This is a genomic window from Bacteroides sp. 519 (assembly GCF_010500955.1).
Classification (GTDB): Bacteria; Bacteroidota; Bacteroidia; order Bacteroidales; family Bacteroidaceae; genus Bacteroides.
In genome coordinates this window covers 1-115,343 of sequence record NZ_QVMJ01000011.1, presented here as the reverse complement: position 1 = coordinate 115,343, position 115,343 = coordinate 1, and the positions used below count along the sequence as shown (strand labels likewise).

Genomic DNA, 115,343 nt, shown 5'->3' with positions numbered 1-115,343 from the left:
TAATTCCTCGGCCAATCTGAAATATTTTACTGCTACCGAATCAAGAACATCTAATTGTTTGCTTGATTCGAGAGGACCGTTTTCTCCTCCACCATATAGCTCTCCTTTACCATAATGAGTGATTGCCCAAAGTTTTCCATAATACGAAGCATTGGCCAAAACTGTTGCATATTGATAAGCCAGAGAGGCTTTTATTGCCGGATTTTGGCAGGTACTTATTAAATGTTTGAACTGAATTGTCTGGCGACAAAACCTAAGTTTATAATCGTATGTTTCAATAGATTGCTTTCGGTCGAACTCGTACCTCTCATTGAAGCTTGTATAACTATAGAGCCAAATATCGGTTGATGAATCTTTTTTAACCAGGTAATTGATTATGTTCTGACGAGATAAGAACTCATTACTTAATTTTTCAAGATAAGGAACTGCCTTTTCAAATTCCGCCATTCGTATATATTTAGTTGCAATTAGGTCATTATAAATAGCCGGGTCTTTGTAACATTGTTTGGCTATAAATTGATCAAGGGCAGTTTTGGGCTTTTCAAATATGTACTTCTGATAGTCAATTACCTGTTGAAGAGGAATTGTATCCAGATGACAGAATATACTGCTGGAATAATCGTTGTTCCAGTACCATTTGCTTGTATCAGCTTTTTCTTCACGATGCTCAAAATGCTTGCTGCGAATTTCAGTCTTTAAGCCAATTAACCCACATACCCGGTTTGTATTCCCTTTTTTCTGGTAACCAGGAACCCAATGATAATCTATTAAACGTTCCAGTACATCGGTGTACCGGTTACGATAGTTATAAATCCGATTTTCTAAGAAAGGAGTTTTTTCTGCCATTTGATACAACCATTGCAGTTGAGGCAAAAGATTCTTATCGAACTGGCGGTTGTATTTACCCAACACAGCATCATATAATATCCGTAATACCCGAATATTGTTTTGAGTAGGGATTTCGCCTTTTAACCGCTCCGCTTTCATTAACATATCATTCGCTTTGTGATAGTCTCCATCCAGAAAAGTAAGATAAGAAGCTACCGATTGCCAATAAGCCAAATCCGGGTTTCTTTTCTCTCTAACCACTCTCAAAGCAAACCGGGTTAATTGCTGATAGTTTTTTCGTTGAATTTCGTAATCATTCTTTTCATACCAGGACCAATATTCTTCGGTGGTCCATCTATTTACAGTTGTTTTTTCGGCTCTGTTAATTAAAGGAGCAACCATTTCGGCAAAACCGGTATAATGAGGCATATATTTGTACACAAGCTCAATAGTTTCCAGCGGTGTAGTTGGGTTCTCTAAGTTTGAGATACACCATTTTAAACTTTGAATATCATCGGACATTGAGTAGATGATAGCCGCTTTTTCGTACTCTTTTTCCTGAAAATAAATGCTCCCCACATAAGCAGTACTCATCATGGTGATGGCATCCTGAGGCAGATATCTGATTTCGTTTTCCCACAAAGAAATACAATCTTCGTATGCAAACATGGAGTAGGCCGCCCGCATAGCTTGCAATAAATAGCGCGACCTGAGCTTTGATTCTTTGTGAAGCAATGCCTCTTTATAGATTTCTTTCAGGTCTGTAAATTCCAAATCTTCCTTACTGGGATAATACCATGCATCTAAACGTCTGAACCGGGCTTCCTCACATTGTTTAGCCAGAAGTAAATATCGAATCACTTCTTTGTCATTGGTTTGTATCAGGTAACTGAAGAATTGATTACCAATCTCGTCTGGTTCCTTGCGTAAATCTTCAAATTGCTCATATAAATGCTGAATCTCTTCCGAAGAAGTTTTGTACACAGCTTGCGATATTTCGGAGGCATCAACCTTTTTCTGCACATAGCTATACCATAGTAAAATGTTATCATCCGCATTTTGGGTACTAGAATCGAATTTCTCTTCCGGAATAATCTTAAATAAATTGTATTCGGAAGGTCTGGGATAATACTCAGGACCACAAGCACTGCTTTTATTGGAAAAGATAAACAGTAACAGACTAAGGACGATATAATGTTTGTATCTCATGATCGGAATATTTTGAAAGATTAATGGAATCTAAGTGATAAATAATAATTTCTTTCTGTTTTAAAGAAGAAAGTTGATTGTCTATGGCAGTTTTAACCTTACTCAACATTGAATACGATGACTCTTCTACCCGAAGAATATCCCTGTAGTATAACCATTTATGTTCTAAGTAATGCCCCTGCTTAACAAGATATATATTGTTATCTCGTTTTTCATAATGTTCGGTATCATCCAAATTTATTTGGCGGAATAATGCGAGAAATTTATCATCTCTAAAACCCACTGTCCATGAGAAGGTAGGATAGGCAATACTAAGTGGTAGTTTATAACTACCGAGCCTTCGTATATAAGGCTCTATATCAGAGATATTCAGAATAGAATTTTCGGTATCTTTCTTTTTAATGTTTCCGGTATTATAGCACATAAGTACGCCCCGCTCTACTGGCGGAACAGGTAAAGTTAGCTGATGTAAACGGATAGTAGCAGATAATTGGATAGGCCTATCCTTTAGCAGGTCTTTTACCTTTTGCAAGAAATCGAAGTATTTTTGCTGAGTACTTTGCGTCCAGTCGCAATCAAACTGAATTTCTTTTATGTTACTAATGTTATTGGTATCCACCATTCTAAATACTCTCCAAACAATATTGTAGGCCAGTTGGTGGATATCAACCTTTTTCATAGCATCATTGGTGATAAAAATTGTTGGTATTACTTCAATACCCGAAGGTATTGTGTCTTTAAACTGAAGAGTACCTACAGGTACAATGTTATAGTTTCCCCAATCCGATTCGTAATCTACATCAAAGAAACGAAGATAGATTTTTTGAATATTATGTATTTTCAGGAACTCTTTTTCATAGTTGTTGAGCGAGAAAACAGTTTTCCAGTAATAAACAGCAGGAACAATCTCCGTGTCGGGAGTAGCAATGTCTGCTTTAACTCTTTGATGACATGCTGTTAATGAACAGCAAATCAGAAGAAGAAAAAATATATGAAGTTTCATTTCTTTTTTCTGTAAAGTTAACCAATCAAGTGTTTTTTTAAGAAGAAATAAATGGCTATTGTATGAAATACCCTTTTGACTGTATGAAATCTCCAATCTTTTGTGTAAATTTGTTGTCGGAACCAACAATTGAAGTTATGGGAAGCGAAGGACTTATCGAAAAATATATTAACCCCTATACCGACTTTGGATTTAAAAAGCTATTTGGCACCGAACTCAATAAGGATTTGCTAATCAGTTTTCTGAACTCACTACTACCCGATGGTCAGGTAATAAAAGACGTAACTTACCTCAACGCCGAACAGCTTGGTACGCTGGAAGTAGATCGACGTGCTGTATTCGACGTTTATTGTGAAAATGAACAAGGCGAAAAATTTCTTGTTGAGATGCAAAAAGGCGAGCAGCAGTTTTTCAAAGACCGCAGCTTGTTTTACACTACATTTCCTATTCGTGAGCAAGCTATTAAGGGTAAGAGTTGGAATTACGAACTGAAAGCCGTTTATACAGTTGGCATTCTCAACTTTGCATTCGATAATGGTAGCGATGACTACTTCCACCACGAAGTAAAGCTTGTAGACATGGGGACTCAGGAAGTGTTTTATGATAAATTGACACTCATTTATCTGGAAATGCCCAAGTTCAACAAGACTGAATATGAACTGGAAAATATGTTCGACAAATGGATGTTTGTACTCCGCAATCTTTCCAGACTGATGGAACGTCCGGCTGCCCTGCAAGAACGTATATTTACTCGTTTGTTTGAAGCTGCCGAAATAGCCCGTTTCAATCGTAAAGAATTGATAGAGTATGAAGACAGTTTGAAGAATTTTCGCGATTGGTATAGCGTGATGGAAACATCGTTGAATAAAGGCCGAGCGGAAGGATTGGCAGAAGGAATTGAAAAGGGACGTGCAGAAGGAATTGAAAAGGGACGTGCGGAAGGGATTGAAAAAGGACGTGTGGAAGGGATTCTTGAGATAGCCCACAACATGAAATCCAGATCTGTCTCTTTACAAGTAATCCAAGAAATAACTGGCCTTTCTTTGGAAGAAATTGAAAAATTGTAGTTTATTATACTGAGCGGTTTTCCCGAAATAAAGTATTACTTCGCAAAAATAGTAGAAAAAGATAGGGTAGAAAAAGAAAAATTCTATCTTTGTGATTGTTAGTTACAAGTTGTTATGCAGAAATGTAACTTGTAACTCGTAACTTGTAACTAAAAACAATGAGATATTATATACTTTCACTTTTTTGTTTGTTTGCTGTTGTTGCATCAGCCCAATCATTAGATGAAGCCCGTAAAATGTTTCTTAAGGGCGAGTACGCTCAGGCTAAACCTGTATTTAAACGTTATGTAAAATCACAACCCGCCAATGCCAATTACAACTACTGGTATGGGGTATGTGCTCTTGAAACCGGAGAACTCGATGAGGCTGTTCCGTTTCTTGAAATGGCACATAAAAGAAAAATTCAGAATGCACCTCTTCATTTAGGAAAGGCATACAATAAAATCTATCGTTTTGATGAAGCCATAAAAATGTATGAAGAATATATTGATGGACTTCAAAAGCGCAAACAGCCTACCGATGAGGTTGTATCCTTGTTAGAAAAAACAAAACAGCATGCCCGTATGATTAAAGGAGTAGAAGAAGTGGTGGTGGTTGATAGTTTTGTGGTTGATAAGAAAGACTTCTTACAAGCATATAAAATCAGTGAAGAGTCGGGCAGCCTGCATACATACAATGAGTTTTTCAAAACACCAGGCGATAATCAGGGTACTGTTTACCAAACCGAACTGCGGAACAAACTATATTATGGCGAAACAGAGGAAGACGGAACTTTAAGCATCTATTCGAAAAACAAAATGCTTGATGAATGGGGTAAAGGCCATCCGCTACCAAGTAGCATTAATGCAAACGCCAATACCAATTACCCTTTTGTTCTTACCGATGGAATTACCATCTATTATGCTTCCGATTGCGAAAACTCCATAGGTGGGTATGATATATTTGTTACCCGTTACAATACCGGAACAGAAACTTACCTCAATCCCGAGAATGTAGGTATGCCTTTTAACTCACCATTCAATGATTATATGTATGTAATTGACGAATACAATAATCTGGGATGGTTTGCCAGCGACCGTTATCAGCCGGAAGATAAAGTTTGCATCTACGTATTTATACCCAATGACTCAAAACGTATATACAATTACGAAGGAATGGAATCCGGCAAGATGCGCAGTCTGGCTCAGCTTCGCTCCATCGAAGATACCTGGAAGAACGATGATATTGTAGAAGAAGCAAAGAAACGGCTTCAGGCAGCCATCAATCAAAAACCACAGGAAGAAAGAAACTATGACTTTGAATTTATTATCAATGACGAAGTAACCTATCATACATTTAGTGATTTCAAAGTAACGCTTTCCAAACATTTGTTTGGCGCTTACCAACAAATGCTCAAAGACTATAAACAGCAGGTAGATAAACTCGACTCGCAACGGAAATGGTATGCCGAAGCATCCAAAGCCGATCAGGAAAATGCAACCCCGGCCATTCTCGACCTTGAGAAACGGGTGCTTGAAATGGCAGTCGAAGTAGAACTACTGGAGATGAAAATACGTAATGAAGAAATACAAACCCTAAAGAAATAGAACATGGAAATACTAATTATCACAATTCTCATTGTAGCAGCAATTATACTATTCCTGGTAGAATTGTTCTTTATTCCAGGCATAAGCATTGCCGGTATATTAGCTTTGGCCAGTTTGGGCTATGCAACTTATTATGCCTTTGATACATTAGGCCCACTTGAAGGCTTTATTACGCTGATTATTTCAATAATTGCCTGTGGTATATCTATGTATCTGTTTATGCGATCTAAAACATTGGATAAAGTTGCATTGAAAAAGAACATCACATCCAAAGTTGACCGGGATGCCGAACAAAGCATCAAAGTGGGAGATACAGGTATTGCTACTACCCGTTTGGCTTTGATTGGGCAAGCCGAAATAAACGATAAGATTGTAGAAGTAAGATCAATCGATGGTTTCCTTGACGAAAAAACACCAATTATAGTTGAACGTGTTTCGGACGGAACTGTGTTGGTAAGAAAATGGTAAGAAAAAACTCATAACTCAAAACTTATAATTCAAAACTCAAATTATGGATCCAATTTATTTAACCATCCTATTGATAGCAGGTGGTATTATCCTTATCGCTATCTTCTTTCATTATGTGCCTTTCTTCCTGTGGCTATCGGCCAAGGTTTCGGGTGTGCGTATTTCGCTGGTGCAACTGTTCTTGATGCGCATTCGTAATGTACCTCCTTATATTATAGTACCTGCAATGATCGAAGCACACAAAGCCGGATTGAGCAATATTACCCGCGACGAGCTGGAAGCTCACTTCCTTGCTGGCGGTCATGTAGAAAAAGTAGTGCATGCTTTGGTATCTGCTTCAAAAGCAAATATAGAACTATCATTCCAAATGGCTACTGCCATCGACCTTGCTGGTCGTGATGTGTTCGAAGCTGTACAAATGTCGGTAAACCCTAAAGTAATTGATACACCTCCGGTTGCAGCTATGGCAAAAGATGGTATTCAGCTTATTGCAAAAGCCCGTGTAACAGTTCGTGCTAACATCCGCCAGTTGGTTGGGGGTGCTGGTGAAGATACAATCCTGGCCCGTATTGGCGAAGGTATCGTTTCTTCTATTGGTTCTGCCGAAAGCCACAAGGCTGTTCTTGAGAATCCCGATTCAATATCCAAACTGGTTCTTCGCAAAGGACTTGATGCCGGCACTGCTTTCGAAATCCTTTCTATTGATATTGCCGATATCGACGTAGGTAAAAACATTGGTGCAGTATTACAAATGGATCAGGCCAATGCCGATAAAAACATTGCTCAGGCTAAAGCCGAAGAACGCCGCGCTATGGCTGTTGCTTCCGAACAGGAAATGAAAGCCAAGGCTCAGGAAGCCCGTGCAAAAGTAATTGAAGCCGAAGCCGAAGTTCCTAAAGCAATGGCCGAAGCATTCCGCAACGGTAATCTGGGAATTATGGACTATTATCGCATGAAGAATATTGAAGCAGATACTTCTATGCGTGAGAATATTGCAAAACCCAATCCGGGTGCTTCTAAACCACTGGGATAAATGAAAAAGTATTTTCCACCCTCCGAACTAATCATCAATGATGATGGTTCGGTATTCCACCTCCATATCAAGCCCGAGCAACTAGCCGATAAAGTTATTCTTGTTGGCGATCCGGGTCGTGTTCCATTGGTAGCTGCTCATTTCGAGAACAAAGAGTTCGATATTGAAAGCCGCGAATTCAGGAGTAGCACCGGTACATACAAAGGAAAACGTATTACCGTACTGTCTACAGGAATAGGATGCGATAATATTGACATTGTAATGAACGAACTGGATGCTCTAGCCAATATTGACTTTACTACTCGTACCGAGAAAGAAAACTTCCGCCAGTTGCAGTTAGTTAGAATCGGAACCTGTGGAGGCTTGCAGCCCAATACTCCGGTTGGAACATTTATCTGTTCGCGTAAATCAGTTGGGTTCGATGGTTTGTTGAACTTCTATGCCGGACGCAACGAGGTATGCGACTTGGAATTCGAAAAAGCATTCCTTGCTCACCTGCAATGGACAGGCAATACTGGCTCTCCCGGTTTGTATGTAATTGATGCCGACGAAGAACTGTGCAACCGCATTGCCAGTGAAGATATGGTGTCGGGTGTAACCATCTCAGCCAACGGGTTCTTCGCTCCCCAAGGCCGAGAGTTGCGTATACCGCTAGCCGATCCGAAACAAAACGATAAGATCGAGTCTTTCGAATATCAGGGTCATAGAATAACCAACTTCGAAATGGAAAGCTCGGCAATAGCCGGATTAAGCAAAATGATGGGGCATAAAGCCACAACCGTTTGCATGGTAATTGCTAATCGGCTGATTAAAGAAGCTAATACCGGTTATCGCAATACTATTGATAACCTTATTCAGTTGGTGCTTGAAAGAATTTAAATAGAATTTAGAAGTAAGGAGTAAGAAGTAAGAATCTATGCAGCATTGTTATTCTTACTCCTTACTCCTTAATTCTTACTCCTTACTAATTAATGCATTCATTCGTAGCCATAGATTTTGAAACTGCAACAGGCGAGATGCACAGTGCTTGTGCCGTTGGTATTGTTACAGTAACCAACGGCGAAATAACTGACGAGTACTATAGCCTTATTCAACCGCACGATAACCTGTACTCATGGCAGAACATTTCCGTACATGGCATTACCCCGGATATGACCGAGTCACTTCCTGGGTTTTATGCAATCTACCCTGAAGTAAAGAAACGACTGGAAGGCAAAATAGTTGTAGCTCATAACGAGGCATTCGATAGGGCTGTGTTGAAAGAGACCATGCGTATGTACCGTTTGGACTATGATGAATTAATGCTTTCTAATCCCTGGGAATGTACTTTACGCATTTACCGCTCGCTGGGATACAGACCCGCATCATTGGATGCCTGTTGCGCACGCGAAGACATTGCACTTGTACACCACGAGGCTTTATCGGATGCCCGTGGGTGTGCGTTGCTGTATTTGAAATACCTAAAAAAAACGTTGTACCCACTTTTCGACTTTTAGGTTTACGTTGCCGAATGGACTTAAAACTCATTACTCAAAACTCAAATAAATGGACGCATTATCTCTTTATGAATTAAATATCCTTGTCCGGAAAACATTAACACAGGCTTTCCCGGATGAATATTGGGTACAGGCAGAGTTAAGCGATGTTCGCATAACCGCAAACGGGCATTGTTATCTGGAGTTTATTCAGAAAGACGCTCAAAAAAATACATTTATAGCCAAAGCGCGGGGTGTTATCTGGGCAAATGTTTTCAGATTGATTAAACCTTATTTTGAAAGCACAACCGGTCAGTCCTTTGTTTCTGGTATAAAAGTATTGGTAAAAGTGCGGGTAGAGTTTCACGAACTGTATGGCTACAGCCTTACTGTGTCCGATATTGATCCTACGTACACCATAGGCGATATGGCACGTCGACGTATAGAAATACTCCGCCAACTGGAAAAAGAAGGTATATTAAATTTGAATAAAGAGCTCGAAACACCCGAGTTGCCCCAACGTATCGCTGTAATCTCATCGGCCACAGCTGCTGGCTACCACGACTTTAAGCATCAGTTGGAAACCAACAGCAAAGGTTATTATTTCTATACGGAATTGTTTCCGGCCATCATGCAGGGCGATCAGGTAGAGGCTTCTATCTGTGAAGCCCTTCAAAAAATAATATCCCGCATCAATGAGTTTGATGTGGTAGTGATTATCCGCGGTGGAGGGTCGACTTCCGATTTATCCGGATTCGATAGATACACCCTTGCTGCAGCTTGTGCTCAGTTTCCACTTCCCATTATCACCGGTATTGGCCACGAACGCGACGATACGGTTTTAGACTCAGTGGCACATATACGGGTAAAAACGCCTACTGCTGCTGCCGGCTTTCTTATTAATAAAATAGATCAGGCTGCTACCCGCTTGAACAATTTAGTCTCCCGGTTAGCAATAGCCGTAAATAACCGGTTGTCGCAAGAAAACTTTAAGTTATTAAATAAAAGAACCAGCTTGTTCAGGGGAGTAGATAACATTCTGTTGCATAACCATCATAAGCTGAAGTTATTGAGTCAACTAGTGAAGGATGCGTCGCCTCAAAAAATATTAAGCAAAGGATATAGCTTAACATTGAAGAATGGAAAGATGGTAACAGATGCATCGCAAGTTAACAAAGGAGATGAAATAGTTACCCGTTTAGCAAACAGTAGTATCACCAGTATAATAACCCAATAGATATGGATATCGAAAATTTAACTTACAAGCAGGCAATGACACTATTGGATGAAATAATTTTCAATGTGGAGAATAACAAATACGAGATTGATGAAATAGATAAAAAGCTCAAAGAGGCTCAACAACTAATTGATCATTGCAACGAGATATTAGAAGCTATTGGGAAATTTAGAAAAGGAATGGAAGAGTAAGATTGAAAATTCTTTCCAACAAGCGCCTTGTTGTTTAGTTATTTTGCACCTGCCAAAGACTTCAAATATCGCAATTTTGCTCACCTTACCACCCGCTGTAAGCGCTACAGGGCCGATTTTATAGCTCATTTTCAAAATGCTGCATTTCGAAAGTGTGAAATGCTGCATTTTGAAATGACGATTTGCAGCATAAGGAAATGGTAAATATTTGTGGATGGATAAAAGTAGACATAAATAAAACCAGGAAAAGGCAGTAATGCTCCTCCTGGTTTTAAGCAATTCTTTATGTTCTGGGAGCTGCAACAGTTCTGGGTGCTGCAATAGTTCTAGGAGCATCAATAGGCTCAACAGTTCTTCCGAAGTTGAAGCATACAAGAGCCCCAATTAACAAGACTTTTAGTGTTGTTTTCATCTTTTCTGTGTTTTAAAAGTTAATAATAGAAATATTTAAAAGCGCGTGCATCAAAACACACTGTTTTTTCGCCATTTTTTTCAGTAATTATTTCCTGTAAGATATAATTGCCATAATCGTCGTATTGAATTTTTCCAGTTGTTTCACTTATCTTTTTTCCATCAATATAATATGTAAAATCATACTCCATCGAATTCATTATTGCATCATAATAATAATTGTAAGAGTACGTTTTTGTTTTATTTTCTTTTAATAATTTGTTTGTTTTCTTTCCATAACGATTTGATTCATCGTATTCTTCATAAACGGTGTATTCCAACAGATTAAATCGCTTATCATATTTACTTTCTTTAATTATATTGTTGTTGCTATCATATTCTACTATTGCCACATTAAAAAATAATTCGTCTCTTTGCAACTTTCTATAACCCTTAACTCGTCTAAACAACAAAGAAGAAACATAATTTTAAAAACTATGAAACGAATTTTATTTTTGCTCTTTGCAGCCTTAGCTCTAAACCTAACAATGGTAGCCCAGGAATCAACGAAGATTACCGAGTGGGAAGATACAGCTGAATCTACAACAGACGAAAGCTCCGATAACCAGCATTCTTCCGACTGGTTCGATTTTGACGGAGGTAGCTTTATGGGACCAACCGTAGCTATTGTAGCAATTACATTTGCTTTTCCGATAGTCATTGTTTTTATTGCCTTCTATTTTCAATATCGAAACAGAAAAGCACGGTACAGACTGATAGAACAGGCTATTGCAGCCGGCCAGCCGATACCGGAGGAATTTCTTAAAGCCAAAAATGAAAACAATACGTTATCCAAAGGTATTCAGAATATCTTTGTAGGTCTTGGACTGTTTATCTTTCTTTGGGCCATAACAACCAGCTTTGCCATTGGCACTATAGGGTTGCTCATTATGTTCTCGGGGTTTGCGCAGGTTATAATCTATTACGCTAACAAAGATAGATGAGCCAACTCAGTGACATATCACTCGTAGCCCAGATTGTAGTATTTAACAACACCAGGGCTTTTGATCAGTTGGTGAAAAAATATCAATCTTCTATCCGGCGTTTCTTTCTGAATCAAACATGCGGAGACAGCGAATTAAGCGATGATCTGGCACAAGATACCTTCATAAAAGCCTATACCAACATTGCTTCATTTAAAAACCTCTCTAGCTTCTCAACATGGTTATACAGAATTGCGTATAATATTTTTTATGACTATATTCGCAGCCGAAAAGAAACAACCGACTTAGATAGCCGAGAGATTGATAATGTGCATTATACCGAACAGGATAATTTTAGTCAGCAAACGGATATCTACCAGTCTATGAAGATGCTAAAAGACATTGAACGTACCTGCATAACGCTTTTTTATATGGAAGATCAAAGCATTGATAAAATTGCAGGAATAACAGGATGCCCCGTTGGCACAGTGAAGTCGCACTTGTCGCGAGGAAAAGAAAAATTAGCAAAATACTTAAAACAAAATGGTTATGACAGAGATAGACGATAAATTACTAACACAATTTTTCGATGAGCAGAAGCAGAACATAGCCGATAATGGTTTCTCTACTCGTGTAATGCGTGGGTTACCCAATCGTTCAAGTAAACTTTACTCAATCATCGTTTCTTTTGTTGCAGTTTTATCTGTAATACTTTTCTTTGTGTTCGATGGCATTCATGCTATTCTATCAACACTTCGCGAAGTTTTTGTTACAGTAGTACAAAACAGTGCTGCCAACATAGACCTAAGAACGTTAGCTATTGCCGGTGCGGTACTTCTTTTCTATGGAGTACGCAAAATTTATACAATGGAGTGAAACATTTAAGAAAAAACCTATTTTTATTTTCATTATTATTGGCTCTGGCCGGAGTTTCTTCGACCGCCCAAAATGTTGCAAGTGATTCAACAGTACTTCGGTATCTCACTGAAGCCAATATCCCTATTACCTATAATAACAGAGTAAAGCTTCTTCCAAGCGGAACAATGAAGTTTAACGATATGTTTGCCCAGCTTAAAAAAGCAAAGCATCATATACACATGGAATACTTTAACTTCCGTAACGACTCTATAGCAAACCTTTTGTTTACCATTCTGGCCGAGAAAGCCAGAGAAGGGGTAGAAATACGACTTATATTCGATGCCTTTGGAAACTCTTCGAACAACCAACCGCTAAAGAACCATCATTTAAAAAAGATTCGTAGTACAGGCATCGAAATAGAAAAGTTCGACCCCATACGGTTTCCTTATTTAAACCACATATTTCATCGCGACCACCGCAAAATAGTAGTTATCGACGGTAAAACAGCCTACACCGGCGGTATGAATGTTGCCGATTATTACATTAACGGTTTACCCGAAATTGGTGCATGGAGAGATATGCACATGCACATAACCGGCAACTCGGTTTACGATTTGCAGGATATCTTTCTTCTTACATGGAACAAAACCACCAAAGAGAACATCAAGGGCAATCAATATTATCCCGAACCCGATAGCCTTGGCAATAAAGCGGTTGCCATAGTAGACCGTGCCCCCAAAGTATCGCCTAAGCAGTTGCGCCGTACTTTTGTGAAATCCATAAATGCAGCAGCCGAAAGAGTACAGATTGTTAATCCCTATTTTGTACCTACACGCTCTGTTAAAAAGGCCATAAAGAATGCCCTCAAACGGGGGATAGATGTAGAGATAATGATCTCTGCCAAATCCGATATTGGTTTTACACCGGATGCTTCTCATTATGTATCGCATCAGCTAATGAAAAAGGGAGCCGATATATATATGTACAACACAGGCTTCCACCATTCTAAAATAATGATGATCGACAGTTTGTTCTGTACAGTTGGTTCGGCCAATCTCGACAGTCGCAGCCTGCGGTACGATTACGAAACCAATGCTTTTATCTTTGATAAAGAAATAACCCACGAACTGATGGATATATTCGAAGCCGATAAAGCGGATAGCACCATCATGACCGAAGAAAACTGGAAAGAGCGTTCGCGGTGGAAAAGATTTGTTGGGTGGTTTGCACATCTGTTTACTCCGTTCTTATAGTTTATATTTAAAACGCAGATTAACACGGATTCCCGCAGATTATTTTATTTATTTAATCTGCGGGAATCTGCGTTAATATGCGTTTCAAAAATAAATCGTAAATTTGTATTTTCAATTAAGAACATCAATCAATGAAACAATATTTAAACCTGTTAGATAGAGTCCTCAAAGAAGGTTCGGCAAAGGAAGACCGTACCGGAACCGGAACTATCAGTGTTTTTGGCCATCAGATGAGATTTAACCTGGAAGAGGGATTTCCTTGTCTTACCACTAAGAAGCTACATCTCAAATCTATAATCCACGAACTGCTGTGGTTTTTGAAAGGAGACACCAATACAAAGTATTTGCAGGATAACGGAGTACGTATCTGGAACGAGTGGGCCGACGAGAATGGTGATCTGGGACATATTTATGGTTACCAATGGCGTTCGTGGCCCGATTATCAGGGAGGGCACATTGATCAGATTACCGAAGTGGTAAATACAATCAAAAACAATCCCGACTCTCGCCGGATGCTTGTTAGTGCCTGGAATGTAGCCGATATAAATAACATGAACCTCCCACCCTGCCACATACTGTTTCAGTTCTATGTTGCCGATGGCAAACTGAGTTTGCAACTTTATCAGCGCAGTGCAGATATCTTTCTGGGAGTGCCTTTCAATATTGCATCGTATGCCCTGTTATTGCAAATGATGGCACAGGTTACAGGTCTTAAAGCCGGCGATTTTGTTCATACACTGGGCGATGCACATGTTTACAACAATCATCTGGAACAGGTTAAGCTGCAATTAAGCCGCAAACCCAAGAAACTACCTCAAATGATTATTAACCCGGATATTAAAAACATTTTTGATTTTAAATTTGAGGATTTTGAACTCGTTAACTACGAACCACACCCCCATATAGCAGGAAAAGTATCTGTGTAAACAGATACTTTCCTTCAATCAGAGGGAATTTCCTCTCCCTATTTATTAACCTCATCTTCCGTATCTATATTAATCGGCATCTGCCTCTTAATAGCTTCATTAAAGGAAATTAAGGTCTCGGTACGCGACAATCCCAAAGGCTGAAGTTTATCATGTATGATACTCAGCAAATGATTATTATTCTTCGCATATATCTTAATAAACATATCATATTTACCTGTGGTAAAATGACATTCTACTACTTCGGGTATATTTTTAAGTGCTGTCAATACGTTATCAAAAGCCTCAGGGTCTTTCAGATAGATACCAATATAAGCACAAGTTTCATAACCAACTTTCTCAGGATCAATAATATATTCGGATCCTTTTAATATACCAAGGTTAGTTAGTTTTTGTATACGTTGATGTATGGCTGCTCCTGAAACATTGCACGCCCTCGCTACTTCCAAAAAAGGAATACGGGCATTTTCAGCAACCATTTTCAAAATTTGTTCGTCTAAAGCATCAAGTTGATGATATCCCATCTTATCTGTAAGTGTTAGTATTCTGCTACAAAGTTAAAGAAAAGAACCGAAAAATAATAATATTTATAAGTTATATATACAGAAACAAAACAGATAAATCGTTTTTAGTTCCTACCTTTGTCAATGCAAAACGATAAAATAATGTACCATGAAGCATCAAATCTTATCTCTTCTTCTCCTGGTAATTACTAACCTGAGCGTTCAGGCACAGAATTTCAATGATTCTTTTACCAGCAAAACATTGCGTGTTGATTACATTTTTTCTGGAAACGCAACCTCACAAAACATATTCCTTGAAGGATTAGCCGAGTTACCAACATGGGCCGGCCGACGTCATCATCTGAATGAGCTTCCATTGAAAGGAAACGGAGAAATTGTTATGCGCAACTTAGCAAACAAAGAATGTATTTATCGCACATCATTCTCGTCCTTGTTCCAGGAATGGATATTAACGGAAGAGGCTCAAAGTGTTTCCAAAGCTTTCGAAAACACCTTCCTCCTACCCTACCCCTTGCATCCTGTTGAGGTTGAAATTACCCTTTACGATAATTTGCAGCAACCAACGGCTACTACAACACATATTGTTCGGCCAGATGATATTCTGATTCATAAAAAGGGCTACTCCAACATCACACCACACAACTATCTGGTAAAGAGCGGTACCGAAGAAAACTGCATAGATGTAGTTATCCTTGCCGAAGGTTATACTACAGAGGAAATGGATATCTTCCGGAACGATGCTTTGATTGCCACAGAAAGCCTTTTCGGCCACGAGCCATTCAGGGCTATGCGGAATCGCTTCAATATCATTGCTGTTGAGTCTCCTTCGTGCGATAGCGGTGTAAGCATTCCCGGACAAAATGTATGGAAACAAACTGCTTTCGGATCGCACTTCGACACATTCTATTCAGAGAGATACCTAACTACCGCTCGCGTTAAGGATATCCATGATGCATTGGCAGGGATTCCTTATGAGCATATTATTATACTGGCAAATACAGAGCAATATGGTGGTGGCGGTATATATAACTCATATACGCTTACAACCACTCATAATCCGATGTTCAGGCCTGTGATTGTTCACGAATTCGGGCATAGCTTCGGCGGCTTGGCAGATGAGTACTTCTATGAAGATCAAGACCCTACTGCCATGGCTTACCCGTACGAAGTTGAGCCATGGGAACAAAACATAACCACATTTGTTGATTTTAAAAGTAAGTGGGAGGATATGTTACAACCGGGCACTCCTATTCCAACTCCCGAAGCGAAAAAGGATAAATACGCTGTTGGTGTGTACGAAGGTGGCGGGTATGCTACAAAAGGAGTATTTCGTCCGGCAGACGATTGCAGGATGCGAACCAACTCGTACCCTGCATTCTGCCCTGTATGCCAACGTGCATTAGAGCAAATCATTAATTTTTATACAGTAAAATAAAGATGGAGATTCAACGTATTAAAACCGATACTGAGTTGTACGATTACATGGAGAATTTATTAATCAATTCATTCCCAGAAGAGGAATATCGTGAACTCAGTGATTTAAAAGAATATACCGATCATAAACCTATATTTTTCAATAACATTATATTGAATGAGGGAAAACCTGTAGGCTTTATCACTTATTGGGACCTGGATTCGTTTTACTACATAGAGCACTTTGCTATTGATCCTAATCAACGTAATGGAGGTTACGGACAAAAACTGCTGAACTATTTATCCGGAATCCTCGACCGCCCAATGGTACTCGAGGTTGAGCTTCCTACAACCGAAATGGCTCAACGCCGCATTAATTTCTATAAAAGGCAAGGCTTTGAACTTTGGTCTAACGAGTACTTTCAGCCGCCTTACAAAATTGGTTTTACCAATTTACCAATGCTTATAATGGTAAAGAACGGCTTGAATAGCGATAAAGACTTTGAGGCCGTAAAAAGTAAAATCCACAAGGTTATCTACAATTACGAATGAGTACAACAGACAATACAAACAAAGGGCATCCCATTACGGAATGCCCTTTATTTATATTAGATTCACTTTTACTGACGAAGATTCGCAGAATAGTTTATCTTTAATGCATACGATTGACGAAGTGCTTGTTTGATATCGGTTACGATACCCATCTTCGTATCTTGGTCAACTTTCAATGACACTGTCATTTGTTGTGCATCTTCTTCGGTCATGCTTGCTCTTTCCTGAAAGATGTAATCTTGAATCTCAGAAACTTCAGCAAAAGCATCATTCAGCTGGATACGGCTTTCTGTTCCCATTGCTTTACGGAACTCAGTCATTGGTTTTCCAACATAAATGAATGTTACTAAAGACTTCTTTTCAAGCTTTTCAAGTTCTGAAGCAACCGGAATCCTAAACTCTACCTTAAGTGTTACTTCGCGCATTGTTGTTACAATCATAAAGAAGAACAGCAAGGTAAAAATAAGGTCAGGTAAAGAAGACGTATTCAATTGGGGCATTTCACGTTTGCCCGTTTTACTAAATTTTGCCATTATTTTTTCTTCTCCCCGTAGTTTTTAGGTTCAGCTTCAGAAATTCTCTGTGGATAGATATCACGAATTGCTTTTTGTTGTTCTTCATTTAAAGCAACGTAATCCTGTCCCCATTTTTTCTGAGCTACTTCGTTACGTAATTCATTATATGCGGCAACCAATTCATTTTGCACACTGATATATGCCTGATATGAAGTTCCACGGTCGTTCATTAACGAAATAACGTGCTGATCGGTTACCTCCATAGAACCAAAGTATGGAATATCCTTTGCTTTCTTTTCGGGTAATTTATCATCGTTATAAGGGTTTGAAACAAACTCTTTCACACGCTTTCTCAAATCAGATACCTGAATATAATCGTCACCTACCATTAACTGGTCGTCTTTGTTTAAAAACACAACCAACAAATTTCGTTTCTTTATATCCATTACAGGTTTATTATCGTCCTGTTGTGGTGGTTCGGGCAAACGTCTTGCCAAACCACGGTCGGTATCCATCGATGTGGTTACCAGGAAGAATATCAGAATGATAAAAGCGATATCTGCCGTAGAACTTGAGTTTATTTCAGGTACTTTTCTATTTCCCATCTTAATTCAATTTTAATTAAATTGAGTATTACTCAATGTTTTACGATAAGATTTTCTTTATACTACTAAATATCATTGCAACAATGGCTGCTCCAATAAGGAAATACATAGAGTATAAGAACATATCACTTAATTTCAACCAGAAAGGTACATTTTCAGAACCTGTATATCCGGTAATAGTTAATGTTTCATCACTACCCATTGCCCATGCAATAATCAGCACTAGTGCAAACAGGAGTACGCCTCCTAAAGATTTCAAAGCAGCAACCGGATTGTCTTTCAAAGCAGCACCAAACTGGAACACTGCTGCAATAATAGCAGCTAGAACTGTTATTCCAAACAAGCCATATATCAGATACAACAATGAATCTGTATATGCAGGGTTAGACATGCCTGGTACTATAGCTGTGGCCATTTCGCCACCAAAATAGAATAAGCAAAGTACTACTACAATTACAGCAAAAATAGCATATAATACGTAATACGATACTTTATATGTTAACTTACTCATTGTTTATCTTATTTTTTAAATTTCAGATCGTATTTAATCACCATGTCAAGCAAAGTAACAGAAGAGTCTTCCATTTCGCTAGTCAAAGATTCGATTTTAGAAAGGATGTAGTTGTAGAACAACTGAAGGATAAGTGCAGCGATCAAACCGAAGATAGTTGTGATCAAAGCCACTTTCATACCACCAGCTACAACTGTTGGAGAGATATCACCTACTGCTTGAATGTTATCGAACGCCATAACCATACCGATTACAGTTCCCAAGAATCCTAATGAAGGAGCCATTGCGATAAACAGTGTAATCCATGAACATCCTTTTTCAAGGTATCCGGCTTGTACACCACCGTAAGAAACAACTGATTTTTCAACAACATCAACACCTTGGTCTAATCTCAATAAACCTTGGTAGTAGATTGATGCTACTGGGCCTCGTGTGTTACGAGCCAACTCTTTTGCTGCTTCAACGTCACCTTTTTCAAGACAAGCTTCAATGTTAGTAATGAATTTCTTCACATTGATTTCAGCCAAACTCAAATAGATAATTCTCTCGATACAGAATGCAAGTCCAATAACCAAAGCGATAGCTACCAAACTCATGAAAGAAGCAGTACCTTCGATGAATTTTACTTTAAGCTCTTTGTGAATACCACCTTCGCCGGCAGCTTGTTCTGTTTGAGCTGCAGCAGCTTCTTGAGCTTGAGCTAATTCAGCCGAGCCAAAAATAAGGACTCCCATTAAAGCAACAATTGCAAATAACTTTTTCATTGTGTGTCTAATTTTTTAAGATTAATTAATTAATTGATTATACTTATTATTTTAGTTATCTTTTTCGCGGAGAGAGCGGGATTCGAACCCGCGATACACTTTTGGCGTATACACGCTTTCCAGGCGTGCCTCTTCAACCACTCGAGCATCTCTCCAATAGATGTTTTGCTTTAAATCGGGCGCAAATTACAAAAAAAATGCGAACCGCAAGCGATTTCGGGTACAAATGTATCCTTTTTTTTCTTGTTCCGTAGCATTATCTCTTTTTTATAATCAATAAATGGGCAAAATTAATAAACTTTAAAACCTAATTGCTATTTATCGCAAGCCTCTCAAACACCTTTAGTGTGTTCTTTGAAGTAATGTTTGCTATTTCATCGGGTGTTTTAAGATAAACACCGGCCAATTTTAACAGGGTGTATTTAAGATAAGCGCTTTCATTTCTTTTACCTCTGTAGGGCACCGGGGTTAAGTATGGCGCATCGGTTTCGAGTATAATTCTATCCAAAGGTACTGTTTGTAATACGGTTGAAAGTGTTGAATTCTTGAATGTTACAACCCCATTTATTCCTAACATAAAGTTGGTAAATTCCATTAGTTTTAAGGCTTCGTGGCTGGTACCTGTAAAGCTGTGAAAAACTCCTTTTAGTGAGGTTTCTTTATAGGGAAGCATGGTAGTATATAACAAATCGAAAGCCTCCCGGCTATGGATTACCAACGGTAGGTTATAGTTTAATGCCAACCGGATTTGATAGTCGAATGCTTCTACTTGTTCCTTTATGTAGGTTTTGTCCCAATACAAATCGAGCCCTACTTCGCCTACTGCTATAAATTGGTTCGATTCTTTTAAATGCTGCTCTACTATTGCAAGTTCTTGTTTATAGGTATTGTTTACAGAGGTGGGGTGTAGTCCCATCATCGGATAGCAATATTCTTTATATGCATCTGTAACCTTTAGCATATCGGCAATGGTTGTACTGTCAATATTAGGCATCAGGATATGTGAAATGCCCGCTTGTTGGGCATTTCTGATTACTATTGGCAAGTCTTCCGTAAATTCTTCTAAATAAAGGTGTGAATGGGAGTCAATATAATCCATTTGATAAATTCATTTTTCGCTTTTCGTTTGCCCGATAATAATAAATCACTCCATATTCCCGGCATTTGTCTAATCTTACTTCGTTAGGCTCTATATCTTCAAATTTCTTTTCAATCTGATTCCATAAACCCAGTATTAACTCATCGGCAACCGGGCGCATTTCGGCCAGGCGTTCAAGACTTCTGCTTGTTATGGATTGAAGATTTTTTTGTCGATGATAGCCTTCCATAAATATATCATAGTGAACTTTTACTTTGGCAATGGCTGGGTTATAAATGGGTGTACCGCCATGCGAAATTCGTTTTTGTTCGCCTGCAATTATCTTTTCTCCCCATTCGGCAATGGCCGATTCGGTCATTAAATCGGGCACATTATAATTATCCAGAGGTAGTCCATACCATTCTTTATACGATACTTTGATTTCCGATCGTTGCACAGCCATGTTTAACACTTGAATAAAATGAGACACATAAAGCCGTGCCATTTTAACGTTAGGCTGATGCTGTTTGCTTGATTGAGCTTGATTATCAAAACATTGTTTATAATAACTTTGGGCCAGTACAAATTTGCGTAAGAAGTTTCTGGCATCTGAAAGGCTTGCTAAAGATATTACTAAATTATGGATATCATAATCTGCACCTTTTTCAACAGCCTGTGTCAAAGCCCTGATTCGCGCTTGATCGGTGTTAGGTAATCGTCTGTATGGCATTCTATTTCTCTCTGTACATTAAATCGTTTATCAAGTTTTTCATTTCTTGTTTTCTGTCATCATCCACAGATACTCTCTCAAATATATCCATGGCAACATTATAATAACCCAGAATACTGTTTTCGCAAACAGTTTTTACATCGAGTTGATTATAAATACTAATAACAGCCGAAATTTTTGCTTCCGGGTTTGTGGTTGGTTGATATATCCATTGATTTAGTTCCTGTTTTTGCTTTTCGTTTGCAAGCTGGAATGCTTTAATCAGCAAATAAGTTTTTTTATTTGCCAGGATATCACCTCCTATATTTTTTCCAAAGATAGCAGGATCTCCGTAAATATCCAAATAATCATCTTTTAATTGAAATGCCAGGCCTATATTTATGCCAAAATCGTACAGTAGTTCTGCATCTTTTTCGGAGGCGTCGGCTTGTATTGCACCCATCTTCATGCTTGCTGCCAGCAGTACTGCTGTTTTAAGCCGAATCATTTCCAGGTATTCTTCTTCGGCTACATCGTTGCGTTTTTCAAAATTGATATCAAACTGCTGTCCTTCGCAAATCTCTAATGCGGTAGAGTTGAATATATCCCACATTTTGCTTTGGTGTTTAACCGATTTTGCCATGTATTGATATGCTAAAACAAACATTGCGTCGCCTGATAAGATAGCGGTATTATCGTCCCAGAGTTTGTGCACTGTTTTTTTTCCTCTTCGCATATCGGCCTTATCCATCAAATCATCGTGCAACAATGTATAGTTGTGAAATATTTCGATACCGGCAGCTGGTGCTAAAACTGTTTGCACATCATCTTTATACAGATTATAGGCCATCAGCATCAACAATGGCCGAATTCTTTTTCCTCCAAGAGACAGTATGTACTCTATCGGTTTGTAAAGTTCTTCGGGGTGTCGTAAAACTGGTAATTCGGCAACATACTTGTTAATCTCATTTTGCATTTGATTGGCAGTAAACATTTTCTTAATGGATTAAAGAAAAAAAAGGCTGCCTTTTGGCAACCTTTCTTTTCGTTGTTATAACTTAAATTATTGTAATCTAAATTGTACTGGCACTGTATATTTTACACGTACCGATTTTCCTCTTTGTTGTCCGGGGTTCCATTTTGGCATGGCAGATATTACGCGAAGCGCTTCTTTATCCAAATATGGGTCTACACTACGTACAACTACCGGGTCAACTACCGAACCGTCTCTATTCACAACAAACTGAATAATAACACGTCCTTGTGTTCCGTTTTCCTGAGCAATAGTAGGGTATTTGATGTTTTTATTAAGATATTGCATCAAAGCAGCCTGTCCACCTGGGAATTCGGGCATTTTTTCTACAATCTCAAAGATAGTTTCTTCTACTACTTCTTCTTCTTGTTCAACAACAACAGGTACGTATTTAATTTCTACTTTCTGTCCTGTGTCTTCCGAAGAAGCAATTTCTGTATCGGCTACTTCAACATCATCTTCTACCACTTCTAGAAGTTCGGGTGCTGCCGGAACTTCGGGTGGGGGGGGCGGTTTTACCTCTTCTATTTGGGTAATTGGGATAATCTCTTCTTCAAACGTAACGTCGACTAATGCCTGGCTTGTATCAATTACTTTATCACGTTCAGTCCACTCGAACGCCACAAACATAATTGAAAGCACGATAACATAGCCTAGCAGCATCCATGTAGACTTTTTGCCTTCCAGATCTGCTTTAGGTGATTTTTTTACTTCCATAATGTAATTTAATTAATAAATTTAAGTGTTTCTCACTCGAGGGCAAATATAATACTTTTTGCAATATCTTGCATTATTTCCTGTTTTTTTTTGAAGAAATAGAATCGTATTTTGCTTTTTTAAACATTTACGCGCATTCGGAGGCTATATAGCTCAAGGGGGCAATGCTATATAGATCAAGGGGTCCGTGCTATATAGATCGAAGGGTCAATGCTATATAGCTTCGCTCCTTCAGGCTATATAGTAGTTAGTAGTTAGTAGTAAGTAGTAAGTAGTAAGTAGCTAGTAGTAAGTAGCTAGTAGTAAGTAGTAAGAATCCATGCGGCATCGTACTAGCTACTAACTACTAGCTACTAACTACTGATAATGGTTCCCTTGTATCAACAATTAACAACCAATTAACAATCAGGATACCCACAAGGGGTATCCCTACAGGGTTCATCCGGTTCATCCCTTCGCGCTTTCACGCCTTCGCGCTTTTGCCCTTTCATCCCTTCGCGCTTTCGTGCCTTCACACTTTCGCGCCTTTACATCATCATCAACAGCAGCAGTTTCTTTTTCTTCTTTTTCTTCTTTTTCTTCTGATGTTTTCTTTTCTCTTCTTTTCTCTTCTTTTCTTTTGTTATAGGGTTGCTATAACAAGCGTTGCAACAGGATTTCTCTTTTCTCTCGATGAATTGGCACTTTTTTGCATTGCACAGATTAAAGTTCAAGAAGTATTTATTCACTTTTATGCAGCAACTCTGCAACGAAAACACTTTTTTTAATTCATAAATCACTATTTTTATTTAAGTTTGTCTCTCAATTACATGTAAAAACAATCCGGAAATGAAAAAAATAACGATTGCAATAGATGGATTTTCGTCTAGTGGTAAAAGCACAATGGCAAAAGACCTTGCAAAAGAAATCGGTTATATCTATATTGATAGTGGTGCAATGTATCGTGCTGTAACATTGTATTGTTTGCAAAACAAACTTATTGAAGGGAATAAGATCAATGAGGAAGAACTGAAAAAAAGAATTGCCGACATTCAGATTAACTTCAAGTTAGATCCATCAACAATGCGGCCTGTTACTTATTTAAATGGAGAGAATGTTGAAAATGAAATCCGCAGAATGGAGGTTTCTTCTAAAGTAAGTTTTGTTAGTGCCATTCCTTTTGTGCGCCAGGCAATGGTGGCTCAGCAGCAGGCAATGGGAAAAGAAAAAGGCATTGTAATGGATGGGCGCGATATTGGTACTGTTGTTTTTCCGGATGCGGAATTAAAGATTTTTGTTACTGCATCGCCCGAAACCCGCGCACAAAGAAGATACGAAGAGCTCAAAGCTAAAGGCGAAGAGGTTGATTATGAAGAGATTCTTAAAAATGTGAAGGAACGGGATTATATAGATCAGAACCGGGATGTAGCCCCGCTTCGGCAAGCCGATGATGCCATTTTGTTAGATAATGGTACAATGAGTCTTGAAGAACAAAAACAATGGTTGCTTGAAAAAGTAATGAGTTTTGAGTTATGAGTTTTGAGTAACCATGCGGCATCGTAACTCAAAACTCACTACTCACTACTCACTACTCATAACTCACTCAAATGATCGAAATTGACGAAGGATCCGGATTCTGCTTTGGGGTAGTAAATGCTATTAAAAAAGCAGAGGAAGAATTGGCAAAAGGCAATAAGCTATATTGTCTGGGCGATATTGTGCACAACAGCAAGGAGGTTGAAAGGCTCAAAGCAATGGGGCTTATCACGATTAACCATGACGAATTCAAAAATTTGCATCATGCAAAAGTTTTGCTTCGGGCGCATGGCGAACCACCAGAAACGTATGCCATTGCTCAACAAAACAATATTGAAATAATTGATGCTACCTGCCCTGTTGTTTTGCAATTACAAAAGAAGATTAAACAGGAATATGACAAGCAAGAGTCTACCGAAAAACAGATTGTTATTTATGGTAAGAAAGGCCATGCCGAAGTACTTGGACTGGTAGGACAAACGGAATCTAAAGCTATCATTATTGAAAGTATTGAAGACGTTGACAAGCTCGACTTCAACAAAAGCATCCGTTTATATTCGCAAACAACCAAATCGCTCGATGAGTTTAAGGAGATTGTGCTGTGTAGCATGGAAAGAATATCTCCCAATGCTACTTTTGAGTATTACGATACCATCTGCCGGCAGGTTGCCAACCGTATACCAAACTTGCACAAGTTTGCATCATCGCACGATTTAATTTTCTTTGTTAGCGGTAAAAAGAGCTCGAACGGGAAAATGCTTTTTAAAGAATGTCTTAAGGTAAACCCCAACTCACACCTTATAGATAATAAAAACGAAATAAATGATTCTTTATTGGCTAATGCCCATTCTATTGGGATTTGTGGAGCAACATCTACCCCTAAATGGCTAATGGAAGAGGTTTATAATTATCTTTTAGAATTAAGAAGTAAGGAGTAAGAATGCTTTTTAGCCTGCATTATTCATACTCGTCTGGTTCGATTAGTATTTCACCACAGAGTTCACAGAGTTACACAGAGTTTTAAACCTCCATGCGGCATCGTATTTAAAACTCTGTGTAACTCTGTGAACTCTGTGGTGAAATCGTACAATTCTTACTACTGTCTACTCAATTCTCAATTCTTAATTTTATCTTTGCACCGTTTAATCAATAAAAGATTGTTTTATGGGACAAGTTAAGTGTATTGGTATCTTAACGTCGGGGGGTGATGCTCCCGGAATGAACGCGGCTATACGTGCGGTAACACGCTCGGCTATTTATAACGGACTTCAGGTTAAAGGTATATACAGAGGATATAAAGGGCTTATCACCGATGAGATTGTTGAGTTCAAATCGCAGAATGTTAGTAACATCATTCAGTTGGGTGGTACTATTCTGAAAACTGCCCGCTCGAAAGAGTTTTTGACTCCCGAAGGACGACAAACGGCATACGAAACCATGAAAAGGCATGGTATTGATGCCTTGGTTGTTATTGGTGGCGATGGTTCGTTAACCGGTGCACGGGTTTTTGCACAAGAGTTTAATATTCCTTGTGTAGGGCTACCGGGAACTATTGATAATGATTTATATGGTACCGATACTACTATTGGGTATGATACAGCATTAAACACTATTCTGGATGCTGTAGATAAAATAAGAGATACTGCAACTTCGCACGAACGTTTGTTCTTTATTGAGGTTATGGGACGCGATGCCGGTTTCCTTGCTTTGAATGGCGCCATTGCGTCGGGAGCCGAAGCTGCCATTATTCCGGAATTCAGTACAGAAGTAGACCAACTGGAAGAGTTTATTAAAAGCGGTTTCCGTAAATCAAAAAACAGTAGTATTGTTATTGTTGCCGAAAGCGAATTAACCGGAGGTGCCATGCATTATGCCGAACGCGTAAAGAACGAATATCCCGAATATGATGTTCGCGTTTCTATCCTTGGACACTTACAGCGTGGCGGAAGCCCTACTGCTCACGATAGAATTCTGGCAAGCCGTCTGGGTGCAGCCGCTATTGATGCCATTATGGAAGATCAACGAAATGTTATGATTGGCATTGAAAACGATCAGATTGTATATGTTCCCTTCTCTAAAGCAATAAAGAACGATAAACCAATTAACAAAGAATTGGTGAATGTGTTAAGGCAACTTTCTATTTAGAAGAATTAAGAATTAAGGAGTAAGGAGTAAGAATCCATGCGGCATCGCATTCTTACTTCATTTAATTGGAATAGAATTAAGGAGTTAAGGAGTAAGAATCCATGCGGCATCGCATTCTTACTTCATTTAATTGGAATAGAATTAAGGAGTTAAGGAGTAAGAATCCATGCGGCATCGCATTCTTACTTCTTAACTCCTTAATTCTTAATTCTATTCTTTATTTTTTATAATACTTCAGCGCCTCCGGCATTAGCTCCTGCAATTTCTTGATGCGTGTGGCATCCGAAGGGTGAGTACTTAAAAATTCGGGTGTTTTGCTTCCGGCTGCTTGCATGCGTTGCCAAAAAGGGATGGCTGCTTGCGGATCGTATCCTGCCATTGCAGTAAATACAAGTCCCATGTGATCGGCCTCGTTCTCGTTTAAGCGAGAATAGGGTAAAACTACTCCTACCTGAGAGCCCAAACCATACACTTGTTGTGCCAATGTTTGAGTCAGCTCCGATTTATTTTGCAACAATACTCCCAAAGCAGTTCCACCGTAACTAAGCAACATTTGCTGACTGATCCGTTCGGATGAATGTTTGGCTACAGCATGAGCTACTTCATGCCCCAATACTACGGCCAACCCGCTTTCGTCTTTGGTGTAAGGTAATATACCTTCGTTTACCACAATCTTTCCACCTGGCATACAAAAAGCATTGGGGGTGGCATCTTGCACTAAATGAAATTCCCAAGCAAACTGATCGACAGCACTGGCCCGACCGTTTTCTTTCAGATATGTTTCAACTGCACTGGCTATATTCCGCCCCACGCGCACAACCATTGCTGTGTTAGCTGCATTGGTCGAAGCTTTAGCGGTTTTCATATAGTCGGTAAAACTTTGATTACTCAAGCTCATCACTTCTTCGTCCGATACCAAGCTTAGTTGGCGACGTCCTGTAACGGCTACAGTACTACAGCTGCTTATTGCAACAACAAAAAGAATTAATCCTGATAAATGTTTAAGTGTTTTCATACTTACAAAAAATATTTCTATTATAAACGTGTAAAATAAGGGGGTTGTTCAACCGCCTGTCTCTCTGCTCTGCCTGCAAAATTAATAAAAGATCTAAATAAGTAGATATTATTCATACTCTTTGTTTTAACCTCAATTATTCATATTTATCTTTGCCGGATAGATAAGTTATAAGAAACGTGAATCAAAAAAACAACAAATATACCACCTCCGAGAATGAAATTGTACAGCAGCAACTTCTTCTTCGTATGGAGTACGAGCACGAGAAAGAAGAGTTTAAGCGTCAAACCGAAACAATGGGCATCGGCCGGAAGGTTAAACGCGGGCTTTGCTGGTTTCCGGTTAAACCGGAACGAAACTATTATAACTCGCTCAATCAATTGATTTTTGAGGTTGAGCGTCAGGAAGATAAAGATATTGAGCACTCATTTGAATACGGAAAACCAGTTTGTTTCTTTACACAAGACTTTTCGGGTAAGCTAAAATACTTCAATTTTACTGCGCATGTTAGTTTTGTTGATGACGACCGGATGGCTATTACACTTCCTTCTCCGGCTGCTCTTACCGAGCTTCACGGAGCCGAACCTTTAGGAGTGCAAATCTATTTTGATGAGACTAGCTACCAAACCATGTTCGAGGCACTTGCTGATGTGTTAAGAGCAAAAACTACCAGATTGGCCCAACTAAGAGAAATATTGATAGGAAACGCTTTGCCCCGAACCCGCGATATATTTCCGGTTCGGTTTCCGTGGTTAAACACTACACAAGAGGCTGCTGTTAACAAAGTTCTTAGAGCCAAAGATGTAGCAGTTGTGCATGGCCCTCCCGGAACCGGGAAAACAACAACACTTGTAGAAGCCATTTACGAAACATTGCACAGGGAACACCAGGTATTGGTATGTGCCCAAAGTAATGCGGCGGTAGACTGGATTTCGGAAAAGCTGGTAGATCGTGGTGTTCCTGTACTGAGAATCGGCAACCCCAGCAGAGTGAACGATAAAATGCTATCGTTTACTTACGAACGGCAATTCGAGAATCATCCTTCGTATAGCGAATTATGGAGCATCCGCAAATCCATTCGTGAGTTAAGTGGCCGATTGCGTAAGGGTAATTATTCCGAAAGAGAAGGAATGCGCAGCCGGATGAGTAGACTAAAAGACCGGGCAACAGAACTCGAAATACTAATTAACGAAACATTGTTTGCACAGGCACGTGTTGTAGCTTCTACATTGGTAGGATCAAATCATCGGTTATTAATGGGTCAACAGTTTCCTACCTTATTTATAGACGAAGCTGCCCAAGCCCTCGAAGCTGCCAGCTGGATTGCCATCCGCAAGGCCGACCGGGTTATTCTGGCTGGCGATCATCAACAATTACCTCCAACAATCAAGTGCTACGAAGCTGCCAAAGCCGGACTTGGAAAAACGCTCTTGGAGAAAATTGCTACCCGAAAACCAGGAGCGGTTTCACTGTTACAGGTACAGTATCGTATGCACGAAACAATTATGCGTTTCCCTTCCGAGTGGTTTTACGATGGTATGTTGCAGGCTGCTCCGGAAGTCCGCAACCGGGGGATTCTGGATTTCGACACTCCCATTGTTTGGGTTGATACATCCGAATACAACTTTCAGGAAGAATTTGTTGGCGATACGTATGGACGCATCAACAAACAAGAAGCCGATTTGCTGCTTCAACAGTTGAAAGATTATATCACTCGCATAGGTGGAGGACGCATTATCGATGAACGGATCGACTTTGGTATTATCTCTCCTTACAAAGCTCAGGTACAGTATTTAAGAAGGAAAGTAAAGACAGGTAGTTTCTTTCGCCCATACCGCGAATTAATCACTGTTCACACCGTAGATGGTTTTCAGGGGCAGGAACGGGATGTTGTTTTTATCAGTTTGGTAAGAGCCAATGAGGAAGGACAAATTGGTTTTCTAAATGATTTACGACGAATGAATGTTGCCATTACACGGGCACGCATGAAGCTTGTTATTCTGGGAGATGCAGTAACATTGGGTAAACATGCTTTTTATAAGAGATTACAGGGGTATATTGGTTTGCAGGAATAATGTTTTATCTTTGTTCCATCTAACCAATAAATTATTTATGAGAAAACATTTATTAACCTCACTGTTGGCATTGCTATTACCATTAACAGGCATTGCACAAACTTTCACTCACGGTCGTTCATCTTCTTATACATGGCCAAAAGATGAATTAATAGTAAAGAAACTGGATAAGTGGCAAGATTTAAAATTCGGTATGCTTATTCACTACGGGCTTTACTCCGAACTGGGTATTGTTGAATCCTGGTCTATTTGTGCCGAAGAAGCCGACTGGATTCCCCGCGACTCTACCATAGCCTATGATGAATATAAACGTAATTACTGGAAAACCATCGACCGCTTTAAACCGGAAAAGCTCAATCCCGAAGCCTGGGCTCAATATGGCAAGAAAGCCGGTATGAAGTACGTTGTATTCACAACAAAACATCACGATGGCTTTAATATGTTCGATACCAAATACTCTGACTTCTCAATTACAAAAGGAGCATTCAAAAATCATCCACGCAGAAATGTAGCGAAAGAAGTTTTTAATGCTTTCAGAAACGAAGGTTACATGATTGGGGCTTATTTCTCTAAACCCGACTGGCATTCACAATATTACTGGTGGGACAGATATGCTACTCCTAACCGTAACGTAAATTATAAAATTGATAAGAATCCCTGGCGATGGGAACAATTCAAAAAATTCACCTATAACCAAATAGAAGAATTAATGAATGGCGATTATGGTGCAATGGATATTCTCTGGCTAGATGGTGGCTGGGTAGCTCCTCCCCGACAAGATATTGATATGCGCAAAATTGCTGCAATGGCCCGAAGCTATCAGCCTGGGTTACTGGTTGTTGACCGCACTGTAGCAGGAGAATTTGAAAACTACCAAACCCCTGAACAAGGTATTCCACACGAGCAAGTGAATAACCCTTGGGAAAGCTGTATTACACTTGGCATTGATTGGGGATGGACACCGCATCAAAAGTATAAATCATCTGCCAACATTATTCACAAACTTACCGAGATTGTTGCCAAAGGAGGCAGCCTTCTTCTTGGAATAGATCCTAAACCCGATGGTACATTGGCCGACGTGGTTATGGAGCGTCTCACCGAGATAGGCGAATGGACATCGAAAAACGGAAAAGCAATTTACGAAACCCGCACCACCCCAGTATACAATGATGGCAACACCTGGTTTACACAGAGTAAAGATGGTAAAATAAGATATGCCATCACATGTTTGGAAGAAGGAAAACCGTTACCCGAAAAAATTATTTGGAAAGGAAATGAACCTAAAAAGGGAAGTAGTATTAAATATATCCCTACTGGTAAAAGTGTAAAATGGCAAAAAACGGCTAACGGTATTGAAATAACACTTCCTAAAAACCTCCCGGCAAATCAACCGGCAGTAGCTTTTGAATTTAAGCCATAAGTTCTGTGATTTTTTATAAATGATACAGACTAATGAAATAACAGAACTATAAATCTTTAAATTAAAGGCAATGGAAATAAGCAAAAAATTAATTTCAACTATCGTAGTAATAGGGATTCTGGTAATATTTGGATTCAGTGCTTTTTATACAGTAAACACAGGCGAGAGAGGTGTTGTACTTCGGCTTGGTAGGCTCACTGATGTTGTGGGCGAAGGTTTCCATCTTAAGATGCCATTCACTGATGATATTCAGTTTTTATCTATCCGGGATAATAACCTTACTTTAAAAACAGAGGTATCGTCTAGCGATATTCAAACAATCACAGTTGAGGTAAGCTTGGTATACTCTCTTGATCCTGAGAAAGTGGGTACAATATACCAAACCTATGCAAAGAACATTGAAAACACGCTTGTTCGCCCTACCCTTTCGGAAAAAATAAATGCAGTAATAGCCGAGTATCCTATTGAAGCTTTTGTAGAAAAGAGAGCAGAGATATCCAACAGAATCCGTACTACTTTTGCCGATCAGGTAGAAGGAAACGGAATACTTGTAAAAACCCTCCTGATAACAAATCATGATTTCAGCGATGAGTTTAATAAAGCTATCGAAGACAAAAAAGTAGCGGAGCAAGGTGCTTTGACTGCCAAATTCACATTGGAAAGAATGAAACTGGAAGCCGAAGCACAAATGATTAAACAGGCTTCTCTCTCGCCAATGGTATTGCAAGAAATGGCTATCAATAAATGGGATGGCAAAATGCCACAGTACTTTAGTGGTGGTCAGTTGCCTTTTATTACGATAAAATAAAACATCTTCACCACAGAGAATGCAGAGGACACAGAGTTCTTTTCCTCTGTGACCTCTGTGGTGAATTTACCTTTTACTCAAGCAATAATTAAATACTTTTAAATTGCTGATGGTACTATTAAACTCTCCGGCTTTTTTGAGCGGGAAAACCAATGTACGTACATAATTGATACTAGTTTTTCCGGTTTCATCAAAATATCGTTTCTGAATATTCATCTCATCCACAATTTTGCCATTAACCTTTAATATAGTAGTGCGACTGTCGCCTTCAATCTGTACATGCGCCTTTTCGCCTTCGCAAATAGCAAACCTGAATGTGTTTAAATATCCGTCGCGCGCAAAAGCAAACATACCACTAACCGGATCGCAAAGATAGAATACAGCATCGCGAGAGCGGAATAATTCTGTACCGGATACTTCCTTTCGTCCCTCAATATCAAAACAAATCGTATAGTCGTACCCAATTTCAGGATAAGGCAAGGTACTTCCCGGTTTTACCGTTTGGGCCTGATACACCAAATTGGGCTTCAAGCCAATTCGTCCCATCTGATTTACTCCGGGAGCTTCGCTCAGTAAAACACGCTGATCATTGTATTGCTCGTACGACAATGATGTTTGTGCAGTCCATGTTTTCAAAGCCAGTGTTTGCAAAGCCGGGAAAATGCGATGATGAATATCTTTTGTAGAAATTCCATTGCCCACATGATCGTTCCATACAGCAAACATACCTCCCATTATGGCAGGATCTTTTTCCTCGAATACTGTTTTTCCTACATGTGCCGGTGTCCACGATTTATACAAAAATGCTTCATTCAGATAATCGTGATAATAGCCGGCAGCCGGAACAATATACACTAATCCGTCGGGAATGCTAATCAGCCGGTATCCTTCTTCTACCATTGTTTTGGGGTCGGCATATCCATTATACCAGGCACTCATCACTACGTTTTGCGATTTAACAGGTGTTTGACCTTTGGCATGTGTCAATGCTCCCCAAATGCAAGCCTGCTTGCCATACGATTCGACCAAACGGATGTAATGATCGGTAAATGCACGAAACTTTTCAACCACTGCCTGATCTTTATTCGAATATTCATCTGTGCCAATGTGTACACGTTTTCCCCTGAATACAGGTTCTTCACCTTCCAAATATTCTTTGAAAAGCCCATCCATAAAGGTGTATGTTTCCGGGTTAAAGAGGTCTAAATGATCCATTCCATATTCCTTACTTCCTATTTCGGGCTTGTAGTGAGCAAAAGCCAGGGTATGTGCGGGTGCATCTATTTCAGGGATAATCTCTATAAACTGACCTTCGGCCTGTTTTTGTAGTTCTATGAATTCTTTTTTGGTATACGACCCATCGCGGGCTGTTAACCCAGGATATGTACTACACTCCAACCTGAAGGCCGAATATGTTTTATCCCAATCGTTTTCAAAGAACTGTTTGAAGCCATTATCATTTAAATGTATCTGCAAAGTATTCATTTTATAATAGGCCATCATCTTTATCAAATCCTGCAAATAATGAAGCGGAATAAATTTTCGTCCGCAGTCTATCATAAATCCACGTACCTCATAATCAGGATAGTCGCGTACTACTCCCAGAGGCAGTTGGCGTGTTTCGTTTTGTTCGGCCATTTGCAACAAGGTGCGGGTGCTCCAATAAAGTCCTGTTGTTTGGGGTGCGGTAATGGTTATTCCTGTTTCGGTTATTTTTATTTCATAACCTTCGCTTCCCAGTTTTTTATCCTTCTTCAAAGCAAAAGTCACATCGCCTTTAGTTGCTTTTCCTTCTACTATAGTAAGCTTCGGTCCAAACATTTGCTGGTAATCATCGACAAACATACGGGCAATACGAGCCACTTCGGGCTGATTAGCAGGAATCACAATACGGTTCTTTTCACTCAGTGCAATGTGTCCTTCGCCTTTGCTTGTCCATTCTTTGAGTTCAGGAACAACAAAAGGCTTAGTAGATACCGTAGCCCAAACGGTTGTAAAGGATAACAAAAAGATATTCAATATGAATATCTTGTTTAAAATACTCGTTCTTTTCATGATTTCATGATTAATTAGGTTATAAATAAAGATATACTGTGCAAAGATAAGGTTAAGATAGTTAAGATATAATTGACATGAAGATTATTTGAAAATCTCCTGTTTTTCATGTAAGTTTGTTGTTGCAACCAACAATTAAAGTTATGGGAAGCGAAGGACTTATAGAAAAATACATTAACCCCTATACCGATTTCGGGTTTAAAAAGCTGTTTGGCACCGAACTAAACAAGGATCTGCTAATCAGTTTTCTGAATTCATTGTTGCCCGATGGTCAGGTTATTAAGGATGTTACCTACCTCAATGCAGAGCAACTTGGCACCTTGGAAGCCGACCGACGCGCCGTATTCGATGTATATTGTGAAAACGAACAAGGTGAAAAGTTTTTGGTAGAGATGCAAAAAGGCGAACAGCAGTTCTTCAAAGATCGCAGTTTGTTTTACACCACATTCCCTATTCGCGAGCAAGCCGTTAAAGGTAGAAGTTGGAACTACGAGTTGAAAGCTGTGTATACAGTTGGTATACTCAACTTTGCATTCGACAATAACAGCAACGATTATTTTCACCACGAAGTAAAGTTGGTAGACATGGGAACTCAAGAAGTGTTCTATGATAAACTAACACTTATTTATCTGGAAATGCCCAAGTTCAACAAAACCGAATACGAGTTGGAAAATATGTTCGACAAATGGATGTTTGTACTCCGCAACCTCTCCCGATTGATGGAACGTCCGGCTGCCCTGCAAGAACGTATATTCACCCGCCTGTTCGAAGCAGCCGAAATAGCTCGCTTCAACCGTAAGGAACTGGTAGAGTACGAAGACAGTTTGAAGAATTTCCGCGATTGGTACAGCGTAATGGAAACATCATTGAATAAAGGACGAGCAGAAGGATTGGCAGAAGGACTTGAAAAAGGGCTTGAAAAAGGACGGGCTGAAGGACGTACAGAAGGCCTTCTTGAAGTTGCCCGTAAAATGAAATCCAACAACATTCCTATACAAACAATTCAGGAACTAACAGGATTATCGTTGAAGGAAATAGAAAAGCTGTAGTATTGTTACTCCTTTTTATCTATACTGAAACCAATCAATTTTCTACAAATCTTTACTTTTTTGTTATGCTGCAAAACGCTATTTCAAAATGCTGCATTTCACACTTTCAAAATGCTGCATTTTGATTGAACGAAATGCTGCATTTCATCAATGCGAAATGCTGCATTTCGAAAACGACCATCAAAAACACCCTTACACAGCTTGTAGCTAGGGGTAAAGAGAGATAACCGTTCCGTTTTTGTCTATTTAAACTTCATGAAAGAAGTTGATAAAAATACCATTATTAATAGACACATACTTTAAACTAATTTCATATATTTGCGTTTAGATATGAAATTCACCCTATAAATTTAAAATAGCAATGAGCCCTAAACAAAATGCCCCTTCCCTATTTATCATTGTAATAGCTATTATGATGATGGCCTGTTCGCCCACATCAAAAGAATCGTACCTTAACAAATACGATTCTTTTATTACTGAAATCACCAAGAACCACAAACTGTACGATCAAAAAGATTGGAAAAAGAAAGCTGAAGAATACAATAAGTTTGCTGGCGAGTGGTACGATAAGTTTGAAGATGAACTCTCGCTTAAAGATGAAGTTAAGATTAAATCGTATCAGGTAAAATGGCATTATTACAGCAACCTTAGCGATATCTCGTCGACTGTTAAAGAACTATTAGAAGTGCTGGATGTGAAAGGACTGAAAAAGCAGATACAGTATTACATTGACAACGATATGCACAACGACCTGAAAGGTCTTTATAAAGATGCAATTAAAGCAGGCAAAGAAACGAAAGATGTTGTTATTGAAATATTGAATGAATTGAATATCAAAATTGACGAGTTGAATTAATGACAAAAGATATCAAAAGAATTCTTGGGACTATTACACTGTGTGTTTCATTCATTTTCTTTGTATTAGGAGTGTATTACCCATTGTTTTCTACTGCCACAAAAATAGTTTTCAAATTCCGAAGTAATGATATGAATCTATTTGATTCTGTTAAATTCTTCTTTGATAATAACGAGTACTTTCTGGCAATTATAATTCTATTCTTCACATTCATCATGCCTCTTCTAAAATATATTGAACTAACAATAACTGTTATACGAAACAAAGCACCAAGATTCTCGCATGCTTTAGATAAATGGAATATGCTGGATGTTTTTTTGGTTGCTTTGTTGCTTTTGAACTTTAAGATGAATTCAAATATTATTGTAATGGATTTGAAAATAGGCACTACATTTATTGCGTTAGCGGTAATATTCAGAATAATATCGATTTCGTTTTTGGTTAAACATGTAAAACATTAAAAAAGCACGAATGATCCCCACCCGTGCTTTTCCTCTTTTACACTAACCAATTAATGATCATCATTAATTATTTTCCGGACGAAGTTTACGTACCACAGCCCCAGCCTGCCACATTTCGCTTTCGCGTAGTGCTTTCAGCTCTTTTTCCAATCCTTCGCGATAATCCGGTTTAGAATTGGTATCGATTGAGCGTTGTGCTTCGTTTCCTATTTTCACTTCGTTATACAGTTTTTCGAACACTGGTTTTGTTGCATCGTGGAAAGGTCCCATCCAGTCTAAAGCACCGCGTTGAGCTGTGGTTGAACAGTTGGCATACATCCAGTCCATACCTTTTTGTGCAAACAAAGGCATCAGTGATTGAGTTAACTCTTCTACTGTTTCGTTAAATGCTTCTGATGGAGTGTGTCCGTTAGCACGCAACACTTCGTACTGAGCCAAAAGGATTCCCTGAATTGCTCCCATCAGTGTACCACGTTCGCCGGTAAGGTCTGAATATACTTCGCGCTCGAAAGTTGTTTCGAACAAATAACCCGAACCTACACCAATACCCAAAGCAACTACACGGTTGAAAGCGTTACCGGTTGCATCCTGAAAGATTGCATACGAAGAGTTCAATCCACGGCCTTCCAGGAACATAGTGCGCAATGAAGTTCCCGATCCTTTGGGAGCTACAAGAATTACATCTACATCGGCGGGAGGAACAATACCTGTACGTTCTTTGTAGGTGATACCAAACCCGTGAGAGAAGTAAAGTGCTTTACCCGGAGTAAGATGTTTCTTAACTGTAGGCCAAACTTCAATCTGAGCAGCATCCGAAAGCAGGTATTGAATGATTGTTCCTTTTTCGCAAGCTTCTTCTATTTCAAATAAGGTTTCACCAGGAACCCAGCCGTCGGCAACAGCTTTATCCCATGTTTTTCCACCTTTACGTTGTCCGATAATTACGTTAAAGCCGTTATCACGAAGGTTCAATGCTTGTCCGGGGCCTTGTACGCCATAACCGATTACTGCAATAGTTTCGTCCTTCAATACTTCACGTGCTTGTTCCAATGGAAATTCTTCGCGGGTAACTACGTTTTCTTCTACACCGCCAAAATTCATTTTTGCCATTTTAGTTTTTAATTAAAGTTTATAATAATGTTTTGCTTATTCTTCTTGAAACGCTGAGTTTCGTAACTAAGTGTTTAAATAAAGAGAACTTTTCCGCGGCAAACCACCTCGCCACTGCTTTTCTTTACCTCTATATTATATTCGCCGGGATTAACCTCTTCTTTATAGAAATTCAATTCATCTCCGTAATAGCTTTCGGCCACATACGCAATTTCGAACCTACGGATACGCATTGTTTTGTAATATTCGATGGGGAAAAGATCAAGGATGTGCTCTATGTAACGGATACTGTTTACATGGCCATTGATATCTATATCACTGTATCTTGCTGTATGAGATGAAGCCACCTTATCACTGCCCACCTTTATGCGCGATGGTTTTTCGATGGGGCAATCCTTATCGCAAATATAATCAACAATATTGCCGCCGTGCATACTTAATAAGTCGGCAGGTTTGCGGGTAGTAAGGCTAATCATGGCCCAAACCGAACGGGCATACCCGATAGTTTTACCATCTTTGTTTATCAATGCAAAGTTACGGTCGGTAAAGAGGCGGTAAACATTCTCTACCCAGGTTTGGATACTGAAGTCCTCATATTGATACGGCATATCTTCCAGTTCAATAGCTAAACGAGAAAGAACCCAGGTATAATTTTCCTCGTTCAGTGAGGCAATACCAAAGCCACGGTCGTTGGCATGGAAGCCTGCACAATTCAGTAAATGATTTCCCAATACACCCATTGTAAGCTGACCGTTGAAATCTACATGAAACGGTTCGGCCACAAAATTGTAAGTTCCTACTTTGTTATTTTCCATCGTTTTGTTCTTTTTTGCATTGAAGATATTTCTCCTCGCGCATGGTGAGGTATTCATTTACCCGTTCGAATGAACTGGTAGTAATAGCTACACGTCCGGAACGCACAAACTGTAAAACACAGTCTAAAGCGCGTAACTCGTCATACATAGCAGTAATTTCCTCGCTCATGCCATTCTTCTCTACTACCGAAAACACAGGATTAACCTCTACAATGCGTGCATTATATTTCCTGATAAGCTTGGAAGCCATTGGGGTTTCCTGAAACTTAGCTGTGTGCAATTTATAAAGAGCGATTTCATGAAAATAGATTTCATCGTCAGTGAAATAGTTTGCCTGTACTACATCTATTTTTCTTTCTATCTGCTTTACTACTTTCTCTATAATATCTTTGGTTGCCCATGTTGTAATGGTATATTTATGAACACCTTTTATAGATGATGCCGAAACATTTAAGCTTTCAATATTAAGCTGACGGCGTGTAAATACTGCGGTTACCTGATTAAGCAAACCTGCGATATTTTCCGAATGAACGATTAAAGTATATAATGTTTTATCCATGATTTTAATGTGCCAATATTAATGAATTAATAAATGATTAAATCTGTGCGCAGCTAATTGCCACATTGGCACATTAGCATATTAGCACATTATTAACAATCTAACAACATTTCGTTTACCGAACCTCCCGGAGGACACATTGGTAATACATTTCCTTCTTCAACCACAAGAGCTTCCAACAGGAAGGGGCCATCGGTTTCAAGCATTTCGCGGATGGCATCTTGCAAATCCTCACGCTTTTTCACCCGGCGCGAAGGTATACCATACGCTTCGGCAATCTTCATATAATCAGGATTCATCATGGGTGTAAACGAATACCTGCGATCGAAAAACATGGCTTGCCACTGGCGTACATTGCCTAAAAAGTTATTATTCAGCAAGATTATTTTAACCGGTGCTTTTTGTTCCATTACTGTACCCAGCTCCTGAATATTCATTTGCAAACCACCATCGCCCATAAACGAACAGATAGTACGGTTGGGTGCTCCAAATGTTGCACCGATTGCTGCCGGAAGCGAAAATCCCATTGTACCTGCGCCACCCGATGTTATGATGCTCCGGTTTTTAGTATATTTAAAATAACGTGCAGCCATTAACTGGTTTTGTCCTACATCGGTTACCAAAACAGATTCGTTATGAGTAGCCTCGCTTACTGCCCGAACTACCTCGCCCATATTGAGTGGTCCTTCTTTGGGATGAATTTCTTTTTCAATCACCCGTTCGTACTCTCTCTTTGCATACTCTTCGAAGCTATTGAGCCATTCCGTATTCTTTTTAGGGTTGATTAGCTCAGTAAGTTGAGCCAACGTTTTTTTGCAATTACCCAGAAGTGGAACATCTACTTTTACGTTTTTATCTATCTCGGAAGGGTCAATATCCAGATGAATAATTTTAGCTTGCTTGGCATACGTACTCAATTTGCCGGTAACACGGTCGCTAAAACGCATACCAACAGCTATTAACACATCGCATTGGTTTGTTTTTATATTCGGAGCCAGATTTCCATGCATTCCCAGCATTCCTTTATTCAGCGAATGATCGGTTGGAATGGCCGAAAGCCCAAGCATTGTGCATCCACAAGGGATATCTGCTTTTTCTAAAAAGGCTGCTAATTCTTTTTGTGCATTTCCTAATTCAACTCCCTGACCAACCAATACAAATGGTTTCTCGGCAGTGTTTATTAATTGGACTGCTGCTTGTAGTTGTGCATCATCAATTGTTGGATCGGGATCATAGCTACGTATATAATCAAGTAGCATGGGTTCATAGTCAACCTTTTCTACTTGTGCATTCTTTGCAAAGTCGAGCACAACCGGACCCGGCCGACCACTCTTTGCTATATAAAAGGCACGTGCTACTGCCCAGGCTACATCTTCTGCACTACGTATCTGATAACTCCACTTAGAGATGGGTTGGGTAACACCTACCAAATCAACTTCCTGAAAGAAGTCTGTTCCCAGAAAAGATGTAGCTACCTGTCCGGCAATTACTACCATCGGTGTGCTATCCATCATGGCATCAGCTATACCGGTAATGGTATTGGTGGCTCCCGGTCCGCTGGTTACAAGACATACACCAACTTCGCCCGATGCACGGGCATATCCTTGTGCTGCGTGTGCTGCTCCCTGTTCATGACGAACCAATATATGATTCAGTTTATCTTTGTGGTCGTATAATGCATCAAATACCGGCATAATTGTACCACCCGGATAACCAAAGATATTCTTTACATTATGATGTTCCAGTGCCCGCATCAAAGCTTCGGCTCCAGTTATATTTTGTTTGTTCATAAAATTATATTTTTTGGAACACAGAGACACAGAGGCACAGAGTTTTTAAACTTCATGAGACTTTTACAGGCCTGGAAATTAAAATCTCTGTGCCTCTGTGTCTCTGTGTGTTCAATATTAATTTATTCAATGATTCTTACTGCTCCTTTATCAGCCGAGCTTACCATACTTGCATAAGCTTTCAGGCTTTTAGGTACCTTACGATCCCGTGTTACGGGAGTCATCGGGCGGGCGGCTAGTTCCTCATTGGTAAGTTTTACATTGATTGTTCTCTCGGGAATATTTATTTCGATGATATCGCCGTCCTGAATCTTTCCGATATTACCTCCGGCTGCTGCTTCGGGTGATATATGGCCGATACTCAATCCGGATGTACCTCCGCTAAAACGTCCGTCGGTTATTAATGCACACTCTTTGCCTAAATGACGGGATTTGATATACGATGTTGGATATAGCATTTCCTGCATACCCGGTCCGCCTTTAGGGCCTTCGTGTGCAATGACGACGACATCGCCACTGACGACTTTGCCCCTCAATATTCCTTCGCAGGCGGCTTCTTGCGAATCGAATACTTTGGCTGGTCCGGCAAACTTCCAGATGCTTTCGTCTACTCCGGCAGTTTTCACTACACAGCCATCTTGTGCAATATTACCTTTCAATACAGCCAATCCTCCATCGGCTGAGTAAGCGTTATCAATGTTCCGGATACATCCATCGGCACGATCGGTATCAAGTTCTTTATAGGATGAATCTTGCGAACCCATTACCAGATTAAACTTTCCGGCAGGAGCACTTTTGTAGATTCTTTCAGCATCTGCACATGGCTGACCTGTTACATCATATTTGGCTAATGTTTCGCCCAGGCGCATACCGTCTACACGGCGAACGGTTGTATCAATTAAACCGGCTTTGGCCAATTCGCTCATTATTCCCAGAATACCGCCAGCGCGGTTAACATCCTGAATGTGATATTTTTGAGTGTTGGGAGCAACTTTGCAAAGACAAGGTGTTTGGCGCGACAGCATATCAATATCATCCATTGTAAAATCAACCTCGGCTTCGTGGGCTATTGCCAACAAATGAAGCACGGTATTGGTTGAGCCTCCCATGGCAATATCAAGTGTCATTGAATTAAGAAAAGCAGCACGGGTTGCTATGCTTCGCGGCAGAATGCTCTCATCGCCATCGCGGTAATATTTATAAGCGTTTTCAACAATTAACTTAGCGGCATCCTTAAATAACTGGGTGCGATTAACGTGTGTTGCCACTATTGTTCCGTTTCCGGGAAGTGCCAAACCGATTGCTTCGTTAAGGCAGTTCATAGAGTTTGCAGTAAACATCCCCGAGCAACTTCCACAAGTTGGACAGGCGCTTGCTTCGATTTGTGCAACCTCTTCATCGCTCACTGTTTCGTCGGCCGATTTATACATGGCATCAATTAAATCCAGTTGCTGACCATTGAGTTTGCCGGCTTCCATAGGTCCACCGGATACAAATACAGCAGGAATGTTTAAGCGCATGGCAGCCATCAGCATGCCCGGAGTTATTTTATCACAGTTACTAATACATATCATTGCATCTGCTTTGTGGGCATTTACCATATACTCAACGCTGTCGGCAATAATATCGCGCGAGGGCAGTGAGTATAGCATTCCGTCGTGCCCCATGGCAATTCCGTCGTCTATGGCAATGGTGTTGAATTCAGCAGCAAAGCAACCTAGTTTTTCAATCTCGGCTTTTACTTGTTGCCCTATCTGGTGCAAATGAACGTGTCCCGGCACAAATTGGGTAAAAGAGTTGACGATAGCAATAATGGGTTTCCCCATCTGTTCTTTTTTCATACCGTTGGCTCCCCATAAAGCGCGGGCTCCTGCCATTCTTCTACCTTGTGTACTTTGCGAACTGCGTAACTGATTTTTCATAACTCTTCTTGATTAATCAAAAAAGCCTCTCTCAAATATGAGAAAGGCTTCATTTATATCTTTATACATATAACAATATACGCACACAACCTTTCTCACTCTCCTGGCTCGACCACCACAAGGCTAATAATGACTAGAGATAGATTATGTAGAGTATAATTATTCATGTTTCATTTCTTGAATATGATACAAAGGTAAGGCCTTTTTCATAATCTCCAAACAAATTGAATAAAAAAAACTCCAATTAATAGATATTCGTAAGAAAATAGGGAGTTTTGGTTAGTAGTTAGTAGTTACAGTAGTTAGTAGATAGTAGTTAGTAGCTACTAATAAAAAAAATCCTATCTTTGCTTATTCTTATTAATTACATTATAACAAATCAATGGAAACAAAACCAAACAAGTACATCACAGTGGCTTATAAGCTATATGCGGTGGAGGATGAAGAGAAAGATTTTATAGAAGAAGCAACTGCTGAGCACCCATTCCAGTTTATTTCGGGATTGGGAACTACTTTGGAAACTTTCGAAGAACAAATAATCAATCTTAATCCGGGAGATAAATTTGAATTTACTATACCTTCTCTTGAAGCTTACGGAGAGTATTTCGAAGAACATGTGATTGATCTTCCAAAAGATATATTCATTATTGATGGTCGTTTCGATTCTGAAATGATTCAGGAAGGTAAAGTTGTGCCATTAATGAATGCCGAAGGCCAACGTTTAAATGGTACCGTTCTTGAAGTAAAAGCAGATGTAGTGGTAATGGATATGAACCACCCACTAGCAGGAGCCGATCTGTTTTTCGCCGGTGAAGTTGTTGAAAACCGCGTTGCTACTCCCGAAGAAGTGCAAGGCATGATCAACATGATGACCAACGAAGGCGGATGCGGATGTGGTAGCTGTGACGGTGACTGCGACGACGAAGGTTGTGGACACGATCATGGTGGCTGCGGCGGATGCCATTAAAAGAATTAAGAATTAAGAATTAGGAATTAAGAATTAAGTAGATGTGACACAGTACCAATTCTTAATTCTTAATTTTTAATTCTTAATTCTTCCCCGTCATTATCTCCAACACCAACTTATCTGTTTCGTTCATGCCTTGCGAGCCTATTAATGTAAGGTTGCGAATGGTTTGATCTACATCTTTATCTACTATACCCTCCACTGAGGTTACCGATTTATTTTCCATAGCCATCATGGCCGACAGAACGGCTGTAGATACTCCACTGGCTACTTTCAATGCACAACTGGGCTTTGCACCATCGCAAATCATTCCGGTGAGGTTGGCAACCATGTTTTGTACGGCATAAGATATTTGCTCAAAGCTACCACCCATCAGCCAGGTAATACCACAGCTCGAACCTGTAGCAGCTACTACACATCCGCAAAGGGCCGACAAACGACCGAGGCTCTGTTTGATGTAGATTACCGTAAGGTGGCTTAGTATGAGTGCCCGGATTAATTCTTCTTCCGATTTGCCACTTTCTTCGGCATACACAAGTACAGGCAATGTGGCTGAGATTCCCTGATTACCGCTTCCCGAATTACTCATTACCGGAATCATGGCCCCTGCCATACGGGCATCGCAGGCTCCGGATGTATATGATAGTATATGGGAAAAGACTGTATCACCTAAAATCTTATTCTGACAGCCACCGCGTAATATCTTGCCCAGGTTATGACCGTAGTTACCCTCGAAAGAGCGTTCGGCTGCACATTTGTTTACCCGGGCAGTTTCCAGAATAAAGCTGATCTCTTCTAACGGAGCCGTTAAGGCAAAATCATAAACTTTACGGAGGGTTAGTTCGGGAGTGTTTTCTTCGTTATCGTCGACAGATTCTTGTTTCTTATCTAAGAGTATTTCGGAGTTGCGGGCCAGATAAGTAAAGGAGGTATGCCCACAGGCTATGATTGCAACACTTTTATCTTCACCGGCTTCGCAGATGGTTTCTACATAAAGCTTCTCGTCAATGTCTTCTTTAAGAGATATAAAGATGCGCTTCTCATCAATGTACTTTTTGGCTCTTTCTACCGATTGGGGTGTACAGTCTTTCAGTACTTCTAGTTGATAATCCGATTTTCCGATTAGTGCTCCCAAGGCTATGGCAATAGGTAAACCAATCATATTGGTGCCGGGTATCCCCACTCCCATTGCGTTTTTCAGGATATTGGCACTTAATAACACGGTTATTTTTTCAGGAATTCTATCAAGGATTTCTGTTGCTTTGGCAACACATAGTGCTACAGCAATGGGCTCGGTACATCCTATGGCCGGGATTACTTCGCGCTTTATCAGTGAGATTATCTGTGCATTCATACAATACAAAATTAATTAATTTCACTGTAAACACAGCACATTTGAAAGCAAAAAAGAGGGAATCTCCTTAAAGACTCCCTCTTTTATATTACATATTGTATTATCTAATTCAAAATTAGAAGAACAGATAACGATTATCTTTCACTTTAGCCTTTTGATACAAATCGCTTATAAAACGACTAGCTATACGTTGGTGAGTGCTTTCTAATGTTGTTTTCTCTTTTTCGGCATCAAAGCTTTCTTCTAGTTGGTCTTTAGCGTAAGGTTGTAATACAAATACACCGCTATTACCCTTGATTGGTTGGCTCAACTGATTAACCGGAGCAACCGAAGCATACGCACCTACCAAAGATTCGCTTGAACGCAATGCCGATACATAGGCCGGAGCCGAGAAAGACACATGTACCAGTGAATCGGAAATGGCATCAGTCATTGATTGGTATTGAGCAATAGAAGTAGCATTGGCTGCCTTCATATTGGCAATGATTTGTGCTGCTTTCTTATCTTTCACTACATCAACACGTAATTGTTGTTTTACATCGTCTAACGAGCGGTATCCTTCTTTATTGATTGCTTCTAAAGCTACAACCAACAAGCGGTCGTTGTCGCCGGCTTCGTACAAGCCCGAAACTTCGCCTTGTTTAGCATTGAATGTCCAACGTAAAGCATCTTTTGTGTTTTTGATTCCGGCAATTCCGTGTTCATAGGTTTGTACGTCGGCTCTTGGAGTTACTCTGTAACCGGCTTCCTCTGCATTTTCAATCAACTTATCGAGTGTATTGTTAGCAGCTATAAACTGGCTGAAATCGTTGTATGTTTTGTTGTAAGTTTCATTGCTGAAATCATTTGGTCTTTTCACCACAGCAACTTTGTACTTATCAACCATTTTCTTTCTGTTAGTAACCTGTAAGATAACGTTTGCATCACGAATTTCTACATTAGCAAGTTGGTTAACTCCCAGATCCATAATAGTTGAAAGATACTTCAAGTTATCGTTATCCAACTGCGGATTCGCTTGGATATTAGCTGATGTTATCCATGTAGTTGTTCCCGGCTGATTGTACTTAGCAGCAATATCTTCGAATTTAGCACCGCCTTTAATAGCGTTATAAATACTATCAGCCTGTACTCTGTTTTTAGCTACGTCTTCAGTATAAACCTGAATCTGACGGAATTCGATAGAGTCGGGTGCAGATACTTTTGCTATTTTTTTGAATGTATTGAATGTATTATCGCCCGAGTTGAAGTAAGGACCATATGTTTCGCCTACTGCTGCCGAGTCTAAACGAGCCACGATATCGGCTGGATATACATCTTTTGTTACAAACAAATCTAAATAAGAAACTTCCGAACCTGTTGAACGTACAAAGCTGGTAAAGTCCGAAGTCATTTCTTCTAACTGTGTTGTGTACTCAAGCATTTCGTTTTGCAAAGCAGCTCCATCTGCCTGACTTGGAACAACTTGTACATCAATATAACGGATGTTACGTGTTTCGGCTGTTTGCTTGAATTCTTCTTTGCGTTTGTTATACAGTTCTTTCACTTCCGATACTTTCACTGTGATAGCCGAATCGGGAATTGAAGAATAAGGTATTGCAGCAAGCAACATATCCGATTGTTTAACACGGTCGTCAAAAATGGTTTGGGCTTCTACTGTGTTAGTAGTGATTGATTTAAGAACCAATGCCTGATATTTTTCGGCCAAACGGTTTTGAGCCAACATTCTTTCAACAAACGACCAATACATATACATTGAGTGATAGTATTCGTATGTTCTGGAATCAACCGTATTTCTATCTAATTTCGAATAATCAACCAGGAATTTCTTCAGCATGTCTTTATCGAACATACCAGTTTGCTGATTGTAGAAAGGTGTGTTACGAAGCATCGGATGAACTCCGGCATCAATAATAGCTTGAATTTCGGAAGCTGGTACAGTTAAACCTATTTTTGCTGCTTCATTTTCAATTAATTTATTGTTTATGAAGGCAGTCCAAACTTCGTCTTTAATTTGATTGCTTTGTTCTTCGGTTAACGAAGAAAGTCCATTCGAGAACTTGATTGCTTCTGTATACTCCTCAAACAATGTTTGATATTCCTGAGCCGAGATAGATTCACCGTTAACTTCTCCCACATCGTTTGATTGGTGCGGTTGGAGTACCTTCCAGGCATCGCCCGCAATGAATGCGAACAAAGCCAAACCAACTACAATGATCAGCAACGGTCCTTTAGATCGAATTTTTTGTAATGTTGCCATTTTATTTTAAGTTTTTAAGTTTTTAAGTTTTAAGTTTTTGAGTTCATTTGTTTTTGGGCATTGTTCTTAAAAACTTAAAAACTCAAAAACTTACGAACTCAAATCGCGCACGAAGATACAAAAAATGCTAATACAGACATACGTATTAGCAAAAAAAATGTCGGACACACACAATTATTCCAACACCTTGAGGCGCACCAGTTCTATTTTGGTTGATGTAACCTTTAGCATCCTGAAGTGATATTTTTCAATGGTAACTACTTCGTTCACTTTAGGGAAACTTTGATACTGGTTTAAAATCAATCCGCCAATGGTCATATAATCGTCCGACTCGGGTAATTCCAAACCAAAGGTTTCATTCACTTTTTCTATTTCAAGGCGCCCTGATAATGTGTATTCGTCTTCCGATAGCTGTTTACATATCAGGTTACTATTGTCGTGTTCGTCTTCAATATCGCCAAATATTTCTTCTACCAAATCTTCCAGGGTTACAATTCCCGAAGTTCCTCCAAACTCGTCGACAACGGCGGCTATGGATTTATTTTGCTGCATAAACTGTTTCATCAATTTACTGGCAGCCATTGTTTCGGGCACAATGGGGATTTCGGTTATGTTATTATTCCAGTTTTCCGGACTGCGAAATATCTCAGACGAATGGAAATAGCCTACTATGTTATCAATATTGCCATCGTACACGATTATCTTCGATAAGCCCGATTCTATAAATTTTGAGTTTACCTCTTCTAACGAAGCGGTTAAATCAACAGCTACAATTTCGGTTCTGGGAATAATACAGTCGCGTACTTTTATGCTCGAAAAGTCAAGGGCATTCTGGAATATCTTTACTTCGGTATCCAACTCTTCTTCACTGTTGCAACTGTCAATGCTGGACTGTACAAAATAATCCAGGTCTACCTTGCCAAATGCTTTATCGGAGGCATCTTTATTTACTTTGATTCCTAAAATGCGCAGAAACAAATAAGATATGCCCGAAGCCAGTTGAGATACCGGATAAAGAACAATATAACAGATAAGTGCAGGCACTGCAAATATCTTCAGCATCTTGTTAGGATTAAGCCTGAATAGTGTTTTAGGAATAAACTCGCCGGTAACAAGTATTATTAAAGTAGATATAATTGTTTGTATAAGTACCAGAAGAAACTCGTTCGATATTAACCCGGCCAGCAGTTGTTCTTCGATAAGCTGGGCCATGAAAATACCATAGATAACAAGCGCAATGTTATTCCCTACCAATAAGGTGGAGATAAAATTATTGGAATGCCTGAAAAAGAAATCAAGAATCCGGTTTATAATCCCACCTGTTTGTTTCTCCATCTGTAAACGAAGCCTGTCGGCCGATACAAACGAGATTTCCATTCCCGAGAAAAAGGCGGAGAATATAACTGTTATTATGGCATAAATAATGATGTTCATTAGCTAGTTGAGAGTTGAGAGTTGAGAGTTGAGAGTTAAGAGTTGAAAGTTACCATGCGGCATCGTAACTCTCAACTTTCAACTCTCAACTCTCAACTAATTAGACTCCATATTTTCTATATAAAAGATGCCGGAAATATCAAGTATGTTATATTTAGTCATCTGTTGATTCGATTCGAACCCGTAGCCGGTTATAATCCTGTCGGCTTGTTCAATCCGGATATATTTATCCGAGTACACTCTTTCGGCATTCTGATCCCAATATAAAAGTTCGGTATCAAACTTTTCGCCTAACGTATTCTCTATATGCACATTCTTTTTAAGTATCCAGAGTCCTTTCTTATCGTAGTTATAAACCGTATCGGCTTTTATGGTTGCTTCTACATTAAACAATGTATCAAATTTTTCCAGGTATGCTCCTTTTTCAAAGATTGAATAAGATGGATTCTTCTTATCGAACATTTCATGCTTCTCTGCTACTATTCTATACCGAACAATACCCGAATCCGAAACAAACATTTCCATTCCGTGTGTAGTCATCAAAGGTAAAGAGTCGCGTTCGGTAATTGCTTCGCCTACATTTGCTTTCTTTCCTCCGCACGAAATAAACGAAAGAAGCATAACAACCCCCAACAGGGTTGTTATGCTATGCTTTTTATATAATACGCTGTTACTCTGTTTAGGCAACATATTATTGTTAACGGATTGTTGTTGATTCTCCAATCCAACCGCCAATTGTTACACGGTCGCCTACTTTATAACCAAGCATAAAGAGGTCTGATGGAGCTGGAGTATACTGTGAATACGTTCTGATCAGTCTGTTAGCTTCATTAACTACTTCTTCGGACGAGTCAACAGCTTTTGCTCTGCTCAACTTGTCAACAACCAGGAAGTAAGTACATTTATTCAATGCCGACTCGTCGCTCCAGTTAGGGCTTGAAGCATAAAGTGTAGCTATCAGGATGTAGGGTTTACCATCGTTAGGATTAAAGCTGATTGCTTTTTGTGCATAGTTACGTGCCTGACTGATTTTCTTTACGTGTGCCAAAACAGTAGCTGCTCTGTATGCCAAGTCGGCTTTCTTCATGTTTTCGTCTTCCAGGTCAATTGCTTCGTCGAAGAATTTAACTGTAGCATTGTAATCGCCTTTTTTGAAAGACATAGCTGCTACACCTGCTGCTGCTTCGGCAGTTGGCTGTATCTGGTACGAGTAGAAAGATGCTTGGAAGTATGCTTCTGATTCTGTACACTTCATCATTCTCATAATGTCAATTACCTTCTGTAAGTATGCAAGGTCTGTTTTATTAGCTTCTACTTTAGGAGCATAAATAGCTTGCAGAGATTCGCAGTCGGCAGCACCACTATTAATGAACAATGCTACTAAGTTATCTTTAATAGTTGAGTACGATTTTTTAGTCGACTCTTTGGTAGCTTTTGTAATAGCTTCGTCGGCCCATTGAGTTGAATTCAGGTAATCCTGAATAAATGTTTCGTTGTGGTTTGGATCAGCTTTCAACTTATCGTGCGATGCTTGCAGGAAGTAGAATAAGATAGCAGAAGGTGTATCTTCTTTTTCTTCCGATACTGATTCTTTAAGCCAGGTATACACTACATTCATATCCGGAGCTGGTGCCAATTGGATATAATCCAAAGCCTTCATTCCTTTTGAACGGGCAACAGAGCGAATTCCTTTTGCTTTCTTCTGTAGCTCGGGAGTGTACTGCATCAACTGATCGTGTACGCCCATCAATTCATCAAAATACGCCTTATATTCGGGTGTACCTTTGTTGGTTTGGCTGAGCATGAATTTCAGGATTTCAAATCCATCGGTATATGTATAATAACGAAGTGTTGGACAATCCTTCATTACAGCTTTCCATGGCTCATACGCATCTTTAAAGTTTCCGGCTCTTACGGCTTCATGTGATATACTACTGTTTGTATTACATGCGTTTTCGGGGGTTTCTTGTGCCATCATTGTCATTGCTCCCGCCGAAAAGAGCAATGTAGCCACAAATGCTTTAATTCTCATTGTATATTTTCCTTTTAGTTATAATATAATATTAGACAAGTTACTTCACTTTTCGTTTAAAGAACCAACGTTCATTAAATGTTAATCCTATGCTTACACGCAAATAATTTTCGTCTAACATATTTGCGCCTTTTCCATCTACTTTAATATATTGTGCTCCCAGATTAACTATAGACTTGGATCGGATCATGGGTAGTGCCAATCCAAAAGATACTCCATACTCTTTTGCACTGCCGTAGCCCGACTCGTTATTTAACTTTATTTTGTAATTAGGTTTTGAATAATAGGCTCCAAAACGATATTTAATAGCCGATAGATATGTGCGCCCAATATAGCTTGGTAGTATTTCAACACCTAATGCTATTTTTTGCTTGTTGTTAAACGCATTTGGGTCGTCCATATATTTTTCGTCGGCCCATTTTTCTAACGTATAGTCTAATGCTATGGTTATGCGGTTATCGTGTGTATAAGCCAAACCGGCACCAAAGGTAGCGGGTATACCAAAATCGGCAACAGTATCTTTTACGGTTGTATTAAATGTATATTTCGACTTATCGTTCCAGTATGTTTTAGCTGTTGTAAGCGAAGCCTCGTTGTTTAAATTCTTGTTGGGGCGGTAAAAAAGTCCCAGACTTATCGAGTTCTTTTTGCTCAACCGGTGTGCATATTGTAATCCGAAGTCGAAATTAAAATCGCTTACCGATAAATAGTTCTTTTCAATGTAACCGTAGTTGCTCGATGTAGATGCAAATGCCAATTCGGTACTTCGGTTAATATCACCCCAAAGGTAGTAGGCATTGGCTCCTATCGAGAGGCCGCGAAACACTCTGTATCCTAACCCCACAAACGCTTGTTGCAAGCTTCCGTCGCCAGTATATGTGGTTTGATTGGCAGTTACATCTGTACTGTTTACAACGGTCGATAAGTTATAACCTACATACGAGAAAGGTAATACTCCCATTGTAAAGCCCAGGTTGCGGAACAGCCTGAGTTGCATGGTTACATAATCAAAACTTGAGTTCTTAGCGTTGATTTTAGATGTTCCATTACTGAAGTTTGTGTTCTGCAGCGTAAAGCTACCTTCGAACAGCAAGGTAAGGGAGTCGACTGCCGAATAGGATGCCGGATTCAACAAATTCATTTGTAACCCATCGCGTACAGCATATCCTGCCCCTCCCATTCCTTTATTTTTTATGGAGTTATGATCGGATAATTGTCCGTAGCCGTACCGTGTGTAAGGAGAATTTGTGTTATTTTGGGCTATTGCCGATGTTGATATTATTGTGAACAGAAGTACACATAAAATCTGTTTAGATCCTACCATTATTAAAGTTTAATATTCGATTTAATCCTTTCAACACTAAAAAACTGTCTGCAAAGATGATATTTTTTATGCTGGTATCAAAAGAAAATTCTTCTCTGCCAGTTAAAAAAACCAAAAGTTCAGGATATTTATGTTTCAAATACGTAATATAACCTCTTATCTCATATTCTATCCCTTTTAAAACACCAGCCCTGATTGCTGTTTCTGTATCGCGCCCCATTGGTAAAGTTCTTCCTTGTGCACTTACAAGTGGCAACTTCCCTGTGAACTGATGCAATGCTTTTAGCCTCATTTGTACACCCGGCGAAATATTTCCTCCGTGGTATCTGCCTGCGGCATCTATAAATTCGTATGTAATGGCTGTTCCTGCATCAACCACCAATATATCTTTATCCGGAAATCGGGCGTTTGCGCCTACAACTGCTGCAATACGGTCGTATCCAAGTGTTTCGGGAGTTTCGTACAGGTTTGTTATTGGAAGTGGAGTATTGTGATTTAACACTAACATAGCAAAAGGCAGTTTCTCCAGCCAAATCCGGTTTTCTTCATTCAGGTCGATAACCGAAGCCATTATTCCGGATTGTACCGGATATTTATCCACTAATTCTTGAATAAAGAAAAGCGAGCTCCCCGGCCCTACAATAGTTGTAAGCAATGTTTCACCATTAAAAATGGCTGCTTTTACCGAAGAATTACCAATGTCTATTACAAGATTCACTTATGCTTAAACTCTCTATTTCCGAGCGCAAAGGTATAAATTTAGTTTATATCTTTATAAGATGAGTGTAATTTAATTGTATTTTAGTGCTATATAGCATGGAGGTTCTGGTCTATATAGCAAAGCACCCCCAAGCTATATAGCATTAGGGGTTCGAGGTATATAGCACGAAAACCTAATGCTATATAGGGAATTGAGAAACATTAACCGCAGAGTACGCAGAGTTTCGCAGAGTTTTTAATTTCTATGCAGCATTGAATCTTAAAAACTCTGCGAAACTCTGCGTACTCTGCGGTTAAATTCTCATCCGTTTTGCATCCGTTTTGCATTCAAAAAGAACGCAATCGTTCAAAAATAACTCTTATTAACAAATAAGCATATCTAACAAATAATAAATTTAAAACGCTATAACAAAGCTACAAACCGAATTATAAAATACTACAAACTGTAACCAAAAAGGATAGCAACCCTTCAACAATAGAAAAGAAAAGAAGAGAAAAGAAAAGAAAACAACAGCAGAAAAATATAAAAAAGAAACTGCTGCTGTTGATGGGATTGGTATTTGAGAATTCCTAATTCTTTTTTCTATCTTTGCCGGATACTTAAGCAAAAGCGAATGAATAATTTTATCAGGCATATCTTCATCTGCATACTGTGCTGTTTTATGGCAACAGCTCGGGGCAATGAATCCACTATAACGGGCGATTCTATAAAATTCAGCTTGTTGACGTGCGATCCGGGCAACGAAATCTATACCCTCTTTGGGCATACAGCCATTCTGTATCAAAACTTCACTCAAAAAACAGATGTTGTTTTCAACTACGGACTGTTCAGTTTTGAAACGCCCAACTTCATCTGGCGCTTTGTGAAAGGAGAAACCGATTATGCTTTAGGCATTACAACTTACGACCGGTTTAAAAAAGAGTACCAACGCTATAACCGTAGTGTATGGAAACAGGAGCTTAACCTTACCACAGCCCAAAAAGAAACATTGCTAAACCTGCTGCAAACAAACTATTTGCCGCAAAACAGAATATACCGCTATAACTTTTTGTTCGATAACTGCTCAACCCGGGCACGAGACATCATTGTAAAGGCCATTAATGGTGAGGTTGAGTACACTTGGCCCTATCACGAAAACACGTTCAGGGATATTATTTACGAACACACGGTAGGGTACGATTGGTCGCGCTTTGGCATGGATTTTTGTCTGGGCATGGATGTTGACCAACCAATTACTGCCAATGAAGAGATGTTTGCCCCATTTTCCCTGATGAACGAATTTGCGTATGCAAACATAACAACAGGCAACCACTCAAAGCCCTTGGTTTTTCATACCAGCATACCTGTTGATTCGCACGAAGACGCACAAACCGAATCGTACCTCATAACCCCTTTACGAGCTTTCTTGCTACTGTTTATGGTAGTTACTGCGCTAACAATTTATGGCATTAAGAAAAAGAAATCGTTGTGGTGGCTCGACCTACTACTCTTTCTGGCAGCAGGAGTTGCCGGGTGCGTAATTGCATTCTTGACATTCTTTTCCGAACATCCGGCCGTAAGCCCCAATTTCCTGATATTTGTGTTCCACCCCATACATCTTTTGGCGTTACCGTTCTTCATCAGGAAAGAGATTAAAGGCAAACGAAGCATCTATCATGTACTAAATGCTGTGATATTAACATTATTTATATTGCTTTGGCCAATAATACCCCAACATTTTAATCTGGCAGTATTACCTTTGGCACTGAGTTTGCTAGTACGTTCAGGAGCGAATTTACTAATTCCTAATGTGCCAATGTGCTAATATGCCAATATGCCAATTGGCTGCGCATTACTAATGTGCCAATATGCTAATTGGCTGCGCATTAATAATTAGCACATTAGTAATTGACACATTAGTAATTGGCACATTGGCATATTTGCACATTGGCACATTAAAAATTGGCATATTAGAATAAATGAGGAGCATTTTAACATCCATATTAGCCATATTAACCCTAACAGGCATACAGGCTCAATCGTCACCCGGAACACCGAAGCTGGTGGTGGGATTAACGATTGACCAGTTGCGCACGGATTATATCGAAGCGTTTTCTGCCTTATATGGCGAAAAGGGCTTTAAACGCTTGTGGAGAGAAGGGAAGATATACCTCAATGCCGAATATAACTTTGCATCGGTAGATCGTGCTTCGGCTATGGCTGCCATCTACTCAGGAACCAGTCCTTCCATGAATGGTATTGTTTCCTCGCGGTGGTTAGACTCGTCTACCCTGCGCCCGGTGTCGTGTGTAGAAGATGCCTCGTTTATAGGATATTACACAGGCGAAAACTCTTCGGCAGCACAACTATTAACCTCAACAATTGCCGACGAACTAAAATTATCGTCCCAAGGCAGAGCCCTTGTATATGCCATTGCCCCTTTCCGCGAAGCGGCCATATTTGGTGCCGGACATAATGGCAACGGTGCTTTCTGGGTAAACGATATGACCGGCAAGTGGTGTGGAACCACTTACTATGGCGATTTCCCGTTATGGGTGAGCAGCTATAACGACAGCAAAGCGGTTGATACACGTATCGCCACCATGACATGGGCCCCTTCGTTACAGCCAAGCCATTACATAAACATCCCTGCCGAACTGTCGCAACACAGTTTTAACTATAAGTTCGAAGATGCTAAAAGAAACAAGTTCAAACGCTTCATTAACAGCCCGTTGGTTAACGATGAAGTAAACCTGTTGGTAGAGAACTTTTTGGATAACAGCACCATTGGACAAGACAATATTACTGACTTATTGTCGGTTACCTACAATGCCGGCAGCCAGCAAGATGCTCCGCTTTCCATGCTCGAAGTGCAAGATACGTATGTGCGCCTGGACAGAAGCTTAGCCCGGTTACTGGATTCTATCGACAAGAAAATCGGACTGAACAATGTACTTTTCTTTATCACCTCAACCAGCTGTTCGGATACCGAGCCTACCGATTACAACCAATACAAAATACCTGGAGGAGAATTTCATATAAACCGCTGCACGGCTTTATTAAACATGTTCCTGATGGCCACTTATGGCGATGGACAGTACATTGAAGGCCACCACGGCACACAAATATACCTCAATAAAAAACTGATTGAACAAAAACAGCTAAACCTGGCAGAGATACAAACAAAAGCTGCCGATTTCCTGATTCAGTTTAGTGGGGTTAACGAGGTTTATTCGTCGCACAGGCTACTGATGGGTGCATGGAATCCGGAAATGGCCATGCAGAGAAATGCTTATCACCGTAAACGCTCGGGCGATTTGATGATTGATGTGCTTCCCGGATGGAGCATTAGCGAAGAGAACAATATCAACTCTAAAATAGTACGTCATACGTATATCCCCATGCCACTTATCTTTATGGGATACTCCGTAAAACCGGAAATCATTCATACGCCGGTTACTATGGATCATATAGCCCCCACAGTGGCATACTTCATGCGAATAAGGGCACCAAATGCCTGCACAGCTAAGCGCTTGAGTTTTTAAGTTTTTGAGCTTTTAAGTTTTTAAGACCACCCGGTAACAGGATGAACTGAAAGCCATAAACTATAAACTCAAAATTTATTTATACCTTTGCAAAAAATTAAGCTTTTAAGAGTTTAAACGTTTAAGTTTTTAAAACCCACGGTAGTAAAAACAAACTCAAATTCTTAAAAACTCAAAAACTCAAAAACTTAAAAACTCAAACCATATGGGATTTAATGAATTTATTGGCAAGCTTTTTGGGAATAAAGCTTCGCGGGATATGAAAGAGATTCAACCTTGGGTAAACAAGGTGAAGGCCGTGTATCCTGAAATTGAGAAGCTAGACAACGACGCCCTGCGTGCCAAAACAGAAGAGATTAAACAATACGTAAGAGAATCTGCCAAAACAGAACAAGCCAAAGTAGATGAACTGAAAGCTTCTATCGAAAGCCTTGAACTGGAAGACCGCGAAGATGTTTTTGCGCAGATCGACAAGCTTGAAAAGGAAATACTCGAAATATACGAGAAAGCACTCGACGAAGTTCTTCCTGTTGCATTCTCAATCGTAAAAGATACAGCCCGCCGTTTTACCCAAAACGAAGAAATTGTAGTTACCGCTACCGACTTTGACCGTACACTGGCAACTACCAAAGATTTTGTACGCATTGAAGGCGATAAAGCCATCTACCAAAACCATTGGACAGCAGGGGGTAACGAAATTACCTGGAACATGATACACTACGATGTACAGCTATTTGGTGGTGTGGTACTGCACAAAGGTAAGATTGCCGAAATGGCTACGGGTGAAGGTAAAACCCTGGTTGCAACATTGCCGGTATTCCTCAATGCCCTCACCGGAAACGGAGTACATGTGGTAACTGTGAACGATTATCTGGCCAAACGCGACTCGGAATGGATGGGACCATTGTATATGTTCCACGGCCTCAGCGTTGACTGCATCGACCGTCATCAACCCAACTCGGACGCTCGTCGGCAGGCGTATATGGCAGATATCACCTTTGGTACAAACAATGAATTTGGTTTCGACTACCTGCGCGATAACATGGCAATCAGTCCGCAAGACCTTGTACAACGCAAACACAATTACAGCATTGTGGATGAGGTTGACTCGGTATTGATTGACGATGCCCGAACTCCGCTTATTATCTCGGGTCCGGTACCAAAAGGCGAAGACCAGTTATTCGAAGAACTCCGCCCATTGGTTGAACGCCTGTTCGAAGTTCAAAAAAGCTTGGCAACCAAATACCTCACCGAAGCCAAAAAGCTAATTGCTTCGGACGATAAGAAACAACAAGAAGAAGGCTTCCTTGCACTATACCGCAGCCATAAAGCATTACCTAAAAACAAAGCTTTAATTAAATACCTCAGCGAACAGGGTGTTAAAGCCGGTATGCTGAAAACCGAAGCCATTTACATGGAACAGAACAACAGGCGCATGCCCGAAGTTACCGAACCATTGTACTTTGTGATTGAAGAAAAAATGAACAGCGTTGATCTGACCGATAAAGGTATTGACCTGATTACCGGAAACGCAGAAGATCAAACCTTGTTTGTACTTCCCGATATTGCTGCCGAACTTTCGGCACTCGAAGCTCAGGAAGGCTTAACCGAAGAGCAGAAGCTTGAAAAGAAAGACGAGTTGATGACCAACTACGCCATCAAATCGGAACGCGTTCATACCATCAATCAGTTATTGAAGGCTTATGCCATGTTCGAGAAAGATGATGAGTATGTGGTTATGGATGGCCAAGTGAAGATTGTTGACGAGCAAACCGGCCGTATCATGGAAGGTCGCCGTTACTCGGATGGATTACACCAGGCAATCGAAGCCAAAGAACGTGTAAAAGTAGAAGCTGCTACACAAACTTTTGCTACCATTACTTTACAGAACTACTTCCGTATGTATCACAAGCTCTCGGGTATGACCGGTACTGCCGAAACAGAAGCAGGAGAACTTTGGGATATCTACAAACTCGATGTGGTGGTTATTCCAACCAATCGCCCCATTGCACGTAAAGATATGAACGACCGCGTTTACAAAACCAAACGCGAAAAATATAAAGCAGTTATCGAAGAGATTGAACAACTGGTACAAGCCGGCCGTCCGGTACTGGTAGGTACAACCTCAGTCGAAATCTCCGAGATGCTAAGCAAGATGCTTGCCATGCGCAAGATTGAACATAATGTACTGAATGCCAAATTGCACCAAAGAGAGGCCGACATTGTTGCCCAGGCTGGTATAAAAGGTATTGTTACCATTGCTACCAACATGGCCGGTCGTGGTACCGACATTAAGCTGTCGCAAGAAGTAAAAGATGCCGGTGGTTTGGCCATTATCGGTACAGAGCGTCATGAGTCGCGCCGTGTAGACCGTCAGTTGCGTGGTCGTGCCGGACGTCAGGGCGACCCGGGTTCGTCTATATTCTTTGTTTCGCTGGAAGATGATTTGATGCGTCTTTTCTCGTCCGACAGGATTGCCAGTGTTATGGACCGCCTTGGATTCAAGGAAGGCGAAATGATTGAACACAAAATGATTTCGAATTCTATTGAACGTGCCCAACGAAAGGTTGAAGAAAACAACTTCGGTATTCGTAAACGTTTACTTGAGTACGATGACGTGATGAACAAGCAACGTACGGTTGTGTACACCAAACGCCGTCATGCCCTTATTGGCGAACGTATTGGTATGGATATCGTTAACATGATTTGGGACAGATGCGCCAATGCCATCGAGAACAACGATTACGAAGGTGCTAAGATGGACCTGTTGCAGGTTTTAGCAATGGACGCTCCATTTACCGAAGACGAATTCCGCAGCGATAAAAAAGAGAATCTGGTTGAAAAAACTTTCGATCTGGCAATGGAGAACTTCAAACGCAAAACAGATCGTTTGGCACAGGTAGCCAACCCGGTAATCAAACAGGTATACGAAAACCAGGGACACATGTACGAAAACATCCTGATCCCTATTACCGATGGTAAGCGTGTATACAACATATCGTGCAACCTGAAAGCAGCCTACGAAAGCGAAAGTAAAGAAATAGTTAAAGCATTCGAGAAATCTATCCTCTTGCATGTTATTGACGAATGCTGGAAAGAAAACCTGCGCGAACTGGATGATCTGAGACACTCGGTACAGAATGCCAGCTACGAACAAAAAGACCCATTATTGATCTATAAACTCGAATCGGTTACATTGTTCGACAACATGGTTAACAAACTAAATAACCAAACGGTATCTATCTTAATGCGTGGTCAGATTCCGGTACAGGCTCCCGAACAAGTACGCAAAGCCGAACCCGAAAAACGTCAGGACATGAGTAAGTATCGCGAAAACAAACAAGATCTTACCGATCCTAATCAACAGGCTGCTGCCCAACGCGATACCCGCGAAGCACGCCGGGAACCCGTTATTGCCGAAAAAACAGTAGGCAGAAACGATCCTTGTCCTTGCGGCAGCGGAAAGAAGTATAAGAATTGCCACGGTAAGGTGTAAATACCAGGCGCGAAAGGAAAAAAAGCGCGAAAGCGCGAAAGGAGTGAGATGTTCCTTTCGCGCTTTTTTCTATGTTAAAAAGACAAAAGTATAAGAAAATATATAGCAAAATCTTACCTTTGTAATACATAACTCTAAAATAGAAAAACAACAGTAAATGAAAGTACTGTATTAATGAAAACATACTATACATTAATAGCAATCTGCCTGCTGGCTTTTGCTTCTTGCCAATCATTAGAAGTTATCACTATTGATCAACTTGTACCCAGCGATTTAAGTTTCCCCGAATCAATTAAACGTGTGGGAATAGTCAATAACGTTAACGTCAATGCTCCCGACAACAATATTCCTTTAGCCAGCGACACCACCAAACATGTTTTTGAGATAGCCCGCAAAGTAACCTTTCACGATGGTGACGCAAAGCTAGCCACCGAATCGCTGGCCGAAACTGTTGCCGAAGCCAATTATTTTGATGAGGTTATTATCAGTGACTCTACGCTGCGTGCCAACGACATCAGAGTGCGTCAAACAACCCTGAGCCAGATAGAAGTTAATGATCTGACAGAAGAACTGGATGTTGATATGATTATTGCACTCGAAAGCATTCAGTTAAAAGCCATCCGGAGTGTAAGTTATTTCATTGAAGGAGGATACCTGGGCACAGTAGACGTAAAAATGTATCCCAATGTGACCCTTTATCTTCCTAACCGTAAAGCACCTCTGGCCAGTGTAAATGCTACCGACAGTATTTTCTGGGAAGGTGTATTTGCCACTCAAGTCAGGGCACAAACACAGGTTATATCCGATTCGAAAATAATTGAAGAGGCCTCTGCACTGGCAGGAACTCTACCGGTGAAACACATTCTTCCATACTGGAAAACTGTGGAACGGGTGTATTACACCTCGAACAAAGCTGATATGAAAGATGCCTCGCGCCTTGTTAAGAGAGGCATGTGGGACGAAGCATTCAATTTATGGTCCCAAATACATCAATCTAAAAAAGCAAAAGACCAAATGGTAACTGCCCTTAATATTGCATTGTATTATGAAGTTAAGGATGATCTGGACCAAGCCATCTTGTGGGGCGAAAAAGCACTGACACTGGCAAAAAAGATAGATAAGATTGACGACAACCAACCCATAGTACTCATTGCAGATTCTGTTGAATATCAAGGAAGATTCCAGATTGCTTATTTGTACCTGGAAGCATTGAAACAAAGAAAGGAATTAAGTACAAAGCTGAATATGCAAATGAAACGGTTTGAGGAAGAGTAATCTGGTTAACTAGAACTCTTTATACCCCGAATTATTCTCCTTTATCGCCACACACTCCACCTCTATAAGCCACAACGGACGGCAAACGGGAGCCAGCACGATAACTTTGGGAATATCGGGGAAACGCTCTTCGAATACATGTTTCACATTTGAATAATCACCTACGTCGCGCAAATAGACAATCATTTTAGCCACATCATTAAAAGTGGCTCCGCCTTCTTCAAGAAGCTTTCCTACGTTCTCGCACATACGCTGGGTTTGTGCAATAACATCGCCTACATGCACCACAACACCTTTATTGTCGATACTGGCCGTTCCGCTAATATATAGCTGTTTTCTGTCACCATACTCCATTACAACCCCTCGCTCGAATGTTACACCATATTCGTAGGTAGGATTCAGATGAGTGGGTGCATACAGATGCTTCATTTGTTCGGGCTTGTGCCCTTTTACAGCATAAGTGTCTAAAAGAACATGAACGTTGGGGTTGGCATGCCGACCTTCAATTCCGGTGCTGGCAATATAATGTGTTTTCTCAGTCATACCCTGAGCAATGAAATTCTCTTTGCGTGCTTTTACCACTCCGGCATAGTTAACATCCACATTCTGAACAAAGAACCAGGTACGAATACAGTTATCCTTTATATTACATTGCTGTGAATCAAGATAGTTTTCGTAGTTCTGCAATAACTGTGTAGTTTGATTTTCCGAATTGCCCGAAGCTACACAAAGGCTGGCATCCCAATAATGGGTATAACCGTTATGTGTTACTGCAAAGTTATCGCCAGGTAAAACAGTTATATCTGTTTGAAAATAAACCCACAAAGCTATCTTGCTACCATCTAACGGAGGTTGCTGTACAATGGATATGGCACACGGTTCAAATGCTGTCAGAACGTGTTGCAGCATCTCGGTTTGGTTTGCTGCATCACTAAGGAAATATCTTTTAAATACAGGTGTGGCGTTTTTGAACACATCTAATGTTATCAGTTCTTTATAGGCTGCATGGAGTTTATTCAGTTGTTCTTCGTAAGGCTCGTTCTTATTGTCTATATGCAGCATTACGTTATACTCGGCAACTTTACCTTTTGGTTCGAAGGAACTGATTTCGGCTTCTATATTATAAGGTGTAAAATAGTGTTTTCTATAATTCATTTTATTCGTTTTTAGCACCGGCCTCAACCTAAACTTCAAGATTCTTATAATTGACTAACTTTATATTCCCCACAGTATTTTCAAAAGCCCCAGCATAAACTATTATTTTGTCGTCAATCCTCCCTGTAAAAGTTTTATCAACCACTTTTAAACCTTTCTCAAATTCGGTATTGTATGTTTGGGCTGATTTAATTTCTATCGCATCAAAGTGATCTCCATGTTTCAGTAGTAAATCAACTTCATTCTGATTGGTATCTCTGTAAAAGAAAAGATTACTCTCTTTTCCTTTGTTATAGCGTTGTTTTAAAGCTTCGGAAATTATAAAGTTTTCAAACAGATCTCCCCTTTTTTTATCTCTACTCAGCTGTTGTGGTGTTTCAATCCCCAACAGGTAACAAGCTAATCCGGTATCAAGAAAATATATTTTGGGAGTCTTAGTTAACCGCTTAGTTGTATTTTCAAAATAAGGGGGTAACAGACTTATTATGTAAGAAGTTTGTAAAACAGACAACCAAGACTTTATAGTATTGCTGGAAACCCCAACTTCGTTGGCAAGTTCTGAAGCCACAAACAAGTTAGCAGTTCGTCCGGCACATAAACGAAGGAAAGTTTGAAACTGAATCATATCTTTAATTTGCAACAAATCACGTACATCTCGCTCCAGATATGTTTTCACATAATTTGGATAAAGATAAGAGGCTATATTTTTCCCTGCATAAATAGCCGGATAAAAACCATCAAACAATAATTCATCCAATGTTTTTTTATCGGCCATTTCTTTAACTTCAGAATAAGCCATAGGAAGCAGTTCAAAAATAGCAGTTCTTCCTGATAGAGATTGAGTTATTGATTTTAGCATTGAAAATTGAGAACTACCCGACAATACAAACCGTTTTGATGAGTCTTCATCGACCATTCCCTGAATATATGATAATAATTCTGGCACATTTTGTACTTCATCAAGAATCATTCCTCCTGTATCCTGATTGAGGAATGCTATTGGGTCATTCATGGCAAAATTACGAATATCTAGATTTTCCAATGAATAATAAGTCAATTCGGTAAACAGATGCTTTATCAAAGTTGTTTTGCCGGACTGGCGTGGCCCTGTTATAGTTATCACAGGAAAGTATTTAGCAGCCTCTTTGATAGCAGATGTTATAGCTCGTTCAATAAATTCACTCTTCATTTTATGCAATTTCGAAGTTGTATTGCAAATTTACATAAAATAATTCATTCTTCAAATCATATTTTCGCTATATCCTTAATAAATCACTCATTATCCCATCGGATACAAAAATGCCCTGTCGGGTAAGACATAAATACCTGCCAATATGTTTCAACAGATTAGTATTCAGATGCTTTTGAGCCATTTTCAAACAGTAATCAAGATATTCTTCTCCAAACTCTTTTTCCAGTAATTCTAAATCCAACCCCTTACTGGTACGTAAAGAAGTTATAATCAAATCGTTATAGCGGGTATCATCATCCAGAATCTCCTGCTCGCTAATTGCAGTTCCTTGCTCCATACCTTTTATATAAGATGTGAGCGATGAAACATTCCACATTCTATTTATTCCATCAAAAGAATGTGCCGAGGGGCCACATCCCAGATAAATACTGCCATCCCAATAAGAAGAATTATGCTTGGATTGCTTGCCTGGTAAACAGAAATTAGAAATCTCGTAGTGTTCGTAACCTGCAGCGGTTAACGTATCAATCAATTCAGCAAAAAAGAGGTTGCTATCCTCCTCTCCTACCTCATTCACTGTATGATTTTTCAGCATTGCAAAAAGCGGAGTATCTTCTTCGTAAATAAGGTGATAGGCCGAAATGTGCTGTACATCCAGTTGCAGTGCAGTGTTTAAATCGGCACGCCAGTTTTCAAGGCTCTCACTGGGTAGTCCGTAAATTAAGTCAATGCTTATATTATGGAAACCTGCTGTACGCGCATTCTTTACAGCTTCAATGGCTTGCCCGGCTGTGTGCCGTCGCTTAAGTAGTTTCAGAGTTTCGTCATTAAAGGTTTGAATGCCCATACTGATGCGATTGAATGGTAAAGAGGCAATATCTTTCAGATAATCAGGAGTTAAATCATCCGGATTTGCTTCAAGGGTTATTTCTAGTTGAGAGTTGAGAGTTGAGAGTTGAGAGTTAAAGTATACATTATCAATTGTTTTGAATATCTGTTCAAAATGGTGTTTCTGTATTTGCGAGGGTGTACCCCCACCAAAGTAGATAGTAGTAACAGGCTCACCATGCAAATAATCTTTTCTTGTTTCAAGTTCCTTGCATACAGACTCTACATAGTTACCCATCAACTCCGATTGGGTGGTTGAGTAGAAGTCGCAATAAATGCAGCGGGTTTTGCAGAAAGGAATATGAATATAAATACCAGCCATATCAGTTGAGAGTTGAGAGTTGAGAGTTGAGAGTTTCTTTAAACCGATAAATGGAGGCTTGCTCTACAATGAAGTTAAAGAAGCGGCTCATTATGCTATCGCCTTCCATTGCCGGACCTTCCGGATGGAACTGTACTCCCCAGATGGGGCGTCCATCAACGGTTTCAATGGCTTCGGGGATACTGTCGCAAGCCCAAGCCGACACTCTGAACCCCGGAGCAATCTGCTTTACTGCCTGATGGTGGTGGGTATTGGTTACCAATTCTTCTTCTCCGGTAATTGAGGCAATAACCGAACCGGGTAATATGGTTACATAATGTGTTGGTATTTTGCTGGGTTCGGCCTGATTGTGGTTTACTGTAGTATCGGCATGCTGTGCAGGGATATCCTGATACAAACTGCCACCAAAGGCCACATTTATAAGTTGTTCGCCACGGCAGATACCCAAAAGGGGAAGATTGCGTTTGGCTGCCAGTTTAATGAGGGCTATATCGTAAACATCGCGAACGTTGTTTACGTTTCCTAATTCAGGAATGGGTTCTTCGTTGTAATAGCTGGGATGGATGTCTTCACCACCTGTCAGTATCAGGGCATCTAGTTGGGTGAGTATTTCTTCTAAAAGCTCCACATTATCAATTACAGGAACAAGTACCGGAATTCCTCCTGCATTAATCACAGCGTGTACATAAGTGTTACGCACACTGGAATTTGCGCTATTGGGATAGGAACAGGATATACCGATAATGGGCTTTTGTGCAAAGCCCCAAAGTGGCAATAACAGGAATAGGACAGTGGGTATAATTTTCTTCATAAGAATATAATAGTAATCAAAGATATATAAAAAATATGCTTATCTTAGCTGCGAAAAGAAAAATTATGCCTGGTTTGGAAGACACATATAGTTTTAATAAACTTTTCCTTGATTATAAACAACGGTTTACACATTTTGCCAGAACCTATGTTGGCGAATTAGAAACAGCCGAAGATATTGTTATTGATAGCCTGATATACTATTGGGAACGTCGGCATGAACTTAACAATACCAATATACCGGCATACATTTTAACTGTTATTAAAAACAGATGCCTCAACCACCTACAGCATGAGCAAACGCGCGAAAATGTAGAAGCCTATTTGGCTAAGCAAGAAGATTGGGAATTGAATTTGCGCATAGCCACACTCGAAGCATGCAACCCCGAAAAAATATTCTCGGAAGAAATTCAATCTATCATAAAAGAAACACTTCACTCACTCTCTCCGCTATCCCGCGAAATATTTATCCGTAGCAAAATTAATAATCAAAGCAATAAAGAAATTGCAGCTGTACTGAATCTTAGTGTAAAAAGCATAGAGTACCACATAACTAAAACGCTCAAAGCATTGCGTATAGCTCTTAAAGATTACTTTCCTCTGTTTATATTCGGCAACTGGTGGATTTAATGTTTCCTGAAAATAAAAAAACTTCCAACAGAAGCTTTTCTGTATAACTATTTCACACCTATAAAAAGCATCAAAAATGTAAAAAAGCTCAGCCCAACACCCTCCACACGCGCTGTAGGGCTGATTTTACTGTCCATTTTCAAAATGCTGCATTTTGCATTGATGAAATGCTGCATTTCGTTCGATCAAAATGCTGCATTTTGAAAGTGTGAAATGCTGCATTTTGAAATCACGTTTTGCAGCATAAAAATCAGTAATGATTTACGAATGAATAAAAACAAACATCAATTGTTAAATTCAATATTGCGTTTAGGGTTTTCTGTTTCTCATCTGCTTTATATATAGAAGCATGGAAAAAGAAAAACTACATAAACTATTTGAAGGCATAGCATCTTCTAAAGAAAAGAAGGAAGTTAGAGTCTGGCTGGAAGCATCCGAAGAAAACCGGAAAACATTGCTACGCGAACGGGAGTTTTTTGATGCAATGATACTGTTAGACCATAAAGATACAAACCTAGATTCTTTAAAGAAGAAACAAACCAAACTTGCTATTATACTAACCAGAGTTGCTGCAATTGTTGCTATTGTGCTTTTGGCTGGTAGTTTATGGTACACAAAGAAAATGAGCGAACAGCTTGAACAATATCAGGCAGCAATAAATACGATTTCTGTCCCTGCCGGGCAACGGGCAAACATACAACTGGCCGACGGAACAAATGTGTGGTTAAATGCACGCAGCAAAATAACTTATCCGTCTTTCTTCACAGAAACAACCCGAAAAGTTGAACTGGATGGAGAAGCCTACTTTGAAGTAAAACACAATCCTGAAAGGCCGTTTATTGTTCAAACCTCTCGGCACACCATAGAGGTATCAGGAACATCGTTCAATGTAGATGCTTATAGCGCCTCACCAAATTTTGAAACAGCCCTGATGGATGGAAGTGTATTAGTTACTTCGCTAAAATCGTTGCAACAAATAAAACTATCTCCCGGCTATAAAGCCTTGGATAATAATGGAACTTTATTATCGAGCGAGATTAAGGATTACGACATTTATCGATGGAAGGAAGGACTGATTTGTTTTAAAAATCAAAACTTTATTGATTTAATGAAACGCTTTGAAAAATGTTATGGAATACGCATTACTATAGAAAACAAACAACTGGAGAATAAAGTATTCAGTGGCAAATTTCGCATATCCGATGGTGTTGATAAAGCATTACGGATTATGCAAAGAGAAGGACAATATACTTTTGAACGCAATAAAGACGAAGATGTTGTGCTTATAAAATAACGTTTCAATCTGTTAATTGATAGATTGAAAATTACAACACTTAAATTTAATACTAACCATTAACCACTTTTATTAGCCTATGCAGAAAGACCTATCGTAAAGAAAATGCCGATAAATGTTCCCGCATCTACCGGCATAATGTATTAACACAATGTTTTAACTGTATTAATAACTTAGACATTTCAAAGATATGAATAAAAAATCATTTCTTCGGGACTTTTATGTCAAAAAGTCTCAAACTAAACACATCTTTAGAATTATGAAGGTAACCACACTAGTTTTATTTCTTTTTGTGTTTTCCTTGCATGCAGAATCCGTTCACTCACAGAACATCAAATTGTCTATTAAAAAAACAGCTGCTTTAGACGAATTTATCGAAGAGATAGAAAAGCAGTCTAACTACCTCTTTGTATATACCAAAGATGTAGACATCAATCAGCAATATTCTGTTAATGAAAAGGAATCGAGTATTCAGGGAATACTTAAAAGCTTGTTTGCAACTTCAAACATCAATTATGAAATTGAGGGATCGTACATTGTACTTTCAACAGGACGCTCGAACAGCCCGCAACAAAATCAAAAACGAATTACCGGAACTATTACCGACGAAAGAGGTGAACCGATAATTGGGGCCAATGTTGTAGAAAAAGGTGCACAAAATGGAGTGATTACAGATCTTGATGGTAATTTTTCTATTTATGTTACCGAAAATGCAACACTACAGATCAGCTTTATTGGATATCTGGCACAAGAAATTGCAATAAAAAATCAAAGTACATTGAAAATTGTAATGCGTGAAGACCAATTAACACTGGATGAGGTTGTAGTTATTGGTTATGGTACAATGCGTAAAAAAGACTTAACCGGAGCAATATCGCAGGTTAAAGCCGACAATCTTATTAAAGAAAACCCAACCAGTATTCAAGACCTTTTGCGTAGTGGGGTACCAGGGTTAAATGTAGGTGTTGACAACACAGCTAAAGGAGGAGGAGACATTATGGTACGTGGGCAACGCTCGCTATCGGCCGGAAACTCTCCGCTCATTGTACTTGACAATGTGGTGTTCTTTGGCGAACTATCCGAAATCAACCCACAAGACATTGAGCAGATTGACGTTTTAAAAGATGCTTCTTCGGCAGCTATCTTTGGAGCTAAATCGGCAAATGGTGTGGTTATTATTACTACCAAAAAAGGAAAAACCGAAAGACCGGTTGTACGCTTTGATGCCAGCTTAGGTATAATAACTCTGGGCAAACATCGCGATGTGTATGATGCCGAAGGTTATTTAAAATTCCGTGGCGACTGGTTTACCAGTTCGGGAGGATTTGATAAAAATCCGGGTAAATACTATGCACCTACCCCCGAGAACCTGACTAAATACGGAATCACTGCCGAACAATGGAGAGCCTATACCGACGACTCGGCAAGCGATGAAGAAAAGTGGATTAGCCGCTTAGGATTGTTTCCACAAGAAAAAGAAAACTATCTTGCCGGAAAAACCTACAATTGGTTCGACGAAGCTTATCGCACAGGTATTAAGCAAGATTATAACATTAGCTTATCCGGACGAAGTGATAAGATAAACTATTATCTGTCTCTTGGTTATCTTGATTCAAAAGGAGTTATTGTTGGTGATGATTATAGCACCATCCGCTCAAATCTGAAACTCGATGCAATAGTAAATAATTTCCTCACCATTGGGGCTAATATTAACTTCCAGAATCGTACTGATGGCAACCTGAAAGTTAATACAGGAGATGTTCTTACCAGAAACTCTCCGTATGCATTGCCTTATGATGAAGAAGGTAACTTAACCTACCGCCCCATGGGAGCAAACTCTTTGAACGAGGGGTATAATTATAGATACGAAAACCAATACAGGGATTTGGATAAAGGATACACCATCTTTAACACCATACTTAGTGCAAAAGTAAAGCTTCCGTTCAACATTAATTATACACTTAACTTTGCACCCCGTTTTCAATGGTTCCACAATCGCTATTGGCTATCGTCGCAACATCCTGCCTGGAGCACACAATATAACGGATATGTAGACCGTTCGGGACAAAAAAACTTCGATTGGGTAGTAAGTAATACCATTAACTGGGAATATACGTTTGCTAAAAAACACAATGTAAACATTACCCTATCACAAGAAGCCGAAGAACACCAAACATGGTATACACTTATATCGGCCCGTGATTTTACACCAACCGATGCCTTGGGATATCACTATATAAATACAGCCAACAAGATGAAGAGCTCGTTCAGTAGTGAAGATACACACAGCACCGGAGACGCTTTATTGGGTAGACTTTTCTACTCGTTCGATAGTAAATATATGGCCACCCTATCGGTACGTCGTGATGGATACTCGGCTTTTGGTACCTCCAACCCAAGAGCAACTTTTGGTTCTGTTGCTTTGGCTTGGAACTTCGCAAACGAAAGTTTCTTTAAATGGGATGCCATGAACTATGGTAAACTAAGAGCCTCGTGGGGATCAAATGGTAACCGAAGTATTGGAATTTACAAAGCACTTTCTAATTTAACATCGGGTACAGGTGGATATGCTTACCTGGATGCGGGTGGTGCACTGAAAGAAATTTCACAGTTATATGTTGATCGTATGGCAAATCCTAAGCTGCGTTGGGAAAGAACCACTTCATGGAACTTTGGTTTAGATTTTGGTTTCTTAAATCACCGCATCAACGGTAGTGTTGAGTATTATCACATGCCAACCACAGATTTAATTATGAATCAGTCGCTTCCAACAATAACTGGTTTCAGTAACATTACAACCAATTTAGGGAAAGTACTGAATAAAGGATTTGAATTAACTGTAAACACAGTCAATATTAAAAACAGAGACTTTGAATGGGGTTCGACCTTTAATTTCTCTATGAACCGCAATAAGATTGTACACCTTTATTACACTTACGAAAACGTACTGGATGCCGATGGTAACATTGTTGGCGTAAAAGAGGTAGACGATGTAGCAAATAAATGGTTTGTAGGAAAAGACATCAATGAAATTTGGAATTATAAACTTCTGGGTATATGGCAGGAAGACGAAAAAGAAGAGGCCGCTTTATACAAACAAGTGCCGGGCGACCCCAAAGTATTGGATAAGTATAATATAGACAAGCGCGAATATTCAAATGAAGATAAAGAGTTTCTGGGTTCACGGTCGCCTAAGTTCCGTTGGTCGCTCAGAAATGATTTCACCTTCTTGAAAAACTTTACAGCATCTGTAAACATCTATTCGCTATGGGGACATAAAGAAGCTACCACTTCTTATATTAATACAGGATACGAGGCAGAAAGGTTTAACCAATATAAAATAAACTATTGGACACCCGATAAACCTACCAACAAATATGCCCGCTTAGGAGCTACCAACCGGGCATCGGGTGCACCGTTGATATTAGACAGATCGTTTATACGTTTGGAAAGCATCTCGCTGGAATATAATGTACCAAAGAAATACTTGTCTAAATACCGTATAGAAGGGCTAAGACTTACCGGAAGCATACGTAACGTTGCTGTGTGGACTAAAGAACCCTGGTATACCGACCCAGAATATTTAGGAAACTCAAACACCGCCTACCCATCTTATGTACCAAGAACATTTAGTTTCGGAGCAAGTTTAACATTCTAAAAACTAACAGAAAAATGAAAAGAAAAAATATTATATTAACAATAGGAGTGTCCATAACAGGGTTACTTTTATCAGGGTGTAGTGAAGATTTTCTGAAACCCGATCCACTTTCTTTTTATGAACCATCGACTACCTTTACAACCAAAGAAGGACTTCAGTCGGCATTAACCACATGCGACAAGCATATGCGTCACTTGTTTTTCTCGAGTGATGACAACAATGCTGATAGTGCACCTATTAATACAGAAACGCTCTTATCTGACATTGCTGTAAATGGAACAACCGACCGAACCTCGCCAACGGATTCGTCCATGGATATGATTACATTGTTAACCCCCGACTGTAGTGGTAATAGTTCTGCCACAACCAGAATTGGTTATTACTGGACACAGGGTTATTATGGAATTAAATATGCCAACTCAATCATTACCAATCTGGCAAGTATTAAAGGTATCGATCAGCAACTGCACGATGAAATGTTGGGAAGAGCCTACTTTCACCGTAGTTTCAGGTATCTTTATCTGATATTCCAGTACAAAGATATACCTTTATTTACCCAAGAAGTTCGAGGACCCAAGTTTGACTATCAGTCGACCAAAAGAGGCGTTATTCTGGATATGATAACCTCCGATTTGGAATTTGCTGTAAAACACGTACCAGCAGTTGCCGACTATGGTGGCATGGTTACCAAAGGAGCATGTAGGCACCTGCTTATTAAATGCTATCTGGCACAAGGCGAATTCGACAAAGCAATTGCCGAAGCCAACGAGCTGATTAATAATTCGGGATATGCACTGATGACTGAACCTTTCGGACAATTTGTTGATCCAACCCCATCGGTACATAAAGTTGTAAGAAATGTTATCTGGGATTTACACAGACCCGAGAACAAAGGCATTTCGGCAAATAAAGAAGTAATTCAGTTTATGGTTAACCGTGAAGAATCGCAAGCAAGCCGGGTGTTGATAAGAACCATGCGAAACTGTGTTCCTTTTTGGGCGGGAACCAACGACTTCTGTATTTTAACACCCGATAGTAAATCGGGTGCAATGACAGCAGCCATCCTTAATAACGAGTATGATTACAGAAGAGCATATGGCCGTGGTATTGCACGTATACGTCCAACATATCATGCCGAACACTCAATGTGGTTAAACGATGCAACCGATTTACGCCACAGCGTAGAACATGGCAACTGGATGACAATGGAACAGTTAAAGTACAACGAACCCAGCTTGAAAGGCACCAACGAGTATTATGGCCAAAATCTTCGCCGGTATAACGACGAAGGCAAGCTATTATGCTCGGACACCATCAGAAGCTGGTTTAATTGGCCTCATTATAAAGTATGGATTGAAGATCCACGCAAGGAAACTCAAACTACTTACGAAGGAGGATCGGCCGACTGGTATTTATTCCGCCTTGCCGAAACGTATTTGCTGAGAGCCGAAGCGTACTTCTGGAAAGGTGAATTAGGAAAAGCAGCCGACGATGTTAATACAATACGCAAACGTGCCCAATGTAGCAAGTTGTTTACAGCAGCCGACATGAACATGGGGGTTATTATGGACGAAAGAGCCCGCGAACTCTTTTATGAAGAGTGGAGACATGTAGAGCTGAGCCGCGTATCGTACATCTTTGCCCGGACAGGTAAAACCGACGAGTTTGGTAAAACCTATACCGAAGATAAGTTAGGAGAAAGCAATTACTGGTTTGAACGCATAACCAAATATAACAACTACTATAATAAAGGTGTAAAAACACGTTCGGGAGTTGAATATACAATTGCTCCTTACCATATTCATTGGCCGGTTCCGCAATCTACTATCGACTCTAACCGCGAAGGAAGAATCAATCAGAATTACGGATATGCCGGATACGAACACAATATAGCTCCATTTGATAATCTGGAAGATGCAAAAGCTTCCGAAACAACTTATTCTAATTAATCAGGATAACCATTCAACTGGGTGCGGCGACGAATTTGCCGCACCTGGTTACTCCACAGAAAATCTAACTTTAAATCAAAAACATCTCATAAATCTATAAATCATCCTACCGGGATAAGGGCTTCATCCTACCGGGAGAAACCGTTTCTCCTACCGGGATGAAGCCTTTATCATACCGGGACAAAAGCCTCATCCTACCGGGACAAAAGTACAGATAACATCGATTCTAAAATACTATGCTGAAAAACATTGTTTAGTAACACGCACACATTAATTGCTTTTGTTTTAATAAATTCATAATTTGCGCCTCACATTAATTAAGGGGTATGAAACTCATACTGATTTTCATTTATTAAATCTTTAATCATGAAAGTATATCAAACTAACGAAATTAAGAACATCGCCTTATTGGGAAGTTCTGGCTCTGGGAAAACCACTCTCGTGGAAGCAATGCTTTTCGAGAGTGGAGTTATAAAACGTCGCGGAACTATCGCAGCTAAAAATACAGTTAGCGATTATTTCCCGGTTGAGCAAGAGTATGGTTACTCCGTTTTTTCTACAGTATTAAATGTAGAATGGAACAATAAAAAATTAAATATTATAGACTGTCCTGGTTCGGACGACTTTATAGGTGGTGCAGTAACCGCCCTGAATGTAACCGATACAGCGGTTATTCTATTAAATGGCCAATATGGCGTGGAAGTGGGAACGCAAAATCATTTCCGCTACACCGAAAAATTCGGTAAACCGGTTATCTTCCTGGTTAACCAACTTGATTCAGACAAATGTGATTACGATAATATATTAGAGCAACTTAAAGAAGCATACGGTTCGAAGGTTGTTCCCGTTCAGTATCCAATTAATCCGGGAGCGGATTTCAATGCGGTTATTGACGTTTTACTGATGAAAAAATATTCGTGGAAAGCCGAAGGGGGTACACCAACCATCGAAGACATCCCTGCGGAAGAAATGGATAGAGCAACAGAAATGCACAAAGTATTGGTTGAAGCTGCTGCCGAGAATGATGAAGCACTCATGGAAAAATTCTTCGAACAAGATTCGTTAAGCGAAGACGAAATGCGCGAAGGAATCCGCAAAGGGCTTATCTCGCGTGGCATGTTCCCGGTATTCTGTGTTTGTGCAGGAAAAGATATGGGTGTTCGCCGCCTAATGGAGTTCCTTGGAAATGTGGTGCCGTTTGTTGATGATATGCCAAAAGTTATCAATACCGACGGACAAGAAATTGCACCCGATGCCAGCAAACCCACATCGCTTTATTTCTTTAAAACAAGTGTTGAACCTCATATTGGTGAAGTTTCGTACTTTAAAGTAATGAGCGGTAAAGTAAAAGAAGGCGATGATTTGGTTAATGCCGACAGAGGTTCGAAAGAACGCATTGCCCAACTTTATGTTGTTGCAGGCTCCAACCGCACAAAAATTGAAGAACTGGTAGCCGGTGATATCGGTGCAGCCGTAAAACTGAAAGATGTTAAAACAGGAAATACACTCGATAGCAAAGACTGCAACTATACGTTCGACTTTATTAAATATCCTAACTCTAAATATTCGCGTGCAATAAAACCGGTTAACGAAGCCGATGTTGAGAAAATGATGTCCATTCTTAACCGCATGCACGAAGAAGATCCAACATGGGTAATCGAACAATCGAAAGAACTGAAACAAACCATTGTTCACGGACAAGGAGAGTTCCATCTGCGTACACTGAAGTGGCGTTTGGAAACAAACGAAAAACTTCAGGTTACTTACGAAGAGCCTAAAATTCCTTATCGCGAAACAATTACCAAAGCTTCGCGTGCAGACTATCGTCATAAAAAACAATCGGGTGGTGCCGGACAGTTTGGTGAAGTTCATCTTATCGTTGAACCTTATAAAGAAGGTATGCCAATACCCGATACTTATAAATTTAACGGACAGGAATTTAAAATTAACGTTAAGGGACAAGAAGAAATTCCATTGGAATGGGGTGGCAAATTAGTGTTCGTTAACAGTATTGTGGGTGGATCAATTGATACCCGTTTCTTGCCAGCTATTTTGAAAGGTATTATGTCTCGCATAGAACAAGGACCACTTACCGGATCGTATGCACGCGACGTTCGTGTAATTGTGTACGATGGTAAAATGCACCCGGTAGATTCTAATGAAATCTCGTTCATGCTTGCCGGTCGTAATGCGTTTAGCGAAGCATTTAAAAACGCCGGACCAAAAATTCTGGAACCAATTTACGATGTTGAAGTATTTGTTCCATCGGATAGAATGGGCGACGTAATGGGCGATCTACAAGGCCGCAGAGCCATGATTATGGGTATGAGCAGCGAAAAAGGATTCGAAAAACTTTCGGCAAAAGTGCCTTTGAAAGAAATGTCGTCCTACTCTACCGCATTAAGTTCACTAACAGGTGGTCGTGCTTCGTTTATTATGAAATTCTCTAGCTACGAACTTGTTCCATCGGATGTACAAGATAAACTGATAAAAGAATTCGAAGCGAAACAAGCAGAAGAATAGAATTAAGGAGTAAGGAGTAAGAAAGCAGTGCTTTGCTCCTGAAATAGAATTAAGAATTAAGGAGTAAGTAGGTAAGAATGCAGTGCTGCATAGATTCTTACTACTTACTCCTTTATTCTTAATTCTATTCCATATTGTTAATGAATACTTTAATTTTTTATTAAATTTGCAAACAATGTGGGGTGTATTTTGTTTTAATTATCATAATACAAACTAAAAAACATTTTTCGGTTAATTAAAAGAAACCTGCCGTTAAATCAGGTTAAAACGTTAGGAGTGTTAATTAGGGAGTGTTAATTTTGTTGGTATGAAGAAGTCGACAATTTGGATTTTAGGTGTTGTAATGGGTTTCGCATTCTTAGGATTACTCTACTTGCAGGTAAGCTATATAGAGGAAATGGTGAAGATGCGCAATGCAGAATTTGATGATGCGGTAAAGAGAAGTTTACACCAAGTTTCGCGAACAGTAGAACTTGCTGAAACAAAAAGATGGCTTGATAATGATGTGATGCAAAATGAACTAAGAAGAGTTGATCCTTCTGAATCACAAACAAATAACATCATCCAACAGCAATCGCAAGGTTATACAATAACCACTCCTGATGTTTCTATATCAGCATTCGAACTTAAAACAATAACCAAACGTCCGTCGACAGCTCCCAAAGCAATGATATCGCAACAACATGGACGAGCAACGATACCCGAAACAGCGCGTTCTTTGGCAGAAGCAGTAAAGAAACGGTATATGTATCAAAGAGCATTACTCGATGAAGTGGTTAGAGATATGCTATACCGGGCAAGTGATAGACCCTTGAACGAAAGGGTAAACTTTAAAAATCTGGATGGATATCTGCGAGCAGAATTTATTAATAACAATGTAGCTTTAACATACCATTTTTCGGTTATAGATAATCTGGGGCGCGAAGTTTACAAATGTTCGGATTACGAAGCAAAAGGATCTGAGATGTCATATTCTCAAGTTCTTTTCCCCAACGATCCGCCATCTAAAATGAGTATGGTGAAGGTACATTTCCCCGAAAGAAGAGATTACATCTTCAATACGGTGAGCTTTATGATACCTTCTATGGTGTTTACATTCGTGTTATTGATAACATTCATATTCACTATATATATAGTGTTCCGCCAAAAGAAACTAACGGAAATGAAGAACGACTTTGTCAACAACATGACTCACGAGTTTAAAACGCCTATATCAACCATCTCGTTGGCTGCCCAAATGCTTAAAGACCCGGCTGTGGGAAAATCGCCACAGATGTTCCAGCATATATCGGGAGTGATAAACGATGAAACCAAACGTTTACGGTTCCAGGTAGAAAAAGTGCTTCAAATGTCTATGTTCGACAAGCAAAAGGCAACAATGAAAATGAAAGAAATTGATGCCAACGAACTGATAGCAGGAGTAATTAACACATTTACACTGAAGGTTGAAAGTTATAATGGCAAAATTACCTCAGACCTTGAAGCTGAAAATCCGTTCATATTTGTAGATGAAATGCATTTCACGAACGTTATATTCAACCTCATGGACAATGCGGTAAAATACAAGAAACCCGATGATGAACTGGTGTTGAAAGTCAGGACATGGAACGAATCGGGTAAACTGTTGATATCCATTCAGGATAACGGTATAGGTATTAAGAAAGAAAACCTGAAAAAGATATTCGATAAGTTTTATCGGGTACATACCGGCAACAGGCACGACGTTAAAGGATTTGGTTTAGGATTGGCTTATGTGAAAAAGATCATACAAGACCTGAAAGGAACCATTCGCGTTGAGAGTGATGTGAACGTGGGAACTAAATTTATTATTGCATTACCTTTATTAAAACATTAACAATATGGAAGAGAAATTGCGTATTTTGTTATGCGAAGACGATGAAAATCTTGGCATGCTTTTAAGAGAATATTTACAGGCTAAGGGATATTCGGCCGAATTATTCCCTGATGGAGAAGCCGGATACAAGGCTTTTCTGAAGAATAAATATGATTTGTGTGTATTCGATGTAATGATGCCTAAAAAAGACGGATTTACATTGGCGCAGGAAGTTCGTGCTATCAATGCCGAAATCCCCATTATTTTCCTTACTGCAAAAACATTGAAAGATGATATTCTGGAAGGTTTCAAAATTGGTGCCGACGATTATATCACTAAACCGTTCAGCATGGAAGAGCTAACTTTCAGAATTGAAGCAATTTTGAGACGTGTGCGCGGAAAGAAAAACAAAGAAAGCAGTATCTACAGAATTGGTAAGTTTACTTTCGATACACAGAAACAAATCCTGTCTATTGAAAACGAACAAACCAAACTAACTACAAAAGAATCGGAATTGCTGTCATTGCTTTGTGCACATGCAAACGAAATTCTTCAGCGCGACTTTGCTTTGAAAACTATCTGGATTGATGATAACTATTTCAATGCACGTAGTATGGATGTTTATATCACTAAATTACGTAAACACCTCAAAGCAGATCCTTCTATCGAAATCATTAATATCCATGGAAAAGGATATAAACTGATTACCCCTGAGAATGAAGCATAAAAAATCCCCGTGGCATGCCACGGGGATTTTTTATTTCTTTTATCGGAGAATTTTAATCTGTAATCCGTTTGTTAATAACGATATAAGTAACAAGCCCAACAATAAGTAGAGCAGCCGAAGTTACCAATACATTATTGTTATTAACGTTTCCTGTGTAAGCACAAACAAGTAGTATCACTGCTCCTGCTAAGATTAAAAGTAGTCCTAAATTCTTCAATAAAACTTTCATGGTGTGTATATTTATTAGATTATTATATTCGTAGCCACAAATTAAGGCATAATTATTTAACGGGAGAAATTATTTTTGCAAAAAAAACATTAATCAGTATAAGTTTTGAGTTTTAGGTGATGAGTTTTGAGTTAGTAACGCCGCATGAAACCCAAAACTCATCACTCGAAACTCAAAACTCACTACTCTTTCATATTAGTAAATATCTTCCGCAACACTTCCTGGCTTACACTGAGTTCTTCTAAAGTAACACCATCAAGTGCTTCTTTCAGAGTTTGTCCGGCAATGATATATGCCTTCTCTTCCAGCTCTTTACCTGTTTTTGTGAGATGAATTAAATTTGTGCGCCGGTCGGCCTTATCAGAAATACGAACCACCAGATGTTGCCGCTCCATGTTATCGATGAGGCGGGTCATGCTGGGTTTATCTTTAAAGGTTGCATTACACAACTCTTGTTGGGTTACCCCATCTTGTTTCCATAAATATAGCAACACTGTCCATTGTTCTGGACTAATTTCTACCCCATTCTGACGAAAGTTCCGATAAAGTTTGCGATTAATTGCAGCTGAAACTTTACCATTTAATATCGCGAATATAAGCTGTATATCAAAATTAAAATGTTCTATCATAAATTATTGTTTAAACAACTATACAAAGATAGTTTTTAAATTGAAAATGGAGAATTGAAAATTGAAAAATTACTTTTAATGAACATCTCTATACAATCTTATACAATAAAATCTGTTATATTGTTGCATTTCACTATGTGTCAAGCATTAATTTTCAATTCTCAATTTTCAATTCTCAATTTATTGTCTTACCTTTGCGCTCGCATTTATAAAAAACATTTTTAATTAATTATTAAAGTATGAATCAATACGAAACCGTTTTCATTTTGACTCCCGTTTTGTCTGATGCACAGATGAAGGAAGCGGTAGAAAAATTCAAAGGCATACTTCAAAACGAAGGTGCTGAGATTATCAATGAAGAGAACTGGGGATTGAAAAAACTGGCTTACCCAATCCAGAAGAAATCAACAGGCTTCTATCAATTAATTGAGTTCAATGCTGAACCACAAGTGATTGAAAAACTGGAATTGAATTTCCGTCGTGACGAACGTGTTATCCGTTTCTTGACTTTCAAGATGGAAAAATACGCTGCTGAGTATGCTGCTAAGAGAAGAGGTTTAAAATCAACTAAAAAGGAGGAAAATTAATCATGGCACAACAAAATCAATCAGAAATCAGATATTTAACTCCGCCTTCAGTAGATGTTAAGAAGAAAAAATACTGCCGTTTCAAAAAGAGTGGTATTAAATACATTGACTACAAAGATCCTGAATTCCTTAAGAAGTTCTTGAACGAACAAGGAAAAATTCTTCCTCGTCGCATTACTGGTACTTCATTGAAGTTCCAACGTAGAATTGCGCAAGCTGTAAAAAGAGCTCGTCACCTGGCGCTGCTTCCTTATGTAACTGACATGATGAAATAATTAAGGAGGACAAATAATGGAAATTATATTAAAAGAAGACATAACAAACCTGGGATATAAGAATGACATCGTAACCGTGAAATCGGGTTATGGACGTAACTATCTCATCCCAACAGGAAAAGCTGTAATTGCTTCTCCTTCAGCAAAGAAAATGTTAGCTGAAGACCTGAAACAACGTGCACACAAATTAGAGAAAATTAAAAAAGACGCTGAAGAAGCTGCTGCTAAACTTGAAGGCGTTACTTTAACTATTGCAACTAAAGTTAGCTCTACTGGTACCATCTTTGGTTCGGTAAGCAACATTCAGATTGCTGATGCACTTTCAAAGAAAGGTTTCGAAATCGACAGAAAAACAATTGTAGTGAAAGACTCTGTAAAAGAAGTTGGTTCATACAAAGCTATTGTTAAACTTCACAAAGAAGTTTCTGTTGAAATTCCTTTTGAAGTGGTTGCTGAATAATCAGAAACACTATAGTAACATAGAAAGGGAGTGGCTTTTGAGTCACTTCCTTTTTTTTATGCTCATAGCGATACATTATTCGCAAATTTTATATAAGTTTGATCTATGAACACGAATATCAGCAATTTCCAAGACTTATATGATACTTGTTACAGAAGGGCTTTCATATTTGCAAAGTCTTATGTACAGAATGATATGGTAGCAGAAGACATTGTGGCCGAATCGTTCGTAAAACTTTGGAAGCTAATGTCCGAAAAAGAAATTGAGTACCCACAAGCACTACTCTTTACTGCCCTGAAAAATAAAGCATTAGATTATTTGCGACGGGAGTCATTACGCCAAACTATAGAAGAAGAGCTGGTCGAAATTTATCAGAAAGAACTAGCCATACGTATCTCAACGCTGGAAGCTTGCAACCCGCAAGAAATGTTTTCTACCGAAATTGAATGGATCATTCGGCAAACACTCGATTCGTTACCGGAACAAACCCGACAGATATTTGAATTGAGCCGGTACGAGGGAATGCCGGTTAAAGAAATTGCCAACAAATTCAATATTACTCCCAAAGCGGTAGAATACCATATCACCCGATCACTCAATGCTTTAAGAACTAACCTGAAAGATTATCTTCCCTTTTTTCTATTCTTTTTCAATTAAAGCTAATCCCTCATTAACTCTCAATAAAAACTTTTTTTTTAATTCATTTAGGGATTTCTTCAACCCATTCGTTACATATATAACAGCCCCTTTTAACAAGGCACGTTTATGGATATACAAACAATTATACAACATTATATTGAAGGCAATGCCACTGCCAACGAAAGACGCCAATTCCTACTCTGGTTAAAGGAGGATGAGGAGCATACCAAAGAATACCGTGCTTTGAGGAAACTGCACGACCTCAACACCTGGAATATGAATAAAGCCTCAACTACAGCCCCGGAAGTAGAAACAAAGCCAAAGAAGAAACGCTTATATACCCTTGCAAGAGAAGCATTGAAGCTATCGGCAGTACTTTTGATTGGCATTTTATCTACATGGTTCATTATTGAGAACAAGGATAAAGTAGAATCAGCCCAGATGCAAACCATCTATGTACCATCCGGACAACGGGCAGAAGTATTATTGTGCGATGGTACCAAGGTATGGGTTAACTCACAAACAACATTGACTTTTCCCGATAAATTCGTTGGTCGGCAGCGTGTTGTTACATTAGATGGAGAAGGATACTTTGAAGTAGCCAAAGACACTGACCATCCTTTTATTGTTGAAACAGGTTTGTACAATATCTCAGTATTGGGTACCGAATTTAACGTAAAAGCTTATCAGAAAAAAGATATTTTTGAAACAGCCCTGATAGAAGGTAGTGTAGAAATACTTTCGGATAACACTACCCCTGTTAGGTTAGTACCCAACGAAACGGTTGTTTTGGCAAATGGCAAACTTGTGAGAGGAACAATTACCGATCATAACTATTTTAAATGGCGCGAAGGCTTAATCTGTTTCGAGAAAGAAAAACTGTCATCTCTGTTCGAAAAGCTTGAATTGTACTACGATGTAAAAATCATTGTTGAGAACAAAGCTTTGCTGCAATGGCCGTACAATGGAAAATTCCGGGTAAAAGACGGAGTAGAACATGCACTACGTGTATTGCAACACAAACATAAGTTTGAATACATTAAAGATGAAGAAGATAATACGATTATTATAAGGTAAAGGTGATAAAGATAAAGGTTATAAAGATAATAAAGATAATAAAGGTAATAAAGGAAATAAAGTTTCTTATGCGATTATCAACTATATAATCTTTATCTACTTTATAATCTTTATCTACTTTATAACCTTTATCTACTTTATTACCTTTATCCACTAACTTAAAACTAATTGCCTATGAACTAGAACATGAAGAAACACAAGTACGGGAAGTGCTGCAACACCTCCCGTGGTTGAAAAGCCAGTACAACGCTGGACCTCACATCCAAATTAATACTAACCATTCAATTGTTTACAAAAGTATGAAAAAACTTTGTAACGGGATATTTATGCCCGGTTTAAAAACACATCAACAGTTATTTAAAACTATGAAATTAACATGCCTCGCACTACTGCTGGTTATCACCAGTGTTTTTGCAGGAGAGGCCAACTCACAAACGCGCGTAAACCTCTCCATGCGCAATGCAACAATCGGAGACATACTGAACGAAATAGAACGTCAAACCGAATATCTGTTTGTTTATGCATGGGATGAAATCAATCTGAAACATCCCACATCTGTCGAAGTAAAAAACAAATCCATAGCCGAAGCTTTGGATCGTTTATTCCGGAATACGGAAATTACTTATGTTGTTGAAGGTACAAACGTTTTGTTGATGAAGAAAGAAGAAAAAGCAGCTTCTGCAATCGTTCAACAGGAAAAACGTAAAGTTACAGGAACCGTAACCGACCAATACGGCGAGCCTATTATCGGTGCCAACGTAATGGAGAAAGGAACTCCCAATGGCACTATTACCAATATAGATGGACAATTCTCGTTGAATATAGACGAAGGGGCTGTATTACTTGTTACCTACATTGGCTACACCAATCACGAACAAGCGGTAAAAAACCAGCACAACTTCATGATAGCTTTGAAAGAAGACGCCAAAGCCCTTGAAGAAGTTGTGGTGGTAGGCTACGGATCGCAGAAGAAAGCCAATCTGACCGGTGCCGTTTCGTCTGTGAATATGGCCGAAGCCATTGGCGACCGTCCTATTATTAATGCTGGCGAAGCTCTACAGGGAACCGTTCCAGGACTGTTGGTATCTAATGGAGGTAACCAACCGGGAACAGGCAAGTCGTTCCAGATTCGTGGTTCGTACACTATTGGAGCAAAAGACGCGAATGGAAATTATGGAGCCAGTATTGCCCCGCTGGTGTTGATTGACAATGTAGAAGGCGACATCAACATGATTAATCCCGAAGATATTGAAACGGTTTCTGTACTGAAAGATGCATCATCGAGTGCTATTTACGGAGCGCGTGCAGCAGGAGGAGTTATCTTGGTAACAACCAAACGACCTAAAAACAACACCAGTTTTCAGTTGAACTACAACAATAATTTCAGTTTTGCCAATGCTGTTAACTTGCCTCAACAGGCACCTCTTAAAGATTATCTACAAGCTGTTTACGACTCGGCAAGCGATCAATACTGGACAATGGGAGCACCAAGTGTAACTAAATGGATGGGTTACCTTGATCAATACCAAAAGAATCCTTCTTCGCTTCAAACTTATGGAGATGGTATATTCAAAGATACTGATGGAGCTGTGTATTTCCTAAACGAGAAAGATTTGGTAGACAATATGATGGAAACCAGTTTTCAGATGACCCACAATGTATCTATGTCGGGAGGAACAGATAAACTTCGTTATCGCCTATCGGGTAGTTATCTGGATAACGATGGTGTATTGATTACCAGTAAAGATAGCTACGAACGTTTAACTTTCAATGGATATATTGCAGCCGATGTTACTAAATGGTTTACACAAGAAGCGACTGTTAGCTATGCACACAGCACTCGCGAAACACCATCGTCAGCATTGGGAGGTATTTATTCAACCCGCTTAGCATCTTTCTATCCTGAAGGAAACATGCCCGATGAAATTAGTGGTCTGGGAGCCGGAGGCAAACCTTTCTTCACACCACGCAATCAGATTCTATGGTCTAATCCGGCCAAGACCCAGAACGACAATCCTCGTATCTTCTTGAAGTCTATACTGAAACCATTCAAAGGATTTGAAGCTGTGTTTGAATATACCTTCGATAAAAATGTGTACGACTACAATTGGTATACCGGATCGGTAGATTATACCACCGTGCAAGATGGCATAGATACCACCCCTGCCATAGGAAACGACTATCTAAAGAAAACGAAACGATACACCAACTACAATGCTATCAATGTATATGGTACTTATGACTTTACTTTAGCTAACGATCATGTTTTTAAAGTAATGGCTGGTTTTAATCAGGAATCTAAATATCGGGAAACGATGGAGGCATTATCGTATGGACAATCGGTTATTGAAGTACCTTCGTTGGGTGGAGGAACAACCCGGGTAACGGCAACCGATTCTTACGATGAGTTTGCATTACGTGGTGGCTTTTTCCGTATCAATTATAATTATCAAAGCAAATACCTGATCGAGGCTAATGGCCGTTACGATGGTTCTTCTAAATTTCCACGCAACAATCGTTTCGGTTTCTTCCCATCGGCATCTATAGGATGGCAGGTGGCCGAAGAAAAGTTCATGGCAGGAACCCGCAATTGGTTAGATGCACTGAAACTGCGGGCATCGTATGGTATGATTGGTAACCAGAATATCCCCAACTATTCTTATCTGCCAACAATGACACTTAGCAATACATATAACAAATGGTTGATAGATGGTACGCATGTTACAGCTGTTACTACCTTACCAGCTTTGGTAAGAAACAACTTCACTTGGGAAAAAGTAAGCACGCTTAATGTTGGTATCGACTTTACTTTCCTGAACAACCGGTTAACAGGGCTCTTTGAATGGTATCAAAAAGATACAAAAGGAATGCTTGCACCGGGCATGCAATTGCCTGCCGTGGTGGGAGCCGAAGCTCCATATCAGAACACAGCCGATATGCAAACCCGCGGTTGGGATTTGAACCTGAATTGGAGAGACAGGATTGGAAAATTAGGATACAGAATTGGACTCAATCTTTCCGATTATAAATCGAAGATAACAAAGTACAATAGCAACGAATCGAAGTTACTTGATAATTTCTATAAAGGCATGAAACTGGGCGAAATATGGGGATATGTTTACGACGGATTTTATGATGTTAGCGACTTTGAAGACACCAACTCGTGGAAACTGAAAGAAGGAGTAGTAAGCCTTAACGGATACAACCCACGCCCCGGTGATGTGAAATTCAAAAACCTGAGAGATGATGAAACATTGGGCGACAATATTATTTCGGCAGGCGACAATACTGTTAGCAACCCGGGCGACCGCAAAGTAATTGGCAACAGCTTACCTAGATACTTGTATGGTATTACTTTAGGAGGTAATTATGCCGGATTTGATTTGAACATATTCTTGCAAGGAACCGGACAGCGAGATGCATGGATAAATAACACCTTAACATTTCCACTTTATTCCGACTTCAAGTTTGTTCCTCTTTACGAAGGCCTCAGCAATTACTGGAAACCTGTAGATGCTGCCAATGGCGACTATACAGCAGCCAATGCAAATGCTAAATACCCACGTATCTATGGCAATTATGGCAACCAAGGTTCTAACTACCGTAAATCAGATAAATATTTATCCGATGCTTCATATTTGCGTATTAAAAATGTAACTCTATCGTATACCGTTCCTAAGCGTTGGTTAACAAGGCTCACACTGAAACAACTGAAAGGTTTTGTTAGCATCGAAAACCTGGCAACGTTCTCATCGTTACCAAAGGGAATAGACCCGGAAACACTTGGGTGGAATTATCCGGCTTTCCGCACTGTATCTTTTGGAGTGAACTTTACATTATAATATAAATCCATGAACTATATGAAAAAAATAATATCAGGATTAACATTCCTCATCCTATTTATATGCACAAGTTGTAACGATGGCTTTTTGGATAAATCGCCGGTTACAGGCCTCACAGAAGAGAACGCATTTACATCTTACGATAACTTTAAATCATTTATGTGGCCCTGCTACGAAATGTTTACCAACAATACGCTTGCAACTGCCATTACCGCAGTTGGTCAGGATGGCTTCTATCGTGGGGATATCTGGGCAGGCTATATGGAGAAGAAACAGGAAAGCGGCTATAACACGTATGCCTATCAAACAGTAGCAAGTGTAGCAACCGGAAACGGCTGGGATTTTAAAACTTACATACGCCGTATCAACATTATGCTTTCGCGTATTGATAGTTCGCGAATGACCGACAGCGAAAAGAACCATTGGAGAGCTGTTGGATACTTCTTCCACTCGTTCTGGTACATGGAACTGATTAATCGTTTTGGCGATGTACCTTGGGTAGACAAACCGCTGAACGAATCATCGGCCGAGATATATGGTCCGCGCGAAAGCCGCGATGTGGTTGCAGCCAAGGTACTTGAACGTCTGAAGTGGGCCGAAGAGAATATTGGCGATTTTGAAAGCCGCGACGGAAGCAACACCATAAATGTACATTGTGTGCGTGCTGCATTATCACGCTTTACTTTGCGCGAGGGTACCTGGCGGAAATACCACGAACTAAGCAACGCCGACACATACCTGAACGAGTGTACACGTGTATCGAAAGTATTGATGAACGACTTCCCCACCCTGTTTAAAGGTGCGGGTGTAGATGCCAATCAGCCTGCTGCCGGATACGGACAAATGTGGAATACTGATGATTTGGCAGATGTGCCCGGTGTTATTCTATATAAAGAATACACCAGTGCTTATGCCGGTAATCAATGTTACATTGAGCATACTTCATCGCACCATGTAGAGATGAACCAGAACACTGTTGATCTTTACCTGATGAAAAACGGCAAGCCCATTATGAACGAAGAATCTAATTATCATGGTAGCCAAGACATCTATGCTGTTTTCCGCGACAGAGATCCACGCCTCTATCAGGTAGTAATACCTCCTTATAAAGTTGTTGCTAATGGTGCAAACAAGCCGGCTGGCAACCCCAATGCAACATGGGGTTACACAGACAATCCTGCCCACAGGGAATATATAGACCTGTTGGGAGCCAACGAGAGTTGCAGCAATCCGGGTGTAGGTATGAAACGGTTACCGGGACAAAACTGGTCGGCCTCACTGGTTCCGGAGATACCACGACTGGGAACGGGTGCTTTTGTTACCTGCCGCTCGGGTTATTATGTATGGAAAAACTGGAACAACTGGGAAACCAACTTCAATAACGGTGCCCGCAACACTGCCGATAAACCTATATTTAAAATAGAAGAGGTATTGCTAAACTATGCCGAAGCCATGTTCGAAACCAGCAAATTTACACAGAGTGTTGCAGACGAAACAATCAACAAACTGCGCGAACGTGTAGATATTGAAGGCATGACAGTAGCCGATATTAATGCCGATTTCGACCCTAACCGGGGATATTATTATCCGCAGGGAAACACCAATGGTGTACAGGTTGATCCTATTCTTTGGGAAATCCGTCGCGAACGTATTATTGAACTTATGGGCGAAGGTTTTGGTTTCGATGATATCCGCCGCTGGCGAATGGCCCCCTGGTTCCTTAACAAAACAGCAACCGGATTCTGGGCAAACAAAGAATACGCAACAGCTCAAAACATGACACTGTACAATCCCGAAACCGGATTCTCTGATGGCAAAAACGGAAACATGACCGAAGGTTATCTTTTCTTATTCAACAATCCTGTGAAGGAGGGTAAAGGCTGGTTGGATAAATATTACCTGTATCAGGTTCCAACCACCGAACTTATATTGAATCCTGAATTAGAACAAAATCCGGGATGGTAAAACCACGTTTCTTTCTTACCTTTGAAATCTGAATAAATAAAAGGAGGTAAAGGTGATAGAGTAAATAAAGGTTATAAAGTAAATAAAGGCTATAAAGTCCACTTGATAATCTTTATCGCCTTTATTATCTTTATCACCTTTATAATCTTTATCATCTTTATTTTAAATTAAATCCTCATGAAAAAAACTCTAACCAAACTAGGAACAACCATCCTGCCGCTGGCAGCCATTCCCTTAACTGCCACCTATGCCCAACAAACCCATAACGAAAAACAGCCCAATGTTATTTACATTATGGCTGACGATCTTGGCATTGGCGATTTAGGCTGCTACGGACAGAAACAAATTAAAACGCCTGCCATAGATCAACTGGCAGCAAACGGTATTCGCTTTGCGCAACACTACTCTGGTTCTACAGTAAGTGCCCCTTCGCGTTGCAGCCTGATGACGGGTAAACATACCGGAAACGCTTATATACGTGGTAATAAAGGGGTAACCATCAACAACGAAACATACGATTATCCTTTAAAAGGCGACGAAGTTACTGTAGCCGAGATTTTTAAAAAGCATAACTATGCAACAGCCTGTATTGGCAAATGGGGACTGGGCGGTCCGCAGTCGGAAGGGCATCCCAACGATAAAGGATTCGATTACTTCTTTGGTTATCTCGGACAATTAAATGCACATTCGTACTACCCTGCTTTCTTGTGGGAGAACGATAAAAAGGTAAAACTCAATAAGAAAGTTTATACACCTTACCCATTGTTAGATAAAACATTGGAATTCATTGAGAAGAATAAAGATAAACCTTTCTTTTTATACCTCTCTCCTACTATTCCGCATGCCGATTTGTTAGTACCCGAACAGGAAATGGAACCACAAAGAGGGAAATACTTTGAAACGCCATTCACACACAACCACTACGCTAACCAGCCCGAACCGCGTGCCGCTTTTGCTGCCATGGTAACCCAGTTAGACAAAGATGTGGCCAAAATTGTTGAAACGCTTGAAAAGAACGGCTTACTCGATAACACAATCATTGTATTTACATCCGATAATGGTACACATGCCGAAGGCGGCCACGATCCGGAATACTTCGACAGCAATGGTCCGTTCCGTGGTATGAAACGCGATTTGTACGAAGGTGGTATACGAACTCCGTTTATAGTACAATGGCCAGGAAAGATCAAACCCGAAACTGTAAGTTATCATGTTTCTGCTTTCTGGGATTTCTTGCCTACCGTATGCGATCTATTGGGTGAAAGCCGTCCTACATTTACCGATGGTATCTCTTATCTGCCTCAATTAACAGGAACCGGCGAACAATATGAACACAATTACCTGTATTGGGAATTCCATGAGATGGGTGGTAAGCAAGCAATATTAAAGGATGGCTGGAAACTTATCCGCTTATTTGTGAATCAACCAGATAAAACCCAATTCGAATTATACAACCTTTCGGCTGATCCGGGCGAGCTTATGGATGTAGCTAAACAGTATCCGGGTGTAGTGGCTCAGTTACAAAAATTAATGGATGAGGCACATAGGCCAAGTGAGTTGTTCCGGTTTAAAGGGGAGAATTGAAAGTTGAAAGTTGAAAATTGCCATGCGGATTTCTTCCTTGGTAGTGAATTTGTGTAAATCGAAGATTTTTGTTTAAGTTTGTAACAACAATTAATAAAACAAGGAATGACAAAAGTTTATTTAGTACTTACTATGATATTCAGTTATATCATGGTTTCTTCATGCACCAATGAAGTAATGCACACAGATTTAGTACCCGATCGTGGCACTTTAACGGGCTCAATTTCTTTCTCTACTTATTATTACATGAATGGTGCCGAAGGCGTTTATAATGGAAAAGGTTTAGAAGATTACCAACCTTGGTCTAGCTTTTTTTATATTAAAAAGGTTTCTGAGAAAGAGGTATCTATACATTGCGTACCTAAATGGGGAACATCAACTCTTGATATTTTTGTGCCGTTAGTACCTGTTAATGGAAAACCTCATAATGCAACATTCGATTATTCAACAAAGGATGCTGTAATAAAATGCAATACTGATAAAGAAGAAACTGCAGAAGTATCAATTAAAGGATGGATCAAGGAGGAAGGATTTACCCGAGACATTCATATTCCTAATTATGAGTGTGAGATAGAAATTGATTGCACTGTAAATCAAGAAAGGTTAAAGATTAAAATAACTTCTATAGAAAGATCTTAATCTTACGCAGTTCTAATTTGATTAAGTAACTATCAATTGTAACCCCCGGGTGAGCAAAGCAAAGCGTAACCCGGGGTATATAACTTCCCTCGATTTCCTGCCCTGAGGTTTAACCCTCCTCCGCAATACTATTATAAAGATACCTCTTAATACTTCTTTTGGGAGTTTTTTCGAACTCTGTTGGATACAACTGGATTTTACTAATCTTTTCGTAGTTTGCCACAGTAGCATTCAGGTTCTTAAGATTTTCATCCATAATTGTTTTCAGGTTTTCCGGGTTGTTCAGTCCTAAAGAGTCTAATGCCTCATAATCTGCATACACCAGTGCTACCAGTTTCTTGTGCCGTTCAATAACCAAACTTTCAAGAATAAAAGGCAGGTTATTTAGTTTGGCTTCAATCTCTTCCGGGAAAATGTTTTGTCCGCTCGAACTGAGGATCATTGTTTTACTACGACCACGAATAAAAAGATTATTGTTTTCATCCATCGTTCCTAAATCGCCAGTACACAACCAACCATCTTCGGTAAATACCTCTTTGGTAGCCTCTTCGTTTTTATAATATCCAACCATTACATTCTCGCCACGTACTTGTATTTCGCCCAGTTTATCCTCTGGGTTCTCTTTGTAGATACGGGCCTCCATAATATCGAGTACTTTACCAGATGATGTTATAACAAACTTATTCCATGGCGCATAGCTGATAAGTGGCGCACATTCCGTCATACCATATCCAATGGTGAAAGGAAACTTAATGCGATAAAAGAATTCCTCTACCTCCGGATTCATAGCTGCACCACCAATGATAATCTCCTTAAAGCGTCCACCCAGAGCATCTACCAGTTTCTTACGAATCTGGTTGTATATCTGATTGTCCAACAAAGGTATACTCAATGCCCACTTCATTCCTTTCTTACTGATTAAAGGCTGAATCACATTTTTATAGATCTTCTCAATAACCAGTGGAACTGTTATTATTAGATTAGGCTTGATTTCTTCAAAAGCCTTCATCAGTATTTTGGGCGAAGGTATTTTACCCAACAAAGTAACATGTGTACCTACTGCTGTTGCAGTAAGAAAGTCGAAAGCACAGCCATAAGCATGCGCCAAAGGCAGGAACGACAATACTTTATCCCCTTTTCTTAATAACTCTGTACGGATACCAAAAGTTACATTACCGGCCAGGTTGTTTCCTGTAAGCATCACTCCTTTACTAAATCCGGTAGTGCCCGAAGTATAATTAAGCAGCATTACTTTATCGTTAGATAGATCGGTGTACACCACATCTTCTTTATTAAATCCGTTGGGATAGGCATTCTCTACTTCACGGTCCAGGTATTTCAAGAAACGCTGAACAGTTTCACCATCGCGCTGATGCAGGCATCTGAAATCTGTTAATGAGAATACTGCACGTATGGTTGGCATTTTCTCTTCTTCCAGGTTATCCCAGATAGTATCGCTGGTAAACAAGAAAACCGATTCGGAATGGGTTACAATATGGTGAACATCGTTTGGATTAAAATCCTGCAATATAGGAACCACAATAGCACCGTATGTAACTGTTGCCATATAAGCTATACACCAACGGGCATTATTCTTGCCAATAATGGCTATTTTATCGCCCCGGCGCAGGCTACAATGTTTAAATAATAAATGTAATCTTGCTATTTCGCGGGCCACCTGTCCGTAAGTGTAAGTAATGTTCTCACCGTAATCTGTGTAACAGGGCAAATCCCAATTCTCACGAAAACTGTTTTCGTAGAGCTTTATAAAGTTCTCTTTTATCATTGCACATTTAATATTATGGTGTGCAAAAATAAGGATTATGTTGGAGACAACAATAAAATAACCTACCTTTCATCTATCATCCTACCATGTTATAACTAAAAAGCCAGTTCTTTCCTTTGCTTTTCCCAGTACCATTCCTTATATTTGCCAGTGCATTTACACTGTGTACACCCGGGTGTTCATGCCGTCAACACCCGGGTGTACACAGTACGTAGACCCGGGTGTACACATCGGTAACACCCGGGTGTTCACACACTGTACACCCGGGTGTATAAAAAACAAATGTTATTGTAAAAACAACTAATTCTATAAGCTTATGCCACATTATGTAGTGCGATCTAAGACTGATAAAACTGGAGAAACACCCAAAGAACGTTATTATGGAGTTCCTATACTATCCGGAAATGTTGACGAAGATAATCTCGCAGTCGAAATTAGCGAACGTTCTTCATTAACCCCTGCCGATGTACTGGCAGTAATCAGTGCCTTGAGCACCTCCATGCAAATGCACCTGTCGCGAGGCAATTCTGTATCACTGAAAGGAATTGGAACTTTTTCGGTTTCGGCAAGCAGCGAAGGGGTAGATGACCCAAAACTATGTACTCCTGCCAAAGTAAAAGCTCAACGAATCTGTTTCAAAGCAGATAAAACCTTGCGTAGCATACTTGGGAAAATGAAATACCAGCTTAGCAAACGGAAAAAAACACGATGAAATTCGTCAACAGATTGTTGACGAATTTGAAAACAATCCTTTATTTTTAATTCTCTGGCCTTATTCTATGTCCATAAAACCATCAACAATGGTTGGAACAGAGCTGTATCAATGAATTTTATCAACATTCACTTATACTGAGAGAGAATTGAATCAGGAAGACGAATATGAAGAATAATTAAATATGATAGATACAACCATATTCCAAAACAAAACAGCCGTATATTACACCTTGGGCTGTAAATTAAACTTCTCCGAGACTTCGACCATTGGTAAGATACTGAATGAAGCCGGTGTTCGCACAGCTCGCAAAGGCGAGAAAGCCGATATCTGTGTAATCAACACCTGCTCGGTTACCGAAACGGCCGATAAGAAATGCCGGCAAGCGATTCATCGGATGATTAAAAACCATCCGGGAGCATTTGTAGTAGTAACCGGATGTTATGCACAGTTAAAGCCCGAAAATATAACCCAGATTGAAGGGGTTGATTTGGTTTTAGGTGCCGAACAGAAAAAAGACATATTGCAATTTCTGGGAGATTTGCAAAAAACAGGTGGAGAAGCGCATACTTCCTCATTGAAGGACATTCGCTCTTTTGCCCCTTCCTGCTCGCGGGGCGACCGTACCCGTTTCTTCCTGAAAGTTCAGGATGGGTGCGACTATTATTGCAGCTATTGCACCATTCCCTTTGCCAGAGGCAGAAGCCGCAACGGCGATATTGCATCACTGGTTAAACAAGTAGAAGAAGCTGTTAGCGAAGGAGGAAAGGAAGTTGTACTTACCGGAGTTAACATTGGCGACTTTGGTAAAACCACCGGCGAATCTTTTTACGAATTAATACAGGCATTAGATCAGGTTGAGGGTATTGAACGTTACCGCATATCTTCTATAGAACCTAATTTATTGACCGACGAGATCATTGAATTCGTCAGTCAGTCTCAACGATTTATGCCACATTTCCACATCCCTTTGCAATCGGGAAGCGATGAAGTGTTACAATTGATGAAAAGAAGATACGACACTGCATTATTTGCTTCGAAAATTAAAAAGATAAAAGAGGTTATGCCACATGCCTTTATTGGTGTGGATGTTATTGTGGGTACAAGAGGCGAAACCAACGAACTTTTTGAAGAAGCATACAACTTTATTGCCGGTTTAGATGTTACTCAATTGCATGTGTTCAGTTATTCGGAACGCCCTGGAACACAGGCTTTAAAAATAGATCATGTTGTTAATCCAAAGGAAAAGCACGAAAGAAGTCAGCAGTTGTTAAACCTTTCGGACGAGAAAATACAGGCTTTTTACAGGCAACATATTGGTAAAACAATGAAAGTTTTATTAGAAAAGTCGAAGGTGGGAACATCCATGCATGGGTTCACCGATAATTATATAAAGGTAGAGGTGGATAATCATCCGGAGATGGATAATACAATTACAAACGTAACTCTGGGAGATTTTAATGAAGATAAAACAGCGTTGATTGGATGTTTTTGAACCGCAGAGTTACGCAGATTAACGCAGAGTGAATAATTTTTAGTTTAAATAAACTCTGCGTTAATCTGCGTAACTCTGCGGTTCAAAACACATAAGAACTTGATATGTATAAAGTTGCTATTGTTATATTGAACTGGAATGGGGCCGAAATGTTGAAAACCTTTTTGCCTTCGGTTATTCGTTATTCTCAATTACCGGATGTAGCTGTTTATGTAGCGGATAATGGTTCAAGTGATAACTCGCTTGAAGTACTCCGCAATCACTTCCCCAATGTTCAGCTAATTATATTAGATAAAAACTATGGCTTTGCCGAAGGATACAATCGCGCCCTGAACCAGGTTAGTGCAGAGTATGTTGTGTTGCTGAATTCGGATGTAGAGGTTACCCCCAACTGGCTCGATCCATTGGTTACTTATATGGATGCCAACCAAAACATTGTAGCATGTCAGCCTAAAATAAGAAGTTGGCACAACAAAGAGATGTTTGAACATGCAGGAGCGTCTGGTGGATTTATAGATAAATATGGTTATCCCTTTTGCCGGGGACGCATTATGGGCGTAGTAGAGAAAGACGAAGGACAATACAATAGGATAATCCCCATATTCTGGGCAACAGGTGCTGCTCTATTTATCCGCTTAGGAATATTTCAGGAAGTAGGCGGATTGGATGGAGATTTCTTTGCCCACATGGAAGAGATAGACCTTTGCTGGCGGCTTCGCAACAGAGGATATAATATTGTATGTATTCCGCAAAGCACAGTATATCATGTAGGGGGAGCTACTTTGAAGAAAGAGAACCCACGCAAAACATACCTCAACTTTCGTAACAATCTTGTAATGCTTTACAAAAACCTGCCCGACAATGAACTGGCCCGTATTATGTGGGTAAGAACTTTGTTAGACTATCTGGCATTGTTGGTTTTTGTTGCCAAAGGCGATGTAGCAAACGCCAAAGCGGTACTTAGAGCCCGCAGAGATTATAAGAAAACAAGAGCTGGTTTTTCGATCCGGCGTACTGAGAACATAAAAAAAACAATACCTCAACAGATACCAGAAAGAACAAATTATAGTATCTTGGTACAGTTTTATGTGAAAAGGAAGAAATACTTCTCGCAATTATTTGGAACTAATGAATAACGATATGGTAAAAATTGTCAGAAAAATAGGATTAGTAGCTCACGATGCTATGAAAAAGGATTTAATTGAGTGGGCAGTATGGAACTCTAAGCTCTTAATCGGGCATAAGTTTTATTGTACCGGAACAACCGGAACATTAATTCTGGCGGCATTGAAAGAAAAGCACCCCGATGAAGATTGGGATTTTACAATATTAAAGTCGGGACCATTGGGTGGTGACCAACAAATGGGTTCGCGCATTGTAGATAACGAAATTGATTACCTGTTCTTCTTTACCGACCCAATGACTTTACAACCTCACGATACCGACGTAAAGGCTTTAACCCGGTTGGCAGGTGTAGAGAACATTGTGTTCTGTTGTAACCGTTCAACAGCCGATCATATTATATCCAGTCCGTTGTTTCAAGATCCGGATTATGTACAGGTTCGCCCGGATTATTCAAGTTACACAAAACGGTTTGAGGATAAATCAATTGTTAAGGAAGCAGTTGAGGCGGCAGAGAAGAAGAATGAGCTATAATAATACCCAAAGGAGTTGAAATATAAAGAAAAAACCCACAACAACAGATAATTTTCAATTCTCAATTTTCAATTCTCAATTTAATATAGTACTTTTGCAGCCGATTATTCCGCCTTGGGTATTCCAAGTGTTCTTTAAGAGATTAAAGGCCACCCAACGGAGAAACCTGTATAATAAATAACAAATGTACGCAATTGTAGAAATCAATGGCCAACAATTTAAGGCCGAAGCAGGAAAGAAGTTGTTTGTTCACCACATTAAAGGTGCTGAAAACGGAGCAACTGTAGAGTTTGACAGAGTTCTTTTAGTAGACAAAGACGGTGCAATTACCGTTGGAGCACCAACTATTGAAGGTGCAAAAGTTGTATGTCAGGTTGTATCAAGCCTGGTAAAAGGTGATAAAGTTTTGATCTTCCACAAGAAAAGAAGAAAAGGTTACAGAAAACTAAACGGTCACCGTCAACAATTCACAGAGATTACAATCACAGAAGTAGTAGCTTAATCAATTAAAAAGTAGAAGAAAATGGCACATAAGAAAGGTGTCGGTAGTTCTAAGAACGGCCGCGAATCACAAAGTAAGAGATTAGGCGTAAAGATATTTGGTGGCGAAGCTTGCAAAGCAGGTAATATCATCATTCGTCAAAGAGGTACTGAATTCCACCCAGGTATTAACATGGGTATGGGTAAGGACCACACTCTTTTCGCCTTAGTAGATGGAGTTGTAAGCTTCAAAAAAGGTAAAAACGATAAGAGATTTGTATCTATTATCCCTGCTACTGAAGAAACAAACGCTTAACTTCGGATAGAAGTCAAGAATAAAAGGAGATAAAGGGAGGTAAAGTAGTTTCCATGCGGAATCGTTACTTTTACCTCCCTTTACCTCCTTTTATTCTTTACTCCTTATTATCCTATTTTACTGATCTTCTTTAATTTCTCTTCGTCCAGGATCTTTATCTTTCTACCATCAATAGTAATCAGGTTTTCGTTTGCGAAGTTAGACAAAGTACGGATGGCATTAGAGGTTGTCATATTCGATAAGTTTGCTAAATCCTCACGCGAAAGGTAAATACTCAGCGTTGATCCGTCTTCTTCCAAACCGTAGCTTTCTTTCAAAGCAATAAGAGACTCGGCCAAGCGCCCGCGAATATGTTTTTGCGTAAGATTAACGGTTCTTTCATCAGCAATCCCCAAATCTACCGACAACTGACGTATAAAGTACATTGCAACATCACTATTTTGATTTACCAACGTCACTATAGCCGACATAGGAATCATACAGATTAACGAAGGCTCCATAGCGGCAGCAGCGGTAACATATTCTTCTTTCGCAAAATAAGCACGGTATCCAAAATACTCTACCGATTTAATCATGCGTATTATCTGGCTGCGCCCCCCTACTCCATCTTTGAATATCTTTACTTTACCATACAAAAGGCACATAAGATGGGTGGCCTTTTCACCCTCACAATAAATAGTTTCGTTCTTTTTAAAGTTTTGAAGGGTAAAATGACTCGATAGGAACTCTCTCTGTTCAGAGGTTAGAGGAGCCCAAAGATCAACAATGTAATCTGATACAACAATATCAGAGAAGTTCATTTTGGCCATGAGTGCTGTAAAACTGTGTTATACAGCACAAATATAAAAAGAAAAAATGAATTATTGGGGATTTAGAATTTAGAATTAAGTAGTAAGTAGTAAGAATCTATACAGCATTGTATTCTTACTACTCAATTCTTACTACTTACTACTTTAAAACTATTTATTAAAAAGCAACTCCCTATACTTAGGTAACGGCCATATTTCATCGTCTATTTCAAGTTCCAGATGATCAATATGTTCGCGTATTTTGTCCAGGTATGGAACTACTGTATTAGAGTAAGCAAATGCTTTTTCTTTATGACTTTCTATTTGATTGGCTTGTTTGCGGGCTTCGGTCATATCGTTAACCAATGTTTTAATGGCGGTTACCCTGTGAGAGATCTCCCGAACCAATTCTTTTCTGTCGGCACTCATTTCTTCATACTCTTCGGTTGAGAAGATTTCTTTCAGTCCGCGAAGGTTTTCCAGCAAACGGTTCTGGTAGGTAACAGCTATAGGTACAATATGGTTGATTGCTAAATCACCCAATACACGACCTTCAATCTGAACTTTCTTTGTGTATTTCTCCAGTTCCACCTCAATACGGCCAGCCAGTTCGCTTTCATTAAAGATGCGTTCGCCAATCAGTACCGAGCGCGACTGATCGTCATTATAGTGCATCAATGCCTCAGGAACATTGGTAATATTGGTCAGTCCACGTCGTGCAGCCTCTTCTTTCCATTCTTCGGAATATCCATCACCTTCAAAACGAATCGGTTCGGATGCCAGAATCATTTCTTTCAGTAAACGGAAAATGGCTTCATCTCTTCCTACACCCTCTTCCATTAACTTATCAACAGCTGCTTTGAATTCATTCAATTGGTTGGCCATGGCAGCATTCACAGCAATCATTGAAGCAGCACAGTTGGCCGACGAACCTACAGCACGGAATTCAAACCGGTTACCCGTAAAGGCAAAAGGCGATGTGCGGTTACGGTCGGTATTATCCAACAGAATTTCAGGGATACGGCCGATGCCCAGTTTAAGGGTTGTTTTTTCTTCCGGCGTCATTTTAGAATCGCTAACCTGCTTGGTTATCTCGTCGAGCATGTGCGACAGTTGCGACCCCAGGAAAATAGATAAGATGGAAGGAGGTGCTTCGGCTGCTCCCAACCGGTGACTGTTTCCGGCACTTACAATAGAGGCGCGCAACAGATTCTGGTTTTTATAAACCATCATCAGTACATTTACCAAAAAGGTTAAGAACAGCATGTTGCCTTTTGGATTTCTACCTGGTGCAAAAAGATTTATTCCCGTATCGGTACACAACGACCAGTTGTTATGTTTACCCGATCCGTTTACTCCGCTAAAGGGTTTTTCATGAAACAAAACAGCAAAACGGTGCTTGCGTGCTATACGTTTCATCAAATCCATTACCAACTGATTATGGTCGTTTGCCAGATTGGCGTTCTCAAAAATAGGAGCTAACTCAAATTGGTTAGGTGCCACTTCGTTATGACGGGTTTTCACCGGGATACCCAGTTTGTGGCATTCTATCTCCAATTCTTTCATAAACGCAGTTACCCGCGGAGGTATTGAACCAAAATAATGGTCTTCCAACTGCTGATCTTTGGCAGAAGAATGTCCCATAAGGGTACGACCGCTAAGGCACAAGTCGGGACGTGCATCAAACAATGCAAGGTCTACCAAGAAATATTCCTGTTCCCATCCTAAATTTGTATAAACTCTGCTTACGTTTCTGTCGAATAACTGGCAAACTTCGGTTGCAGCTTTATCAACAGCACCCAATGCCTTTAGAAGAGGGGTTTTATAATCGAGTGCCTCACCTGTATACGAAATAAAAATTGTAGGAATACACAAAGTTGTATCTACCACAAAAGCAGGCGATGAAACATCCCATGCTGTATAACCACGGGCTTCGAACGTGTTACGAATCCCTCCGTTAGGAAAGGAAGAAGCATCGGGCTCCTGCTGAATTAAAAGTTTGCCCGAAAAACGTTCAATCACTTCTGCGTCTTCTCCAAACTCAATAAAGCCATCATGTTTCTCGGCTGTACCATCGGTAAGTGGTTGAAACCAATGGGTGTAGTGTGTTACATTTAACGACTTTGCCCAGCTTTTCATTCCGTTGGCAATTAAGTCGGCCATTTCCCTGCTAATAGGAATCCCTTTTTCAACTGCATCAGTTACTGCCTTGAATGCTTCTCTTGGCAAATACTCTTGCATTTTCTTTCGGTCGAACACATGACTACCGTAATAATCGGACAATTTGTTTGAAGGGGGAATAACTTCTAACGCTGTTCTGTTAGCCAGCTCTTGAAGAGCAAAAAATCTCATTTTGGCCATAAACCTATAAATTTTCGTGGTTATTTCTGCAAAAGTATATGTTTTTGGCAATACACCCCTAATTTTTAGGGGGGTATTTTTAAATAAATGCATGAAATAAAGCGATCGCGTTAGCTTTAACTCCTAGCGAAACGATAACTCCTTCCATTCTTGAATATGGATGCAGGCTAGTAATTTTACATGCAGCATAGAAAGTTATCACTTATTTTTTTCTTACCTTTGCCATTTAGTTTATAGTTACGAGTTACAAGTTGCATTATCAAAACAGTTAAAAAACTTGTAACTCGCAACTTGCAACTCGTAACTAACCAAAAGAATGGCAGAAAGTCAAGTTATATTTAATAGAAATGCAGTTGAGTTTGTAACTGTAGCAGCAGAGTTTTGTGCGTTTCTGGAACGCGCAGAAGGCATGAATCAAAAACAATTTGTGGATACCATGCTAAAAATATTGCCTTTATTATATTTAAAGGCCTCTATGCTTCCCCCCATAGAGTTATTAGAAGATGAAGAACTCGAAACCTATGTTACAGAAGAGATATACGAGGTTTTGCGTATCAATATATCGGGGATATTAGCCGATAGAGACGACTATCTGGAAGTATTTCTTCCTGATATGGCTTATAGCGATACTCCGATAAAGAAAACTATTTCCGAAGACCTGGCAGATATTTACCAGGATATCAAAGACTTTATTTTTGTATTTCAATTAGGTTTCAATCAAACGATGAACGATGCCCTATATATAGTAAAAGAGAACTTTAGTTTACTTTGGGGCCAAAAACTGGTGAATACCATGCGGGCACTGCACGATGTGAGATATAATTCGGATAACAACAACGAGGAAGAATCAGAAGAAGATATCACAGAAGATATATATGGGGATGAATAAAACATTGGTTATTAAAAGGAAAATAAATAAAGAAGAAGTAAAAGAATTGCCGAAAGCCTCTTTTCCGGGAAGAATCATTGTAATCCAAACCGAGGAGGAGGCAAATAAAGCTGTAGATTACCTTTTAACCAAGTCTGTTGTGGGTATCGACAGTGAAACCCGCCCCTCTTTCTCCAAAGGACAATCACATAAAGTAGCATTACTACAGGTTTCTTCCGAAGATAGTTGTTTTTTATTCCGGCTCAATCATATCGGGCTACCTTCATCACTCATTAAGTTTATGGAAAGCGAATTGGTAGTAAAAGTGGGGTTATCGTTAAAAGACGACTTCTTGATGCTGCGGAAAAGAGCACCATTCAAACCACAAAATTGCATCGAATTGCAACAATATGTAAAAGATGTTGGTATCGAAGAAATGAGTTTGCGAAAAATATATGCCATACTGTTTGGACAGAAAATATCTAAATCGCAACAACTCTCTAATTGGGAAACCGATATTCTTAGCGACTCACAAAAACAATATGCGGCAACCGATGCATGGGCATGCCTACATATCTATAATCGTTTAGAACATTTAAAAGACACCGGCAACTACGAACTGGAACCGGAGGATATTTACGATTAGACAATCGTAAATATAAAGTTGTAATATAAAAATCGTAAAACATGTCTTATCATAAAGTGTTTTTGAAATCCGGCAAAGAAGAGTCTTTAAAAAGATTTCATCCCTGGATTTTCTCTGGTGCTATTGCACGCATCAATGGTGAACCCGAAGAAGGTGAAGTAGTAGAGGTATATACTTCTAAGAAAGAATTTATAGCCATTGGCCATTTTCAGATTGGAAGCATTGCAGTACGTGTACTCTCTTTTCAGCAAGAATCTATCGATCTTAGTTTCTGGAAATCCCGGCTGGCTGTTGCCTGGCAGATGCGCAAAGACATTGGAATAGCTACCAATCCAACAAACAATACTTACCGACTGGTACATGGCGAAGGCGACAATCTTCCCGGACTTATTATAGATGTATATGCAAAAACAGCCGTTATGCAGGCGCACTCGGCAGGAATGCATGTAGACCGAATGACCATTAGCGAGGCTCTTGCCGAAGTGATGGCCGAAGAAATAGAAAACATATATTACAAATCCGAAACCACATTGCCTTATAAAGCCGATCTGTTTCCGGAAAACGGATTCCTGAAAGGAGGCAGTGCAGACAATATTGCTCAGGAATACGGATTAAAATTCCACGTTGACTGGTTGAAAGGACAAAAAACAGGTTTCTTTGTTGACCAACGCGAAAACCGTTCATTGCTTGAACACTATTCTAAAAACCGGTCTGTACTGAATATGTTCTGTTATACCGGTGGATTTTCTTTTTATGCCATGCGTGGAGGCGCCAAGCTGGTACACTCGGTTGATAGTTCGGCAAAAGCAATTGAATTAACCAACAGAAATGTTTCGCTAAACTTCCCTGACGATCCGCGCCATGCTGCTTATGCCGAGGATGCTTTTAAGTATCTGGACAGAATGGGTGGCGAATACGATCTCATTGTACTTGATCCGCCTGCTTTTGCTAAACATAAAGATGCACTAAGAAATGCTTTGCAGGGATACCGAAAATTAAATGCCAAAGCATTTGAAAAGATTAAGCCCGGGGGAATTCTTTTCACTTTCTCCTGTTCGCAAGTGGTAACAAAGGATAATTTCCGAACTGCGGTGTTCACAGCTGCCGCATTATCGGGTCGCAAAGTACGTATACTGCATCAATTAACTCAACCTGCCGATCATCCGGTTAATATTTACCACCCCGAAGGTGAGTATTTAAAAGGGTTGGTGCTGTATGTAGAGTGATAAAAGTGTATGAACAAACAGATTTATCTTGATAAAAGTGTAGTTAAGTAACACTTTTATCAAGATAAAAATGTAATTTTACGCATAAATAACAATATGCTAAAATGTTCAGAGAGAAAATTAATGAATTAAAGAATTGGAAAGAAAGTAATTTTCGTAAACCTTTAATTCTTCGAGGTGCCCGGCAAGTTGGCAAAACATGGCTTTTAAAAGAATTCGCCCGAATATCTTATGCTAAGTATGTTTATATTAACTTTGAAGAAACGCCCACATTGCAGAGTCTGTTTCTAAACGACTTCAATATTGATCGGATATTGACCATACTTCAAATTCATTCCCAGACTACTATAACTGCCGAAGATACACTTATTATTTTTGATGAAATACAAGCTGCAGAACGTGCAATTACTTCTCTGAAGTATTTCTGCGAAAATGCTCCTCAGTACCATATTGTTGCAGCAGGTTCTTTATTGGGGATGGGATTGCACAGCAAAATATCGTTTCCTGTTGGAAAGGTTGATTTTATGGACTTGCGCCCTCTCTCGTTTCAAGAGTTTCTGATGTCGCTCAATGAAACAGCTTTGGTCGAAGTGCTGAAAAAGAAAGACTGGGATATTATTACTGTTTTTTCCGAGAAGTTAAAGGAATACTTACGCTACTATTTATATATAGGAGGAATGCCCGAAGTTGTAGATGCGTTTATACAAACACGCGATTGGAATCAGGTTCGTCACATTCAAAATCGAATATTAAATTCGTACGAAGGAGATTTCTCTAAACATGCTCCTAGCGAAATTGTGCCACGCATAAGGATGGTGTGGCAAAGTATACCTTCACAGTTGGCCAAAGAAAATAAAAAATTCATTTATGGGGTAGTGAAAGAAGGGGCACGCGCCAAGGATTTTGAATTGGCTATTCAATGGCTGATTGACTGCGGATTACTACTGAAAAGTTTTCGAATATCAAAACCTGCTCTGCCTCTTTTAGCTTATCAAGACAACTCTGCCTTTAAACTCTTTTTGCATGATGTTGGATTGCTTGGAGCCATGGCGGCTCTTGATGTTAAAACAATAATTGAAGGCAACACTGTTTTTAACGAATTCAAAGGAGCACTGACTGAGCAATATGTTATGCAACAATTGCGTTTAGATAGTAGCAGCTATATTGGTTATTGGACAAACGAACGAAGCACCTCCGAAGTAGACTTTGTTATTCAACAAGATGGAAAAATTATTCCTATAGAAGTGAAATCCGGAGAGAATTTAAAAGCTAAAAGTTTCAAACTGTTCTGCGAGAAATATCATCCTGATGTAGCCATCCGAACTTCAATAACCGATTATCACAAAGAAGAGTGGATGGTAAATGTACCTTTATACACAATAGGCATAAGTTAAACAACGTTAAGGAAAACAAGAAACTTGCTCAAAAACTATGTTTCATAACATAAAACACTGTATATTTGCACTGTGTTTTTCATGGTATTAGATTTAAGGTTAATAAAGATTGGATGTCCGGGAGGATAGCCAATTTTTTTTTTGCCCTATTCCAAACCTAATCTCACCAGATTTCTCAAGTGTTTGTTCAATGTTTCCTTTATCACAGTTTCGCTTTGGCTCACAATGGTATATACTGCTCTAAAGTCTGGATTATTGTCTAGCTTTTGGCTTCTACAAACAAACTCTTCCAATGGGTCGGTGTCCGAATAGCCTTCAAAGATACTACTATTTGCCTCCTTTGCCTTTGCAATCAAAACAGACAGCTCCTTTGTTGATTCAATCAAAGAAAATGTTTCAATAACAACATCAAGCTGAGGATAGTTTAATGATGCACCTAAATCGTACTCCCCTATCAATCGAAACCAATCGTAAACCATTCTTATTTTCTGGGCAGTGAGTCCATTAATTGGCACATAGTTCGTGTCGAATATAACATTTTTAACAGCAGAAATAGCCTTGTTTATATCCAGTTTCTCTTCTTCGTAATATTGAGCTGCCATTTTTTTATCGCATCCTGTTTGCTCACAAATTTCGGCTATTGATTTAGCTTTGAATAGATAAACACATTTTTCAACATCACCATCGTTACTTTTCAGCAATTGCAAAGCCTCACCCATAGGTATGGGTACTATTTTTCTTAATTCTTTAATCTTGTTTGTCATTGTTGTTTTTTTGATCGGCTAATGTACTAATTAATTTTTTATAAGTAAGTGTTCATAATTGGTTCGTATTATATGAGTCATAAGTGAACTCCTCCTCTTCTTCTCCATCCTCTTCCTCCTCCTCTTCTTCATCCTTAAACGGTTCCGGTTTTTGAGGACCATATTTTTGGAAGAGGAAAGCACATATTGTACCGGCAACGGCGCCACTAAGATGTCCCTCCCACGATGTTGTAGGTTTCACAAAGAAAGGAAACATGTTCCAAACCAATCCCCCATACAAAAATGTAACCAGTAACGATAGTGCAATCAGTGGGATGTGCTTCCTTAATATACCACTAAAAAAAAGAAAAAAGGCCAAACCATAGATAATTCCGCTTGCCCCAATATGCCAGCCCGGTTTACCAATAATAAAAGTGAAACCGCCACATAATAGCCACAATACAATAATTATAACCGAAGCTATATTGCGGTAGAAATAAAAAAGACACCAGCCCAGAAACAAAAAAGGTATGGTATTGGCCAACAAGTGGCGAAAACTTCCATGTACAAACGGATGCGCAAAGATGCCAAAAACTCCTTTCTTAGCAAGAGGATAAACGCCTAGCTTAGTGAAATTCCAATCCATTCCAACTTCCAGGATTTTCATTATGTACATAATAAAAACCAGAAGTAAAGGAATTACCATCGCTACCAGAATTTTGTGAAGCTCATTTTTTATTGAAGGCATCTTTTTTTCTTTTATTTAGATCTATTTCGAACTGTTTTTTGTTTTCTGATACAATGCTACAAATAATTGATGATAAATACGAAAAATAAAGTCACTTTTTATTTTACTTTCTCTTTGGAATTCGTATTTTTGGCAATTGCATATAGCAAAAAATATAGAATTAACCATAAAATCAATAAACCATTAATAATGCACAATTATGAGTTATCTACGTTTTGACAAGACTCTGATGATTAACCTTGAAGAGTCCCTACCGCGGGAAATTCTCAGGACAAATAAATCGGGTGCTTATCATTGTACAACGATTGTTGACTGTAATACGCGGAAATATCATGGACTGCTGGTGATTCCTGTACCCAACCTTGATGACGAAAACCATGTATTGCTTTCATCATTAGACGAAACTGTAATTCAGCACGGTGCGGAGTTTAATCTGGGATTGCACAAATATTCCGGAGACAATTTTAGTCCTAAGGGACATAAATACATCCGGGAGTTTGATTGCGAGAAGATTCCGGTAACTACCTATCGCGTTGGAGGTGTAGTTTTAACAAAGGAAAAAATCTTTGTACACCACGAAAACAGAATGTTAATCCGTTATACCTTGGTAGATGCACATTCGCCAACCACTTTAAGGTTCCGTCCATTTCTGGCTTTTCGCAGCGTACGCGAATACACCAACGAAAATCTGCAAGCAAGAAGAGATTATCAGGAAATTGAAAATGGAATAAAAACATGTATGTATCCCGGATATCCGGAACTGTACATGCAACTTAATAAAAAGAATACATTCCATTTCATGCCCGATTGGTACAGGGGGATTGAATACCCCAAAGAGCAAGAAAGAGGCTATAACTTTAAAGAAGACCTTTATGTACCGGGGTACTTTGAGGTAAGCATCAAGAAAGGAGAAAGTATTGTTTTCTCGGCTGCTATATCCGAGGTTAGTACGCGGCAGTTGAAACGCATGTTCGACGAAGCTGTTAACGACAGAACACCCCGTGATAGTTTTTACAACTGCTTGAAAAATTCGGCCCATCAGTTCTTTAATGTTCAGGGCGAAGACAATTATATACTGGCCGGTTATCCTTGGTTTAAATGCCGTGCCCGCGATATGTTTGTTTCATTGCCGGGATTAACCCTTGCTGTTGACGAGCCTCAGCAGTTTGAGCAGACAATGGCTACTGCCGAAAAAGCCATCCGCCAGTATATTAACGATGAACCGTTGACGTACAATATATACGAAATGGACGATCCGGATGTGTTGTTATGGGCTATCTGGGCATTACAACAATACTCCAAAGAAACTACAAGAGAACAGTGCAGGCAAAAGTACGGGGCATTACTTGAGGATATTATAAACTTTATCATCAAACGTAAACACGATAATCTGTTCCTGCACGAAAACGGTTTGCTCTATACAAATGGTAAAGAAAAAGCTGTTACCTGGATGAATTCTACCGTAAATGGTTATCCGGTTGTTCCCCGTAGCGGATATATTGTCGAAATAAATGCATTGTGGTATAATGCACTTTGCTTTATTGGCAATCTTTTAGGCGAAGGTGGAAACACTGCACTGGCCGAAACATTATCGGCACAGGCAGCTAAAACAGCCATATCTTTTGTTGAAGTTTTCCGTAACGAATACGGTTACCTTTTAGATTATGTAGATGGCAATATGATGGATTGGAGCGTACGCCCTAATATGATATTTGCTGCTGCTTTTGATTACTCTCCTCTCGACAGAATGCAAAAGAAACAAGTTCTTGATATCGTAACCAAAGAATTGCTTACCCCTAAAGGACTTCGTTCGTTAAGCCCCAAAAGCGGAGGTTATAATCCTAATTATGTAGGGCCTCAATTGCAAAGAGACTATGCATACCATCAGGGAACGGCTTGGCCATGGTTAATGGGATTTTACCTGGAAGCTTATCTGCGCATTTATAAAATGAGTGGTTTATCTTTTGTAGAGCGTCAACTGATAGGTTTTGAAGAAGAAATAACCTCCCATTGCATTGGTACAATTTCCGAGTTGTTCGATGGAAATCCTCCTTTTAAAGGTCGTGGTGCCATATCTTTTGCTATGAATGTGGCCGAGATACTACGCATTCTGAAGTTATTGTCTAAGTTTAATTAATAAGGAGGAGGAACATAATGAAAGTATTAATGTTTGGATGGGAGTTCCCCCCACATATATTGGGAGGATTGGGAACTGCCAGTTACGGTCTAACCAAGGGCATGTCTCTTCAACAGGATATGGAAATAACCTTTTGCATTCCTAAGCCTTGGGGAGATGAAGACCAAAGTTTCTTACGCATAATCGGTATGAACAGTACCCCAGTTGCATGGCGTGATGTTAGCTGGGATTATGTAAACAGCCGTGTGGGCTCGTATATGGACCCACAACTATATTACGATTTGCGCGATCATATTTATGCCGATTTCAACTATTTACATACCAACGATTTGGGCTGTATAGAGTTTTCGGGAAGATACCCGGATAATCTCCACGAAGAAATAAACAACTACTCCATTGTGGCAGGTGTGGTAGCCCGTCAACAGGAATTCGACATCATTCATTCGCACGATTGGCTTACCTACCCCGCAGGTCTTCATGCCAAGCAGGTTTCGGGCAAGCCACTGGTTATCCATGTGCATGCAACAGATTTCGATCGTAGCCGCGGTAATGTTAATCCAACCGTATATGCTATTGAAAAGAACGGTATGGACAATGCCGACCATATAATGTGTGTAAGCGAGTTAACCAGGCAAACTGTTATTCATAAGTATTTTCAAGATCCCCGCAAGGTATCAACTGTGCATAATGCAGTAGAGCCGTTGTCGCAGGAGATTATGAATATCGAGCCTAAAAAGATACCCAAAGAAAAGGTAGTAACTTTTTTGGGTCGTATTACCATGCAAAAAGGCCCCGAGTACTTTGTTGAAGCAGCTGCAATGGTATTGAAACGCACAAAGAATGTACGGTTTGTAATGGCTGGTAGTGGCGATATGATGAATCAGATGATTCGTTTAGTTGCCGAACGTGGTATTGCCGACCGTTTCCATTTCCCCGGATTTATGAAAGGGAACCAGGTTTACGAAGTTCTGAAAGCCAGTGATGTATATATAATGCCATCTGTATCGGAACCATTCGGAATATCTCCGTTGGAAGCCATGCAGGTAAGTGTTCCTACCATTATATCCAAGCAATCCGGCTGTGCCGAAATACTTAATAAATGTATTAAAACCGATTATTGGGATATACATGCTATGGCCGATGCTATTTATTCAATCTGTACATACCCTGCCCTTTATGAGTATTTACGCGATGAAGGCAAAAAGGAAGTTGATGAAATAAAATGGGAAACCGTTGGGTATAAAGTAAGAGGTATATACGAGGAGGTAATTCAAAACTATTAAATCAAAATTATTAAATATGAGAACAATCTGTTTCTATTTTGAAATTCATCAAATCATACACTTGAAACGTTATCGTTTCTTCGAAATAGGGTCCGACCATTATTATTACGACGATTATGCCAACGAAACCACTATCAACGATGTGGCCGAACGTTCGTATATCCCTGCATTGAATGCGCTGATTGAAATGGTACACAACTCCAATGGAGCATTTAAAGTAGCACTTTCTATCTCGGGTGTTGCATTAGAGCAATTGGAAATTCATGCTCCGGCAGTTATTGACTTACTGCATCAGTTAAATGATACCGGCAATTGTGAGTTCCTTTGCGAACCTTATTCACATGGTTTATCTTCGCTTGGCAGCGAAGACTGTTTCAGAGAAGAAGTAACCAGACAAAGTAACAAAATCAAGCAGGTATTTGGTAAGAAACCCAAAGTATTCCGCAACTCCAGTCTGATTTATTCGGACGAGATAGGAGCAACTGTTGCAAGTCTGGGCTTTAAAGGAATGCTTACCGAAGGTGCAAAACACATTTTGGGGTGGAAGAGTCCTCACTATTTGTACCATTGCAATATGAATCCTAACCTTAAACTCCTGATAAGGGATTTTAAACTATCAGACGACATCAGCTTGCGTTTCTCCAACTCCGAATGGAATGAATATCCATTATTTGCTGATAAATACATGGATTGGGTTCAAGCGTTGCCACAAGAAGAACAGGTGATTAATATATTTATGGAGTTATCTGCTTTGGGTATGGCTCAGCCATTGTCATCTAATATCCTGGAATTTATGAAGGCACTACCAGCATGTGCTAAGCAACGGGGTATTACTTTCTCTACTCCAAGCGAAATAATTACCAAACTCAAATCGGTTTCAGCATTGGATGTACCTTATCCAATATCCTGGACAGATGAAGAAAGAGATACCAGTGCATGGCTTGGTAATATATTACAGAAAGAAGCCTTCAACAAACTTTATAGTATAGTTGATAGAGTAATGATGGCTACCGATAAACGTATTAAGCAGGATTGGGATTATCTTCAGGCAAGTAACAACTTCCTTTTCATGAAAACCAAAAACACAGGAATAACCGTGTACCGTGGTATTTACGATTCGCCATACGATGCTTTCACCAACTACATGAATATTCTAGGTGATTTCATTAAACGTGTAAATGCTTTATATCCGGAAGGTTTAGAGGATGAGGAATTGAACTCCTTGTTACTTACCATTAAGAATCAGGATGAAGTAATAGCTGGTTTAAACAAGGATATTGAAAAACTACGAGCGAAGAAAAAGTAGTGAGTAATGAGTAGTGAGTAATGAGTAGCGATGCCGCATGGTAACTACTCAAAACTCACTACTCATAACTCAAAACTCATTACTCAATTATTTCAAAACCGCAATATGGAACTAAAGCTTTAGGTATGCGAATACCTTCATCTGTTTGGTTGTTTTCCAGTAAAGCGGCAAGTATGCGTGGTAATGCAAGAGCCGAACCATTCAATGTGTGGCAGAGTTCTGTTTTCTTATCGGCATTGCGGTAACGGCATTTCAAGCGGTTTGCCTGATAAGATTCAAAGTTAGAAACCGAACTAACCTCTAACCAACGTTTCTGTGCTGCCGAATATACTTCAAAGTCGAAAGTAAGTGAAGAAGTAAAACTCATATCACCACCGCATAGGCGTAGAATTCGATAAGGAAGTTCCAGTTTGCTCACTAAGTTCTCTACATGGGCAATCATTTCGTTTAACGACTCATAAGAATGCTCGGGCTTGTCAATTCGTACAATCTCTACTTTGTTGAACTGATGTAAACGGTTCAAACCGCGAACATCTTTTCCGTAAGAACCGGCTTCGCGACGGAAACAAGCAGAGTATGCGCAGTTCATAACAGGTAAATCTTTCTCTTCCAGAATCACATCACGGTAGATGTTTGTTACAGGTACCTCGGCGGTAGGAATAAGATACAGATCGTCGGCAGTAGCATGATACATCTGTCCTTCTTTATCAGGCAACTGTCCTGTTCCATAACCCGAAGCTGCATTTACCACATAAGGAGGTTCTATTTCCAGGTAGCCTGCATTGCGGGCTTCATCAAGGAAAAAGTTTATTAATGCGCGTTGTAATCTGGCACCTTTACCTTTATATACAGGAAAACCGGCCCCGGCTATTTTAACACCAAGTTCAAAATCAATCAAATCATATTTCTTAGCCAGTTCCCAGTGAGGTAAGGCATCGGCAGGAAGATCAACATCGTTTCCACCTGTGCGTTCAACAACATTATCGTCGGCTCCGTAACCTTCGGGTACACTATGGTGTGGTATGTTGGGTATTGTATATAACAGTTCCTGTAGTTCGTTGGTTGCCTCGTTCATGGCAGTTTCCAATGCTTTGTTTTTCTCTTTTATTTCGCCTACCTGTGCACGGGCAGCTTCGGCCTCTTCTTTTTTGCCTTCTTTCATAAGTCCGCCAATATTCTTAGATAAAGCGTTTACTTCGGCAAGGTTGCTGTCGAGTTCGTTTTGGGTTTGCCTACGTATATTGTTCAGTTCAATAACTTTATTAAGAACTTCCTGGGCATTCTTAAAATGTTTCTTTTCAAGTCCGCTTAAAATCGCTTCGGCGTTTTCTGTAATTTGTTTGATGGTAAGCATATCTATGTATTTTAATTTTTTCGTTTACACGAGTGCAAAGATAGTTGTTTTGTTTCTATTTACACATTCAAACCTACTACTATTTCTCATTCTTGCAAAACAGCTAACCAGCTGATAACCAATGGAAATAGCAATCACCACTCACTACTATTTTTCTTTTAAACCAATTTTGTGCTCTATTTCCCTCTTTATTTGCAAGCAGGAAAACAATTCGCGATTGAGAACCTGAAAAGTAAAATTAAAAACTAATTCATTAATTAACCTTGGAAAATAATAACATGGTGAAAGCATTAAAATTAAAAGGCAAACTCCGCCTCCTATTAACCATTGTTGCAGGTTTATTGGTAACAATGAATGCACTTGCACAACAAATTACCATAACCGGTATAGTAAAAGATACCACAGGCGAGCCTGTGATCGGTGCAAATATTCTGGAAAAAGGTACTACCAACGGTACTATTACCGATTACGACGGTAACTTCCGGCTGACAGTAAAACAAGGTGCTATACTTGTATTTTCGTACATCGGAACACAACCACAAGAGCTCTCCGCTAAGCCCTCCATGAATGTAATATTAAAAGATGATGCCCAACTGCTCGACGATGTAGTTGTTATCGGCTACGGATCGGTAAAGAAATCCGATGCAACCGGATCGGTGATTGCCGTAAAACCCGATGACTTTAACAAAGGAAACCGGATTAGCGCACAAGATGCCCTTGTAGGTAAAGTTGCCGGGGTAAATGTAGTTAGCGGATCGGGAGCACCCGGACAGGGCGCAACCATACGTATCCGTAGTGGTGCATCCCTTTCAGCGTCCAACGATCCACTTATTGTTATCGACGGTGTACCAGTTGATAACTCATCCATCGAAGGTTCTTCCAACCTTATCGGGGCCATCAATCCCAACGATATCGAAACATTTACTGTATTGAAAGATGCATCTGCAACGGCTATCTATGGTTCGCGTGCATCTAACGGAGTTATTATAATCACAACTAAAAAAGGAACTTCTAACAAGTTGCAGGTTAATTATACAAATAACTTCTCTGTAAGCCATATTGTGGATAAGCTTGATATACTTACAGCAAGCGAGTTTAGGGAATTTGTTCCAACTGTTACCGGAGTTCCAACAAATCCCGAATTTGGATGCACATCAACCGACTGGCAGGATGAAATCTACCGTACCGCCTTCGGACACGAACACAATTTATCTCTATCCGGTAAAGTAAATATGCAGGCTCCTTACCGTGTATCTGTTGGCTACACCGATCAGAATGGTATTATCAAGACCAACAATTACAAACGTTATACATTTGGTGGAGGTATCTCGCCCACATTTTTCGATAATCATCTTAGCGTCAACCTCAATGCTAAACTATCTTTCGAAAAAGACAATAAAGTAGATAGCGGAGTAGTAGGAAGCGCATTATCCTATGATCCTACTCGTCCGGCAAGGACATACAGCCCCTCCTGGCAAACCGATCCCGGTCTTGGTTACTTCATCTGGATGAATGGAAACTCGCCTATGGCTATTCAAGGTGATAACCCGGTAGCCCAACTTGAGCTACAAGACAGAGTAGCAAAAGTAACCCGTTCCATCGGAAATGCAACTTTCGATTACAAAGTTCATGGTTTTGAAGACCTTCGTTTCAACCTTAACCTGGGTTACGATATCCTTGAAAGTAAATACAATAGAGACGTGCCCGATTTAGCTGGTATGATGTACACCGGAAACATGAAAGACGGAACCGGCTTGGCTGAACGTTCCACACAAAAGAAACGTAATACATTGCTCGATTTCTATGCCAATTATACCAAAGATTTTGGCAAGCATGCAGTTAATGCAATGGCAGGTTACGGTTGGCAGCATTTCTGGAAAAAGCTGGATCAGTCAACAAACGATCCTCGTGGAAACGAACTCTTCTCACCCAAACACTATGAAACAGAATACTACCTGCTTTCATTCTATGGACGTTTTAATTATACGTATGATAACCGCTATATGCTTACAGCAACATTGCGTTCGGATGCCTCTTCACGTTTCAACAAAGATAATCGTTGGGGATTATTCCCATCTGTTGCACTTGGCTGGCGTATTAATCAGGAAGCATTTCTGATAGATTCAAACGTAGTTTCCGATCTTAAGTTGCGTTTAAGCTACGGGGTAACGGGTCAGCAGGATATTATCAATGACTATCCTTACATGACAACCTTCTCTGTATCTTATCCCGAATCAAGCTATCAGTTTGGCGATCAATGGTACTATACCTATCGCCCCAACGGTTTCGACTCCGATATTAAATGGGAAACTACTACCACATGGAATGCAGGTATCGACTATGGGTTCCTTGGTAACCGCATCTATGGATCGGTAGATTATTACAAACGCTTTACCAAAGATCTATTAAACCAAATCAATGTGATTTCCGGAACAAACTACTCTCCTGTAATCTTCACCAATATTGGTGAGATGGAGAATCAAGGATTGGAATTCTCAGTGAATGTGGTTCCTGTACATACCAAAGATTTTGAATGGACAGTAGGGTTAAACTATACATGGAGCGATTCTAAAATTACCAAACTAAATGTAATTGACTCCAAGTCGAGCTTTGTAGAAACCGGATCAATTTCCGGAACAGGTAAATTTGTGCAAGCGTTTATGGTAGACGAAACTCCTTATACATTCTATCTGGCAAAACAAGCTTACGACGATGCCGGTAAACCCATTGAAGGACAATACATACAGCCCGACGGTTCGGTATCATCTACCGAAACACGTTATGCAACTGGAAAGAGTGCTCTTCCAACTTCACTGCTTGGCTTCAATACACGTTTTTCTTACCGAAACTGGGATCTGGCTCTTAGCGGACACGGTGCTTTTGGCAACTATATCTACAATTATGTAAGAGCCAGTGATTACAAAGAAAGCGTTTACAGCGATCAGGGAAGTTATTCAAACATTCTACGCTTTACGCGCGATAATGGTTTTAACCAACAACGCCTTTATACAGATCACTTTCTGGAAAAAGGAGATTATTTCCGCTTCGATAACATCACGTTGGGATATACCTTTAACAAATTGTGGAATAACTCAAGCAAGCTGAATCTTAATTTCGGTATACAAAACCTGTTTACCATTACCAGCTATAGCGGGATTGATCCCGAAATGTACAGTGGCATAGATAAGAACGTTTACCAACGTCCACGGATTTACACATTCGGTATGAATCTTACATTTTAAGGAGGTAAAGAAGAGAAGGAGGTAAAGGAGGTAAAGAAGAATATCTCTTAAAACCTTAAATTGATCACTAAAATTAAATTCAAACAATGAAAACCATAAATAAAATATTTAAAACTGTTGTCGTAGCGATGTGTGCACTTGTAGTGACCTCATGCCTGGGCGATCTTGATACCATGCCGTTAGACGATAACCAACTTGTAAGTGAGCAGGTTTACAGCACAAAAGATGGCTATACCGGCTTGCTGGCCAAATGTTATGCCTCACTGATTCTTACCGGTCAGAAAGGGGGCGACGGTGGCGACCCTGATCTTGAAGGAGCCAACGAGGGCTATTCCGGATACGTTCGTGTATTATTCTACTTACAGGAACTTTGCACAGACAACTTCCTGATGCCTTCCAGCTCGAACGGTTTGCGTATGATGCTGAATATGACCTGGACTGAGTCTAACGCGGCAGTAATCAAATGGACATACCAACGCCTGTACATGTCTATTGCCTATTGCGATGAAATGCTTCGCGAATGTACCGAAGATAAACTCAAAGGCCGTGGTTTGTGGGAAGAAATGAAAAACGATTACCAATACTACCGTGCCGAAGTACGTTTTATCCGTGCCTATTGCTATACCATGTTATGCGATTTGTTTGGTGGTGTTCCGTATGTTGACGAAAATACCGGAGTTAAAGACATACCCAAACAAATGACCCGCAAACAAACTTATGAATATGTAATAAAGGAAGCTGGCGAAATAGAAAACGAAATGAAAGGCCCGGGCGAAAACGTATATGGCCGTGTAGATCGTGTATCATTGTGGCTACTTCTGTCTCGTTTATATCTGAATGCCGAAACGTGGGTAGGTGTAAACGAATACCAGAAAGCGTATGATTATGCTAACCCAACTTTCACTCTTAAAAATAATTTTCATAAAAATTGCACTTCTATTTCCCACTATGTCAATCATAACATATTGAGAATCAATTATAGGATTG

At 39.7% G+C, this 115,343-nt stretch carries 98 protein-coding genes, 1 tRNA gene and 1 pseudogene (1 of these 100 running past the window's edge); 60 read left to right on the top strand and 40 right to left on the bottom strand.

What is annotated here, in order from left to right; all coding sequences use genetic code 11:
* Together D0T85_RS11345 and D0T85_RS11340 are read right to left on the bottom strand one after the other, a co-directional pair.
* Positions 1-2,037, bottom strand: the 5' portion of a protein-coding gene (locus tag D0T85_RS11345; RefSeq protein ID WP_163213345.1) for a hypothetical protein. It extends 240 nt beyond the left edge of the window; only the first 2,037 of its 2,277 coding nucleotides appear in the window; the start codon lies at positions 2,035-2,037; the stop codon falls past the left edge of the window.
* Entirely contained in the window at positions 2,009-3,040 is a 1,032-nt protein-coding gene (locus D0T85_RS11340; protein WP_163213343.1) for a hypothetical protein, read from the bottom strand. Before D0T85_RS11340 ends, D0T85_RS11345 begins: the two co-directional genes overlap by 29 nt.
* Before the next feature lie 137 nt (positions 3,041-3,177).
* Between D0T85_RS11340 and D0T85_RS11335 the strand changes: the two genes are divergently transcribed.
* From D0T85_RS11335 to D0T85_RS11300, 8 genes are all read left to right on the top strand, one after another.
* A complete protein-coding gene (locus tag D0T85_RS11335) occupies positions 3,178-4,107 on the top strand; it encodes an Rpn family recombination-promoting nuclease/putative transposase (protein ID WP_163213509.1) in 930 nt (309 codons plus the stop codon).
* 158 nt (positions 4,108-4,265) lie between these two features.
* Complete coding sequence (locus tag D0T85_RS11330; protein WP_163213341.1) at positions 4,266-5,693, top strand: M48 family metallopeptidase; 1,428 nt, start codon at positions 4,266-4,268, stop codon at positions 5,691-5,693.
* A 3-nt stretch (positions 5,694-5,696) separates the two neighbouring features.
* Entirely contained in the window at positions 5,697-6,161 is a 465-nt protein-coding gene (locus D0T85_RS11325) for an NfeD family protein (RefSeq protein WP_163213339.1), read from the top strand.
* Between the two features lie 43 nt (positions 6,162-6,204).
* Positions 6,205-7,194: a flotillin-like protein FloA gene (gene floA / locus D0T85_RS11320; protein ID WP_163213337.1), complete on the top strand. Its 990-nt coding sequence runs from the start codon at positions 6,205-6,207 to the stop codon at positions 7,192-7,194.
* Complete coding sequence (locus tag D0T85_RS11315) at positions 7,195-8,073, top strand: nucleoside phosphorylase (protein ID WP_163213335.1); 879 nt, start codon at positions 7,195-7,197, stop codon at positions 8,071-8,073.
* 92 nt (positions 8,074-8,165) lie between these two features.
* Entirely contained in the window at positions 8,166-8,690 is a 525-nt protein-coding gene (locus D0T85_RS11310) for a 3'-5' exonuclease (RefSeq protein WP_163213333.1), read from the top strand.
* Between the two features lie 49 nt (positions 8,691-8,739).
* Positions 8,740-9,906 carry an exodeoxyribonuclease VII large subunit gene (gene xseA, locus D0T85_RS11305; protein WP_163213331.1) on the top strand — a complete coding sequence of 389 codons (1,167 nt, stop codon included), beginning with the start codon at positions 8,740-8,742 and terminating at the stop codon, positions 9,904-9,906.
* Positions 9,907-9,908: 2 nt separating this feature from the next.
* Positions 9,909-10,097, top strand: a complete 189-nt coding sequence (locus tag D0T85_RS11300; protein ID WP_163213329.1) for an exodeoxyribonuclease VII small subunit — start codon at positions 9,909-9,911, stop codon at positions 10,095-10,097.
* Between the two features lie 283 nt (positions 10,098-10,380).
* On the opposite strand, the gene D0T85_RS23060 is transcribed toward D0T85_RS11300, so the two are convergent.
* Positions 10,381-10,509 carry a hypothetical protein gene (locus D0T85_RS23060; protein ID WP_255495697.1) on the bottom strand — a complete coding sequence of 43 codons (129 nt, stop codon included), beginning with the start codon at positions 10,507-10,509 and terminating at the stop codon, positions 10,381-10,383.
* 19 nt (positions 10,510-10,528) lie between these two features.
* Positions 10,529-10,900: a hypothetical protein gene (locus D0T85_RS11295; RefSeq protein ID WP_163213327.1), complete on the bottom strand. Its 372-nt coding sequence runs from the start codon at positions 10,898-10,900 to the stop codon at positions 10,529-10,531.
* Between the two features lie 84 nt (positions 10,901-10,984).
* Between D0T85_RS11295 and D0T85_RS11290 the strand changes: the two genes are divergently transcribed.
* The 5 genes from D0T85_RS11290 to D0T85_RS11270 all read left to right on the top strand — a co-directional run bounded on the left by D0T85_RS11290 (position 10,985) and on the right by D0T85_RS11270 (position 14,507).
* Complete coding sequence (locus D0T85_RS11290; RefSeq protein ID WP_163213325.1) at positions 10,985-11,491, top strand: DUF6249 domain-containing protein; 507 nt, start codon at positions 10,985-10,987, stop codon at positions 11,489-11,491.
* The gene (locus tag D0T85_RS11285) at positions 11,488-12,039 is read left to right on the top strand and encodes an RNA polymerase sigma factor (RefSeq protein ID WP_163213323.1); all 552 of its coding nucleotides are present in this window, start codon (positions 11,488-11,490) and stop codon (positions 12,037-12,039) included. Before D0T85_RS11290 ends, D0T85_RS11285 begins: the two co-directional genes overlap by 4 nt.
* Entirely contained in the window at positions 12,020-12,346 is a 327-nt protein-coding gene (locus tag D0T85_RS11280) for a DUF5056 domain-containing protein (protein WP_163213321.1), read from the top strand. The genes D0T85_RS11285 and D0T85_RS11280 overlap by 20 nt, the downstream gene beginning before the upstream one ends.
* On the top strand, positions 12,343-13,581 hold the full coding sequence (gene cls / locus D0T85_RS11275) for a cardiolipin synthase (RefSeq protein ID WP_163213319.1): 1,239 nt from the start codon (positions 12,343-12,345) through the stop codon (positions 13,579-13,581). The genes D0T85_RS11280 and cls overlap by 4 nt, the downstream gene beginning before the upstream one ends.
* 131 nt (positions 13,582-13,712) lie before the next feature.
* Positions 13,713-14,507 (top strand): thymidylate synthase, encoded by a 795-nt coding sequence (locus D0T85_RS11270; protein ID WP_163213317.1) that lies wholly within the window; start codon positions 13,713-13,715, stop codon positions 14,505-14,507.
* 38 nt (positions 14,508-14,545) lie between these two features.
* Here the strand turns inward: D0T85_RS11270 and D0T85_RS11265 are convergent, their stop codons facing one another.
* Entirely contained in the window at positions 14,546-15,031 is a 486-nt protein-coding gene (locus tag D0T85_RS11265; RefSeq protein WP_163213315.1) for an Lrp/AsnC family transcriptional regulator, read from the bottom strand.
* 148 nt (positions 15,032-15,179) lie between these two features.
* Between D0T85_RS11265 and D0T85_RS11260 the strand changes: the two genes are divergently transcribed.
* Together D0T85_RS11260 and D0T85_RS11255 are read left to right on the top strand one after the other, a co-directional pair.
* A complete protein-coding gene (locus D0T85_RS11260) occupies positions 15,180-16,466 on the top strand; it encodes an IgA Peptidase M64 (protein WP_163213313.1) in 1,287 nt (428 codons plus the stop codon).
* 2 nt (positions 16,467-16,468) lie between these two features.
* Positions 16,469-16,996: a GNAT family N-acetyltransferase gene (locus D0T85_RS11255; RefSeq protein WP_163213311.1), complete on the top strand. Its 528-nt coding sequence runs from the start codon at positions 16,469-16,471 to the stop codon at positions 16,994-16,996.
* 68 nt (positions 16,997-17,064) lie between these two features.
* Here D0T85_RS11255 and D0T85_RS11250 read toward each other — a convergent pair whose 3' ends face one another.
* The 9 genes from D0T85_RS11250 to D0T85_RS11210 all read right to left on the bottom strand — a co-directional run bounded on the left by D0T85_RS11250 (position 17,065) and on the right by D0T85_RS11210 (position 22,928).
* Positions 17,065-17,529 (bottom strand): biopolymer transporter ExbD, encoded by a 465-nt coding sequence (locus D0T85_RS11250; RefSeq protein ID WP_163213309.1) that lies wholly within the window; start codon positions 17,527-17,529, stop codon positions 17,065-17,067.
* A complete protein-coding gene (locus D0T85_RS11245) occupies positions 17,529-18,122 on the bottom strand; it encodes a biopolymer transporter ExbD (RefSeq protein ID WP_163213507.1) in 594 nt (197 codons plus the stop codon). Before D0T85_RS11245 ends, D0T85_RS11250 begins: the two co-directional genes overlap by 1 nt.
* 34 nt (positions 18,123-18,156) lie before the next feature.
* Positions 18,157-18,627 (bottom strand): hypothetical protein, encoded by a 471-nt coding sequence (locus tag D0T85_RS11240; RefSeq protein ID WP_163213307.1) that lies wholly within the window; start codon positions 18,625-18,627, stop codon positions 18,157-18,159.
* Between the two features lie 8 nt (positions 18,628-18,635).
* Positions 18,636-19,391 carry a MotA/TolQ/ExbB proton channel family protein gene (locus D0T85_RS11235; RefSeq protein WP_163213305.1) on the bottom strand — a complete coding sequence of 252 codons (756 nt, stop codon included), beginning with the start codon at positions 19,389-19,391 and terminating at the stop codon, positions 18,636-18,638.
* A gap of 67 nt (positions 19,392-19,458) precedes the next feature.
* Positions 19,459-19,546: transfer RNA gene (locus D0T85_RS11230), tRNA-Ser, on the bottom strand.
* A 152-nt stretch (positions 19,547-19,698) separates the two neighbouring features.
* Positions 19,699-20,490, bottom strand: a complete 792-nt coding sequence (locus D0T85_RS11225) for a TatD family hydrolase (RefSeq protein WP_163213303.1) — start codon at positions 20,488-20,490, stop codon at positions 19,699-19,701.
* Positions 20,477-21,199, bottom strand: a complete 723-nt coding sequence (locus D0T85_RS11220) for a hypothetical protein (protein WP_163213302.1) — start codon at positions 21,197-21,199, stop codon at positions 20,477-20,479. Before D0T85_RS11220 ends, D0T85_RS11225 begins: the two co-directional genes overlap by 14 nt.
* A gap of 1 nt (position 21,200) precedes the next feature.
* The gene (locus D0T85_RS11215; RefSeq protein WP_163213300.1) at positions 21,201-22,172 is read right to left on the bottom strand and encodes a polyprenyl synthetase family protein; all 972 of its coding nucleotides are present in this window, start codon (positions 22,170-22,172) and stop codon (positions 21,201-21,203) included.
* A 69-nt stretch (positions 22,173-22,241) separates the two neighbouring features.
* Entirely contained in the window at positions 22,242-22,928 is a 687-nt protein-coding gene (locus D0T85_RS11210; protein ID WP_163213298.1) for an energy transducer TonB, read from the bottom strand.
* A gap of 828 nt (positions 22,929-23,756) precedes the next feature.
* Between D0T85_RS11210 and cmk the strand changes: the two genes are divergently transcribed.
* The 3 genes from cmk (at position 23,757) to pfkA (ending at position 26,588) form a co-directional block, all read left to right on the top strand.
* On the top strand, positions 23,757-24,443 hold the full coding sequence (gene cmk, locus D0T85_RS11205) for a (d)CMP kinase (protein ID WP_163213296.1): 687 nt from the start codon (positions 23,757-23,759) through the stop codon (positions 24,441-24,443).
* 71 nt (positions 24,444-24,514) lie between these two features.
* The gene (locus tag D0T85_RS11200) at positions 24,515-25,381 is read left to right on the top strand and encodes a 4-hydroxy-3-methylbut-2-enyl diphosphate reductase (RefSeq protein ID WP_163213294.1); all 867 of its coding nucleotides are present in this window, start codon (positions 24,515-24,517) and stop codon (positions 25,379-25,381) included.
* 226 nt (positions 25,382-25,607) lie between these two features.
* Positions 25,608-26,588, top strand: a complete 981-nt coding sequence (gene pfkA, locus D0T85_RS11195) for a 6-phosphofructokinase (RefSeq protein ID WP_163213292.1) — start codon at positions 25,608-25,610, stop codon at positions 26,586-26,588.
* A gap of 217 nt (positions 26,589-26,805) precedes the next feature.
* Here pfkA and D0T85_RS11190 read toward each other — a convergent pair whose 3' ends face one another.
* Positions 26,806-27,603 (bottom strand): M48 family metallopeptidase, encoded by a 798-nt coding sequence (locus D0T85_RS11190; RefSeq protein ID WP_163213290.1) that lies wholly within the window; start codon positions 27,601-27,603, stop codon positions 26,806-26,808.
* A gap of 248 nt (positions 27,604-27,851) precedes the next feature.
* Between D0T85_RS11190 and D0T85_RS11185 the strand changes: the two genes are divergently transcribed.
* The 3 genes from D0T85_RS11185 (at position 27,852) to D0T85_RS11175 (ending at position 31,906) form a co-directional block, all read left to right on the top strand.
* Positions 27,852-29,678 carry an AAA domain-containing protein gene (locus D0T85_RS11185; RefSeq protein WP_163213505.1) on the top strand — a complete coding sequence of 609 codons (1,827 nt, stop codon included), beginning with the start codon at positions 27,852-27,854 and terminating at the stop codon, positions 29,676-29,678.
* A gap of 37 nt (positions 29,679-29,715) precedes the next feature.
* Positions 29,716-31,098 (top strand): alpha-L-fucosidase, encoded by a 1,383-nt coding sequence (locus D0T85_RS11180; RefSeq protein WP_163213288.1) that lies wholly within the window; start codon positions 29,716-29,718, stop codon positions 31,096-31,098.
* 70 nt (positions 31,099-31,168) lie between these two features.
* Complete coding sequence (locus tag D0T85_RS11175; protein ID WP_163213285.1) at positions 31,169-31,906, top strand: prohibitin family protein; 738 nt, start codon at positions 31,169-31,171, stop codon at positions 31,904-31,906.
* 66 nt (positions 31,907-31,972) lie between these two features.
* Here the strand turns inward: D0T85_RS11175 and D0T85_RS11170 are convergent, their stop codons facing one another.
* On the bottom strand, positions 31,973-33,961 hold the full coding sequence (locus D0T85_RS11170) for a family 20 glycosylhydrolase (protein ID WP_163213283.1): 1,989 nt from the start codon (positions 33,959-33,961) through the stop codon (positions 31,973-31,975).
* 143 nt (positions 33,962-34,104) lie between these two features.
* Here D0T85_RS11170 and D0T85_RS11165 point away from each other — a divergent pair, with 143 nt between their 5' ends.
* The 3 genes from D0T85_RS11165 (at position 34,105) to D0T85_RS11155 (ending at position 36,327) form a co-directional block, all read left to right on the top strand.
* Positions 34,105-35,010 (top strand): Rpn family recombination-promoting nuclease/putative transposase, encoded by a 906-nt coding sequence (locus D0T85_RS11165; RefSeq protein WP_163213281.1) that lies wholly within the window; start codon positions 34,105-34,107, stop codon positions 35,008-35,010.
* A gap of 361 nt (positions 35,011-35,371) precedes the next feature.
* Positions 35,372-35,866 carry a DUF6565 domain-containing protein gene (locus tag D0T85_RS11160; RefSeq protein ID WP_163213279.1) on the top strand — a complete coding sequence of 165 codons (495 nt, stop codon included), beginning with the start codon at positions 35,372-35,374 and terminating at the stop codon, positions 35,864-35,866.
* A complete protein-coding gene (locus tag D0T85_RS11155; RefSeq protein WP_163213277.1) occupies positions 35,866-36,327 on the top strand; it encodes a paraquat-inducible protein A in 462 nt (153 codons plus the stop codon). The genes D0T85_RS11160 and D0T85_RS11155 overlap by 1 nt, the downstream gene beginning before the upstream one ends.
* Positions 36,328-36,390: 63 nt before the next feature.
* Here D0T85_RS11155 and ilvC read toward each other — a convergent pair whose 3' ends face one another.
* From ilvC to ilvD, 5 genes are all read right to left on the bottom strand, one after another.
* Positions 36,391-37,437, bottom strand: a complete 1,047-nt coding sequence (gene ilvC, locus D0T85_RS11150; RefSeq protein ID WP_163213275.1) for a ketol-acid reductoisomerase — start codon at positions 37,435-37,437, stop codon at positions 36,391-36,393.
* A gap of 74 nt (positions 37,438-37,511) precedes the next feature.
* A complete protein-coding gene (locus tag D0T85_RS11145) occupies positions 37,512-38,252 on the bottom strand; it encodes an acyl-[acyl-carrier-protein] thioesterase (protein WP_163213273.1) in 741 nt (246 codons plus the stop codon).
* A complete protein-coding gene (ilvN, locus tag D0T85_RS11140) occupies positions 38,242-38,811 on the bottom strand; it encodes an acetolactate synthase small subunit (protein WP_163213271.1) in 570 nt (189 codons plus the stop codon). Before ilvN ends, D0T85_RS11145 begins: the two co-directional genes overlap by 11 nt.
* A 92-nt stretch (positions 38,812-38,903) precedes the next feature.
* Positions 38,904-40,601: a biosynthetic-type acetolactate synthase large subunit gene (ilvB, locus tag D0T85_RS11135; protein ID WP_163213268.1), complete on the bottom strand. Its 1,698-nt coding sequence runs from the start codon at positions 40,599-40,601 to the stop codon at positions 38,904-38,906.
* A gap of 122 nt (positions 40,602-40,723) precedes the next feature.
* On the bottom strand, positions 40,724-42,523 hold the full coding sequence (gene ilvD / locus D0T85_RS11130; RefSeq protein ID WP_163213266.1) for a dihydroxy-acid dehydratase: 1,800 nt from the start codon (positions 42,521-42,523) through the stop codon (positions 40,724-40,726).
* 382 nt (positions 42,524-42,905) lie between these two features.
* Here ilvD and D0T85_RS11125 point away from each other — a divergent pair, with 382 nt between their 5' ends.
* A complete protein-coding gene (locus D0T85_RS11125) occupies positions 42,906-43,490 on the top strand; it encodes a peptidylprolyl isomerase (protein ID WP_163213264.1) in 585 nt (194 codons plus the stop codon).
* Positions 43,491-43,572: 82 nt separating this feature from the next.
* Here D0T85_RS11125 and D0T85_RS11120 read toward each other — a convergent pair whose 3' ends face one another.
* From D0T85_RS11120 to D0T85_RS11090, 7 genes are all read right to left on the bottom strand, one after another.
* Positions 43,573-44,844, bottom strand: a complete 1,272-nt coding sequence (locus D0T85_RS11120) for a serine dehydratase subunit alpha family protein (protein ID WP_163213262.1) — start codon at positions 44,842-44,844, stop codon at positions 43,573-43,575.
* A 115-nt stretch (positions 44,845-44,959) separates the two neighbouring features.
* Positions 44,960-47,101: a peptidylprolyl isomerase gene (locus D0T85_RS11115; protein WP_163213260.1), complete on the bottom strand. Its 2,142-nt coding sequence runs from the start codon at positions 47,099-47,101 to the stop codon at positions 44,960-44,962.
* A 174-nt stretch (positions 47,102-47,275) separates the two neighbouring features.
* Positions 47,276-48,535, bottom strand: coding sequence for a hemolysin family protein (locus D0T85_RS11110; RefSeq protein WP_163213258.1), 1,260 nt, complete (start codon positions 48,533-48,535; stop codon positions 47,276-47,278).
* A gap of 96 nt (positions 48,536-48,631) precedes the next feature.
* Positions 48,632-49,225, bottom strand: coding sequence for an LPS export ABC transporter periplasmic protein LptC (gene lptC, locus D0T85_RS11105; protein WP_163213256.1), 594 nt, complete (start codon positions 49,223-49,225; stop codon positions 48,632-48,634).
* Between the two features lie 7 nt (positions 49,226-49,232).
* Positions 49,233-50,567, bottom strand: a complete 1,335-nt coding sequence (locus tag D0T85_RS11100) for a hypothetical protein (RefSeq protein ID WP_163213254.1) — start codon at positions 50,565-50,567, stop codon at positions 49,233-49,235.
* Positions 50,568-50,607: 40 nt separating this feature from the next.
* Positions 50,608-51,891 (bottom strand): hypothetical protein, encoded by a 1,284-nt coding sequence (locus tag D0T85_RS11095; protein WP_163213252.1) that lies wholly within the window; start codon positions 51,889-51,891, stop codon positions 50,608-50,610.
* Complete coding sequence (locus tag D0T85_RS11090) at positions 51,878-52,609, bottom strand: type III pantothenate kinase (RefSeq protein ID WP_163213250.1); 732 nt, start codon at positions 52,607-52,609, stop codon at positions 51,878-51,880. The genes D0T85_RS11095 and D0T85_RS11090 overlap by 14 nt, the downstream gene beginning before the upstream one ends.
* 616 nt (positions 52,610-53,225) lie before the next feature.
* Here D0T85_RS11090 and D0T85_RS11085 point away from each other — a divergent pair.
* From D0T85_RS11085 to D0T85_RS11070, 4 genes are all read left to right on the top strand, one after another.
* Positions 53,226-54,416 carry a DUF4105 domain-containing protein gene (locus D0T85_RS11085; protein ID WP_163213248.1) on the top strand — a complete coding sequence of 397 codons (1,191 nt, stop codon included), beginning with the start codon at positions 53,226-53,228 and terminating at the stop codon, positions 54,414-54,416.
* Between the two features lie 154 nt (positions 54,417-54,570).
* Positions 54,571-56,136: an alkaline phosphatase family protein gene (locus tag D0T85_RS11080; protein WP_163213247.1), complete on the top strand. Its 1,566-nt coding sequence runs from the start codon at positions 54,571-54,573 to the stop codon at positions 56,134-56,136.
* Positions 56,137-56,341: 205 nt separating this feature from the next.
* Complete coding sequence (gene secA / locus D0T85_RS11075; RefSeq protein WP_163213245.1) at positions 56,342-59,632, top strand: preprotein translocase subunit SecA; 3,291 nt, start codon at positions 56,342-56,344, stop codon at positions 59,630-59,632.
* Positions 59,633-59,806: 174 nt separating this feature from the next.
* Entirely contained in the window at positions 59,807-60,907 is a 1,101-nt protein-coding gene (locus tag D0T85_RS11070; RefSeq protein ID WP_163213243.1) for a DUF6340 family protein, read from the top strand.
* A 9-nt stretch (positions 60,908-60,916) separates the two neighbouring features.
* On the opposite strand, the gene D0T85_RS11065 is transcribed toward D0T85_RS11070, so the two are convergent.
* From D0T85_RS11065 to D0T85_RS11050, 4 genes are all read right to left on the bottom strand, one after another.
* Positions 60,917-62,062: a Rid family hydrolase gene (locus D0T85_RS11065; RefSeq protein ID WP_163213241.1), complete on the bottom strand. Its 1,146-nt coding sequence runs from the start codon at positions 62,060-62,062 to the stop codon at positions 60,917-60,919.
* 28 nt (positions 62,063-62,090) lie between these two features.
* Positions 62,091-63,251, bottom strand: coding sequence for an ATP-binding protein (locus D0T85_RS11060; protein WP_163213239.1), 1,161 nt, complete (start codon positions 63,249-63,251; stop codon positions 62,091-62,093).
* A gap of 67 nt (positions 63,252-63,318) precedes the next feature.
* The gene (gene hemW, locus D0T85_RS11055) at positions 63,319-64,464 is read right to left on the bottom strand and encodes a radical SAM family heme chaperone HemW (RefSeq protein WP_163213237.1); all 1,146 of its coding nucleotides are present in this window, start codon (positions 64,462-64,464) and stop codon (positions 63,319-63,321) included.
* A 1-nt stretch (position 64,465) separates the two neighbouring features.
* Positions 64,466-65,275: a gamma-glutamyl-gamma-aminobutyrate hydrolase family protein gene (locus tag D0T85_RS11050; RefSeq protein ID WP_163213235.1), complete on the bottom strand. Its 810-nt coding sequence runs from the start codon at positions 65,273-65,275 to the stop codon at positions 64,466-64,468.
* 35 nt (positions 65,276-65,310) lie between these two features.
* On the opposite strand from D0T85_RS11050, the gene D0T85_RS11045 reads away from it, so the two are divergent.
* From D0T85_RS11045 to D0T85_RS11015, 7 genes are all read left to right on the top strand, one after another.
* Positions 65,311-65,904 carry an RNA polymerase sigma-70 factor gene (locus tag D0T85_RS11045; RefSeq protein WP_239060700.1) on the top strand — a complete coding sequence of 198 codons (594 nt, stop codon included), beginning with the start codon at positions 65,311-65,313 and terminating at the stop codon, positions 65,902-65,904.
* Positions 65,905-66,253: 349 nt separating this feature from the next.
* Positions 66,254-67,198: a FecR family protein gene (locus D0T85_RS11040; protein ID WP_163213233.1), complete on the top strand. Its 945-nt coding sequence runs from the start codon at positions 66,254-66,256 to the stop codon at positions 67,196-67,198.
* A gap of 259 nt (positions 67,199-67,457) precedes the next feature.
* Entirely contained in the window at positions 67,458-70,856 is a 3,399-nt protein-coding gene (locus tag D0T85_RS11035) for a SusC/RagA family TonB-linked outer membrane protein (RefSeq protein ID WP_239060699.1), read from the top strand.
* 14 nt (positions 70,857-70,870) lie between these two features.
* Positions 70,871-72,805 carry a RagB/SusD family nutrient uptake outer membrane protein gene (locus D0T85_RS11030; RefSeq protein ID WP_163213229.1) on the top strand — a complete coding sequence of 645 codons (1,935 nt, stop codon included), beginning with the start codon at positions 70,871-70,873 and terminating at the stop codon, positions 72,803-72,805.
* Between the two features lie 366 nt (positions 72,806-73,171).
* Positions 73,172-75,328 (top strand): translation factor GTPase family protein, encoded by a 2,157-nt coding sequence (locus D0T85_RS11025; protein ID WP_163213227.1) that lies wholly within the window; start codon positions 73,172-73,174, stop codon positions 75,326-75,328.
* Between the two features lie 307 nt (positions 75,329-75,635).
* Positions 75,636-77,183 (top strand): HAMP domain-containing sensor histidine kinase, encoded by a 1,548-nt coding sequence (locus tag D0T85_RS11020; RefSeq protein WP_163213225.1) that lies wholly within the window; start codon positions 75,636-75,638, stop codon positions 77,181-77,183.
* A 4-nt stretch (positions 77,184-77,187) separates the two neighbouring features.
* Positions 77,188-77,889, top strand: coding sequence for a response regulator transcription factor (locus D0T85_RS11015; RefSeq protein WP_163213223.1), 702 nt, complete (start codon positions 77,188-77,190; stop codon positions 77,887-77,889).
* Between the two features lie 52 nt (positions 77,890-77,941).
* On the opposite strand, the gene D0T85_RS22530 is transcribed toward D0T85_RS11015, so the two are convergent.
* Positions 77,942-78,118 (bottom strand): hypothetical protein, encoded by a 177-nt coding sequence (locus tag D0T85_RS22530; RefSeq protein WP_203558461.1) that lies wholly within the window; start codon positions 78,116-78,118, stop codon positions 77,942-77,944.
* A gap of 182 nt (positions 78,119-78,300) precedes the next feature.
* A complete protein-coding gene (locus tag D0T85_RS11010) occupies positions 78,301-78,747 on the bottom strand; it encodes a MarR family winged helix-turn-helix transcriptional regulator (RefSeq protein WP_163213221.1) in 447 nt (148 codons plus the stop codon).
* Between the two features lie 239 nt (positions 78,748-78,986).
* Here D0T85_RS11010 and rpsF point away from each other — a divergent pair, with 239 nt between their 5' ends.
* The 9 genes from rpsF (at position 78,987) to D0T85_RS10965 (ending at position 89,815) form a co-directional block, all read left to right on the top strand.
* The gene (gene rpsF / locus D0T85_RS11005) at positions 78,987-79,334 is read left to right on the top strand and encodes a 30S ribosomal protein S6 (RefSeq protein WP_163213219.1); all 348 of its coding nucleotides are present in this window, start codon (positions 78,987-78,989) and stop codon (positions 79,332-79,334) included.
* 2 nt (positions 79,335-79,336) lie between these two features.
* Positions 79,337-79,609 carry a 30S ribosomal protein S18 gene (gene rpsR / locus D0T85_RS11000; protein ID WP_163213217.1) on the top strand — a complete coding sequence of 91 codons (273 nt, stop codon included), beginning with the start codon at positions 79,337-79,339 and terminating at the stop codon, positions 79,607-79,609.
* Positions 79,610-79,625: 16 nt separating this feature from the next.
* Positions 79,626-80,069, top strand: coding sequence for a 50S ribosomal protein L9 (rplI, locus tag D0T85_RS10995; protein WP_163213215.1), 444 nt, complete (start codon positions 79,626-79,628; stop codon positions 80,067-80,069).
* Between the two features lie 105 nt (positions 80,070-80,174).
* A complete protein-coding gene (locus tag D0T85_RS10990) occupies positions 80,175-80,726 on the top strand; it encodes an RNA polymerase sigma-70 factor (protein WP_163213213.1) in 552 nt (183 codons plus the stop codon).
* Between the two features lie 108 nt (positions 80,727-80,834).
* A complete protein-coding gene (locus tag D0T85_RS10985) occupies positions 80,835-81,785 on the top strand; it encodes a FecR family protein (protein ID WP_203558460.1) in 951 nt (316 codons plus the stop codon).
* 365 nt (positions 81,786-82,150) lie between these two features.
* Positions 82,151-85,627, top strand: coding sequence for a TonB-dependent receptor (locus tag D0T85_RS10980; protein ID WP_163213211.1), 3,477 nt, complete (start codon positions 82,151-82,153; stop codon positions 85,625-85,627).
* A gap of 18 nt (positions 85,628-85,645) precedes the next feature.
* A complete protein-coding gene (locus tag D0T85_RS10975) occupies positions 85,646-87,592 on the top strand; it encodes a RagB/SusD family nutrient uptake outer membrane protein (RefSeq protein ID WP_370459953.1) in 1,947 nt (648 codons plus the stop codon).
* Positions 87,593-87,769: 177 nt separating this feature from the next.
* The gene (locus D0T85_RS10970; protein ID WP_163213207.1) at positions 87,770-89,176 is read left to right on the top strand and encodes an arylsulfatase; all 1,407 of its coding nucleotides are present in this window, start codon (positions 87,770-87,772) and stop codon (positions 89,174-89,176) included.
* A 105-nt stretch (positions 89,177-89,281) separates the two neighbouring features.
* On the top strand, positions 89,282-89,815 hold the full coding sequence (locus D0T85_RS10965; RefSeq protein ID WP_163213205.1) for a hypothetical protein: 534 nt from the start codon (positions 89,282-89,284) through the stop codon (positions 89,813-89,815).
* Between the two features lie 109 nt (positions 89,816-89,924).
* Here D0T85_RS10965 and D0T85_RS10960 read toward each other — a convergent pair whose 3' ends face one another.
* Entirely contained in the window at positions 89,925-91,601 is a 1,677-nt protein-coding gene (locus D0T85_RS10960) for a long-chain fatty acid--CoA ligase (protein ID WP_163213202.1), read from the bottom strand.
* A gap of 316 nt (positions 91,602-91,917) precedes the next feature.
* On the opposite strand from D0T85_RS10960, the gene D0T85_RS10955 reads away from it, so the two are divergent.
* From D0T85_RS10955 to rpmA, 6 genes are all read left to right on the top strand, one after another.
* Positions 91,918-92,313, top strand: coding sequence for an HU family DNA-binding protein (locus D0T85_RS10955; RefSeq protein ID WP_163213200.1), 396 nt, complete (start codon positions 91,918-91,920; stop codon positions 92,311-92,313).
* 184 nt (positions 92,314-92,497) lie between these two features.
* Complete coding sequence (gene mtaB, locus D0T85_RS10950) at positions 92,498-93,808, top strand: tRNA (N(6)-L-threonylcarbamoyladenosine(37)-C(2))-methylthiotransferase MtaB (RefSeq protein ID WP_163213198.1); 1,311 nt, start codon at positions 92,498-92,500, stop codon at positions 93,806-93,808.
* A 104-nt stretch (positions 93,809-93,912) separates the two neighbouring features.
* Positions 93,913-94,944 (top strand): glycosyltransferase family 2 protein, encoded by a 1,032-nt coding sequence (locus D0T85_RS10945; protein WP_163213196.1) that lies wholly within the window; start codon positions 93,913-93,915, stop codon positions 94,942-94,944.
* 4 nt (positions 94,945-94,948) lie between these two features.
* On the top strand, positions 94,949-95,464 hold the full coding sequence (locus D0T85_RS10940) for a methylglyoxal synthase (protein ID WP_163213194.1): 516 nt from the start codon (positions 94,949-94,951) through the stop codon (positions 95,462-95,464).
* Positions 95,465-95,648: 184 nt separating this feature from the next.
* Positions 95,649-95,966 carry a 50S ribosomal protein L21 gene (gene rplU / locus D0T85_RS10935; RefSeq protein WP_163213191.1) on the top strand — a complete coding sequence of 106 codons (318 nt, stop codon included), beginning with the start codon at positions 95,649-95,651 and terminating at the stop codon, positions 95,964-95,966.
* Positions 95,967-95,987: 21 nt separating this feature from the next.
* On the top strand, positions 95,988-96,260 hold the full coding sequence (gene rpmA / locus D0T85_RS10930) for a 50S ribosomal protein L27 (RefSeq protein WP_163213189.1): 273 nt from the start codon (positions 95,988-95,990) through the stop codon (positions 96,258-96,260).
* 107 nt (positions 96,261-96,367) lie between these two features.
* Here rpmA and D0T85_RS10925 read toward each other — a convergent pair whose 3' ends face one another.
* Both D0T85_RS10925 and D0T85_RS10920 read right to left on the bottom strand, forming a co-directional pair.
* Positions 96,368-97,069 carry a Crp/Fnr family transcriptional regulator gene (locus D0T85_RS10925; protein WP_163213187.1) on the bottom strand — a complete coding sequence of 234 codons (702 nt, stop codon included), beginning with the start codon at positions 97,067-97,069 and terminating at the stop codon, positions 96,368-96,370.
* A 150-nt stretch (positions 97,070-97,219) separates the two neighbouring features.
* Complete coding sequence (locus tag D0T85_RS10920; RefSeq protein ID WP_163213185.1) at positions 97,220-99,409, bottom strand: glutamine synthetase III; 2,190 nt, start codon at positions 99,407-99,409, stop codon at positions 97,220-97,222.
* 316 nt (positions 99,410-99,725) lie between these two features.
* Between D0T85_RS10920 and D0T85_RS10915 the strand changes: the two genes are divergently transcribed.
* The 4 genes from D0T85_RS10915 to D0T85_RS10900 all read left to right on the top strand — a co-directional run bounded on the left by D0T85_RS10915 (position 99,726) and on the right by D0T85_RS10900 (position 103,543).
* A complete protein-coding gene (locus D0T85_RS10915; protein WP_163213183.1) occupies positions 99,726-100,298 on the top strand; it encodes a DUF5063 domain-containing protein in 573 nt (190 codons plus the stop codon).
* 4 nt (positions 100,299-100,302) lie between these two features.
* Complete coding sequence (locus D0T85_RS10910; protein WP_163213499.1) at positions 100,303-100,923, top strand: 3'-5' exonuclease; 621 nt, start codon at positions 100,303-100,305, stop codon at positions 100,921-100,923.
* 41 nt (positions 100,924-100,964) lie between these two features.
* Positions 100,965-102,149, top strand: coding sequence for a class I SAM-dependent rRNA methyltransferase (locus tag D0T85_RS10905; RefSeq protein WP_163213181.1), 1,185 nt, complete (start codon positions 100,965-100,967; stop codon positions 102,147-102,149).
* Positions 102,150-102,253: 104 nt separating this feature from the next.
* A complete protein-coding gene (locus tag D0T85_RS10900) occupies positions 102,254-103,543 on the top strand; it encodes an ATP-binding protein (protein WP_163213179.1) in 1,290 nt (429 codons plus the stop codon).
* A gap of 146 nt (positions 103,544-103,689) precedes the next feature.
* On the opposite strand, the gene D0T85_RS10895 is transcribed toward D0T85_RS10900, so the two are convergent.
* Together D0T85_RS10895 and D0T85_RS10890 are read right to left on the bottom strand one after the other, a co-directional pair.
* Positions 103,690-104,307: a hypothetical protein gene (locus D0T85_RS10895; RefSeq protein WP_163213177.1), complete on the bottom strand. Its 618-nt coding sequence runs from the start codon at positions 104,305-104,307 to the stop codon at positions 103,690-103,692.
* A 52-nt stretch (positions 104,308-104,359) separates the two neighbouring features.
* Complete coding sequence (locus tag D0T85_RS10890; RefSeq protein ID WP_163213497.1) at positions 104,360-105,025, bottom strand: rhomboid family intramembrane serine protease; 666 nt, start codon at positions 105,023-105,025, stop codon at positions 104,360-104,362.
* Positions 105,026-105,233: 208 nt separating this feature from the next.
* Here D0T85_RS10890 and D0T85_RS10885 point away from each other — a divergent pair, with 208 nt between their 5' ends.
* The 3 genes and pseudogenes from D0T85_RS10885 to D0T85_RS10875 form a co-directional block, all read left to right on the top strand.
* The gene (locus D0T85_RS10885; protein ID WP_163213175.1) at positions 105,234-107,171 is read left to right on the top strand and encodes a glycogen debranching enzyme N-terminal domain-containing protein; all 1,938 of its coding nucleotides are present in this window, start codon (positions 105,234-105,236) and stop codon (positions 107,169-107,171) included.
* Between the two features lie 17 nt (positions 107,172-107,188).
* Positions 107,189-108,454, top strand: coding sequence for a glycosyltransferase (locus D0T85_RS10880; protein WP_163213173.1), 1,266 nt, complete (start codon positions 107,189-107,191; stop codon positions 108,452-108,454).
* Between the two features lie 16 nt (positions 108,455-108,470).
* Positions 108,471-109,751, top strand: a pseudogene (locus D0T85_RS10875) (glycoside hydrolase family 57 protein); the annotation flags it as partial.
* A gap of 88 nt (positions 109,752-109,839) precedes the next feature.
* Here the strand turns inward: D0T85_RS10875 and serS are convergent.
* Positions 109,840-111,114, bottom strand: a complete 1,275-nt coding sequence (gene serS / locus D0T85_RS10870; RefSeq protein WP_163213169.1) for a serine--tRNA ligase — start codon at positions 111,112-111,114, stop codon at positions 109,840-109,842.
* A gap of 278 nt (positions 111,115-111,392) precedes the next feature.
* On the opposite strand from serS, the gene D0T85_RS10865 reads away from it, so the two are divergent.
* Both D0T85_RS10865 and D0T85_RS10860 read left to right on the top strand, forming a co-directional pair.
* Positions 111,393-114,356 (top strand): TonB-dependent receptor, encoded by a 2,964-nt coding sequence (locus D0T85_RS10865; RefSeq protein ID WP_163213167.1) that lies wholly within the window; start codon positions 111,393-111,395, stop codon positions 114,354-114,356.
* 86 nt (positions 114,357-114,442) lie between these two features.
* On the top strand, positions 114,443-115,343 hold a 901-nt coding region (locus D0T85_RS10860), incomplete at its 3' end, for a RagB/SusD family nutrient uptake outer membrane protein (protein WP_370459952.1).

Excerpts from the sequence above, each read along its gene's own strand:
- D0T85_RS11260 (WP_163213313.1), top strand. The coding sequence starts at position 15,180 with ATGAAGCATCAAATCTTATCTCTTCTTCTCCTGGTAATTACTAACCTG.
- mtaB (WP_163213198.1), top strand. The coding sequence starts at position 92,498 with ATGATAGATACAACCATATTCCAAAACAAAACAGCCGTATATTACACC.
- rplI (WP_163213215.1), top strand. The coding sequence starts at position 79,626 with ATGGAAATTATATTAAAAGAAGACATAACAAACCTGGGATATAAGAAT.
- D0T85_RS11340 (WP_163213343.1), bottom strand. The coding sequence starts at position 3,040 with ATGAAACTTCATATATTTTTTCTTCTTCTGATTTGCTGTTCATTAACA.
- secA (WP_163213245.1), top strand. The coding sequence starts at position 56,342 with ATGGGATTTAATGAATTTATTGGCAAGCTTTTTGGGAATAAAGCTTCG.
- D0T85_RS11240 (WP_163213307.1), bottom strand. The coding sequence starts at position 18,627 with ATGAGTAAGTTAACATATAAAGTATCGTATTACGTATTATATGCTATT.
- D0T85_RS11215 (WP_163213300.1), bottom strand. The coding sequence starts at position 22,172 with ATGTTTACTGCCAATCAAATGCAAAATGAGATTAACAAGTATGTTGCC.
- ilvB (WP_163213268.1), bottom strand. The coding sequence starts at position 40,601 with ATGAACAAACAAAATATAACTGGAGCCGAAGCTTTGATGCGGGCACTG.
- serS (WP_163213169.1), bottom strand. The coding sequence starts at position 111,114 with ATGCTTACCATCAAACAAATTACAGAAAACGCCGAAGCGATTTTAAGC.
- D0T85_RS10895 (WP_163213177.1), bottom strand. The coding sequence starts at position 104,307 with ATGACAAACAAGATTAAAGAATTAAGAAAAATAGTACCCATACCTATG.
- D0T85_RS11300 (WP_163213329.1), top strand. The coding sequence starts at position 9,909 with ATGGATATCGAAAATTTAACTTACAAGCAGGCAATGACACTATTGGAT.
- D0T85_RS10955 (WP_163213200.1), top strand. The coding sequence starts at position 91,918 with ATGCCACATTATGTAGTGCGATCTAAGACTGATAAAACTGGAGAAACA.
- D0T85_RS11015 (WP_163213223.1), top strand. The coding sequence starts at position 77,188 with ATGGAAGAGAAATTGCGTATTTTGTTATGCGAAGACGATGAAAATCTT.
- D0T85_RS11115 (WP_163213260.1), bottom strand. The coding sequence starts at position 47,101 with ATGGCAACATTACAAAAAATTCGATCTAAAGGACCGTTGCTGATCATT.
- D0T85_RS11145 (WP_163213273.1), bottom strand. The coding sequence starts at position 38,252 with ATGGAAAATAACAAAGTAGGAACTTACAATTTTGTGGCCGAACCGTTT.
- D0T85_RS11290 (WP_163213325.1), top strand. The coding sequence starts at position 10,985 with ATGAAACGAATTTTATTTTTGCTCTTTGCAGCCTTAGCTCTAAACCTA.
- D0T85_RS10985 (WP_203558460.1), top strand. The coding sequence starts at position 80,835 with ATGGATATACAAACAATTATACAACATTATATTGAAGGCAATGCCACT.
- D0T85_RS11170 (WP_163213283.1), bottom strand. The coding sequence starts at position 33,961 with ATGAAAAGAACGAGTATTTTAAACAAGATATTCATATTGAATATCTTT.
- D0T85_RS11310 (WP_163213333.1), top strand. The coding sequence starts at position 8,166 with ATGCATTCATTCGTAGCCATAGATTTTGAAACTGCAACAGGCGAGATG.
- D0T85_RS11125 (WP_163213264.1), top strand. The coding sequence starts at position 42,906 with ATGGAAACAAAACCAAACAAGTACATCACAGTGGCTTATAAGCTATAT.
- D0T85_RS10970 (WP_163213207.1), top strand. The coding sequence starts at position 87,770 with ATGAAAAAAACTCTAACCAAACTAGGAACAACCATCCTGCCGCTGGCA.
- D0T85_RS11085 (WP_163213248.1), top strand. The coding sequence starts at position 53,226 with ATGAATAATTTTATCAGGCATATCTTCATCTGCATACTGTGCTGTTTT.
- D0T85_RS11035 (WP_239060699.1), top strand. The coding sequence starts at position 67,458 with ATGAAGGTAACCACACTAGTTTTATTTCTTTTTGTGTTTTCCTTGCAT.
- D0T85_RS10975 (WP_370459953.1), top strand. The coding sequence starts at position 85,646 with ATGAAAAAAATAATATCAGGATTAACATTCCTCATCCTATTTATATGC.
- D0T85_RS11110 (WP_163213258.1), bottom strand. The coding sequence starts at position 48,535 with ATGAACATCATTATTTATGCCATAATAACAGTTATATTCTCCGCCTTT.
- ilvN (WP_163213271.1), bottom strand. The coding sequence starts at position 38,811 with ATGGATAAAACATTATATACTTTAATCGTTCATTCGGAAAATATCGCA.
- D0T85_RS11265 (WP_163213315.1), bottom strand. The coding sequence starts at position 15,031 with ATGGGATATCATCAACTTGATGCTTTAGACGAACAAATTTTGAAAATG.
- lptC (WP_163213256.1), bottom strand. The coding sequence starts at position 49,225 with ATGTTGCCTAAACAGAGTAACAGCGTATTATATAAAAAGCATAGCATA.
- D0T85_RS10990 (WP_163213213.1), top strand. The coding sequence starts at position 80,175 with ATGAACACGAATATCAGCAATTTCCAAGACTTATATGATACTTGTTAC.
- D0T85_RS11210 (WP_163213298.1), bottom strand. The coding sequence starts at position 22,928 with ATGGAAGTAAAAAAATCACCTAAAGCAGATCTGGAAGGCAAAAAGTCT.
- D0T85_RS11185 (WP_163213505.1), top strand. The coding sequence starts at position 27,852 with ATGGAGTACGAGCACGAGAAAGAAGAGTTTAAGCGTCAAACCGAAACA.
- ilvC (WP_163213275.1), bottom strand. The coding sequence starts at position 37,437 with ATGGCAAAAATGAATTTTGGCGGTGTAGAAGAAAACGTAGTTACCCGC.
- xseA (WP_163213331.1), top strand. The coding sequence starts at position 8,740 with ATGGACGCATTATCTCTTTATGAATTAAATATCCTTGTCCGGAAAACA.
- D0T85_RS11225 (WP_163213303.1), bottom strand. The coding sequence starts at position 20,490 with ATGGATTATATTGACTCCCATTCACACCTTTATTTAGAAGAATTTACG.
- D0T85_RS11010 (WP_163213221.1), bottom strand. The coding sequence starts at position 78,747 with ATGATAGAACATTTTAATTTTGATATACAGCTTATATTCGCGATATTA.
- D0T85_RS11330 (WP_163213341.1), top strand. The coding sequence starts at position 4,266 with ATGAGATATTATATACTTTCACTTTTTTGTTTGTTTGCTGTTGTTGCA.
- D0T85_RS11280 (WP_163213321.1), top strand. The coding sequence starts at position 12,020 with ATGACAGAGATAGACGATAAATTACTAACACAATTTTTCGATGAGCAG.
- D0T85_RS11200 (WP_163213294.1), top strand. The coding sequence starts at position 24,515 with ATGATCGAAATTGACGAAGGATCCGGATTCTGCTTTGGGGTAGTAAAT.
- D0T85_RS10915 (WP_163213183.1), top strand. The coding sequence starts at position 99,726 with ATGGCAGAAAGTCAAGTTATATTTAATAGAAATGCAGTTGAGTTTGTA.
- ilvD (WP_163213266.1), bottom strand. The coding sequence starts at position 42,523 with ATGAAAAATCAGTTACGCAGTTCGCAAAGTACACAAGGTAGAAGAATG.
- D0T85_RS11160 (WP_163213279.1), top strand. The coding sequence starts at position 35,372 with ATGAGCCCTAAACAAAATGCCCCTTCCCTATTTATCATTGTAATAGCT.
- rpsR (WP_163213217.1), top strand. The coding sequence starts at position 79,337 with ATGGCACAACAAAATCAATCAGAAATCAGATATTTAACTCCGCCTTCA.
- D0T85_RS10905 (WP_163213181.1), top strand. The coding sequence starts at position 100,965 with ATGTCTTATCATAAAGTGTTTTTGAAATCCGGCAAAGAAGAGTCTTTA.
- D0T85_RS11095 (WP_163213252.1), bottom strand. The coding sequence starts at position 51,891 with ATGGTAGGATCTAAACAGATTTTATGTGTACTTCTGTTCACAATAATA.
- D0T85_RS11180 (WP_163213288.1), top strand. The coding sequence starts at position 29,716 with ATGAGAAAACATTTATTAACCTCACTGTTGGCATTGCTATTACCATTA.
- D0T85_RS11045 (WP_239060700.1), top strand. The coding sequence starts at position 65,311 with ATGCTTATCTTAGCTGCGAAAAGAAAAATTATGCCTGGTTTGGAAGAC.
- D0T85_RS11025 (WP_163213227.1), top strand. The coding sequence starts at position 73,172 with ATGAAAGTATATCAAACTAACGAAATTAAGAACATCGCCTTATTGGGA.
- rpmA (WP_163213189.1), top strand. The coding sequence starts at position 95,988 with ATGGCACATAAGAAAGGTGTCGGTAGTTCTAAGAACGGCCGCGAATCA.
- D0T85_RS11060 (WP_163213239.1), bottom strand. The coding sequence starts at position 63,251 with ATGAAGAGTGAATTTATTGAACGAGCTATAACATCTGCTATCAAAGAG.
- D0T85_RS11040 (WP_163213233.1), top strand. The coding sequence starts at position 66,254 with ATGGAAAAAGAAAAACTACATAAACTATTTGAAGGCATAGCATCTTCT.
- D0T85_RS10900 (WP_163213179.1), top strand. The coding sequence starts at position 102,254 with ATGTTCAGAGAGAAAATTAATGAATTAAAGAATTGGAAAGAAAGTAAT.
- D0T85_RS11030 (WP_163213229.1), top strand. The coding sequence starts at position 70,871 with ATGAAAAGAAAAAATATTATATTAACAATAGGAGTGTCCATAACAGGG.
- cmk (WP_163213296.1), top strand. The coding sequence starts at position 23,757 with ATGAAAAAAATAACGATTGCAATAGATGGATTTTCGTCTAGTGGTAAA.
- floA (WP_163213337.1), top strand. The coding sequence starts at position 6,205 with ATGGATCCAATTTATTTAACCATCCTATTGATAGCAGGTGGTATTATC.
- rplU (WP_163213191.1), top strand. The coding sequence starts at position 95,649 with ATGTACGCAATTGTAGAAATCAATGGCCAACAATTTAAGGCCGAAGCA.
- D0T85_RS11080 (WP_163213247.1), top strand. The coding sequence starts at position 54,571 with ATGAGGAGCATTTTAACATCCATATTAGCCATATTAACCCTAACAGGC.
- D0T85_RS11325 (WP_163213339.1), top strand. The coding sequence starts at position 5,697 with ATGGAAATACTAATTATCACAATTCTCATTGTAGCAGCAATTATACTA.
- D0T85_RS10880 (WP_163213173.1), top strand. The coding sequence starts at position 107,189 with ATGAAAGTATTAATGTTTGGATGGGAGTTCCCCCCACATATATTGGGA.
- D0T85_RS11070 (WP_163213243.1), top strand. The coding sequence starts at position 59,807 with ATGAAAACATACTATACATTAATAGCAATCTGCCTGCTGGCTTTTGCT.
- D0T85_RS11065 (WP_163213241.1), bottom strand. The coding sequence starts at position 62,062 with ATGAATTATAGAAAACACTATTTTACACCTTATAATATAGAAGCCGAA.
- D0T85_RS10965 (WP_163213205.1), top strand. The coding sequence starts at position 89,282 with ATGACAAAAGTTTATTTAGTACTTACTATGATATTCAGTTATATCATG.
- D0T85_RS11165 (WP_163213281.1), top strand. The coding sequence starts at position 34,105 with ATGGGAAGCGAAGGACTTATAGAAAAATACATTAACCCCTATACCGAT.
- D0T85_RS11155 (WP_163213277.1), top strand. The coding sequence starts at position 35,866 with ATGACAAAAGATATCAAAAGAATTCTTGGGACTATTACACTGTGTGTT.
- D0T85_RS22530 (WP_203558461.1), bottom strand. The coding sequence starts at position 78,118 with ATGAAAGTTTTATTGAAGAATTTAGGACTACTTTTAATCTTAGCAGGA.
- D0T85_RS10925 (WP_163213187.1), bottom strand. The coding sequence starts at position 97,069 with ATGGCCAAAATGAACTTCTCTGATATTGTTGTATCAGATTACATTGTT.
- D0T85_RS11175 (WP_163213285.1), top strand. The coding sequence starts at position 31,169 with ATGGAAATAAGCAAAAAATTAATTTCAACTATCGTAGTAATAGGGATT.
- D0T85_RS11235 (WP_163213305.1), bottom strand. The coding sequence starts at position 19,391 with ATGAAAAAGTTATTTGCAATTGTTGCTTTAATGGGAGTCCTTATTTTT.
- D0T85_RS11335 (WP_163213509.1), top strand. The coding sequence starts at position 3,178 with ATGGGAAGCGAAGGACTTATCGAAAAATATATTAACCCCTATACCGAC.
- D0T85_RS10940 (WP_163213194.1), top strand. The coding sequence starts at position 94,949 with ATGGTAAAAATTGTCAGAAAAATAGGATTAGTAGCTCACGATGCTATG.
- D0T85_RS10980 (WP_163213211.1), top strand. The coding sequence starts at position 82,151 with ATGAAATTAACATGCCTCGCACTACTGCTGGTTATCACCAGTGTTTTT.
- D0T85_RS11050 (WP_163213235.1), bottom strand. The coding sequence starts at position 65,275 with ATGAAGAAAATTATACCCACTGTCCTATTCCTGTTATTGCCACTTTGG.
- D0T85_RS11220 (WP_163213302.1), bottom strand. The coding sequence starts at position 21,199 with ATGCCATACAGACGATTACCTAACACCGATCAAGCGCGAATCAGGGCT.
- D0T85_RS11100 (WP_163213254.1), bottom strand. The coding sequence starts at position 50,567 with ATGAGAATTAAAGCATTTGTGGCTACATTGCTCTTTTCGGCGGGAGCA.
- hemW (WP_163213237.1), bottom strand. The coding sequence starts at position 64,464 with ATGGCTGGTATTTATATTCATATTCCTTTCTGCAAAACCCGCTGCATT.
- D0T85_RS11285 (WP_163213323.1), top strand. The coding sequence starts at position 11,488 with ATGAGCCAACTCAGTGACATATCACTCGTAGCCCAGATTGTAGTATTT.
- rpsF (WP_163213219.1), top strand. The coding sequence starts at position 78,987 with ATGAATCAATACGAAACCGTTTTCATTTTGACTCCCGTTTTGTCTGAT.
- D0T85_RS11270 (WP_163213317.1), top strand. The coding sequence starts at position 13,713 with ATGAAACAATATTTAAACCTGTTAGATAGAGTCCTCAAAGAAGGTTCG.
- D0T85_RS11120 (WP_163213262.1), bottom strand. The coding sequence starts at position 44,844 with ATGAATGCACAGATAATCTCACTGATAAAGCGCGAAGTAATCCCGGCC.
- D0T85_RS11190 (WP_163213290.1), bottom strand. The coding sequence starts at position 27,603 with ATGAAAACACTTAAACATTTATCAGGATTAATTCTTTTTGTTGTTGCA.
- D0T85_RS10920 (WP_163213185.1), bottom strand. The coding sequence starts at position 99,409 with ATGGCCAAAATGAGATTTTTTGCTCTTCAAGAGCTGGCTAACAGAACA.
- D0T85_RS10865 (WP_163213167.1), top strand. The coding sequence starts at position 111,393 with ATGGTGAAAGCATTAAAATTAAAAGGCAAACTCCGCCTCCTATTAACC.
- D0T85_RS11315 (WP_163213335.1), top strand. The coding sequence starts at position 7,195 with ATGAAAAAGTATTTTCCACCCTCCGAACTAATCATCAATGATGATGGT.
- D0T85_RS10945 (WP_163213196.1), top strand. The coding sequence starts at position 93,913 with ATGTATAAAGTTGCTATTGTTATATTGAACTGGAATGGGGCCGAAATG.
- D0T85_RS11255 (WP_163213311.1), top strand. The coding sequence starts at position 16,469 with ATGGAGATTCAACGTATTAAAACCGATACTGAGTTGTACGATTACATG.
- D0T85_RS10885 (WP_163213175.1), top strand. The coding sequence starts at position 105,234 with ATGAGTTATCTACGTTTTGACAAGACTCTGATGATTAACCTTGAAGAG.
- D0T85_RS23060 (WP_255495697.1), bottom strand. The coding sequence starts at position 10,509 with ATGAAAACAACACTAAAAGTCTTGTTAATTGGGGCTCTTGTATGCTTC.
- D0T85_RS11250 (WP_163213309.1), bottom strand. The coding sequence starts at position 17,529 with ATGGCAAAATTTAGTAAAACGGGCAAACGTGAAATGCCCCAATTGAAT.
- D0T85_RS11020 (WP_163213225.1), top strand. The coding sequence starts at position 75,636 with ATGAAGAAGTCGACAATTTGGATTTTAGGTGTTGTAATGGGTTTCGCA.
- pfkA (WP_163213292.1), top strand. The coding sequence starts at position 25,608 with ATGGGACAAGTTAAGTGTATTGGTATCTTAACGTCGGGGGGTGATGCT.
- D0T85_RS10960 (WP_163213202.1), bottom strand. The coding sequence starts at position 91,601 with ATGATAAAAGAGAACTTTATAAAGCTCTACGAAAACAGTTTTCGTGAG.